Genomic DNA, 111,817 nt, shown 5'->3' with positions numbered 1-111,817 from the left:
CGCTGGCCGGCACCGGCGTCGACCCGCTGGACAACGGCGTCGGCACGAAGGTCGCCGACTTCCAGCCCCTGACCTCGACGGCCCTGACGGGGCCGGTCGCCCAGGCCCAGTCCCTGGGCAGCGTCCCGGTGCTGGGCCAGGCGACGGAGCTGCTGCGCTGACGCAGTCCGCCGCACGTCGGGCCGCGACCTCCGTGCAGGAGGTCGCGGCCCTTTGATGCCTCGACCCCGAGAAGCCGGCGGCGCTCAAGCCCGGAGAGGCGTGTGTGGGCGCCCGGTTGTCTTCCGCAGACCGGCCCGGCGGCCGTCTAATCTGTGGTGATCCACCTTTCGGGCAAGAGGTGCAAGGGGGCCGCGTGCACAACGACGACGGATTCAACAGGGCCGACGGCGGCACTGACGGGCAGCCCGAGGACCGACGGCCGGTCGACCAACCCGGGATGCCCGACTCGGGCGCGGCGCGGGAGCGGACGGAGACCCCCTCGCACGGTGCTCCTTCCGGCCCCCACACTGTGATCGAGGGCCGCTACGAGCTGCTGGAGCCCATCGGCAGTGGCGGGATGGGCGAGGTCTGGAAGGCCCACGACAGGCGGCTGCGCCGGTTCGTCGCCGTGAAGGGGCTCCTCGACCGCAGGGCCATGACCCCGGACACGCAGAAGGCGGCGATGCAGCGGGCCCGTCGGGAGGCGGAGGCCCTCGCCAAGATCGAGCACCAGAACGTGGTGACGGTCCACGACCAGATCGAGACCGCCGACCAGGTCTGGATCGTGATGAAGCTGCTGGAAGGGCGGTCGCTGGCCGACTTGTTGAGCCGCGACCGGGTCCTCGGCGTGCCCAGGGCCGCGGACACCGGTCTCCAGATGGCCCAGGGCCTGCGGGCGGTCCACGAGGCGTCGGTCCTGCACCGCGACGTCAAGCCGGGCAACGTACTGGTGCGGGACGGCGGCCAGGTGGTGCTGGTGGACTTCGGCATCGCCACCTTCGAGGGTGCGGACCGGGTCACCCGGCACGGCGGCATCATCGGCACACCCCCCTACCTGGCGCCCGAGCTCTTCGCCCCCGCCTCCCGCGGCCCCACGTCCGCCTCCGACCTGTGGGCGTTGGGAGTCACCCTGTACGAGATGGTCGAGGGACGCCTGCCCTTCGGCGGCAGCGAGGTCTGGGAGGTGCAGGCGAACATCCAGCAGTCGCCCGACCCCGTTCTCCGGTACGCCGGCCCCCTCGGCCCCGTCATCCAGGGGTTGCTGGTCACGGACCCGGACCGGCGCCTGGACGCGGCTTCGGCGGAGGAGATGCTCCGGGAAGTCCTCGCGGACCCGGGCACGCCGGCCCCCGCCCGCGTCGCGACACCCGCTCACCCGCCCACGGCCCGGCCCACGCCGCCCGCCTCACGACCGGCGCCGGCGGTGGCCGTATCGGCACCCGCCGCCTCCTCCGAAGCCGTTCCTTCCGAGTCGCCCCCTGCGGCGTCGCGCGCGGGCAGCGGCCGGTTCCGGGGCTGGAAGGTGGCGGCGGCCGCGGCGTGTGTCGCTCTGCTGGCCGGGGGAGGCTGGGTCATCTCGCAGGGCGGCTCCGGGGGCAGGCAGGACGACGCCTCCGGGGCACAGGGCGCGGGATCCGCCGGGAGTGACACGGAGAAGGCGTGGGAGCAGTGGAAGAACGCCAAGAAAAGGCTGACGATCGGTGCCAAGGAAGATCAGCCCGGTCTGAGCTTCTACAACAAGGACACCCGCGTGTGGAGCGGATTCGACGTCGACATCGCCTATGCCCTCGCCGATAAATTGGGTTACGGCAAGGAACAAGTCGACTTCTACGGGGTGACCACGGCCAACCGGGCGAGCAAGCTGAAGAACGGGGAAGTGGACCTGGTCATCGCCTCTTACAGCATGACACCCGCCCGCGAGAAGAAGGACGGCATCAATTTCGTCGGCCCCTACTACAAGGCGGGCAGCAGCCTCCTCGTACGCAAGAACTCCGCGAAATACGACCTCAACGAGGCCATCGACGTGAAGAGGAACCATGTCGAGGTGTGCACGGCGCGGGATTCCACGTACGCGGACAGGCTGAAGGAGGACGGCTACACCACGGGGAAGTGGCAGCCCGACACCTACAAGGAGTGCGTGGAAAGACTGCTGGACAAGCACTCGAGCGTGTACGCGGTCGCCTCGGACGACGTTCTTCTCGCCGGGTATGCCCAGAACGATCCGGCGCATTTGAAATTGCTGCCCAGCGGCGCGGGCACGGAACCCTACGGGGTGGCGATGCGGAAGGGCGACTCTCTCCTGAAGAGCAAGGTGTGCTCCGGACTCCAGGAGATCCTGGCCGGAAAAGAGTGGTCGGAAATGTACATGAAGGACCTGTCCCCGCTGACGGGACGGAAGACGGCGCCGAGCAAACCGGAGCTGATGCCGTGCTCGGGTGAGTGAGGTCTCTTCGGCAACGTGATGGTCGCGGGGGTGGGATGGAGAAGGCCGCGGCTCCTCCGGACGGAGAGGAGCCGCGGCCCGTCGGCGTCGGCGTCGGCGTCGGCGTCGAGTGACGGTGGAGTCGGTCAGTACGACGAGCCGGACGCGCCCAGCGCGCCCGTCGGGTGCCAGACCGTCTTCGTCTCCAGGAACGCCGTCATGCGCTCGGTGCCCGGCGTCGCCGACCAGTCGACGTCGTCCACAGGCTGTGGACGCAGGACGCGCTTCAGGTTGTCGGCCGCCGCGATCTCCAGCTCCTTGGCCAGCGTCTCGCCGGCGCCCGCGAGATCGATCGCGTTGACGTCCTGGTGGGCGGCGAGCGGGGCGGCGATCTCCGCCGTACGGCCGGAGAGGACGTTGACCACGCCGCCGGGGAGGTCGGAGGTGGCCAGGACCTCGCCCAGGGAGAGGGCGGGGAGGGGGGACTTCTCCGAGGCCACCACGACCGCCGTGTTGCCCGTCGCGATGACCGGGGCGACGACGGAGACCAGGCCCAGGAAGGACGACTCCTGCGGGGCCAGGACGGCGACGACGCCGGTCGGCTCCGGGGAGGAGAGGTTGAAGAAGGGGCCCGCCACCGGGTTGCCGCCGCCGACCACCTGGGCGATCTTGTCGGTCCAGCCCGCGTACCAGACCCAGCGGTCGATCGCGGCGTCGACCTGCGCCGCCGCCTTCGACTTCGACAGGCCCTCGGCGTCGGCGACCTCCGCGACGTACTGGTCGCGCCGGCCCTCCAGCATCTCGGCGATGCGGTAGAGGATCTGACCGCGGTTGTACGCCGTCGCGCCGGACCAGCCGCCGAACGCCTTGCGCGCGGCGACCACCGCGTCACGGGCGTCCTTGCGGGAGGAGAGGGGGGCGTTCGCCAGCCACCTGTTCTTCGAGTCGCTCACCTCGTACACCCGGCCGCTCTCGGAACGCGGGAACTTCCCGCCGACGTACAGCTTGTAGGTCTTCAGCACGCTGAGTCGCTCAGACATCGAGGTAAGCCTCCAGGCCGTGGCGGCCGCCCTCGCGGCCGAAGCCCGACTCCTTGTAGCCGCCGAACGGCGACGTCGGGTCGAACTTGTTGAACGTGTTGGACCAGATCACGCCCGCACGGAGCTTGTTCGCGACCGCCAGGATGCGCGAGCCCTTCTCCGTCCAGATGCCCGCCGACAGGCCGTACGGGGTGTTGTTGGCCTTGGCGACCGCCTCGTCCGGCGTGCGGAAGGTCAGCACGGACAGGACCGGGCCGAAGATCTCGTCGCGGGCGATGGTGTGCGCCTGGGTGACGTTCGTGAAGAGCGTCGGGGCGAACCAGTAGCCGGAGGAGGGGAGTTCGCAGGCCGGGGACCAGCGTTCGGCGCCCTCCGCCTCGCCCTGGTCCGCGAGGGCGGTGATACGGGCCAGCTGCTCGGCGGAGTTGATCGCGCCGATGTCGGTGTTCTTGTCCAGCGGGTCGCCCAGGCGGAGCGTGGACAGGCGGCGCTTGAGGGAGTCGAGCAGCTCGTCGTGGATCGACTCCTGGACCAGCAGGCGGGAGCCCGCGCAGCAGACCTGGCCCTGGTTGAAGAAGATGCCGTTGACGATGCCCTCGACGGCCTGGTCGATCGGGGCGTCGTCGAAGACGATGTTGGCGCCCTTGCCGCCCAGCTCGAGCGTGAGCTTCTTGCGGGTGCCCGCCACCGTGCGCGCGATCTGCTTGCCGACGGCCGTGGAGCCGGTGAAGGCGACCTTGTTCACGTCGGGGTGGGCGGTCAGCGCGGCGCCGGCGCGGCCGTCACCGGTGACGATGTTGACGACACCCTTGGGGAGCCCGGCCTGGCGGCAGATGTCCGCGAAGAACAGGGCGGAGAGCGGGGTCGTCTCGGCGGGCTTCAGGACCACCGTGTTGCCGGTGGCCAGCGCCGGGGCGATCTTCCACGCCAGCATCAGGAGCGGGAAGTTCCAGGGGATGACCTGGCCCGCCACGCCCAGCGGGCGCGGGTTCGCGCCGTAGCCGGCGTGGTCGAGCTTGTCGGCCCAGCCCGCGTAGTAGAAGAAGTGCGCCGCCACCAGGGGGAGGTCCGCGTCCCGGGTCTCCCGGATCGGCTTGCCGTTGTCCAGGGTCTCCAGGACGGCCAGCTCGCGGCTGCGTTCCTGGATGATGCGGGCGATGCGGAAGAGGTACTTCGCGCGCTCCGCGCCGGGCAGCGCCGACCACTTCTCGAAGGCCTTGCGGGCGGCCTTGACGGCACGGTCGACGTCCGCCTCGCCCGCTTCGGCGACCTCGGAGAGGACCTCCTCGGTGGCGGGAGAGACGGTCTTGAAGACCTTGCCGTCGGCCGCCTCCGTGAACTCGCCGTCGATGAACAGGCCGTACGACGGCGCGATGTCGACGACCGCGCGGGACTCGGGCGCCGGTGCGTACTCGAATGCGGATGCAGATGCAGATGCAGATGCCATGGTGATCAGTCCACCGTCACGTAGTCGGGGCCGGAGTAACGGCCGGTGGCCAGCTTCTGGCGCTGCATCAGCAGGTCGTTGAGCAGCGAGGAGGCGCCGAAGCGGAACCAGTGGTTGTCCAGCCAGTCCTCGCCCGCGGTCTCGTTGACCAGGACCAGGAACTTGATCGCGTCCTTCGCGGTGCGGATGCCGCCGGCCGGCTTCACGCCGACCTGGACGCCGGTCTGCGCGCGGAAGTCGCGGACCGCCTCCAGCATCAGGAGGGTGTTGGAGGGCGTGGCGTTGACCGCGACCTTGCCGGTCGAGGTCTTGATGAAGTCCGCCCCGGCCAGCATGCCGAGCCAGCTGGCGCGGCGGATGTTGTCGTACGTCGACAGCTCGCCGGTCTCGAAGATGACCTTGAGGCGGGCGGCCGTTCCGCAGGCCTCGCGTACGGCGATGATCTCGTCGTACACCTTCATGTAGTGCCCCGCGAGGAACGCGCCACGGTCGATGACCATGTCGACCTCGTCCGCGCCCGCCGTCACGGCCTCGCGCACGTCGGCCAGCTTGACGGCCAGCGAGGCGCGGCCGGCCGGGAAGGCCGTGGCCACGGAGGCGACCTTCACGCCGGAGCCGGCCACCGCCTCCTTCGCGGTGGGCACCATGTCGGGGTAGACGCAGACGGCCGCCGTCGCCGGGGCCGTGCGGTCGGTCGGGTCGGGGCGGACCGCCTTCGCGCCGAGCGCCCGGACCTTGCCGGGGGTGTCCGCGCCTTCCAGCGTCGTCAGGTCGACCATCGAGATGGCGAGGTCGAGGGCGTACGCCTTCGCGGTGGTCTTGATGGAACGGGTGCCGAGCGAGGCGGCGCGCGCCTCCAGGCCGACCGTGTCGACGCCGGGCAGCCCGTGGAGGAAGCGGCGCAGCGTGCTGTCGGACGCGGTGACGTCGGCGAGTCCGTGTGCGGGGCCGTTCGCGGGGCCCTGTGCGGCGGGTGCAGTGGTGGGCATGGTCACCAGGTGAGCATATCTACGCGCGTAGCGGTCTGTACAGTCCCGGGGGCTGGTTCGGTGGACCGGCACCGCCTGTGAGCGTCGGCCGGGCTGTCGGGCACAATCGGCTGCATGACGACGCCGGAGCCCCAGTCACCCTCGCCGCAGCCGTCGGCACCCGTGTCCAAGGACCGGATCTACCGCTCGCCCGCAGGCATGGCCGGGGGCGTGCTGGTGCTCGCCCTCGCGCTGTGGCTCGGCATCGACGCCCTGGTCGCGGGCGAGGGGAGCACCCGCTGGAAGGCGCTTGCCGCGCTGGTCTTCCTCGTGCCGCTCGTCGCCGCCTACACCGTGCGGCCCGCCGTCTTCGCGAACGACGACCGACTGCGGGTGCGCAATCCGTTCCGCGTGATCGTGCTCCCCTGGAGTCAGGTCGATTCGTTCCGGTCCGCCTACTCCAACGAGGTCTTCGCCGAGGGCGGCGCCAAGTACCAGCTGTGGTCCATTCCCGTGTCGCTGCGGGGGCGCAAGAAGGCCGCGCGGCAGGAGGACCGGCGGGCCGTCGGTGGTGCCGGTGGCGGCCGGAGGCGCGGTGGTGTGTTCGGCGGCATGGGCATGGGTGCGGGCATGGGCGCGGGCCAGGGCGGTTCGCGGACCCGCGGTGCCGGGGCCACTGCCGTGGGGACGGACGGGCCGGTGCGGGCCCAGGCCGACAGGATCATGGACGAGTTGCGTGAGCTGCGCGAGGCGCGGAAGGACGCCGCGACCTCCAAGGGCGAGGTGACGGTGCGGTGGGCGTACGAGATCGTCGTGCCGGTGGTGGCCGGGGCGGTGGCGCTGGCGGTGCTGCTCGGGGTCGGGTGAGTCGGCCCGTGGGGCGTTCGGCTGGGTGACCCGATCTGGTGGGTGGGCCGTCCCGGTGGGTGGCCTGTCTCGGTGGGTGGCCTGTCCGGTGGGTGGGCTGTCCCGGTGGGTGGCCCGTCTCGGTGGGTGGTGCCCTAGGGGGCCCTTGCGGGCCCCCTGGGGCGGTCAGATGCCGGCTGCCGTCGACAGGTCGCGCTTGAGTGACGTCAGCAGGTCCGTCGCCTTCGCCCGGGCCGCCGGGAGGCCGGCGTGCGCGGCGACCGGGACGACCACTTCCAGGTAGCACTTCAGCTTGGGCTCCGTGCCGCTCGGACGGACGATCACCCGGGCGCCGTCGAGCGTGTAGCGCAGGCCGTCCGTGGGCGGGAGCGTGTCCGTGCCCCGGGTGAGGTCCTCCGCCTTCGTGACGGGCAGGCCGGCGAGGCTCGTCGGGGGCTGCTCGCGCAGGCGGTGCATCGCGGCGGCGATGAGGGAGAGGTCCTCCACGCGGACCGAGAGCTGGTCGGTGGCGTGCAGGCCGTGCTCCACCGCGATGTCGTCGAGGAGGTCGAGGAGGGTGCGGCCGGCTTCCTTCAGGGCCGAGGCCAGTTCCGTGATCAGGAGGGCCGCGGTGATGCCGTCCTTGTCGCGGACGCCCTCCGGGTCGACGCAGTAGCCCAGGGCCTCCTCGTAGCCGTAGCGGATGTTCTCCACGCGGGCGATCCACTTGAAGCCGGTGAGGGTCTCGACGTGGGGGACGTTCGCCTTCGCGGCGATGCGGCCGAGGAGGGAGGACGACACGATCGACTCCGCGAACGTGCCGTGCGCTCCGCGGGTGACCAGGTGGGCGGCGAGGAGGGCGCCGACCTCGTCGCCCCGGAGCATGCGCCAGCCGGCGGCGTCCGCGGGGTCGGGTACGGCCACCGCCAGGCGGTCCGCGTCCGGGTCGTTGGCGATGACCAGGTCGGGGGCGGACTCGCGGGCCTTCGCGAAGGCGAGGTCCATCGCGCCGGGCTCTTCCGGGTTGGGGAAGGCGACGGTGGGGAAGTCCGGGTCGGGGTCGGCCTGCTCGGTGACGAGGATGGGCCGCGGGAAGTCGGCCCGGGCGAAGGCGGCGAGGAGGGTGTCCTTGCCGACGCCGTGCATCGCGGTGTAGACGGTGCGGGCGGTGCGGGGGGAGCCGGGGGCGAGGACGGCGTCCGTGCGGGTGAGGTAGGCGTCGAGGACGTCGTCACCGAGGGTCTGCCAGCCGGATTCGGGGCGGGGGACGTCGTGGAGGGAGCGTACGGCGTCGATCTCCGCGGCGATCTCGGCGTCGGCGGGGGGCACGATCTGGGAGCCGTCGCCGAGGTACACCTTGTAGCCGTTGTCGCGGGGCGGGTTGTGGCTGGCGGTGACCTCCACTCCGGCGACGGCGCCGAGGTGCCGGATCGCGAAGGCGAGGACGGGGGTGGGGAGAGGGCGGGGGAGTACGGCTGCCCTGAGGCCGGCGCCGGTCATGACGGCCGCGGTGTCGCGGGCGAAGTCCTCGGACTTGTGGCGGGCGTCGTAGCCGACGACGACCAGGCCGTCGGTGTGGCCCTGCTTCTTCAGGTACGCGGCGAGGCCGGCGGCGGCACGGATGACGACCGAGCGGTTCATGCGCATCGGGCCGGCGCCGAGTTCGCCGCGGAGGCCCGCGGTGCCGAACTGGAGGGTGCCGGAGAAGCGTGCGGTGAGCTCGGCGTGGTCCCCGGCGTCGATGAGGCGGGCGAGTTCCGCGCGGGTGTCCGCGTCGGGGTCCTCGGCCAGCCATGCCTTGGCTCGTGCGAGGAGGTCGTCGTCGTTCACGTCTTGCACGTCGGTCAGCCTCTCGGGTGTCGGTGGTGTGTGGTGCGGGGTGCCTGCGGCGCCTGGGCGGGTGCCTCTGCCGGTGGGGGCGGTGCGGTGCCTGCGGCGGCCTGTGCGGGTGCCTCCGGCGGTGGTGGGGGTGCGGGGTGCCTGCGGCGCCTGTGCGGGTTCGGTGGGGGTGCGCGTAGCGCGGTGCGTTGTCTGGGGGTCGGGGCCGCGCCGGGGGGTGTCCGTCCTCGGAACGGCGCGGAATCGGTCGGCCACAGAAGTGAACCGCGTTGACGCGCCAACCGCTGCGGGCGGACACCCCCCGACACGTCCCCTTCTCGCCGTACGCGGCTGCCGGCCGCCCACCGTCGCTGCCCCGTCCCGCCGTACGCGGCTCCCCGCCGTCGTCCCGTCGCTGCGGGCAGTCGCATGCCGCCCCAGCTGCGGGCAGTCGTGCCGCTGGGGCGATGGGGGTCCCCCCGCTCGAGCGAAGCCGAGAGTGGGGGAGGGTGGGCGCAGCGGCACCCCGTAGCGCCGGGCCGCGCGACCCACCCCGCGCCCACACCCACGCCGGGTGCCAAGAGAACGCCGGGTCACGCGGGCCACCCGCCGGGCACCGGGCAACGCCGGAGCACTGACCGCCTGCTACAGCCGGCCCAGCACCTGTGTCAGCAGGGTCCCCATCCGCGTGGCGGAGTCGCGGCCCGCCTGGAGGACCTCCTCGTGGTTGAGGGGCTCGCCCGTCATGCCCGCGGCGAGGTTGGTGACCAGGGAGATGCCCAGCACCTCCGCGCCGGCCTCGCGGGCCGCGATCGCCTCGAGGACCGTGGACATGCCCACCAGGTCCGCCCCGATGACGCGGGCCATGCGGATCTCGGCCGGGGTCTCGTAGTGCGGGCCGGGGAACTGGGCGTAGACGCCCTCCTCCAGCGTGGCGTCGACCTCCTTGCACAGCGCGCGCAGGCGGGGGGAGTAGAGGTCCGTGAGGTCGACGAAATTGGCGCCGACGATGGGGGAGGTGGCGGTGAGGTTGATGTGGTCGCTGATCAGGACGGGCTGGCCGGGGCGCATGCCCTCGCGCAGGCCGCCGCAGCCGTTGGTCAGGATGATCGTCTTGGCGCCGGCCGCCACGGCGGTGCGGACACCGTGGGAGACGGCGGCCACGCCGTGGCCCTCGTAGTAGTGGGTGCGGCCCAGGAAGACCAGCGCCCGCTTGTCGCCGATGGAGTACGAGCGGACCTTGCCGCCGTGCCCCTCCACTGCGGGCTTGGGGAAGCCCGGCAGGTCGGTGACCTGGAGATCGGCCTCGGGGGCGCCCAGTGCGTCCACGGCCGGTGCCCAGCCGGAGCCCATCACGAGGGCGACGTCGTGGGTCTCGGCGCCGGTGAGTTCGCGCAGGCGGGCCGCGGCGGCGTCGGCGGCAGCGTAGGGGTCGCCCTGGATGTCGTCCGGAAGAAGAGATGCGTTCACGCCGAAGAGGGTAGCCGGTTTGTGGCTACGCGCGTAGATGGCGGAGGTCACGGGATGGTGATTGTTGGGTTGGAGGTTTCGACAGGGGGGTGGTCAGCAAGGGCGCTTGCGCAGTTCCATCACGTAGTCGTGGGGGGCGCCGGCCGATTCGGCGGCGTCCGCGATCTCGCCCAGGTAGCGGGCGGAGGGCAGGCCGCCCTCGTAGGCGTTCAGGACGTAGGTCCAGGCCCCTTCCTCGCCCTCCAGGGTGTGGACGCGGACGCGGGTGCGGCGGTAGATGTCCATGCCCACGCCCTCCCAGCGGTCGAGGGAGTCCTCGTCCATGGGGGCGATGTCGTAGAGGGACACGAAGACCTGGGAGATCGGGTCCTCCACGAGGGTCGCGATCGCGCCCTCCCAGCCCATGTGCTCGCCCCCGAAGGTCAGCCGCCACCCGTTCAGCCAGCCGGTGGCGCGCAGCGGCGAGTGCGGGGCGCGGCGGGTCATCAGCCGCGCGTCGAGGTTGCCGGCGTAAGCGGCGTAGAGCGACATGAGGGGAAGGGTACGGCAGGGGTGCGGGGCATCGCTGTTGTAACGGTGGTGGCCCCGGGCGGCCACTCGTTGAAGGGTGCGGGACAATGGAGTACGTGACTCGGATCGTGATCATTGGCGGCGGACCCGGCGGATACGAAGCGGCGCTGGTGGCCGCTCAGCTCGGCGCGGAGGTGACCGTCGTGGACTGCGACGGTCTGGGCGGGGCGTCGGTGCTGACCGACTGCGTGCCGTCCAAGACCCTCATCGCGACGGCTGAGGTGATGACCACCTTCGATTCGTCCTACGAGGAGCTGGGGATCATCGTCGCCGATGACACCCCGCCCATGGAGCAGGCCGCCCGGGTGGTGGGGGTCGACCTGGGCAAGGTCAACCGCCGGGTGAAGCGGCTCGCGCTGGCGCAGTCGCACGACATCACCGCCTCCGTCACGCGCGCCGGCGCCCGGGTCATGCGCGGGCGCGGACGGCTGGAGGGCATGCAGGGACTCGACGGGTCCCGCAAGGTCGTGGTGCGGGCCGCCGACGGAAGTGAGGAGACGCTGACCGCTGACGCGGTGCTCATCGCCACTGGCGGGCATCCGCGGGAGCTGCCGGACGCTCGGCCCGACGGTGAGCGGATTCTGAACTGGACCCAGGTGTACGACCTCGATGAGCTGCCCGAGGAGCTCATCGTGGTGGGGTCGGGTGTCACCGGTGCCGAGTTCGCCGGTGCCTATCAGGCCCTGGGGTCGCGGGTCACGCTCGTGTCGTCGCGGGACCGGGTGCTGCCCGGTGAGGACCCGGACGCGGCGGCCGTGCTGGAGGACGTCTTCCGGCGGCGCGGGATGAACGTCATGTCGCGGTCCCGGGCCCAGTCCGCCAAGCGGGTGGGCGACCGGGTGGAAGTCACGCTGTCGGACGGACGGGTCATCACCGGGTCGCACTGTCTGATGGCCGTCGGTGCCATTCCCAACACCGAGGGCATGGGGCTGGAGGAGGCCGGGGTCCGGCTCAAGGACTCCGGACACATCAAGACCGACCGGGTCTCGCGGACCTCGGCTCCCGGCGTGTACGCCGCCGGTGACGTCACCGGTGTCTTCGCGCTCGCCTCGGTGGCGGCGATGCAGGGACGGATCGCCATGTACCACTTCCTGGGCGATGCCGTGACCCCGCTGAACCTCAAGACCGTGTCCGCCAACGTCTTCACCGACCCCGAGATCGCCACCGTCGGCTACTCGCAGGCCGACGTCGACGCCGGCAAGATCGACGCCCGGGTGGTGAAGCTGCCGCTGCTGCGCAACCCCCGCGCCAAGATGCAGGGCATCCGGGACGGCTTCGTCAAGATCTTCTGCCGGCCCGGTACCGAGATCGTGGTGGGCGGTGTCGTCGTGGCGCCGCGTGCTTCGGAGCTCATCCACCCCATCTCGATCGCCGTCGACAACAACCTGACGGTCGAGCAGATCGCCAACGCCTTCACCGTGTATCCCTCGCTTTCGGGGTCGATCGCGGAGGTGGCGCGGCAGTTGCACACCCGGAAGGCCGGCGGAGAGGGCTAGCCGCGGCTTGAAATGACTCCCCGCCGGTCACGGGGAGTCGCGGTGCTTGCGGGTGGCATAGGCGGGCGGGGTAGGCCCGTATACCACTTCCAGTGGTGGCATGCGAACAACTTCTGTTATTCGGCGCATACTGCTGAAAGCAGACGGTCGTTGGGGTTACTGTCAGTTTCGTGTTCGCTGCAGAACGTCGCCAATTGATCCTCGAAATGGTGCGAGCGAACGGGGCCGTGTCGCTCCGTGAGCTCGCCCGCGTCGTCCAGACCTCCGAAGTGACCGTACGGCGGGACGTGCGCGCACTGGAGGCAGAAGGACTCCTCGACCGCCGGCACGGCGGTGCGGTACTGCCGGGCGGGTTCACGCGAGAGTCCGGCTTTCCGCAGAAGTCCCATCTCGCGACCGCCGAGAAGACGGCCATCGCCGATCTCGCCGCGGGCCTCGTCGAAGAGGGCGAAGCCATCGTGGTGGGGGCGGGTACCACGACGCAGGAGCTGGCCCGCCGGCTCGCGCGGGTGCCCGGGCTGACCGTCGTCACCAACTCGCTGCTGGTGGCCCAGGCCCTCGCCCACGCCAACCGGGTCGAGGTCGTGATGACCGGTGGCACGCTCCGGGGGTCCAACTACGCCCTGGTGGGGTCCGGGGCCGAGCAGTCCCTGCAGGGGCTGCGGGTCTCCAAGGCCTTCCTGTCCGGGAGCGGGCTGACCGCCGAGCGGGGACTGTCCACGTCCAACATGCTGTCGGCGTCCGTCGACCGGGCGCTGGTCCAGGCCGCCGCCGAGGTCGTCGTCCTCGCCGACCACTCCAAGCTGGGTACGGACACCATGTTCCAGACCGTGCCCACCGATGTCATCACCCGTCTGGTCACCGACGAGTCGCCGGGCCACGACGATCGCGCCGCCACCGAGCTCCAGGCCCTGGCCGACCAGGGCGTGCAGATCACCGTGGCCGGGGCCTCGGGGGGTGGTGCGGCGAACGGCGGCGGGACACCGGGGGCCTCGGGGGGTGAATCCGTGGCGCGCCAGCAACGCCGGGACGTGCCGCTTCCGGGGCCGCGCCGACAGGTTCCGGGCGCGGCGGCGGGCCTTCGGTCGGCCACCGCCCTGAGTGAGCAGAACGGCGGGGCGGAACGGGCGCGCGTCGCCGACATGCGTCGCCGGTAGTCGTCCGGCGGTCCCCGTCCGTCGGGCAGTGAGAGGGGCGCCCGGCGGACCGTGGGATACGGTCCGCCGGGCGCCCCTGTCGTGTGGTGCGGGCGTCCTCAGTCCTTGATCTCGCAGATCGCGGCGCCGGACGTGACGGAGGCGCCGACCTCCGCGCCCAGGCCCTTGACGGTGCCGGACTTGTGGGCGTTGAGGGGCTGTTCCATCTTCATCGCTTCGAGTACGACGATCAGGTCGCCTTCCTGGACTTCCTGGCCCTCCTCGACGGCGATCTTGACGATGGTGCCCTGCATCGGGGAGGCGAGGGTGTCGCCGGAGGCGGCGGGGCCGGACTTCTTGGCCGCGCGGCGCTTGGGGCGGGCCCCGGCCGCCAGGCCGGTGCGGGCCAGCGACATGCCCAGGCTGGAGGGGAGGGAGACCTCCAGGCGCTTGCCGCCGACCTCGACGACGACCGTCTCGCGGCCGCTCTCCTCGTCCGCCTCGGTGTCGGCGGGCGCGGTGAAGGGCTTGATCTCGTTGACGAACTCCGTCTCGATCCACCGGGTGTGGACCGTGAAGGGGTCCGTGGAGCCGGTCAGTTCGGGCGCGAAGGCCGGGTCGCGGACGACGGTGCGGTGGAAGGGGATGGCGGTGGCCATGCCCTCGACCTGGAATTCGTCCAGGGCGCGGGCGGCGCGCTGGAGTGCCTCGGCGCGGGTGCGGCCAGCGGCGCGGACATGCAATGCGTCCCGGTCCGGGTCCGCGTAGACGGCCACGCTCGCGATCCCGGCGTCCCGGCAGGCCCGGGCCACGCGGACAGCGATTTCGCCACGATTGGCGATGAGCACCTTCGTCAGCATGCCGCCTCCTGGACGTCCGTCCGGCCGGCGCCGAGCGCGTCGACGGTCGCGACGATGCGGCGGATGTCCGCACCGGGGGTGAACACCGCGGCCACGCCCATCGCTTCGAGCGCTCGGACGTCCGCGTCCGGGATGATGCCGCCGACCAGGATGCGGACGTCGCTCGCGTCCTCCCGCGCCAGCAGTTCGAGCACGCGCTCCACGATGGTCAGATGGGCGCCCGAGAGGACCGAGAGGCCCAGCACGGGTGCGTCCTCGGCGATGACGGTGGCGACGATCTGCTCCGGTGTCTGGTGCAGGCCGGTGTAGATCACCTCGTGGCCGGCGTCGCGCAGCGCACGGGCGATCACCTTGGCGCCACGGTCGTGGCCGTCGAGTCCGGGCTTGGCGATCACCACGCGCAACCGGGGCGGCGCCGTGGCACCACCGAGGTCTGCGCGCTGTCGCAGGGTGTTCATGATCTCTCCGATCGCGGGTTCACTGGGGGAGGGCTGAGGCGAGCCAGCCGACGGGGCCGTAGCCCTGTGGCGTGCGCAGGAGGCGGCGGGTGGAGGCCCAGGCGGCACCCGTGCGCCGGGGCGCCGGGGCGGCGGGGGCCGCAGTGCCGACGGTGGTCAGCAAGGTGACCACGGCGGCGAGTTCTTCCGGGGTGGGGTTGCCCCGTACGACCTTGATGGTCACAGTGGCTCCTTCCGGAGGGTTCAGAGGGGGATGTTGCCGTGCTTCTTCGGGGGGAGGGATTCGCGCTTGGTGCGGAGCTGGCGCAGGCCGCGGACGATGTGGCGGCGGGTGTCGGAGGGCATGATCACGGCGTCGACGTAGCCGCGTTCGGCGGCGGTGTAGGGGTTGAGGAGGGCGTCCTCGTACTCCTGCATCAGCCGGGCGCGTGCCGCGTCGGGGTCGTCGGAGCCGGCGATGGTCCTGCGGTGCAGGATGTTGACGGCGCCCTGGGCGCCCATGACGGCGATCTGGGCGGTGGGCCAGGCCAGGTTGAGGTCGGCGCCGAGGTGTTTGGAGCCCATGACGTCGTAGGCGCCGCCGAAGGCCTTGCGGGTGATGACCGTGATGAGGGGGACGGTGGCCTCGGCGTAGGCGAAGATCAGCTTGGCGCCGCGGCGGATGATGCCGTCGTGTTCCTGGTCGACGCCGGGCAGGAAGCCGGGGACGTCGACGAAGGTGAGGACGGGGACGTTGAAGGCGTCGCAGGTGCGTACGAAGCGGGCGGCCTTCTCGGAGGCGGTGATGTCCAGGCAGCCGGCGAACTGCATCGGCTGGTTGGCGACGATGCCGACGGGGCGGCCCTCGACGCGGCCGAAGCCGGTGAGGATGTTCGGCGCGAACAGCGGCTGGGTCTCGAAGAACTCGGCGTCGTCCAGGACGTGCTCGATGACGGAGTGCATGTCGTAGGNCAGCGGCGCGGACATGCAATGCGTCCCGGTCCGGGTCCGCGTAGACGGCCACGCTCGCGATCCCGGCGTCCCGGCAGGCCCGGGCCACGCGGACAGCGATTTCGCCACGATTGGCGATGAGCACCTTGCGCACGATTGAGGCTCCCTCCTTGAAACAAGCCGAGTTTAGGGACTGCCGACACGGCACTTCGACCCGTCCCCAATGGTGAGCTTGCCCACACGGAGCGTGATTCGAGGCTCGCTCGACCCGCGAAAGCCCTTGTAGTACCGCGCTACGCAGGACTCCTGGGGGAAACCCTAGTCCCCCTGTGTGGTCAAGGTCTCTGTAAGGGCGTGCTGCGGGCCACTCGGTTTCTTTGTGGAGTCCCTACTAATGGCCCAATGATTCTTTGCTCGTGCCGGAACCCTTGTGGCGAGGTTTACCCGTTAGTAGCGTTCCCCGTGTCTCGAACGTACTTGGGGTAACAGCTGTCCTGTGCGGCAGCGGTCGAAAGTGGGTGGGGACCGGTGTCAGTGCGCAGGCCGGTGGCGTGGGTCGTGGCGGTCGTGCTCTTCGTGGAGGCGGTCGGCGTCGCGGCGCTGAACTGGTTCCTGGGGATCGTCGTCGACCGGCAGGACATGTCCCTGGCCGGGCTCGACCCGGACACGATGTCCGTCTCCTCGAAGATCGGCGGGGTCGTCTTCGGGCTGTACTTCGCGCTCTGCGCCCTGGTCGCCCTGCTCGTGGCGGTGCGGGACCGCGCGCCCGCGGGGCTCGGCCGGATCCTGCTGATCAGTGCCGCCGTGGTGCACGGGCTGCTCGGCGCCTTCACCTGGGGGCTGGTGGGACCCGGCGCCTTCATCTTCATGATCGCCGTACTGGGCCTCATCGTGCTGCTGCTGATGACGTACGACACCCGTGAGGAGCCTGCCGCCGGGCCGCGGCCCCAGGGCGGCAACGGCGGCAAGGGCGACGACGGCTCCCCGGTCAGCCCTCCTGCGGCGCCCACAACTCCGTGATGCCGGTCCCGAGCTCGGCGAGGAGGCGGCGCAGCAGGGGCAGGCTGAGGCCGATGACGTTCCCGTGGTCGCCGTCGATGCCGTCGATGAACGGCGCCGAGCGGCCGTCCAGGGTGAACGCGCCCGCGACGTACAGGGGCTCCCCGGAGGCCACGTAGGCGGCGATCTCGTCGTCGGTCGGCTCGCCGAAACGGACGACGGTGGACGCGGTCGCCGAGACGTGGCGGCCGGAGGCGGTGTCCCAGACGCAGTGGCCGGTCTGCAGCGTGCCCGCCCGGCCGCGCATCGCCTTCCAGCGGGCGGTGGCCTCCTCGGCGTCCGCCGGCTTGCCGAGCGCCTGGCCGTCCAGGTCGAGCACCGAGTCGCAGCCGATCACCAGGGCGCCGTGCACCTCGGGCTTGGCGGCCACCACGGACGCCTTGGCCTCGGCCAGGGCGAGGGCCAGGTCGGCGGGGGTGGAGGCGGTGACGGCTTCCTCGTCGACGCCGCTCACCAGCACCTCGGGGGCGAGCCCGGCCTGGCGCAGCAGGCCGAGCCGGGCCGGGGACTGGGAGGCGAGGACGAGTCGGCGGCGGGGCTGCTGCTGGTCGGTCATGGGATCAGGGTATCGGCGGTGCGCCCGCCGCCGGCGTCAGTGCAGACCGAGCACGATCATCGCCAGGACCATGGCCAGCGCCAGGAAGACGCTCAGCCGCCGCAGCATGTCCTGCATGTCGCGCAGTTCCTTGGGCGGCTCGTTCTCGGGGTCGGACCACAGCATGTCACTAGCGTGGGGCTTGGCCGGGGGGCGGGGCTTGAGTACGGGTACCTATATCGGGGCGCGGGGTTGCCGTTCTGTGCGCGGTTCCCCGCGCCCCTAGGGGGTTCGGCCCTAGCTTGGCCAGTACGTGCGGCCCCATGAGGCCGGGCCGGGGTGGGGCAGGCGGTGGGCTGCGATGCGGGACGGGTCGGACCAGGCGTCCCTGGGACCCGAGGCGCCGGACGGCTCCGTCTCGATTGCGGCGGCGCGGGCCCTGACCACCGTCAGGGCGGCGGCCAGTTCTTCGGGGGTGGGGTTGCCCCGTACGACCTTGATGGTCACAGCGGCTCCTTCCGGGGGGATCAGAGGGGGATGTTGCCGTGCTTCTTCGGGGGGAGGGATTCGCGCTTGGTGCGCAGCTGGCGCAGGCCGCGGACGATGTGGCGGCGGGTGTCGGAGGGCATGATCACGGCGTCGACGTAGCCGCGTTCGGCGGCGGTGTAGGGGTTGAGGAGGGCGTCCTCGTACTCCTGCATCAGCCGGGCGCGTGCCGCGTCGGGGTCGTCGGAGCCGGCGATGGTCCTGCGGTGCAGGATGTTGACGGCTCCCTGGGCGCCCATGACCGCGATCTGGGCGGTGGGCCAGGCCAGGTTGAGGTCGGCCCCCAGGTGCTTGGAGCCCATGACGTCGTAGGCGCCGCCGAAGGCCTTGCGGGTGATGACCGTGATGAGGGGGACGGTGGCCTCGGCGTAGGCGAAGATCAGCTTGGCGCCGCGGCGGATGATGCCGTCGTGCTCCTGGTCGACGCCGGGCAGGAAGCCGGGGACGTCGACGAAGGTGAGGACGGGGACGTTGAAGGCGTCGCAGGTGCGCACGAAGCGGGCCGCCTTCTCGGAGGCGGTGATGTCCAGGCAGCCGGCGAACTGCATCGGCTGGTTGGCCACGATGCCGACGGGGCGGCCCTCGACGCGGCCGAAGCCGGTGAGGATGTTCGGCGCGAACAGCGGCTGGGTCTCGAAGAACTCGGCGTCGTCCAGGACGTGCTCGATGACGGAGTGCATGTCGTAGGNACGATGCCGACGGGGCGGCCCTCGACGCGGCCGAAGCCGGTGAGGATGTTCGGCGCGAACAGCGGCTGGGTCTCGAAGAACTCGGCGTCGTCCAGGACGTGCTCGATGACGGAGTGCATGTCGTAGGGCTGGTTCGCCGAGTCGGGGACGATCGTGTCCAGTTCGGCGTCCTCGTCGGTGACCGTGAGGTCGGCCTCTTCGGGGAAGGCGGGGGGTTCGGAGAGGTTGTTGGACGGCAGGTAGGACAGGAGCTGCTTGACGTACTCGACGGCGTCCTTCTCGTCGCCGGCCATGTGGTGGGCCACGCCCGAGGTGGAGTTGTGGGTGCGGGCGCCGCCCAGTTCCTCGAAGCCGACGTCCTCGCCGGTGACGGTCTTGATGACGTCGGGGCCGGTGATGAACATGTGGCTGGTCTGGTCGACCATGACCGTGAAGTCGGTGATCGCGGGGGAGTAGACCGCGCCGCCCGCGCAGGGGCCGACGACCAGGCTGATCTGCGGGATCACGCCGGAGGCGTGGGTGTTGCGGCGGAAGATCTCGCCGTAGGCGCCCAGCGAGGCGACGCCTTCCTGGATGCGGGCGCCGCCGGAGTCGTTGATGCCGATGACGGGGCAGCCGGTCTTCAGGGCGAAGTCCATGACCTTGACGATCTTCTGGCCGTAGACCTCGCCGAGGGCGCCGCCGAAGACGGTGAAGTCCTGGGAGAAGACGGCGACGGGGCGGCCGTCGACGGTGCCGTAGCCGGTGACGACGCCGTCGCCGTAGGGGCGGTTGGCCTCCAGGCCGAAGTTGGTGGAGCGGTGCCGGGCGAACTCGTCCAGCTCGACGAAGGAGCTCTCGTCCAGGAGGAGGTCGATGCGTTCACGAGCCGTCAGCTTGCCCTTGGCGTGCTGCTTCTCGACGGCGCGTGCGGAACCGGCGTGCGTCGCTTCCTCGATACGGCGCCTGAGATCCGCGAGCTTGCCCGCGGTCGTGTGGATGTCGGCGTTCACGAGCCGTCAGCTTGCCCTTGGCGTGCTGCTTCTCGACGGCGCGTGCGGAACCGGCGTGCGTCGCTTCCTCGATACGGCGCCTGAGATCCGCGAGCTTGCCCGCGGTCGTGTGGATGTCGGGCTGCTGCTCTTCCGGCTCGGACATCGGGATGCGGCTCCCTGCCTGCTCAAAAGGGGGGACGGTTACTCGTTCGTAGAGTAGTAGGGGCCCTTCCCTTCGGCAGTGCGGTCTTTCCCACACCTAGGGTGGGTTGCATGACGCCCCGAGACTCCTCCGACTCCCCCGACTCCCCGAACAACAGGTGGTCCGACCTGGACCGGCCGCCCCTCAGCAGCACGGCCCTGCGCCGGGGCCTGGTACGGGAGGGAGGGCTGTGGCGGCAGGTGGACGTGGTGCAGCGCACCGGCTCCACCAACTCCGACCTCGTGGCCCGGGCCGCGCGGGGGGACCTGGCGGAGGGCGTCGTCCTCGTCGCCGAGGAGCAGAGCGCCGCGCGCGGGCGCCTGGACCGGCAGTGGACGGCGCCGGCGCGCTCCGGGCTCTTCTTCTCCGTACTGCTGCGGCCCGCCGAGATCCCCGTGACCCGCTGGGGATGGCTGCCGCTGCTCACCGGCGTCGCCGTGGCGACCGGGCTGTCCCGCGTCGCGGGCGTCGACACCGCCCTGAAGTGGCCCAACGACCTGCTGGTGACCGTCGGCGACGAGGAACGCAAGGCCGGCGGCATCCTGGCCGAGCGGGCCGGCGACGACGGCGTCGTCATCGGCGTCGGCATCAACGTCTCGCTCCGCGCCGAGGAGCTGCCGGTCGCACGGGCCGGGTCGCTGGCGCTGGCCGGGGCCGTGAACACCGACCGGGACCCGCTGCTGCGCGGGGTGCTGCGGTCGCTGGAGGACTGGTACGGGCGCTGGCGTGCGGCCGGCGGCGACCCTGCGGTCAGCGGGCTGCAGGAGACGTACGCGGCGGGCTGCGCGACGCTCGGGCGCATGGTGCGGGCGGAGCTTCCGGGGGACCGGTCGCTCGTGGGGGAGGCGGTGGCCGTGGACGGCGACGGGCGGCTGGTGCTGGCGACGGAGGCGGGGGTGCAGGAGCCGGTGGGGGCGGGCGACATCGTGCACTTGCGGTTGGCGTGAGCGCCGCCCCGGGGCACTCTCGGAGTGCGGGCCGCACGGGAGTGAGCTGGGGCACACCTGACGTAAAGTTGGGGCCGGTCGAACCTGACCGCGGCAGATCGGAAAGGCAACAGGCGTGACCGTCGACGACACCGGCTCCGGCGCGGACGGGGACGGCCGGGTGGACCCCGAGCCCGCCCCGGACTCCGCCGACCCCGGCGAGGACCCGCTCGCGCTGCGCCTCGAAGGGCTCATCCTGGGCGCCGAGCGCCGCTACACCCCCTTCCAGGCCGCCCGCAGCGCGGGCGTCTCCATGGAACTGGCCTCCCGTTTCTGGCGGGCCATGGGCTTCGCCGACATCGGCCAGGCCAAGGCGCTGACCGAGGCCGACGTCCTCGCCCTGCGGCGACTGGCCGGTCTGGTGGAGGCGGGGCTGCTCAGCGAGGCGATGGCCGTCCAGGTCGCCCGGTCCACGGGGCAGACCACCGCCCGGTTGGCCGAGTGGCAGATCGACTCCTTCCTGGAGGGCCTGACCGAGCCCCCCGAGCCCGGGATGACGCGCACCGAGGTGACGTATCCCATCGTCGAACTGCTCCTTCCCGAGCTGCAGGAGTTCCTCGTCTACGTCTGGCGGCGCCAGCTCGCCGCCTCGGCCGGCCGCGTCATCCAGGCCGGGGACGACGAGGAGATGGTGGACCGGCGGCTCGCGGTCGGCTTCGCGGACCTGGTCGGCTTCACGCGGCTGACCCGGCGGATGGAGGAGGAGGAACTCGGCGAACTGGTCGAGGCCTTCGAGACCACCTCCGCCGACCTGGTGGCCGCGCGCGGCGGACGGCTGGTCAAGACCCTCGGCGACGAGGTGCTCTACGCCGCCGACGACGCCGGTACGGCCGCCGAGATCGCCCTGCGGCTCATCGAGACGATGGCCAACGACGAGACCATGCCGGAGCTGCGCGTCGGCATCGCCTTCGGCACGGTCACCACCCGGATGGGCGATGTCTTCGGTACGACCGTCAACCTGGCCTCCCGGCTCACCTCGATAGCCCCGAAGGACGCCGTCCTCGTCGACTCCGCCTTCGCGGAGGAGCTGATCCGCACCGGGGACGCCCCCGCATCGGAGGCGGCGGCGGCCGAGGCGGCGGCCGCCGCGGAGAAGGAGGGCGAGGAGCCGCCGGTGTACCGCTTCGCGCTCCAGCCGATGTGGCAGCGTCCGGTACGCGGTCTCGGCGTGGTCGAGCCGTGGCTGCTCACGCGCCGGGGCGACGGCGGCGGGGAGCCGTAGGGCGCCCGCAGTCCGGTTGTTCAGCCGTCGAACAGGTCGACGCAGAGGCCTATGACGGGCACGCACAGGCCCGGATCGTCGGGTTCCGGCGCCGGATCGGACGTCGGTGGCGTGCTGCGGCCCGGTGGTGCCGGGGTGGGGTGAGGCCCGGGCCCGTCGGACCGCGACGGCTGCGCGGTGCCCGGGGCCGGGGTGCGAGCCCGGTCGCCGGCGTCACCCGCCCGTTCCCTTTCCTCCCCTTCTTCCTGTGCCCTTTCCCCCGGCCTGCGCCCGTCGGAGGCGTCCGGGGTGCCCGGCACGGTCGTGGTCGTGGGGAGCGGGACCGCTGGACCGCTCGCGGACGGGCCCGGTACGAGACCGGGTATGAGGCCCGGTTCGGGGGAGCCGCTCAGGCCGCCCATGGCGGATGTCGCCGAAGGGCTCGCCCCGGGCGGTCCGCCGTCGGTGGCCCCGGCGGCAGGCGCCGTCGCCCGGTCCGAGGCCGTGCCCCCGCCCTCCACGCGCGGCGCGGCCCCGGCGCCGAAGCCGCCGCTCGCGTCACCACCGGGCTCGGGCAGCAGGCGTACGAGGCTCAGAGCGCCAGCCGCCGCCAGGGCGAGGCCGCCGGTGACCAGCAGCACCTTGCGGGGGCGGGGCCTGCGGTGCCGGCCCCGGCGGCACCACGCGTACCGCGGCTCCGTCCGCACGTCAGTGGGCGTGCCGGCGGTCGGCCTGCCGGTCGTCGGTGTGCCGGTCGTCGTCATGGTCCCTCCCCGGTGCGCACGCGCCCCCGCTGCGCCGTGGCGGAGCGAGGCTACGGTCTGCCGTCGGCCGGAGTGGGGCGGTCGGCCGTATGTCACTCGAACGGGTGGGCGGGGCCGGTGCGGGGAGCGGGCGCGTCCGGTCTTCCCCCGCGCGGGCCCGCCTGCGATGATCGGGCGGTCGACTTGTTAACACGCGTTAACCGGAGGGTGTCATGAGCGAGGAGCGGTTCGGAGAGTTCGTCCTGGTGCGGCGGCACGGGGACGGGCATGTCGCGGAGCTCGCGCTCGACCGGCCGAAGGCCATGAACGCCGTCTCGACCGCGATGGCCCGGTCCGTGGGCGCGGCCTGCGCGGCGCTGGGCGAGGACCGGAGCGTACGGGTCGTGGTGCTGACCTCGACCCACGAGCGGGCGTTCTGCGTCGGGGCGGACCTGAAGGAGCGCAACTCCTTCTCCGACGCCGATCTGCTGCGCCAGCGGCCGGTGACACGGGGGGCGTACACCGCGGTGCTCGAGCTGCCGCAGCCGACGGTCGCGGCCGTGCACGGGTTCGCGCTGGGCGGCGGGTTCGAGCTGGCGCTGTCCTGCGACGTGATCGTGGCCGACCGTACGGCCGTGGTGGGGCTGCCGGAGGTGTCGGTGGGGGTGATCCCGGGCGGCGGCGGTACGCAGCTGCTGCCGCGCCGGGTGGGGGCGGCGCGAGCGGCCGAGCTGGTGTTCACGGCGCGGCGGGTGGCGGCCGAGGAGGCGCGCGGGATCGGGCTCGTGGACCAGCTGGTGGAGGAGGGGCGGGACCGGGAGGAGGCGCTGGAGCTGGCGTCCCGGATGGCCGCGAACTCGCCCGTGGGCCTGCGCGCGGCCAAGCGTGCGCTGCGCCTCGGGCACGGCCTCGACCTGCGGGCGGGCCTCGAGGTCGAGGACGCGGCGTGGCGGTCGGTGGCGTTCTCGGGGGACCGGGCGGAGGGCGTGGCGGCGTTCAACGAGAAGCGGGCGCCGAGGTGGCCGGGCGAGTGAGGGGGCGCGGCCGTCGCGGCGGACCGCCCTGACGACACTCGCCCGGTTCGCCCCGCTTGAGTAACGTTTCTTCGTGAATCTCCCTAGCCTGGAGTGATGGGTGACGACAGGCGGCTCGCGGCCGTGGTGGCGCTTGCGCAGGGGATGGCCGCCGCGCACAGCGCGCGTGAGGCGTGGCGGGCGGCGGCCGTCGGCGGGTGCCTGGCGCTGGGCGGCAGCTTCGCCGCGCTGTCGGTCTGGGAGCGCGAGCTGGGCCGGCTCCGGGTCCTCGTGAACGTCGGCCGGCGGGCCGAGGGCGAGGAGGAGTTCCCGGAGAACGAGTCCTACCCGGTGCACCAGTTCGCGGAGATCACCGAGTTCCTGCACGAGCGCTGGGCCGGCGGCGGTGAACCCGACGCCTGGGTCGAGACGGCCGAGGGACCCGCCGCCGGGCGCCCCGGATACGTCCATCAGCGCGTCGCCGCCCTGCGCCGCCGGGGCCGGGGCTGCTGCGTGGTCGCGCCGATCGTGCTGCACGGGCGGGCGTGGGGCGAGCTGTACGTGGCCCGCCCGGTGGGGGAGCGGGTCTTCGAGCGGGCCGACGCCGACTTCGCCACCGTACTGGCCTCCGTCGTCGCCGCCGGGATCGCGCAGACCGAGCGGCTGGAAGAGGTCCGGCGGCTCGCGTACACCGACGCGCTCACGGGCCTGGCCAACCGCCGCGCCGTCGACTCCGCGCTGGACGAGGCCGTCGAGCGGCACCGCGAGGAGGAGGTCGTCGTCAGCCTCGTCGTCTGCGATCTGAACGGCCTCAAGCAGGTGAACGACACGCACGGTCACGCCGTCGGGGACCGGCTCCTGGAGCGGTTCGGATCGGTGCTGTCGCTGTGCGGGGCGATGCTTCCGGGGGCGCTCGCGGCGCGGCTCGGCGGGGACGAGTTCTGTCTGCTCGCGGTCGGGCCGCCCGCCGACGCGGTGGTCAAGGCGGCCGAGGAGCTGTGCCGCCGGGCGGCCGAGCTGGAGCTGGGGGACGGCGTGGCCTGCGGGGTCGCGTCCACGGAGGACCCGGTCGGGCCGGTCCGCTCCGCCCGCCGGCTGTTCCGGCTGGCCGACGCCGCGCAGTACCGCGCCAAGGCGGAACGCGCGGCCGGGCCGGTGGTCGCCGGGCGCGAGGGACCCGACGACCCCGTCGTGCGGCTCGCGGACGAGCCCTCCCGGGAGGAGGACGGGGAGCGCAGGCGGTTCCGTGGGCGGCACTCGCCGTGACGCCGATCCGGTAAGGGGCGCTACGGGCACGCATCTGTGACGTACCCCCTCGTGACATCATCGAATTCACTGCGTACGCTCCTGAATATGGATATGCACACTGTGGTGGTGGGGACGACCGGGGTCACCGCGTCCGACGTCCTCGCCGTGGCACGCGGCGGCGCCCGGATCGAACTCTCCGACGACGCGGTCGCCGCCCTGGCCGCGGCCCGCGGCATCGTGGACGCGCTGGCCGCCAAGCCGGACCCCGTCTACGGCGTGAGCACCGGCTTCGGCGCCCTGGCGACCCGGCACATCAGTCCCGACCTGCGGGCCCAGCTGCAGCGCAACATCGTCCGCTCGCACGCCGCCGGGATGGGCCCCCGCGTCGAGCGCGAGGTGGTCCGCGCGCTGATGTTCCTGCGGCTGAAGACCGTCTGCTCCGGACACACCGGCGTCCGCCCCGAGGTCGCGCAGACCATGGCCGACGTGCTCAACGCCGGGATCACCCCGGTCGTGCACGAATACGGCTCCCTCGGCTGCTCCGGCGACCTCGCCCCGCTGTCGCACTGCGCGCTCACCCTCCTGGGCGAGGGCGACGCCGAGGGCCCCGACGGCACCGTGCGGCCGGCCGGTGAGCTGCTCGCCGCGCACGGGATCACCCCGGTCGAGCTGCGCGAGAAGGAGGGCCTCGCCCTCCTCAACGGCACCGACGGCATGCTCGGCATGCTGGTCATGGCCCTCGCCGACCTCGACACCCTCTACAAGTCCGCCGACATCACCGCCGCGCTGACCATGGAGGCCCTGCTCGGCACCGACAAGGTGCTCGCCCCCGAGCTGCACGCCATCCGTCCGCACCCCGGGCAGGCGGCCAGCGCCGCCAACATGGCCGCCGTGCTCAAGGGCTCGGGCCTGACCGGCCACCACCAGGACGACGCCCCCCGGGTCCAGGACGCCTACTCGGTGCGCTGCGCCCCGCAGGTCGCGGGCGCCGGACGCGACACCATGGCCCACGCCGGCCTGGTCGCCGAGCGCGAGCTGGCCGCGGCCGTCGACAACCCCGTCGTCCTGCCCGACGGCCGGGTGGAGTCCAACGGCAACTTCCACGGCGCCCCGGTCGCCTACGTCCTGGACTTCCTCGCCGTCGCCGTCGCCGACCTCGGCTCCATCGCCGAGCGCCGCACCGACCGGCTCCTCGACAAGAACCGCAGCCACGGTCTGCCGCCGTTCCTCGCCGACGACGCGGGCGTCGACTCCGGCCTGATGATCGCCCAGTACACGCAGGCCGCCCTGGTCGGCGAGCTGAAGCGGCTCGCCGTACCGGCCTCGGCGGATTCCATCCCGTCCTCCGCCATGCAGGAGGACCACGTGTCGATGGGCTGGTCGGCGGCGCGCAAGCTGCGCACGGCCGTCGACAACCTCGCGCGCGTGATCGCCGTCGAGCTGTACGCCGCCACGCGCGCGATCCAGCTCCGCGAGGGACTGACCCCGGCACCCGCGTCGCAGGCCGTCATCGACGCCGTACGGGCGGCCGGTGTCGAGGGTCCCGGTCCGGACCGGTACCTGGCGCCCGACCTCGCCGCGGCGGACGCGTTCGTGCGCGCCGGGCACCTGGTCGCGGCGGCGGAGACGGTCACGGGGCCGCTGCGCTAGCCAGCCGGTGGTGACGTGTGGAGGGGGCCCGGCGTGACGTCGGGCCCCCTCGCACGGTTTCCGGGCCCTCAGGCGCTCCCGGGTGTGCTCCGTGCCGGTCAGGGCGGTCAGGAAGATCTCCCGGCAGTCAAGAAAGCCAAAAGAACGTCAAGTTCTCTCAAAAGCCGAGGCGTTCCCGGCGTACCGAGTAGCCCACGAAGCCGGCGCCGAGACCGAGGCAGAGGGCGCCGCCGACGACGTACGGCGTGCTGTCGAAGCTGCCGGTGTCGGCCAGCCGGGTCGTGCCCTCGCCGGTCGCCGCCGTGTCCGTGGCGGTGTCCGCGGAGGCGGCTCTCGCCTGGGCCGTGACCTGCGGAGACGGCGTCGCGGCCGCGGACTCGAGCACCGGTGTCTCGGGTGTCGCGTTGGCCGACGGGACGAACCACAGGGCACACAGCAGGCCGCCCGCGGCGGTGGCGGTCAGCAAGGAACGGCGAGCGGATGACACGGAATATCGATCCCCTTGTGGCGCTGGCGAATTGGCCGTGTGGGCAGATGTTAGTGAAAGGCGCGGGTCACAGGAAAGTCACGGGAGGGGTCGGCCTTACGCTCCGGGCATGAGCACTCCAGAGACATCACGGTTTGTACGTATTCGCGTCGAGCTGGTTCTCGAGATCGACGACGAGGAGGCCGTCACCGGGGCCGCGCTGCAGGCCCTCGCCGAGGACGCCGAGCTGTCCGACGCCGAACGGGCCGACTCCGAGCGCGCTGTGACGGAGGACACCGCCGAGGCCCTGGCCCATCTGGTGGACCCGTTCGACCTGGTCGGCGCGGTGCCCGGGGTCGAGCTCCAGCAGGCCTCCTGGAGCAGTGAGCAGATCGACTACGACCCCGACTCGCCCGAGTGGGACCTCGACGAGGATGATGGCGACGAGAACGACCCGGAAGACGATGAAATGACGGTCGGCTGACGCGGTGTGGGGAAATTCCTGACCCCGGACGGCAACCGCCGTCCGGGGTTTCGTCGTCTCACGGTGCGCACTGACCGACACCTCCCCGCACCGCCTCCGCCCCCTGCGGCAAACGTGGTATGCCCCACACCCGTGAGCGATGTGGAACGGGACGAACCGGTCGTAGCGTTGAAAGTTATTGACGGGGTATCTCGGGGTTTCGGGAATCGGCAACGATGGAGAAGCGTGTGATGACGGACGGTAAGCGGCGCAAGGGCCTGGCGGCCGCGTCCGCACTGCTCGGCGGTGTGCTGGTGCTTTCGGCATGCTCCAGTAGCGACGCCGACACCTCCGGGGGTGGGGACGGCAAGACCTCGCAGGCCGAGGTCGACGAAGCGGCGGCCAAGAAGACGTCCGAGGCCCAGATCAAGATCACGCCCAAGGGCGGCTCGGACAACGCCTCCATCAACAACTCCGCCGGCGTCACCGTGAGCAAGGGCACGCTCACCGAGGTGAAGATGACCGCCTCGGACGGCACCGAGGTCAGCGGCGAGATATCCGCCGACAAGACGAGCTGGAAGCCCAGCGGCCAGCTGGAGCGCGCCACCAAGTACCAGATCACGGCGACCGCGCAGGACTCCGAGGGCCGTGCCGCCCACGAGAACGCGTCGTTCACCACGGTCTCCCCCCAGAACAGCTTCATCGGGACCTTCACCCCGGACGACGGCAAGACCGTCGGCGTCGGGATGCCCGTGTCGATCAACTTCGACAAGCAGATCACCGACAAGGCCGCCGTCCAGAAGGGCATCACGGTCAACAGCAGCAGCGGCCAGGAGGTCGCCTGCCACTGGTTCTCGACCCAGCGCATGGACTGCCGTCCCAAGGACTACTGGCAGGAGGGCTCGACCGTCACCCTCAAGCTGGAGCTCGACGGGGTCGAGGGCGCCGACGGCGTCTACGGCGTCCAGCAGAAGTCGGTCACCTTCAAGATCGGCCGCAACCAGGTCTCCTACGTCGACGCGAAGACCAAGCAGATGAAGGTCACGCAGGACGGCAAGACGATCAAGACCATCCCGATCTCCGCCGGCTCCCCCGACAACAAGACCTACGAAGGCCAGATGGTGATCTCCGAGAAGTACAAGGAGACCCGGATGGACGGCTCGACCGTCGGCTTCACCGACGACGACGGCAAGGGCGAGTACGACATCAAGGACGTGCCGCACGCCATGCGCCTGAGCACCTCCGGCACCTTCATCCACGGCAACTACTGGGGCAAGGGCATCTTCGGCAGCGTCAACACCAGCCACGGCTGCGTGGGCCTGGAGGACGCCAAGGGCGCGGGCGACCCGAACACGCCGGGTGCCTGGTTCTACAACAACTCGATCATCGGTGACGTGGTCGTCGTCCAGAACACCGGCGACAAGACCATCGCCCCGGACAACGGCCTCAACGGCTGGAACATGGACTGGGCCCAGTGGAAGGCGGGTTCGGCGGTCTGACGCCGAAGTCCCTCCGGGCCGACAGCACTTCGCGCGGGCGCCCGCCACTCCTGACTCGGGAGTGGCGGGCGCCCGCGCCTTTTCCGGCTTCTCATCCTTCTCTTACGCGGGGCTTATCCCTTCATCACGGGCCGTCCCTACTTTGCGGCCATGTTCTTCACCTATCTGAGGCGCGAGCTGCGCCGACGCAGAAAGGCGGCCCTCGTCGTCGCCTCCGGTCTGGCGCTGGGCATAGCGCTGGTCATCGTCGTCGACTCCGTCTCCTCCGGCATGGGCCGGGCCCAGGACAAGGTCCTGCAGTCCCTGTACGGGCTGGGCACGGACATGACGGTCACCAAGGCAGCCGAGGCCTCCTCCGGCAGCACCGCCGAACGGCCGCGCTTCCGCTTCGACGCGCAGGACGACGGATCCGAGGAGGAGCAGAGCACCGACCGCGTCATGGTGCAGGGCTTCCAGACGCTGGCGAGTTCCACCGTCGGAAAGGTCGCCGGCCAGAGCGGTGTCGCCGACGCGGTGGGCGGCCTGAGCCTTCAAGTCGTCAAGGTCAGCGGCGAGTTCTCCCGCGGTCAGTTCAAGCAGGACGCCTCCGGCGGCGGCACGGCACAGGGCCAGGGCCAGGGCGGCGGACCGGGGGGCGAGCAGTCCCCGCAGGGCCGTGTCCAGGGCGGCGGCGCCGACTTCGACGTCAACAGCTACTCCGTCTACGGCACCGACGTCACCGAGCCTGCCCTCGGCCCGCTCACCACGTCCACCATCACCAGCGGCCGCACCTTCAAGGAGTCGGAGACCGACGCCAAGGTCGCCGTCGCGGACTCGGCGTACGCCAAGGAGAAGAAGCTCAAGACCGGCAGCACCGTCACCGTCAAGGACACGAAGTTCGAGATCGTCGGCATCGCCACGGCCGACAGCGGCGACGCGGCGGCCAACCTCTACGTGCCGCTGAAGCAGGCCCAGACGCTGGGTGACGCGAAGGACAAGGTCACCACGATCTACGTCAAGGCGACCGACTCGCAGCGGATCGACGGCGTCAAGTCCGCGATCCAGAAGAACATCTCGGGTACGACGGTCACCACCTCCGCCGACCTCGCCGACACCGTCTCCGGCTCCCTGTCCACCGCCTCCTCGCTCGCCACCGGTGTCGGCAAGTGGCTGTCCATCGTCGTCCTGGCGGCGGCCTTCCTGGTCGCCGGCCTGCTCACCTCCTCCGCCGTCTCCCGCCGGGTGCGCGAGTTCGGCACGCTCAAGGCGCTCGGCTGGCGCTCGGGCCGGGTCACCCGGCAGGTGATCGGCGAGGCCGTCGTCAACGGCCTGGTCGGCGGCGCGCTCGGCATCGCCCTGGGGCTCGCGGGCGCGTACGCCGTCACCGCCGTCAGCCCGACGCTGCAGGCCCAACTGGGCAGCGGCACGGGCGGTGGCGGGGGCGCGGGCGGCCCCGGCGGTTTCGGCGGCGGCGGCACGGGCGGCCCCGGCAGACAGGCCGCAGCCAAGACCCTGGACATCGCGCTGACCGCACCCGTCAGCCTCACCACCATCGCCCTCGCGGTCGCCCTCGCCGTGGCCGGCGGGCTCGTCGCCGGCGGCTTCGGCGGCTGGCGCGCCTCGCGGCTGCGTCCGGCGGACGCCCTGCGCCGCGTCGAGTAACCGCCGCCCCGCTCCCTCACGTTCGTTTCCCCAGGAGTCGCACCATGTACGAACTCAGCGGCGTCACCAAGCGCTACACCCGTGGCAAGGCCACCGTGCACGCCCTCGACGGCGTCGACCTGACCATCGCCGACGGAGACCGCCTCGTCATCCAGGGCCCCACCGGCGGCGGCAAGTCCACCCTGCTCCAGATGCTGGGCGGCCTCGACCGGCCCAGCTCCGGCGAGGTCGTCCTCGACGGCACCGATCTCGCCAAGCTCCCCGAGGCCAGGCTGACCCGGGTGCGCAGCGAGAGCATCGGCTTCGTCTTCCAGTCCTTCAACCTGATCCCGACCCTGACCGCCCAGGAGAACGTCGAGACCGCCCTGGTCCCGCTCGGCGTCCGGGCGAAGGACCGGCGCGAGAAGGCCGCCGAGGCGCTCGCCTCCGTCGGCCTCGGCGAACGCCTCGGTCACCTCCCCGGCGAGATGTCCGGCGGCCAGCAGCAGCGCGTCGCCATCGCCCGCGCCCTGGTGAAGCAGCCGAAGGTGCTCCTCGCCGACGAACCCACCGGAAACCTCGACGAGTCGACCCGCGACGAGATCATGGACGTACTCGACCGCATGTGGAAGGAGCTGGGCCTCACCTTCGTCATGGTCACCCACGACTCGGCGATCGCGAAGAAGGCCCCCCGCGTGGCCACCATCCGCCAGGGCCGCATCACCGTGAAGGAGAACGCGTCGGCCTGACACCGCGCGTCCGGCGGGCCGCCCGTGCTCGGGGCGGGCGGCCTCCGGTCATGAGGCCAGGTCCAGCCATTCCCCGACGGCCAGGACGTGTGCGCGCCGCCCGGCGTGCGTGCGGAACTCGGCCGCCGGGTCGGAGACCTCGACGTAGCCCGCGATCTTGTCCGGCTGCTCCGGCTCGTAGTGGATCGGCACCGCGTACCGGGCGTCGAGGATCTCCGCGGCCGCGGCGGCCTGCCGCGGATCAAGCGCGGCGGGCAGCGGGCTCGGCGGCCGCAGGTGCGGTGCGTCGACCACCGCGCCGTTGGCGGGCAGGAAGACCGCGTCGAACGGGCTGAACCGGCGCGCGACGAGCCACCAGTAGCCGTGGAACATCGTGTCGCCGCCGTGGAAGATCCGCTGTCCGTCGGCCTGCACCACCCAGTTCACCTGCGGGTCGCCCAGCCCGTCGACGGCGGGGACCGCGGTGACGCGGAACGGCCCCACGTCGCGCGTGGACCAGACGTCCACGACCTCCACGGCCAGCCGGTGCCGGACCAGCTCCCGCTCGGCCGGCAGCGTCGTCACGTTGTCCACGTCGTCGCCGTGACCGGGCGCCGGTCGCAGCACCGGCGCTCCCGGCGTCAGCGCCTGTGCGAGCGCGGACGCGTCGGTGTGGTCCCGGTGCAGGTGGGTGACGAGTGCGGCGCAGGCCCTCCCGCTCGGCGTCGCCAGCCCCACGCCGGGCTTCCACCCCGTGAACAGCGGTGAGAGGTCCCGCACGTAGTCGATCACCATGCGCTCGCCGCCCGCCTCGACCTCGAGTCCGGCCCAGCCCAGTCGTCGTACCCGCATCTCGCACTCCTTCGTTCCGGATTCGTCCCGGTGGAGATCCGAACGTTAGCGTACGCGCGTTCGCTAAACCAATATCGAACGAGCGTACGCTATCCTTGGTCGCATGTCACCACGACGCTCAGCGGCCGAAGCGCAGGCCACCAGGGGCCGGATCCTCGGCCGTGCCGCCGAGATCGCCTCCGAGGAAGGGCTGGACGGCATCACCATCGGCCGGCTCGCCGAAGAGCTGGAGATGAGCAAGTCCGGGGTGCACAAGCACTTCGGCACCAAGGAGACGCTGCAGATCTCCACCCTGGACAAGGCGTTCGTGGACTTCTGGCACCGGGTGGTCGAGCCGGTCCTGGCCGAGCCGCCGGGTCTGCGGCGGCTGCGCGCGGTGTGCGCCAACTCCGTGGGCTACCTCGAAGAGCCACTGCTGCCCGGCGGCTGCCTGATGACCGCGGCCCTCTCCGAGTACGACGGCCGCCCCGGCCGGGTCCGCGACGCCGTGGCCGAGGTGTGGTCGCGCTGGCGGGAACAGCTCCGGGCGGACCTGACCGCGGCGGTGGACAACGGCGAGCTGCCCGCCGGGTTCGACGTCGACCAGGCGTTGTTCGAGATCGTCGCGGCCGGACTGGCGTTGAACGCGGCCATGCAGCTCCAGCACGACCGGACGGCCGCGGACCGGGCCCGCCGCGCGATCGAACGGGCCCTGGACCAGTCCTGACCCTCACCGACCGCTCCGGACCGCCGGGACGGCGGGTTCCCGAACGTCGCCGAGTGGCGGCTCTCCGGCGACTTCGCACCAGACCGTCTTGCGCTCCGCGCACTGCTCCACGCCCCACCGCAGCGCCGGCGCGTCGAGGAGGGCGAGGCCGCGCCCGCACTCGTCGGTGACGCGGGCAGGCCGGGCGAGGGGCAGGGCGCGTGGGTCGGGGCGGTGACCTCCACGCGGGTGTGGCCGGTGGGCAGTACGACGACGCGGACGGTCGCGGGGGTGCCTCGCCCAAGTGGTGGATGACGTTCGTCATGGCGCCGCCGTGCGCAGGACCGCGGTGAGCGCACGGGCGCTGGCGGCGTTGCGGTTCCCGAGCGAGACGAGGCCGGCGAGCGGGGGTACGTCCCGGCGAACGTCGGCAGGTCCAGGCCGAGGGAGGGGAGGGCGATGCCGTGCAGGGCGAGGGGGTTGCTTCAAACCCGCCTGGGCGCCCTTTGTCGCTGCGCTGGGTCGGGGCGCCTTCAGGGCATAGGTGCCGCCAAAAAGCGTGAACATCCCGGCGAATTTGTCCTCACACCGCTCATTCGAGCGTCCCGATGACACTTCCCCCCGCTTGTTCGCGCTTTTCCGGAAGGGCACCCACCCCCGACCGGCCTCACGACGGCAGTGAAGCCACCGCGTCCGTCCCCCAGCTGGCCAGGAGCCGCAGCGCCTCCGCCGACGGGGAGCCGGGCTCGGCGTGGTGCGTGATGAAGGCCTGCTCGTCGTCGTCGACCAGGCGGAACGTCTCGAAGGACAGGGTCAGGTCACCGACCAGCGGGTGCCGCATCCGCTTGACGCCGTAGCTCTTCTCCTTGACGTCGTGCGTGGCCCACAGGCGGCGGAACTCCTCGCTCTTCACCGACAGCTCGCCCACCAGCGCCGACAGACGCGGGTCGTCCGGATGCCGGCCCGCGTCCATGCGCAGGAAGCTGACCATGTCGTACGCCTTCTGGTCCCAGTCGACGAACAGCTCGCGGTAGTCCGGGTTGAGGAAGACCAGCCGCGCCCAGTTCCGCTCGGCGGCCGGCAGCTTGCCCCAGTCGCCGAAGAGGGCCGCGGCCATCCGGTTCCAGGCGAGGATCTCCGAGCGGCGGCCGGTCACGTACGCCGGCACCGTGTCGATCGACTCGAGGAGCTGCAGCAGCGCCACCCGCACCGGACGCTGCTGGGTCCGGCCCGCCGACGCCCGCCGGCGCTGCTGCTTCGGCTTCGCCAGGTGCGTCAGGTGGGCCTGCTCGGCGTCGGTCAGCCGCAGCGCCCGGGCGATCGCGTCCAGGACCTCCGCCGACACGTTCTGCCCGTTGCCCTGCTCGAGACGGGTGTAGTACGCCACCGACACCCCGGCCAGCTGCGCCAGCTCCTCGCGCCGCAGCCCCGGCACCCTGCGCTGCCGCCCGAACGACTCCAGCCCCACGTCCTCCGGCTTGAGCCGGGCCCGCCGGGTGCGCAGGAACTCGCTCAGTTCGGCCCGCCGGTCAAGCTGTCCATCCATGGTTCCAGTATCGCCGGACGTATTCCCGGTCGTACGCACAGGAGCCTGTCCCCGTCAGTGGTACGCACGCTGGACGTACGCAAAAGCGTGGTCTGGGTGGATCCCCAGGGCGCAGGCAGGGTGGAGGCATCACCCAGTCACGCCAAGAGAATCCCGGAGAACCCGGCATGACCACTGTCGCCGCGTACGCAGCACCCGCCGCCAAGGCGCCGCTGGAGCGCACCACCATCGAGCGGCGCGAGGTGCGGGAACACGACGTTCTGATCGACATCAAGTTCGCCGGCATCTGCCACTCCGACATCCACCAGGTCCAGGAGGGCTGGGGCGAGGCGATCTTCCCGATGGTCCCCGGCCACGAGATCGCGGGCATCGTTTCCGAGGTCGGCCCCGGCGTCACCAAGTTCGCCGTCGGCGACCGGGTGGGCGTCGGCTGCATGGTCGACTCCTGCCGCGAGTGCGAGAACTGCAAGGCCGGCCGGGAGCAGTACTGCACCAACGGCAACGTGATGACGTACAACGGCATCGGCAAGGACGGCGAGGTCACCTGCGGCGGCTACTCGCAGAAGGTCGTCGTCGACGAGAACTTCGTCCTCGGCATCCCCGAGGGCATCTCCCTGGACGAGGCCGCGCCCCTGCTGTGCGCCGGCATCACCACGTACTCCCCGCTCAGGCGCTGGAACGCGGGTCCCGGCAAGAAGGTCGCCGTCGTCGGCCTGGGCGGCCTCGGCCACATGGCCGTCAAGCTCGCGCACGCCCTGGGTGCCGAGGTGACCGTGCTGTCGCAGTCCCTGCGCAAGAAGGACGACGGTCTGAAGCTGGGCGCCGACCACTACTACGCCACCAGCGACCCGGCCACCTTCGAGGAGCTGGCCGGCAGCTTCGACCTGATCGTCTCCACGGTCTCGGCCCCGCTCGACCTCGGCGCCTACCTCGGGCTGCTGAAGACGGAAGGCACCCTGGCCAACGTCGGCGCCCCCGAGGAGCCGGTCTCCCTCAACCTGTTCGCGCTGCTCGGCGGCGGCAAGTCCCTCTCCGGGTCCATGATCGGCGGCATCGCCGAGACCCAGGAGATGCTGGACTTCTGCGCGGAGCACGGCATCGGTGCCGAGATCGAGCTGATCGCCGCGTCCGAGGTCAACGAGGCCTACGAGCGCGTCCTGGCCAGCGACGTGCGCTACCGCTTCGTGATCGACACCGCGACGATCTGACCCCCGGGGAAGCTTTTTTCGGATTCTTCCCTCCGCCCTGTCACACAGCCGCCCCGCCCCGGGTCATACCGCCACGACACACACGGCGGACGTCCGGGCGGGGCGGGCCCCTATCGGTTCCCACCCCGCTCCCCGGACGCCACAGACCCCGGGAGCAGCAGCCATGACGTACCCCTCGACCTCCACCACGCCCCTCCTGGTCACCGGCGGCACCGGCACCCTCGGCGGCCATGTCGTCCCGCTGCTGCAGGCGGCCGGCCACGAGGTCCGTGTCCTCACCCGGCAGACCCGCCCCGCCACCGCCGCCGGCATCGCGTACGTCACCGGCGACCTCCGCACCGGCGAGGGCGTCGAGGCCGCCGTCGACGGCGTGCACACCGTCCTGCACCTGGCGGGCGGCCCCAAGGGCGACGACGAGGCGACCCGCACCCTGGTGCGCGCCGCCGCCTGCGCGGACGTACGGCACCTCGCGTACATCTCGGTCGTGGGCGCCGACCGCGTCCCGCTGGCCTGGCTGCGCACCAAGCTGGAGTCGGAGCGGGCGATCGCCGACTCGGGCATCGGCTGGACGGTGCTGCGGGCGGCCCAGTTCCACGAGCTGACCCTGACGATGATCGAGAAGATGACCCGGCTGCCGGTCCTCCCGGTGCCGGGCGGGCTGCGTCTGCAACCGGTCGCCGCCCGCGAGGTCGCCGCACGCCTGGCCGAACTGACCCTCGCCGAGCCGTCCGGCCGGGTGCCCGACATGACCGGCCCCGAGGTCCTCGATCTGGCCACGCTGGCCCGTTCCTACCTCGACCTGCGCGGCGGGCACCGGCGCCCGAAGCTGCCGGTGCGCATTCCCGGGAAAGCGGGTCGCGCGTACCGTTGCGGCGAGAACCTCACCCTGGAAGACGCGCTGGTCGGCAAGGTGACGTGGGCCGAATTCCTGGCGGAGAGGGTGACCGCATGAGTTCTCCCGGCCTTTCTGGCCGAAAGCCTGCGCAGGTAAAGAGTATGCGCATGACAACTACGGCAAAGTGAAGGAAAACCTTGTCCCCCTCCTCCGTAAAGGTCGCAGAAGTACCGTTCCTGCGGCAGTGCCCGGCGAGATGCTGAACGCGGCACACGGCGTGCCCGCCGCATTCCGGCGGGTGCGCTGACCGCTCAGCGGACCGCCGGGCGGCGGCGTCGCAGCGACGGGTCGAGCAGCGCGGGTGTGGTGTCGAACTTCTCGTGCGCGGCCAGGTCCGTCCCGGGAGCGACGATGGCGTCGATGGCGTCGAGGACGTCGTCGGAGAGCACGGTGTCCGAGGCGGCGAGCTGGGAGTGCAGGTGGTCCAAGGTGCGGGGCCCGATGAGCGCGCCGGTCACGGCGGGGTGCGCGGTCACGAAGCCGAGCGCGAGCTGGATCAGGGTGAGCCCGGCCTCGTCGGCGACCGCGGCCAGCTTCTCGACGGCGTCGAGCCGGGCCAGGTTGGCGGGCAGCGCGGTGTCGAAGCGCTCGGGCAGGATCACGGACCGGTGCGTGGCGATCTCCTGCCCCGCGCGTACCGCGCCCGACAGCCATCCCGAGGCCAGCGGGCTCCACACCAGCACGCCGAGCCCGTACCGCTCGGTCACGGGCAGCACGTGGCTCTCGATCCCGCGCTGGAGGATGGAGTAGCTGGGCTGCTCGGTGACGTACCTGCTCAGCCGGTGCTCGCGGGCGGCCCACTGGGCCTCGACGATGCGGTGGGCGGGGAAGGTCGAGGAACCGAAGTACCGGATCTTCCCGGTGCGCTGCAGATCGGTCAGCGCGGACAGCGTCTCCTCGTCGCTCGTGTTCGGGTCCCACCGGTGGATCTGGTAGAGGTCGACGTGGTCGACCCCGAGGCGGCGCAGGCTGTTGTCCAGCTCGGTGACCAGCCAGCGGCGCGAGGAGCCCTGGTGGTTGGGCTCGTCGCTCATCGGCATGTTCGCCTTCGTGGCCAGCACGATGTCGTCGCGGCGTCCGGCGATCGCCTTGCCGACCATCTCCTCCGACTCGCCGCCGCTGTACCAGTCGGCGGTGTCGATGAGGTTGATCCCGGCCTCGAGGGCGGCGTCGACGATGGCGGTGGCATCGTCCTGGCTGGTGCGCCCGATGCTGCCGAAGTTCATGGCGCCGAGCGCGAGCGAGCTGACCTGCACACCGGTGCGGCCCAAGGTGCGGTACTGCATGACGTGTTCTCCACTGCTGCGTGTGGGTCGGGGCATGACTTGGTGACGGCTCGACGCTCTGGCATCATGGAAGGCCAAGCGGAACCATGTCCCGTTTACTTGCCCAACGATACGGAACAGTGTCCCGTTTATCAACCGCGCTCGGCGACGGCGAAAGGAACAGCACGGTGAAGGACGGCGAGGCTGCGACCGGGCAGGCGGTGACCCGCCCCAAACGCGCGGACGCCCGGCGCAACGAGAAGACCCTGCTCGACGCGGCCGCCGCGGTGTTCGTCAGGTCGGGCGTGGAGGCCCCCGTGCGCGACATCGCGGCCGAGGCCGGCGTCGGGACGGCCACGATCTACCGCCACTTCCCGACCCGGGCGGACCTCATCATCGGCGTCTACCGGCACCAGGTGGAGGCCTGCGCCGAGGCCGGCCCCGCCCTGCTGGCGAGCAGCCCCACCCCGTACGCCGCGCTCGCGACCTGGATCGACCGGTTCGTCGACTTCCTGGTCACCAAGCACGGCCTCGCCGCGGTCCTCCAGTCCGACAACGCCGGCTTCGAGACCCTCCACGCGTACTTCCTCGACCGCCTCGTCCCCGTCTGCACCGACCTCCTCGCCGCCGCGACCGCCTCCGGCGAAATCGACACGGACATCGAGGCCGTCGCCCTCATGCGCGGTGTCGGCAACCTCTGCATCGGCGCGGAAACCCCCGACCCGCGCTACGACGCGCGGCAGCTGGTGCGGATCCTGATCGCGGGGTTGCGTGGGGCGGGCTGATCCCACCTGTCCGCGAGAGGCGGCGAGTGGATGTGCGCGACGGCGATTGCTGGATAAAGTCGACCCGCTACAACTGGTTGTGGGGACAACCAGTGGCTGGGGGGAGGGCTGACAACCCATGAGTCGTCGCACCACGGGGGACGTCGGGGCCTGGGCCGAGATGCAGCGGCAGCGGCAGCGCCGGCTGGAAGCCGAGGCACGGCAGCGCGTACAGGAGGCCCGGCAGGCGCTGGCCTACGAGCGGCGAGCCGCCCAGAGCCTCCGCGAGTACAAGCAGGCGGAGGCGATCCGCCGCACGGAGGAACTGGACGCGCAGGTCGCGGCGCTCCAGGGGCTGCTGGCCTCCGGATGCCGGGCTCCGGCCTTCCGTCCCTCCACCCTCATGCGCGCCGAAGAGGTCCCGTCCTTGACCGCGGTGACCGAAGGCGTCGGGCGCCGGGAACCCGATGCCGTGGTCGAGTACTTCTCCGCGGCTCTCTACACCTCGACGGCATGGCCCGAGGGCTTCCCGCGCCAGGTCGCGATGGCCTACGACCCGGCAGCCCGCCAACTGGTGCTGGACTGGGAGCTGCCCGCACGCGACGTCGTCCCGCAGTCCAAGTACGTCCGGTACATGTACGCGGCCGACCAGTACAAGGAGACTCCCCGCCCGGTGGGACAGCGCAGGGCTCTCTACAAGGACGTCCTCGCGCAGTGCATGCTGCTCGCGCTGCACGAACTCTTCGCCGCCGACGAGTCCGGTGCGCTGGAGTCGGTGGCCCTGAACGGGTTCGTCGACGGACACGACCCCACGACGGGCCGGCCGGACCACATCTTCCTGGCCACTGTCATGGCCGAGCGCTCCTCGTTCCGCGAACTGCATCTGGCCCAGGTGGACGCGGAAAGCTGCCTGGCCGACGCGCTGCGCGGGCAGCTGTCGGCCCGCCCGGACCAACTCGTCGCGGTCAGGCCGGGTCGACGGCCCGAGGAGGTCGGCCATCGCGTCGCCACCCACGGCGGCGAGGAGGAACCCGATCTGTACGAGATGGACCCGATCGCCTTCGAGGGCCTCGTGGCCGAGCTGTTCGAGGCCATGGGGATGCGGGCGGTCACCACCCAGCGCTCCAACGACGGCGGTGTGGACGTCCACGCGCTGGACCCGACGCCGATCCGGGGCGGACAGATCGTCGTCCAGGTGAAGCGGTACCGCAACACGGTGCCCCCCACCGCCGTCCGCGACCTGTACGGGACCGTGCAGGACGCCGGGGCGAACAAGGGTGTCCTCGTCACCACGTCCGGGTTCGGACCCGGCTCCCACACCTTTGCCAACGGCAAGCCGCTGGAGCTGATCTCGGGAACCGAACTCGTCGACCTCCTGCGCCGCCACGGCCTGCGCGGCCGACTGGGCGACGGCGGCCGCCGGGACTCGACGCCGCCGCTCCCGCCCGCCCCGGAACCGTCGCTGCCCGACGAGTACAACATCCTCGGCATGTCCTGGACCGGAAGCGTCGCCCTGGACGTGTGCGCCCTGGTGTGCCGCGGCAACCGAATCCTGACCGACGACCACTTCGTCTTCTACAACAATCCGCAGACCCCGGACGGCTCCGTACGGACGCTGCCCGCCACCGCACCCGACAAGGCGGCGATCTGCGCCTCGTTCGACACCCTGCCGGACGACGCCGACCGTCTCGTGCTGGTGGCCGCCGTCGACCCGGAGGCCGACCCGGACGCGGATCTGTCCGGATTCACGGACGCGCGCATCCGCCTGCTCGACCCGGCCCTGACGGAACTGGGCCAACTCGAAGTCTCCGACGGCCGCCCGGACGAGACCGCCCTGGTCCTCGGCTCCTTCCGCCGCAGAGCCAACGGTGACTGGGACTTCGTCCTGGGCGGCAGGGGCTACGCGGGCGGCCTGGAGGAGCTGGTACGCGACTTCGGCATCGAGGTGGACTGACGGGTCCGCAACGACAGGTCGCCGCTCGCCGCCCCGGCCGGGAGCCCGGTCGACGGATCACTTCCTTTACGCCGACGCCGACGCCGACGCCGACGCCGACGCCGACGCCGACGCCGCACGCAGTTCGCACCACCGCTCACGGGCGCAGGTGCCTCAGCAGGTCTTCCGCCGCGGGGTACGGCTGCTCCCGGGGCAGCAGGCCCCGCGCCGAGTCGAGATCGCCGTCGCGTACGAGCGCGTGGATCTCATGGGCGAGTGGGGTCACGTCGAGGATGGACACCGTCCACTCGTCGGCGTACCGGCGTGCGGCCTCGCCGGAGAGGCCGAGTTGCAGGGAGCGGTACGGCAGGGGCTGGAGGCGCAGGTCGCGTTCGGGGTCCCATTGGACGCGGGTGGGCGAGCGCTTCAACTCGCGCTGCCAGGTCGCCCGGTCGGGGTGCACGCCGGGCTTGTAGCTCGACAGGCACGCGTCACGCAGGGCCCACTCGAAGCCCTCGCGGCTGATCTCCACGGCCAGGACGGTCTCCTGGTCGGCCTTGGTGGCCCATCCGCAGCGGTACATCATCCACAGGAACGACGGCTTGATCCACGTCATCCTGTCCCGCTTCCAGGCGGCGGGAAAACGTCCCTCGCGGACGGCGGGGAGGCCGATCTCCGGGGAGTACGCCTGGTAGACGGTGACCGTGGACGCCGTGTGGGCCGCCCGGACCTCGTGCTGGTGCTGCTGCATGGCGTCCAGCGTGGGGCCGGACGCCACGGTCCGGCCACCGGTTTTTGCCGGGGAACGCGGCAGGGCCCGTGCGGTGGCATGGAATCGTTGGGGGGTCCCGTGCGTTGCACGCAAGGTGGGCATGGAGGCCGGTGACGTGCGGGCCGAGTGGCCCAGAGGACCGAGCCGAGAGACTTTTGGAGGGCCGCGATGGCTGCGCAGACGCAGAGGGCCGTGCTGGCGGGCGGATGCTTCTGGGGGATGGAGGAGCTGATCCGTCGGCTCCCGGGCGTGACCGCGACCCGGGTCGGTTACACCGGGGGTGACGTGCCGAACGCGACGTACCGCAACCACGGCACACACGCGGAGGCCATCGAGATCCTCTTCGACCCCGAGGCGACCGACTACCGCGCGATCCTGGAGTTCTTCTTCCAGATCCACGACCCGAGCACCGAGAACCGCCAGGGCAACGACATCGGCCTCAGCTACCGCTCGGCGATCTACTACGTGGACGACGAGCAGAAGCGGATCGCCGAGGACACGATCGCCGACGTGGACGCCTCCGGACTGTGGCCCGGCAAGGTCGTCACCGAGGTGGAGCCGGTCGGCCCCTTCTGGGAGGCCGAGCCCGAGCACCAGGACTACCTGCAGCGATACCCGGACGGGTACACGTGCCACTTCCCGCGCCCGGGATGGCGGCTGCCCGCCCGTACCGAGGGCTGAGCACCGAGGGTTGAGCGACGGTCCGGCCGGATGACGGCCGGACCGTCCGCACGTGGGCGCTCAGTGCGGCAGCGTCGCCGGGCTCCCGCCGTTCGCCTCGTACCCCGCCACCGCGAGCGCGCGGTAGACCGCGAACTCCGCCGCAGGGTCGGTCGACAGGGTCCAGGGCAGCGCGCCGACGTGGCCGTCTATGACCATCAGCTGGTTCATGGCCTCGGCCCAGCGCTCGCCGCGGACCAGGAAGAAGACCAGAAGGTGCCGGACGTGCGCCTGCATCGGATCGTCCGGGCCGACCGAGTGGACCGCGTGCAGCGCGCCGTGGACGGCCTTGGTGACGACCTCGCTCCGGTAGAAGCCGCTGACCAGGTTGACCTCGGGCAGATGCTCGAAGACCGCGAAGAGCGGCATCGCGGGCAACAGGGAACCCCGCGGGGCGCGGGCGGCCGCCGCCTCGGCGAAGGAGTACGCCAGCTCGCGAGAGCCGTGCCACTTCTCGCACCAGTACTGCAGGGCGGCCAGGTGCGCGCCCATGTGGTGGGGCGCGCGGTCCAGGATCTTCAGCCAGAGCTGCTCGAACTCCTCGCGCGGGTAACCGAGGCCGCGGGCCACCGACAGCTCCACGATGTACGGGATCGGGTCCCCGGGCGCGAGAAGGGCCGCCTCGCCGCAGGCCGCCTTCGCCTCCTCCATGATGATCCGGAAGTCGTCCGAGCCCGGCGTCGACGTCCGCCACGCCTGCTGCACCAGGAACTCGGCGTGCACCGCCGCGCCGCCCGCGTCCTTGGGCGCCTCGGCCCGCCACACCCGCAGCCACTGCCCGCCCGGCGTCTCCCCGACGCCGCCGGGCCGCTGCCGCAGCTCCAGCGACGCGGCGCCCGCGAAGGCCTGGACGCGCTGCCAGCGCCGCTCGCCCTCCGCCTCCGTGCCGGCGAGGAGCTGCTGCGCCCCCCGGTAGTCCTGGGTGCGCTGCACCAGGTCCAGGACGTCCAGCAGGTCCTGGTCGGGGCCCGGCATGCGGATGTCCAGCTCCTCCTCACGGGCGAAGCCGTAGTTCGCGGGGTCGGCGGCGTCCGGGTGGCCGGGCTCGACCAGACCGACCGCACCGCGCCGGCGCCGCGAGATTTGGAGCAGCACGAAGCCGAGCATGACCAGTGCCATCAGGACCCAGAGAATCTCCATGTCTCAAGCGAACCAGACGCCGCCGACAATTGGCCAACCTGTCCCGCGCCCTGTGGAAAACGCGCGAGGCGTTCCGCACGGCTACCCTCGGTGCCCATGAGCGACAGGCACATCAGTCAGCACTTCGAGACGCTCGCGATTCACGCGGGCAACACCGCCGATCCCCTGACGGGCGCGGTCGTCCCGCCGATCTATCAGGTGTCGACCTACAAGCAGGACGGCGTCGGCGGGTTGCGCGGCGGCTACGAGTACAGCCGCAGCGCGAACCCGACCCGCACGGCCCTGGAGGAGAACCTCGCCGCCCTGGAGGGCGGCCGCCGCGGCCTCGCGTTCGCGTCCGGACTGGCGGCGGAGGACTGCCTGTTGCGTACGCTGCTGCGCCCCGGCGACCACGTGGTGATCCCGAACGACGCGTACGGCGGCACCTTCCGCCTCTTCGCCAAGGTCGCCACCCGGTGGGGCGTGGAGTGGTCGGTGGCCGACACGAGCGACGCCGCCGCCGTGCGGGCCGCCCTCACCCCGAAGACCAAGGCGGTGTGGGTGGAGACGCCCTCCAACCCGCTGCTCGGCATCACCGACATCGCCCAGGTGGCCCAGGTCGCCCGGGACGCCGGCGTCCGGCTCGTCGTCGACAACACCTTCGCCACTCCGTACCTCCAGCAGCCGCTGGCGCTCGGCGCCGATGTCGTCGTGCACTCGCTGACGAAGTACATGGGCGGGCACTCGGACGTCGTGGGCGGCGCGCTGATCGTCGACGACCAGGAGCTGGGCGAGGAGCTGGCGTTCCACCAGAACGCGATGGGCGCGGTCGCCGGGCCCTTCGACTCCTGGCTGGTACTGCGCGGCACGAAGACCCTCGCGGTGCGCATGGACCGGCACAGCGAGAACGCGACCAAGGTCGCCGAGATGCTCTCCCGGCACGCGCGCGTGACGAGCGTGCTGTACCCGGGGCTGCCCGAGCACCCGGGGCACGAGGTCGCCGCCAAGCAGATGAAGGCGTTCGGCGGCATGGTGTCCTTCCGCGTCGAGGGCGGCGAGCAGGCGGCCGTCGAGGCGTGCGACCGCGCGAAGGTCTTCACGCTCGGCGAGTCCCTGGGCGGCGTCGAGTCGCTGATCGAGCACCCGGGCCGGATGACGCACGCCTCAGCGGCGGGCTCGGCCCTGGAGGTGCCCGCCGACCTGGTGCGCCTCTCGGTCGGCATCGAGAACGCCGACGACCTGCTGGCCGACCTCCAGCAGGCGCTCGGCTAGAACTCAGGGCTCACCAGCCCTCCCAGCCGGTCACGGGTGGGGTCGTCTCCGAGGGCGGCTCCACCCACGGCTGTACCGTCAGCGCCCACACCGTGAACGCCACGGCCGTGGCCCCCAGGAGCAGCCACATCAGACGGCGGGCGGCCCTCCTGCGCCGCAGTATGCGCCCGCCCCGGCGGACGGCCTCCGCGTAGAGGTCGGGCGGCACCCGCGGCGGCGACTGCTCCATGATCCGCCGCGCGGCGGCCTCGCGCCCGGGGCGGTTCACCGGCACCTCCCGGCGCACCACGCGCGCGTGCCGGTCGGGGTGCCGGTCGCGGTCATGGTCGTGGCGCCGGTCGCGGTGATGGTCGTGGCGCCGGTCGCGGTCATGGTCGTGGCGCCGGTCGGGGCAGTGGTCGTAGCGCTGCTCGTCGCGCACTTCGGCGTGCGCGTACTACGGCCGGTCACCTTGCCCGTCATGGCGTCGCCGCCTTCGCCTTCGCCGCCACCGGCCGGGTCGGTGCGGGCGGCGGGTGCAGCAGGGTGGCCGTCGCCCGGTCGCAGATCGTCCGGATCCGGTCCACGGGCAGGCCCAGCAGCGCGGACGCCTGTTCCTCGGCGACGCCCTCGTACAGCCTGAGCACCAGGATCAGGCGTTCGTGCGGGGCGAGCACGCCCAAGGGGCCCGCGGGACGCCGGCGGGCCCGGTCGAGCACGCCGTACCGGTGCCAGATCTCGCGGGCGAAGCGGGTGGCCAGGTACTGGCGGGCGCGGTCGTAAGGGTCCTCCCCGTGCAGCCGGTCCCAGCACGCGTACGTGTGGGCCAGGCTCAGGGTCAGCAGGCGCCGCGCGCGCGGGTTGGCGTCGGGGTCCTCGGCGGTGAGCAGGGTGGCGGCATGCAGCAGCCGCCCTCCCGCGCCCGCGACGAACGCCTCGAACTCGCGGGCCCGGCGGGCAGTGTCGGACGCATGCTGTTCTCGCACCGCGCCTCCCGCCCAGACGGCGACGACCCCTGAGGTCTCATATCAGGCCAGGGGCGGCCCGCCGGTCAAGGGTTCGGCGCGAACCCCGCTCCGAAGCCTCCGAAGCCTCCGAAGCCTCCGAAGTCTCCGGAAAGCTCCGGAAGGCGCGTGAAGGGACGTTCAGGAGCCCGACGGCGCGTCCGTGGCCGCCGCGCCGGACGGGGCCATACGGGCGGACAGGGCGCCGTTGAAGCGTGCCAGGAGCGCGCAGAACGTCTCGCGCTCCTCCGGTGCCCAGTCGCGGGTCAGCTCGGCCATGAGCTGACGCCGGGAGGAGCGGACCTCCTCGAGCCGCGCCACGCCGCGCGGGGACAGCTGGAGGACCACCGCGCGTCCGTCCTCGGGGTGAGAGGTGCGCTTGACGAGTCCGGTGTCGACGAGCGGGGCCACCTGCCGGGTGACCGTCGAGGAGTCGATTCCCATGCTCGCGGCGAGCGCCTTCACACCCATCGGGCCCTCTGTGTCGAGGCGGTTGAGCAGCAGGTAGGCGGCGCGGTCCATGGAGTTGCGCACCTGCCCGACCCCGCCGAGCCGGGTCTGTTCGGCGCGGCGGGCGAAGAGCGCGACCTCGTGCTGGAGCGTCTCGAGAAGACCGGTGTCACCGGCGGTCGTCATGTCCATCGACATTTCAGGCGTTGTGGGCATGGCCGGGGGCTCACTTCGTGGAGGGCTGCTAATTGGGGGACAGGGTACGCGGCCGGACGGCAGGGCGTACCTGCGCCGGACAAAGCGGGTCTCGGAGGTTGGTCACAACGGCACGGGGCGTCCGGGAACTGCGATGCTGGAGAGTATGAGCTACAGCACAGCGGCCCTGGTCGGTCCCGTCACCCTCGACGACGTGCGTGGAGCCCAGAAGATGCTCTCGGGCGTGGCGCGGGTGACGGCGATGGAGGGCAGTCGGCATCTGTCGCAGCTGGTCGGCTCGCCGGTGCACTTCAAGTGCGAGAACCTCCAGCGGACCGGCTCCTTCAAGCTGCGCGGCGCCTACGTGCGGATCGCCGGGCTGCTGCCCGAGCAGCGGGCCGCGGGCGTGGTCGCGGCGAGCGCGGGCAACCACGCGCAGGGCGTGGCGCTGGCGTCGTCGCTGCTCGGAGTGCGGTCGACGGTGTTCATGCCGAAGGGGGCGCCGCTGCCGAAGATCAGCGCGACCCGGGAGTACGGCGCCGAGGTGCGGCTGCACGGCCAGGTGGTGGACGAGACGCTGGCCGCCGCGCAGGAGTACGCCGAGCGGACCGGCGCGGTGTTCATCCACCCCTTCGACCACCCCGACGTCATCGCGGGCCAGGGCACGGTCGGGCTGGAGATCCTGGAGCAGTGTCCCGAGGTGCGGACCGTCGTGGTCGGCATCGGCGGGGGCGGACTGGCGGCCGGTATCGCGGTCGCGGTGAAGGCGCTGCGGCCGGACGTGCGGATCGTGGGCGTGCAGGCGGAGGGCGCGGCGGCGTACCCGCCCTCGCTGGCCGCGGGACGCCCGGTGGCCGTCGAGAACCCGGCGACGATGGCCGACGGCATCAAGGTGGGGCGGCCCGGTGACGTGCCGTTCGGGATCGTCGGCGAGCTGGTGGACGAGGTCCGCACGGTCTCCGAGGACGAGTTGTCGACCGCTCTGCTGCTGTGCCTGGAGCGGGCCAAGCTGGTCGTGGAACCGGCCGGGGCGAGCCCGGTGGCGGCGCTGCTGAGCGCGCCGGACGCCTTCGCGGGGCCGGTGGTGGCGGTCCTGTCCGGCGGCAACGTGGACCCGGTGCTGATGCAGGGCGTGCTGCGGCACGGCATGGCCGCACAGGGCCGCTACCTGGCCGTCCGGCTGCGGCTGACGGACCGGCCCGGGGCCCTCGCCACGCTTCTGGGGGTGTTGTCAGTGGTCGACGCCAACGTCCTCGATGTGAGCCACGTCCGAACCCATCCGCGGCTCGGGCTCACGGAGGCGGAGGTCGAACTGCACCTGGAGACGAAGGGCCCGGAGCACTGCGCGGAGGTCGGCCGGGCGCTGCGGGAGGCGGGCTACACCGTCATCGCCTGAGCCTGAGCCTGAGCCCGAGCCCGAGCCGAGCCGCCCCGGACGGGCGGGGGCCCGAACAGGGGTCGGCAGCCGCTTCGTCACTCGCTTGTCACTCGTTCGGGCAACTGCATTGTGAGACGCGATACATCGCGTTATGGTGTGTCGTAAATCGCTCGCTGAGCGCGGCGAAACGTACAAACCTAGGCTTTCCGAAGAATCCCCGACGACGTGGAGACTCATATGCCAGGCGCCATCTATGCCGAAGGTCTGGTGAAGACCTTCGGTGACGTAAGGGCTCTGGACGGCGTCGATCTCGAGGTGCCCGAGGGCACCGTCCTCGGCCTGCTCGGGCCGAACGGCGCGGGCAAGACCACCGCCGTCCGTTGCCTCACGACCCTGCTGCGCCCCGACAGCGGCAAGGCGGTCGTCGCGGGCATCGACGTCCTCAGGCAGCCCAACGAGGTGCGGCGTTCCATTGGCCTCTCCGGTCAGTTCGCCGCGGTCGACGAATACCTGACCGGCCGGGAGAACCTGCAGATGGTCGGCCAGCTCTACCAGATGAAGGGCAAGGCCGCGAAGGCCCGGGCCGGCGAGCTGCTCGACCAGTTCCACCTCTCGGACGCCGCCGACCGCCCCACGAAGACCTACTCGGGAGGCATGCGCCGTCGGCTCGACCTGGCGGCCGCCCTGGTCGTCTCCCCGCCCGTCATGTTCATGGACGAACCCACGACCGGCCTCGACCCCCGCAACCGGCAGGAGCTGTGGGAGGTCATCAAGCAGCTGGTCGCCGGTGGTACGACCCTCCTGCTGACCACGCAGTATCTGGAGGAGGCCGACCACCTCGCGCACGACATCGCGGTCGTCGACCACGGCCGCGTCATCGCCCGCGGCACCTCCGACCAGCTCAAGGCCCGCACCGGGGGAGAGCGCGTCGAGGTCGTCGTCCACGAGCGCGGCCACATGGCGACGGCCTCCGAGGTGCTCGCCGGATTCGGCAAGGGCTCCACCACCGTCGAGGAGCACACCCGCAAGCTGACCGTCCCCGTCACCGGTGGCGCGAAGCTGCTCGCCGAAGTCATCCGCGAGCTCGACACCCGCGGCATCGAGATCGACGACATCGGTCTGCGCCGCCCCACCCTCGACGACGTCTTCATCTCCCTCACCGGTCACATGGCCGAGGTGGAGGACGAGGCGAACGGCTCGGCGGACGACGCCGGCCCCGAGCAGCAGAAGGAGGCCGCCAAGTGAGCGCCGCCACCGACTCGGCGCCGGTCGCGGCGCCCGGCAACCCCATCGGCCAGTCCCTGCGGGACTCGCTGGTCATCGCCCGCAGAAACCTGATCCGGATGACCAGGATTCCCGAGATGGTCCTTTTCGGGATCATTCAGCCGGTTATGTTCGTCATCCTGTTCACCTATGTCTTCGGCGGTTCCATCAAGGTCGGCAGCACCACCGACTCGGGCGTCTACAAGGACTTCCTGATGGCGGGCATCTTCGCGCAGACCGTCACCTTCGCCACTGCCGGATCAGCGGCCGGCATCGCCGACGACATGCAGAAGGGGCTCGTCGATCGTTTCCGGTCCCTCCCCATGGCGCGGGGTGCGGTACTGACCGGCCGGACGGTCGCGGACCTGGTGCAGACGTCGATCACCCTGCTTGTCCTGGCGATCGTCGCCCTGATCGTGGGCTGGCGTACGGGGTCGGCGGAGCCGACCAACATCGGGAGGGTGCTCGCGGGCTTCGGCCTGCTCCTGCTCCTGGGGTACGCGTTCACCTGGATCGGCGCCCTGATCGGCCTTTCCGTTCGGACGCCGGAGGCGGCGACCTCCGGAGGGATCATCTGGCTGTTCCCCGTCACCTTCGTGTCCAACGCCTTCGTCGACCCCACCCAGATGACGCCATGGCTCCGTCATGTCGCCGAGTGGAACCCATTCAGCGCGGTCGTCCAGGCGTGTCGCGAGCTGTTCGGGAATCCGGGCGTCGTGCAGTCGGACGCCTGGCCCATGCAGCACCCGGTCTGGGCGACGCTCACCTACTCGATCGTGATCGTCCTGATCTTCAGGACGCTGGCGGTGCGCAAGTACCGCAGGGCGGCCGGCTGAATCGCAAGCGAGTCGCACGGAGGCTCTCCAGGGCGTCGATCTCGCGACTGATCACCGGCCCCATCGCGGACTCCCCTTCCCGAGGTGGGGCCGGGCTTACAGCCCGAGTGGGACGACAGGACGGCGACGAGCCCCCGGCGTCACGGGGACACCGAGGGCTCGTCGACGGTGGTCGGCGCGTCAGCCGCTGTACGGCTCCGCCTTGAGGATCTTCACCGAGGCCGGCTTGCCGTTGGGCAGCTCGTACTGCGCGTCATCGCCGACCTTGTGGCCGATGACGCCCGAGCCCAGCGGGGACTGCGGAGAGTACGTCTCGATGTCCGAGCTCGCGTACTCGCGCGAGGCGAGCAGGAAGGTCAGCGTGTCGTCCTCGTCGCCGTCGAAGGCGATCGTGACGACCATGCCGGGCGCCACCTCGCCGCCGGCGGCCGGGGCCTCGCCCACCTTGGCGCTCTCGAGCAGCTGGGTCAGCTGGCGCACGCGGAGCTCCTGCTTGCCCTGCTCTTCCTTCGCCGCGTGGTACCCGCCGTTCTCGCGCAGGTCCCCCTCCTCGCGAGCCGCGGCGATCTTGGCAGAGATCTCGGTGCGCGCAGGACCAGTAAGGTATTCAAGCTCCTCCTTGAGCTTGTTGTACGCCTCCTGGGTCAGCCAGGTGACGTTCTCGCTGGTCTGGGTCACGGGTGCTCCTCGTTGGTACTGGGAATACAAATCAACGCCCTACCCAGAAGGATGTTCCTTCACGGAAGGGCGAAACCACGAGCCTAACAATTCAGTGGCCAAAGGGGGAGGACATAAGCCACCAGATTCATGTCACCGCAGGTCAGGTGACCTGTATTGGCGCCAGTGGGCCCCGCCGGATCACTCCGGATGGCAGCCGAGCAGCTCGGCCGTCGTCCCCGCGGCCTTGGTCCGGAGGGTGACGACCTTGTCGATGCGGGTGTCGTCCCCGTCGAAGCGGAAGTCGGCCCGGCCCACCTCGTCGCCGTCCTCGGCCTGGGAGCGCACCGTGCAGTAGCCGGTGACACCGGCGTCCTTGCGGACCTCCAGGTGCACCTGCACCGAGTCGTCGGCGAGTTCGAACCCGATCAGCTCACCGCTGATCTTGTTCTGGCCGACGTAGTGGTAGCCGAACCAGCCGATCAGCGCGAGCAGGAGCGCGCCGAGCACGGCACCGACGACCTTGAGCGTACGGTCGGCCCGCTCGTCCGAGGAGCGGCCGTACCGACCCTGAGGGGTCCGCGTGCTCGCCGTACTCATGATCGTCCTCTCCGCGTGAGCGGGTCCGGGTTCCCGGGCCCCGGAATTATTCCGCTCCCGATTCGGTCACTATAGAAGCCGCCGATTGCGCCGCTGCACGCCGGGGCGCCGACTGACCGAGGATTGAGTCTTGACTGACCAGCTGCGACTGATGGCCGTCCACGCCCACCCCGACGACGAGTCGAGCAAGGGCGCGGCCACCATGGCGAAGTACGTGTCCGAGGGGGTGGACGTGCTCGTGGTGACCTGCACGGGCGGGGAACGCGGCTCCATCCTCAACCCGAAGCTCCAGGGCGACGCGTACATCGAGGAGAACATCCACGAGGTGCGCAAGAAGGAGATGGACGAGGCCCGGGAGATCCTGGGCGTGGGGCAGGAGTGGCTCGGCTTCGTCGACTCCGGACTGCCCGAGGGCGACCCGCTGCCGCCGCTGCCGGAGGGCTGCTTCGCCCTGGAGGACGTCGACAAGGCGGCCGGTGAGCTGGTGCGGAAGATCCGCTCCTTCCGGCCCCAGGTGATCACCACCTACGACGAGAACGGCGGCTACCCGCACCCCGACCACATCATGACGCACAAGATCACGATGGTGGCGTTCGAGGGCGCGGCCGACACCGAGAAGTACCCGGAGGGCGAGTACGGACCGGCGTACCAGCCGCTGAAGGTCTACTACAACCAGGGCTTCAACCGTCCCCGCACCGAGGCTCTGCACAACGCGCTGCTGGAGCGCGGTCTGGAATCGCCCTACCACGACTGGCTCAAGCGCTGGGCGGAGTTCGAGCGCAAGGAGCGCACCCTCACCACGCACGTGCCCTGCGCGGACTTCTTCGAGACCCGCGACAAGGCGCTGATCGCGCACGCCACGCAGATCGACCCCGACGGGGGCTGGTTCCGGGTGCCGATGGAGATCCAGAAGGAGGTCTGGCCCACCGAGGAGTACGAGCTGGCCAAGTCCCTCGTGGAAACCTCCCTCCCCGAGGACGACCTCTTCGCGGGCATCCGGGACAATGCCTGACATGAGTGCAAGCGCAAGCCTGGCAATGACGCACCTCGTCACTCTCGCCGAGCTGGACGAGGACAAGGTCACCCCCGGCGTCCTCGGGTTCATCGTGTTCGCGGTGATGGCTCTGGCGGTGTGGGGACTGATGAAGTCCATGAACCGGCACATGGGCAAGGTGGACTTCAAGGAGTCGGCGGAGCAGGACGGCTCCGGCGGCCCCGAGGCGAAGCCCCAGCGGGGCTGACCCCGGGACCCCGGTGGCCACCTCAAGGGCGGGCGGGCCCGGTCTCAGGCCGTGACCGCCACGCCCATCACCTCCCTCGCCTGGCGGCCCGGGACCATGCCCAGGCGCCAGGCCTGCCAGCCTGCCTCGAGCTGCACGCCGCGCTCCAGGAGGAGCTGGTAGGCGTCCACGTAGTCGTCCAGCTTGGTGTCGCGGGCGGGGTGGCGGGCCCGGGACAGCTGGGCCAGCTCCTCCTGCGCCACCGCCGTACCGACCTCCACCCCGCCGGGGGCGGCGTACGGCAGCAGCGTGCAGCGCAGGAAGCGGGCCCAGTCCTCGCCTCGCCGGTCGCCGTACCCGGCGAAGAGCGCGGCGGCCTCGTCGCACAGGGCCAGCGCCTGCGGCGTACGGGCGTTGCCCGCGTCCACGACCGCCAGCTCCAGGCACGTCCACGCCTCGCCGTGCCCGACGCCGATGCGCTGGAAGTCGGCGCGCGCGTCGACCAGGAGCTGGCGGGCGAAGCCCGAGTTGCGCAGTGAACCGGTCTGGGCGGCCCGCTGGTCCCGGGTGACCCGCGCCGAGTGGTGCCGGGCGCAGGCCAGGCCGTACACGTCCCGCATCCGGGAGAACATCGTGCGGGAGCGTTCCAGCTCGCGCACGGACTGGTCCAGGTCGCCGGTCTCCTCCAGCGCCTGGCCCAGGTAGTAGACCGTCCAGGCCTCGCCGCGCGCGTCCTCGTTCTCGCGGTGCCGGGCCGCCGCCCGCCGCAGTTCCTCCACCGCCTGTGAGGAGTCGCCGTCCACCAGGCGGGCCCGCGCCAGCTGGGTCAGCGCCCAGGCCTCGCCGCGGGCGTCCTGGGTGCGCCCGTACAGGTCCAGGGCGGCCCGCAGGTCCGACTCCGCGCCCGGCACGTCACCCATGCGCAGGTGCAGCTGGCCGAACTGGAAGTGGGCCCACGCCTGGCCGTGCACCGACTCGCCCGCCCGGTGCAGCACCAGCGACTCGGTGAGCAGCTCCAGGGCCTCGGCCAGCCGGGCCCGGTCGCGCTGCACCGCCGCCAGCGCGTGCAGCGTCCACGCCCGGTCCGTGGCCAGCTCCGGCGCGGCCTGCAGGTCCAGTGCCTCCTGGAGCTTGGCCGCCGCGTCGGTCAGGTTGCCCTGGTGGTGCAGCGTGATCCCCAGCGAGCACAGGGCACGTGCCGCACCGGCGTCGTGGTGGGCGTCGCGGTACAGGTCGACCACGGAGGCCAGCGTCGTACGCGCCTTGTCCAGCTCCCCCAGCTGCCGGGCCGCGATACCGGTGCGCCACTGCACCGAGCGCACCAGCAGCCCCTGGTCCACGGACTGCGCCAGCTCGCTGATCTCACCCAGCCGGTACAGGTCGCCGCGCAGCAGGCAGTAGTCGCACAGCGCGCCCAGCAGGTTCAGCACCGCGCCCTGGTCGACGCCCTCCGCGTGCCGGAGCGCCGCCGTGATGAAGCTCGACTCGTCGTCCAGCCAGCGCAGCGCCTCGTCCAGGGACGTGAAGCCGTACTGCCCGAACTGGTTGGAGCGGGTCGACATGTTGCCGTCGACCAGGCGCAGCACGGAGTCTGCCAGCTCGGCGTAGTTCGCGATGAGCCGTTCCTGCGCGGCCGTCCGCTCGGCGGGCTCCTCCTCGTCGGCGAGCCGGGCGCGGGCGAAGGTGCGCACCACGTCGTGCAGGCGGTAGCGGCTGCCCCGGACGTGGTCGATCAGGCCCGCCCGCGACAGCGCCGCCAGCTGCCGGGTCGCCTCCGTCTCGTCCGTGGCCAGCAGCGCGGCGGCGGCCGCGGCGCCCAGCGAGGTGCGCCCCGCCAGCGCCAGCCGGCGCAGCAGCCGCCGGGCCGGCTCCGACTGGTCGGTGTAGCGCAGCCACAGCGCCCGCTCGACCGGCTCCACGGGCCCGTAGGCGCCCAGGTCGGTCGCCAGCGCGCGCGGCGAGCGCGGGCCCAGCGCCGACCCGGCGATCCGCAGCGCCAGCGGGAGCCCGCCGCACAGCTGCCGGATCAGCTCGCTCGACTCGGCGTCGTACGGTCCCGACGCGTCCTCGGCGGCGGCGCCCAGCAGCTCCTCCGCGCCCGCCGCGTCCAGCGCCTCGACGGGCAGGTCGTACACCCGCGCCGGCAGGTCGGACGGCAGCCGGAGCGCCTGACGCGCGGTGACCAGCACCAGGCTGTCCGACCGCTCCGGCACCAGCGCCCGCACCTGCTCGGGGTCCGAGGCGTCGTCGAGGACGACGGTGACCGGGACGCCCGTCAGATGCTGGTGGTACAGCTCGCTGAGCCGCTTGACCTGCTGGTCCGCGGAGGAGCGCTCCCGGAACAGCAGCTGCTCGCGCGGCGCCCCGAGCCGGTTCAGCAGGTGCAGCAAGGCGTCCCGGGTGCTCAGCGGCGAGTCACCGCCCGTCCCCGAGCCGCCTGTCCCCGATCTGCCTGTCCCCGGTCCGCTTGTCCCCGGTCCGCCTGTCCCCGATCTGCCTGTCCCCGGTCCGCCTGACCCCGATCCGCCTGACCCTGAGACACCCGTCCCCGATCCGTCCGCCGCGGGGCCGTCGGCTGCGGATCCGTCGCCGCGCAGGTCGACCAGGCAGGCCCCGCGGAAGTAGTCCCGCAGCTCGTGGACGGCCCGCACCGCCAGCGTCGTACGGCCGCTGCCCGGCGGCCCGTGCAGCACCACCACCGTCGGCTTCGTCTCCGTGCTCGCGCGGGCCGCCTGCACCCACTGCCGCAGCCGTGCCATCTCCTGCCGCCGGCCCGCGAACGGCCCGTCCGCCACGGGCAGTTGCCCGAACGACTGCTCCAGCGCGCTGCGCCCCCGCGCGGCCGCGCTCTTGTCGGCGCCCCGCAGCTTCGGCCCGGTCTTGGCGGGCCCGGTGGACGCGGCGAGCATCCGCTGCTGGTCGAGGAACGGCCGGATGCCGCGCACCTCCAGCGCGGTGAGCCACTGCAGCCGCAGCTGTTCGGGGCCGCCGGGCTGGCTGACCGCCCCGGCGCGGTGATGGGCGGCCGGTACATGGGCCCCGGCCACCTTCAGCACGGTCGCCGCCGCGCCGACGACCCCGACCGTCACCCCCGCGCCCACCGCGGTGCCGGTGCCCGTGCCGAGCGCCACGTCGGCCACCACCGCGGCGACCGCGGCCACGGCGGCCACCAGCAGGGGCGTGCCGGCGCCCTCACGGGCGTATCGCTCGCGGAAGGTGAGCTGCCCGGCCCCGGCCTCGTCGAGCGCGTGGGTGTAGGCCGCGTACTCCTCGCCGGCCGCCCCCGCCATCGCGTCCAGCGCCGCGCGGGCCCGGGAGAGCAGTACGTTCCCGTCCGTGCGTCCGCCCGAGCGCCGTACCTCCTCCTCCACGGCCCGCCTGAGCAGCCCTTCGGCCTCCGCCCGATGACTGTCCCGCATGTCGCGCCCCCTCCGGCGGCATCGGTGTCCTGCCGGGTCGCCCGGGGCGCCCCGGTGGCCCCGGGCGTCTCAGGGCCCTCCCGGCCCGTCCCCGGGTCCTTCCCCGGTTGTGCGTGGGTCAAGTGTCCTGCGACGAGGAGACCCTGGGGAGGGGTGGCCGTCACCGGATTCGCGTCTGCGCCTCTCCGGCCGGGGAAATTCGACGAATTCCTCTCTTGACCCCGGTGACCGCAGCCACTAATTTGCCAGGGAAGCAGACCCATGACTACCGACAGGAGGCGACCGGCGGATGTACACCAACTCCGATCTGAGTCGCCTCGCCCGCCGCACCGTGTGGGTTTCGGGCCGGGTCGCGCACGGCTGCTGACACGCCGTTCCACCGTGCCCGCACGCGGCACGTCCACTGTGCCCGCACGCGGCACACCTCGGGTTTCTCCCCTTCACCACTTCACGGCATGCCGTTGTCGCGTGCCGATGTGCGCTCGCTTTTCTTACGCGGCGCGTCCGAACATAGAAAGCTGCCTGAAATTGGCGAACATGATGAATCGACGTGTCCCGAGTCGAAATGAAGGTCGGTCATGGTAGCGGCACGCATCACCGTCAACGGAAAAGAAGCACCGATCGCACCGGCCGCGCCCCACACCACGGTCCTCGACTTCCTGCGCGAGCGTGGCCTGACGGGCACCAAGGAGGGGTGCGCCGAGGGTGAGTGCGGCGCCTGCTCGGTCCTGGTGGCCCGCCCCGGGGTGAACAAGCCCACCGACTGGGTGCCGGTCAACGCCTGTCTGGTGCCCGTCGCGGCGCTCGACGGCCAGGAGGTCGTCACCTCCGAGGGCCTCGCCACCGTCGAAGCAGCGGGCACTGCGCCCGTCCTGCACCCGGTGCAGGAGGAGATGGCGGTCCGCGGCGGCTCCCAGTGCGGCTACTGCACGCCGGGATTCATCTGCAGCATGGCGGGCGAGTACTACCGGCCCGACCGCTGCGCGCACGCGGACCCGGCCCCGGGTGCGGCCGCCGGTGCCGACGGCGGTGACGGTGCCGACGCCGAGCACGGTCCGAACGGCTTCGACCTGCACGCGCTCAGCGGCAACCTGTGCCGCTGCACCGGCTACCGGCCGATCCGCGACGCGGCCTTCGCCGTCGGCGCGCCCACCGACGAGGACCCGCTGGCCCGACGCCGCGAGCAGGACCCGCCCGCACCGGTCGCCACCGAGTACCGCCGGGACGACAGCGCCTTCGTACGCAGGAGCACCCTGGCCGAGACGCTGCGGTTGCTGCGCGAGCGGCCCGACGCCGTGGTGGTCGCCGGAAGCACCGACTGGGGCGTCGAGGTCAACATCCGCTCCCGCCGGGCGGACTGCGTGGTCGCCGTCGACCGGCTGCCCGAACTGCGGGAACTGCGCGTCGAGTCCGACCACCTCGAGATCGGGGCGGCGCTGACGCTCACCGAGATCGAACGCCGCCTCGACGGCACCGTTCCGCTGCTGGCGCAGCTGTTCCCGCAGTTCGCGTCCCGGCTCATCCGCAACGGCGCGACCCTGGGCGGCAACCTGGGCACCGGCTCGCCCATCGGCGACAGCCCGCCGGTGCTGCTCGCGCTGGAGGCCTCGCTGGTGCTCGCCGACGCCGAGGGGGAGCGCGAGGTCCCGCTGGCCGACTACTTCACCGGCTACCGGCAGAGCGTGCGCCGTCCCGGTGAGCTGATCCGCGCGGTCCGCGTTCCGCTGCCGCTGTCGCCGGTCGCGGCCTTCCACAAGATCGCCAAGCGGCGCTTCGACGACATCTCCAGCGTGGCGGTCGCCTTCGCGCTCGACGTCGAGGGCGGGACCGTCCGCAAGGCGCGCATCGGCCTGGGCGGCGTGGCCGCCACCCCGGTCCGCGCCCTGGCCACCGAGGCCGCCCTGGAGGGCAGGCCCTGGACCGCCGAGACCGCCGAGGCCGCGGCCGAGGTGCTGCGGGGCGAGGGCACGCCGATGAGCGACCACCGCGCCAGCGCCGGCTACCGCGCCGCGATGCTCGGCCAGAGCCTGCTGAAGCTGTACGCACAGACCACCGAGGCGGTGCCGTCATGAGCCACCTGTCCGAGCGTCCCGAGAAGCCCGTCGTCGGCGTCTCGATGCCGCACGAGAGTGCCGTCCAGCACGTCACCGGCACCGCGCTGTACACCGACGACCTGGTCCAGCGCACCAAGGACGTACTGCACGCCTACCCGGTCCAGGTCATGAAGGCCCGCGGCAGGGTCACGGCGGTGCGCACCGAGGCCGCCCTCGCGGTGCCGGGCGTCGTCCGGGTGCTGACCGGCGCCGACGTGCCCGGCGTCAACGACGCCGGCATGAAGCACGACGAGCCGCTCTTCCCCGACGAGGTCATGTTCCACGGCCACGCGGTCGCCTGGGTGCTCGGCGAGACGCTGGAGGCGGCCCGGCTCGGCGCGGCGGCCGTGGAGGTGGACCTCGACGAACTGCCCTCCGTGATCACGCTCCAGGACGCCATCGCGGCGGACAGTTACCACGGCGCCCGGCCCGTCATGACGCACGGCGACGTCGACGCGGGCTTCGCCGACTCCGCGCACGTGTTCACCGGCGAGTTCCAGTTCTCCGGGCAGGAGCACTTCTACCTGGAGACGCACGCGGCGCTGGCCCAGGTCGACGAGAACGGCCAGGTGTTCATCCAGAGCAGCACCCAGCACCCCTCGGAGACCCAGGAGATCGTCTCGCACGTGCTCGGGGTGCCCGCCCACGAGGTGACCGTGCAGTGCCTGCGGATGGGCGGCGGCTTCGGCGGCAAGGAGATGCAGCCGCACGGGTTCGCGGCCGTCGCCGCGCTCGGCGCCAAGCTGACCGGCAGGCCCGTCCGGTTCCGGCTCAACCGGACCCAGGACCTGACCATGTCCGGCAAACGGCACGGGTTCCACGCCACCTGGAGGATCGGCTTCGACGCCGAGGGACGCATCCAGGCCCTGGACGCCACGCTGACCGCGGACGGCGGCTGGAGCCTGGACCTGTCCGAGCCGGTGCTGGCCCGGGCGCTGTGCCACATCGACAACACCTACTGGATCCCCAACGCGCGCGTCGCCGGCCGCATCGCCAAGACCAACACGGTCTCCAACACCGCCTTCCGCGGCTTCGGCGGACCGCAGGGCATGCTGGTGATCGAGGACATCCTGGGCCGCTGCGCGCCGCAACTCGGCCTCGACCCACGGGAGCTGCGGGAACGCAACTTCTACCGGCCGGGCCAGGGCCAGACCACGCCGTACGGGCAGCCGGTCACGCAGCCCGAGCGGATCTCCGCCGCCTGGCAGCAGGTCCTGGACAAGGCGGGCTTCGCCGACCGCGAGCGCGAGATCGCCGCCTTCAACGCCGCGCACCCGCACACCAAGCGGGCCCTCGCGATCACCGGCGTGAAGTTCGGCATCTCGTTCAACCTCACCGCCTTCAACCAGGGCGGCGCGCTGGTGCTGATCTACAAGGACGGCTCCGTCCTGATCAACCACGGCGGCACCGAGATGGGCCAGGGCCTGCACACCAAGATGCTGCAGGTGGCCGCGACCACGCTGGGTATCCCGCTGCACAAGGTGCGTCTCGCCCCGACGCGGACCGACAAGGTGCCCAACACCTCCGCCACCGCGGCCAGTTCCGGAGCCGACCTCAACGGCGGGGCGGTGAAGAACGCCTGCGAGCAGCTGCGCGAACGGCTCCTGCGGGTGGCCGCGAGCCAGTTGGGGTCCAACGCCTCGGACGTGCGCATCGTCGAGGGCGTCGCGCGCGCCCTGGGCAGCGACAAGGAGCTGGCCTGGGACGACCTCGTGCACACCGCGTACTTCCAGCGGGTCCAGTTGTCCGCGGCCGGCTACTACCGGACCGAGGGGCTGCACTGGGACGCGAAGACGTTCCGGGGGTCGCCGTTCAAGTACTTCGCCATCGGCGCGGCCGCGACCGAGGTGGAGGTGGACGGCTTCACCGGCGCCTACCGCATCCGGCGGGTGGACATCGTGCACGACGTCGGCGACAGCCTGTCCCCGATGATCGACATCGGGCAGATCGAGGGCGGCTTCGTCCAGGGTGCGGGCTGGCTGACGCTGGAGGACCTGCGCTGGGACACGGGCGACGGCCCGAACCGCGGCCGGCTGCTGACCCAGGCCGCCAGCACCTACAAGCTGCCGAGCTTCTCGGAGATGCCCGAGGAGTTCAACGTCATCCTGCTGGAGAACGCCACCGAAGAGGGCGCCGTGTTCGGGTCCAAGGCGGTGGGCGAGCCCCCGCTGATGCTCGCGTTCTCGGTGCGCGAGGCGCTGCGGCAGGCGGCCGCCGCGTTCGGGCCGAAGGGAACCGGCGTCGAGCTGGCCTCGCCCGCGACGCCGGAGGCGGTGTACTGGGCGATCGAGGCGGCCCGGCAGAGCGCCACCGCCGGGAACGGCCGGGCCCGTGACGAAGCGGCCTCCGACGGCCGCGGGGTCAGCACCGGTGCGAAAGCGCTGAGCGGTGCCTGACATGACGTGGATCGCCGCGGTCGCGCGGTTGCGGGCACGCCGGGAGTCCGGCGTGCTGGTGACCGTCGCGACCGTGCGCGGTCACGCCCCGCGCGACGCCGGTGCCAAGCTCGTGGTGGGGCACACCGAGACGTGGGGCTCGATCGGCGGCGGCAACGTCGAGGCCGTGGCGATCGACCGGGCCCGGGAGATGATCACCGCGTCCGAGGCGGAACCGGAGCTGCTCGACTTCGCCCTGAACGACAAGGTGACCAACCAGCACGGCGTGCAGTGCTGCGGTGGCACCGTCTCGGTGCTGCTCGAACCACTGCCGGTGGTCCGGGCCGTGGCGATCTTCGGTGTCGGCCACGTCGGACTGGAACTGGCGCGCATCCTGGCCCGCCAGGACCTCGACCTCCACCTGGTCGACAACCGCTCCGACATGCTCAACGAGGAGCGCCTCGGCGTGCTGGCGGACGCGGTGGCGCAGGTGCACACGCATCACACGCCCCTGCTGCCCGAGGAAGTGCTGGCGCGGTTGCCGCGGGGCACGCACGTCCTGATCATGACCCATGACCACGCCGAGGACGCCGCCCTGTGCGACGCGGCCCTGCGCACGGACCATCTCGGATCCATCGGACTGATCGGATCGGCGGCCAAGTGGGCGCGGTTCCGCAAACGTCTCGCCACCGAGGGCGGCCACGACGACACTGTCATCGACCGGATCAAGACCCCGATCGGACTGGCCGACATCACCGGCAAGGAGCCCGCGACCATAGCCGTCAGCGTCGCGGCCGACCTGCTGCGCACCTTCGAGGCCGAGGGGGCCGACCCCTCGGGGGGCGCCCGTCCGCCCTTGTAGGAATCTACGAAGCGTCGGTCCCGGCGGGTCCGTGGTTCATGTTTTCGGCCCCTGGCCGGGTGCGGTGGGCGAGCTGTGTACTGCTCCTACGAATCCTCCTCCTTCGTGAACCCCGTGACCCCGTGAACCCCGTGGGCCCGCACGCCCGTACTCCCGCACGCCGCATGCCCAAGAAGGAGCACGCATGACGACCGACACCCTCGAGACCGGCATCCGCGAGTTCGAGCGCGCCTGGATGGACAAGGCCATCGAGCTGGCCACCACCAGCGTCCACAACGGCGGCGGCCCCTTCGGTGCCCTCATCGCCAAGGGCGGCGACATCGTCGCCCTCGGCAACAACCAGGTCACCTCCAGCCTCGACCCCACCGCACACGCCGAGGTCAGCGCCATCCGCGCCGCCTGCAAGACGCTCGACACGTTCAGTCTGGAGGGCTGCACCCTCGTCACGTCCTGCGAGCCCTGCCCGATGTGCCTGTCCTCGGCCCTGTGGGCACGTGTCGACCGCCTCGTCTTCTGCGCCGACCGCCACGACGCCGCCGTGGCCGGCTTCGACGACCGCAAGTTCTACGACCTGTTCGAGAAGCGGCCCCAGGAGCTGTGGCCCATGACCGTGGAACACCTCGACCTGCCCCACCGCACCCAGCCGTTCGACGCCTGGATCGCCAAGAGCGACCGCGTCGACTACTGAGAAGAAGCCGCTTCGCGGTACCGGCTGCCCCGTCCGTGCGCCCCTCCCACCGTGGCGTATGGGCGGGGCGGCGGCACGTGCGCAAGGATGGAGGCATGCCCAACCGACTTGCGCAGGCGACGTCCCCCTACCTCCTCCAGCACGCGGAGAACCCGGTCGACTGGTGGCCGTGGGAGGCCGACGCGTTCGAAGAAGCCCGGCGGCGCGACGTCCCCGTCCTGCTGAGCGTCGGCTACAGCGCGTGCCACTGGTGCCACGTCATGGCGCACGAGTCGTTCGAGGACGGGCCCACCGCCGAGTACCTCAACTCGCACTTCGTGAGCGTCAAGGTCGACCGCGAGGAGCGCCCCGACGTCGACGCCGTCTACATGGAGGCCGTGCAGGCGGCCACAGGGCAGGGCGGCTGGCCCATGACCGTGTTCCTCACGCCGGACGCGGAGCCCTTCTACTTCGGCACCTACTTCCCGCCCGAGCCCCGCCACGGCATGCCCTCCTTCCGCCAGGTGCTCCAGGGCGTCCAGCAGGCCTGGGCGGAACGGCGCGACGAGGTGAGCGAGGTCGCCGGGAAGATCGTGCGGGACCTCGCCGGGCGGGAGATCTCCTACGGTGACGCCGAGGCCCCCGGCGAGGAGCAGCTCGGGCAGGCGCTGCTCGGACTCACCCGGGAGTACGACGCCGAGCGCGGCGGGTTCGGCGGGGCGCCGAAGTTCCCGCCGTCCATGGCGATCGAGTTCCTCCTGCGCCACCACGCCCGCACCGGCGCCGAGGGCGCCCTCCAGATGGCCGCCGACACCTGCGAGCGGATGGCCCGCGGCGGCATCTACGACCAGCTGGGCGGCGGCTTCGCCCGCTACTCCGTGGACCGCGAGTGGGTCGTGCCGCACTTCGAGAAGATGCTCTACGACAACGCCCTGCTGTGCCGGGTCTACGCCCACCTCTGGCGGGTCACCGGCTCGGACCTCGCCCGCCGGGTCGCCCTGGAGACCGCTGACTTCATGGTGCGGGAACTGCGCACCGCCGAGGGCGGTTTCGCCTCCGCGCTGGACGCCGACAGCGACGACGGCACGGGCCGGCACGTCGAGGGCGCCTACTACGTGTGGACGCCCGCCCAGCTCACCGAGATCCTCGGCGCCGAGGACGCCGAACTGGCCGCGCAGCACTTCGGCGTGACCCGGGAGGGCACCTTCGAGCACGGCGCCTCCGTGCTGCAACTGCCGCAGCAGGAGGGCGTCTTCGACGCCGCGCGCATCGCGTCGATCCGGGAGCGGCTGCTGGCTGCGCGGGGCGGTCGTCCCGCCCCGGGCCGGGACGACAAGGTGGTCGCCGCCTGGAACGGTCTGGCGATCGCCGCGCTCGCCGAGACCGGCGCCTACTTCGAGCGTGACGACCTGGTCGAGGCCGCCGTCGCCGCCGCCGACCTGCTGGTGCGGCTGCACCTCGACGAGCAGGTCCGGCTCACCCGCACCAGCAAGGGCGGCAGGCCCGGTGCCAACGCCGGGGTGCTGGAGGACTACGCCGACGTGGCCGAGGGCTTCCTCGCGCTGGCGTCGGTCACCGGGGAGGGCGTCTGGCTGGACTTCGCAGGCTTCCTGCTGGACCACGTCCTCACCCGCTTCACGGACGAGTCCGGCTCGCTCTACGACACCGCCGCCGACGCCGAGCAGCTGATCCGCCGCCCGCAGGACCCCACCGACAACGCCACCCCGTCCGGCTGGAGCGCCGCAGCCGGAGCGCTGCTGACGTACGCCGCGCACACCGGCTCCGAGCCCCACCGCACCGCCGCCGAGCATGCCCTCGGCGTGGTGAAGGCGCTCGGCCCGCGCGTCCCGCGCTTCATCGGCTGGGGCCTTGCGGCCGCCGAGGCGCTGCTCGACGGCCCCCGGGAAGTCGCCGTCGTCGCGGCGGACCCGGCCGACGCCGCCGCACGCGGGCTGCACCGTACGGCCCTGCTGGGGACGGCACCCGGGGCGGTGGTGGCCTTCGGCACCGCGGGGAGCGACGAGTTCCCGCTGCTCGCCGACCGGCCCCTGGTGGGCGGGGAACCGGCCGCGTACGTCTGCCGGAACTTCACCTGTGACGCGCCGACCACCGACCCGGAGCGGCTGCGTGCCGCGCTGGGCGCCGCCCCGAGCAGCTGAGACGGGTCGCGCGCCCGCCCGGACCGCGAGGGACGTCAGGCACCGGCGAGGATCAGCGCGCCCAGCGTGAGCTGCGCGCCCCACTGCAGGACGACGGCCGCGCACCTGGCGGGCGCCCACCGGGTGCGGGGCCAGGCCAGGGCCAGGACGCCCAGGGCGGCCGAGGCCCAGAAGCAGGCCCACAGGGCGTCGCCGGGAACGCGCGAGCACTGCTCGCCGTACGTCAGGCAGCGGCTGCCGCGCTCGGAGGCGAGCACGACGACCCACGCGAGGACGACGGTCGGCAGCAGCAGGACGAGTCCGGCCACGGAGCCCGTGGTCAGGGCACGGGCGGAGAGCCGCGCGGGGGAGGGCTGGTCGGCCGGGAGGCGGGACGAGGCGGTCATGCCGCCCATCACACCGTGCCGCCCGGCCTTCGGTGATCGGCCGAACTGCTCAACCGCCCTGAGTACTCCTGCTCACGGCACGCTCCACGATCGCCTCCAACTGCTCGTGGTGCGCGCCCCTCCAGTAGGCGCGTCCGCACGCGGTGCACTGGGCGAAGACGTCGTACGACCGCTGGGTCCCGCCCTTGAGCTGCTCCGCCACCTCTTCCTTGGTGGCCGCCCGGAGCAGTCCGTTGCACGCGGTGCACCGCGTCCACGGGCGCAGCTGCGGCCGGAACCGGTCCAGGACCTCCTGGAGCTGTTCGTCGGGGCGGGTGCTGTAGACGTAGGCGCCGGCCCACAGCTCACGGCGGCGCAGCAGGCCGCGGTCGCGGCTGAGCATGACCCTCTTCTCGGCCGCCGACAGCGCGGCGAGCGCCGGGTCGCCGGGGTCCGTCGACTCGTACGCCGTGTCCACGCCGAGCAGCCGCAGCCGGCGGGCCAGGGTGCCGAGGTGCACGTCGAGCAGGAACCGCAGGGGAGCGCCGGGGACGCGCTGGGGGTGCCGGACTGGCCGTACGCGCACCGACTCGCCGCCCGCCGGGATGTGTCCGGGCGGGACCTCGCGGCCGTCGACGAGCAGGGTGCCGACCTCGGTGAGCGGGACGCCGAGGGACTCGACGAGGTGGCCGAGGGTGGAGACGCCGTCGGTGGCCGCGCGGGCGGCGCCGGTGGGGCGGGCGCGCGGGACGAACAGGTGCAGTTCGGGGGCGAACTCGACGTGGATCTCGGGACCGTTCACCCGGCCAGGATGCCACGGGGGGCCGGGCACGGGCCCCGGCCTTTTCGGAGCCCTTCCCTGGACGGTGCGCGACTAGTACGCGACCAGCGAGATCCCCACGTAGTGCGCGATGAAGGCGGCCAGCGTGAAGGAGTGGAAGACCTCGTGGAAGCCGAACCAGCGCGGTGAGGGGTTGGGGCGCTTGAGGCCGTAGATCACCCCGCCCGCGCTGTAGAGCACGCCGCCCACGATCACCAGGACCAGGACGGCGATGCCGCCGGCCCGCATGAACTCGGGCAGGTAGAAGACGGCCGCCCAGCCCATGGCGAGGTAGCAGGGGGTGTAGAGCCAGCGTGGGGCGCCGACCCAGAAGACACGGAAGACGATGCCGGCCGCGGCGGCCGCCCAGATGCCCCACAGCAGCCACTCGCCCTCGGCGCCGGGCAGCAGCAGCATCGTGAGCGGGGTGTAGGTGCCCGCGATGATCAGGAAGATGTTGGCGTGGTCGAGACGGCGCAGCACGCCGTCCATGCGCGGGCTCCAGTCGCCACGGTGGTAGAGCGCGCTGACGCCGAACAGCAGACAGGCCGTCAGGACGTAGATCCCGCAGGCTATGCGGGCCTGGGACGATTCGGCGAGGGCGGTGAGCACCAGACCGGCGACCAGGACGGCCGGGAACATGCCGAGGTGCAGCCAGCCGCGCAGCTTCGGCTTGACGGGATGCGGGAGGGAGAGCGCTACAGGCCCGCGGCCGCCGGCCGGCGAGTCCTTGGGCGCGTCGGGGACGGACGCAGTCATGGGCGCATCGTACCTACGGCTCCGTAAGTTACGTATCAGTACGGGAGTCTGTCGTACGGCGAGTGGTCATCGTCTCACGGGGAACCCGGCGGCGCGCTCCCGGTTCGGGCACGTGGCGATCCTCACGCCGCTCAGGTGTGACGCCCTCTGGACAGATGGGCGCTCGCGTCGGATGATCAAATGAGTGCGGTCGACACCGGATGAGCGCCCACGAGGCAAACGTCACGCATCCGGGTCGCAGCCCCCACGGGGCCTCCCAACAAAAAACCCCTCACTTAGGAGCAATCGTGGCGCGCGACATCGCGGCTCCCCCCGTCCCCACCAACCACCAGGAACTGATCTCGTGGGTGAACGAGATCGCCGAACTGACCCAGCCGGACGCAGTGGTCTGGTGTGACGGATCCGAGGCCGAGTACGAGCGACTGTGCGGGGAGCTCGTCGAGAAGGGCACCTTCCGCAAACTCGACCCGATCAAGCGCCCCAACTCCTACTACGCGGCCTCCGACCCCTCCGACGTCGCCCGCGTCGAGGACCGGACCTTCATCTGCTCCGCCAAGGAGGAGGACGCCGGTCCGACCAACCACTGGAAGGACCCCGCCGAGATGCGGGAGATCTTCACCGGCGACAAGGGCGAGGGCGGCCTGTTCCGCGGCTCCATGCGCGGCCGCACCATGTACGTGGTGCCCTTCTGCATGGGCCCCCTCGGCTCCCCGCTCTCCGCGCTCGGCGTCGAGATCACCGACTCCGCGTACGTCGCCGTCTCCATGCGCACCATGACCCGCATGGGACAGCCGGTCCTGGACGAGCTGGGCGACGACGGCTTCTTCGTCAAGGCCGTGCACACCCTCGGCGCCCCGCTGGAGGCGGGCCAGGAAGACGTTCCGTGGCCCTGCAACAGCACCAAGTACATCTCGCACTTCCCCGAGGACCGCGAGATCTGGTCCTACGGCTCCGGCTACGGCGGCAACGCCCTGCTCGGCAAGAAGTGCTACGCCCTGCGCATCGCCTCCGTCATGGCCCGCGACGAGGGCTGGCTCGCCGAGCACATGCTGGTGCTGAAGCTGACCCCGCCCACCGGTGAGCCCAAGTACGTCGCCGCCGCCTTCCCGTCGGCCTGCGGCAAGACCAACCTCGCCATGCTGGAGCCCACGATCTCCGGCTGGACCGTGGAGACCATCGGCGACGACATCGCCTGGATGCGCTTCGGCGAGGACGGCCGCCTGTACGCCATCAACCCCGAGGCCGGCTTCTTCGGCGTCGCGCCCGGCACCGGTGAGCACACCAACGCCAACGCGATGAAGACCCTGTGGGGCAACTCGGTCTTCACCAACGTCGCCCTCACCGACGACGGCGACGTGTGGTGGGAGGGCATGACCGAGGAGACCCCGGCCCACCTGACGGACTGGAAGGGCAACGACTGGACGCCCGAGTCCGGTACGCCCGCCGCGCACCCCAACGCCCGCTTCACCACCCCCGCCGCGCAGTGCCCGATCATCGCGCCGGAGTGGGAGGACCCCAAGGGCGTGCCGATCTCGGCGATCCTCTTCGGCGGGCGCCGCGCCACCGCCGTACCGCTGGTCACCGAGTCCTTCGACTGGAACCACGGCGTCTTCCTCGGCGCCAACGTGGCCTCCGAGAAGACCGCCGCCGCCGAGGGCAAGGTCGGCGAGCTGCGCCGCGACCCCTTCGCCATGCTGCCGTTCTGCGGCTACAACATGGGCGACTACATGGGGCACTGGATCGACGTGGCCAAGGACAAGGACCAGTCCAAGCTGCCGAAGATCTACTACGTCAACTGGTTCCGCAAGGACGACGACGGCCGGTTCGTCTGGCCCGGCTTCGGTGAGAACGGCCGCGTCCTGAAGTGGATCGTGGAGCGTCTGGAGGGCAAGGCGGACGGCGTGCAGACCCCGATCGGCGTGCTGCCGACCAGGGAGTCCCTCGACACCGACGGCCTCGACCTGCCCGACGCCGACCTGGAGTTCCTGCTCAGCGTCGACAAGGAGGTGTGGCGCGAGGAGGCGGCGCTCGTCCCCGAGCACCTGAACACCTTCGGCGACCACACGCCCACCGAGCTGTGGGACCAGTACCGGGCCCTGGTGCAGCGCCTGGGCTGAGCACCGAGACCACGCACCATCCGTCTCGCCCCTCATCTCCGCGGCCGGTCCGGCTAGCCCTGACCCGCGAAGTCGTCACGAAGGCCGGCCGCGAGGGGGCCTTCCCGCGCTCCAGTAGCTCAGCAGTACCCGGGGCGCGGGGAGGCCCCGCTCGGGCCGGGTCACCGCACAACGGCGTGCGGAGGACCCGGCCCTTCGGCGTTCCCGGTCAGGCGGCTTCGCTCACCGCGCGTCCCCGGCCGTCGGGTCGGTGCCGAGCCGGCCTTCGAGGACGGTCCGGCTGATCAGGGGGCGGTCGTGAGAGGAGCGATCCGCCACGACAGGCGGTGGGGGTGAGGTGTGTGGCGCCCGGTCCGCGCGTCGCTGCGGGTGCGCGCGGACCGGGGCCGTACGGGGGCCGGGCCCGGGAGGGGGGCTCAGCGGGACGCGAGTTCGCGCGGCTCCAGGGCCGCGGAGTGCGCGTCCATGCGCTCGGCGGTCAGGATGGCGGCCGCCGTGTCGGCGCGGGAGGCCGCGACCACCAGGGCGCGGGCCGCCAGGGTGTGCGCCCGCCGGTGCAGGGCCGCCGGACGCGGCTCCGGGCGGGCGGCGGCCACCTGCAGCCGGACCGGCGCCTGGCCTCCCCGCAGCCGGGTCACCTGCTCGGCGAGCCGGTCGGCGGCGGTGTCCAGGCCGGTGTCGGGCGCCAGTGCGCGCAGCTCGTCCGTGACGGCGAGCAGCGCCGCGAGATGGCCCGCGAGCTGGATGTCCAGCTCTTCGCCCCGGGACCGGTGGGGGAAGTCCGTGGTGCTGCCGGCCATCGTGCTGTGGACCGACTTGCTGCGGATCGGCTCGTACATGGGATGGCCTCCTGAGCGCTTCAGGAAACCATCCTACATTAGATCCGATCTAAAGTTGACGCCGTTCGGGATGCACCCGGGAGTCCCGGAGTCCCGGAGTCCCCGCCTACGAGGCTCCCCGACTCCCGGAGCCTCGTAGGCGGCCACGGTTCAGGGCTGGCCGTACCCGTCCAGGAAGTTCCCGATCCGGTCCACCGCCTCGCGCAGATCCGCGGCCGTCGGCAGGGTCACCACCCGGAAGTGGTCGGGCTCGGGCCAGTTGAAGCCGGTGCCCTGGACGACCATGATCTTCTCCTGGCGCAGCAGGTCCAGGACCATCCGCCGGTCGTCCTTGATCTTGAAGACCTTGGGGTCGAGCCGCGGGAAGAGATACAGCGCGCCCTTCGGCTTCACGCAGGTCACGCCCGGAATGCTGGTCAGCGCCTCGTGGGCGGCGTCCCGCTGCTCGCGCAGCCGCCCGCCGGGCAGCACCAGCTCGTTGATGGTCTGCCGCCCGCTGAGCGCCGCGACCACGCCGTGCTGGCCCGGCATGTTGGCGCACAGCCGCATGTTCGCCAGGATCGTCAGGCCCTCGATGTAGGACTCGGCGTGCGCGCGCGGCCCGGAGATCGACATCCAGCCGACCCGGTAGCCGGCCACCCGGTACGCCTTCGACATGCCGTTGAAGGTGAGGGTGAGCAGGTCGGGGGCGATCGCGGCGGTCGGGGTGTGCGTGGCGTCGTCGTAGAGGATCTTGTCGTAGATCTCGTCGGAGCAGACCAGCAGGTTGTGCCGGCGCGCGATGTCCGTCAGCCCGCGCAGCATCGCGTCGTCGTAGACCGCGCCCGTCGGGTTGTTCGGGTTGATGATGACGAGCGCCTTGGTGCGGTCGGTGATCTTCCGTTCCACGTCCGCGAGGTCCGGCATCCAGTCGGACTGCTCGTCGCAGCGGTAGTGCACCGCCGTGCCGCCGGAGAGCGAGACGGCGGCCGTCCACAGGGGGTAGTCCGGGGCCGGGACGAGGACCTCGTCGCCGTCGTCCAGCAGGCCCTGCATCGCCATCACGATCAGCTCGGAGACGCCGTTGCCGATGAAGACGTGCTCGACGTCCGTCTCGATGCCGAGGGTCTGGTTGTGCATGACGACCGCCCGGCGCGCCGCCAGCAGGCCCTTCGCGTCGCCGTAGCCGTGCGCCGTGGAGACGTTGCGGAGGATGTCCTCCAGGATCTCCGGCGGACACTCGAAGCCGAAGGCGGCCGGGTTGCCGGTGTTCAGCTTCAGGATGCGGTGCCCGGCCGCCTCCAGCCGCATCGCCTCCTCGAGCACCGGGCCCCGGATCTCGTAACAGACGTTGGCGAGCTTGGTCGACTGGATCACCTGCATGTCCGCGAGCTTACGACCCGGTTACGACCCGAGGGCCGTGTTTTCCACCACGTGAGACGCGTGCGTCCGGGTGGTCGCCGCTTCTTCCGCCCGTGCCCGGTGGGTCGGATCACGCCAACTGGCGGCCGGATACCGTCCCTTGTCCGCACCCCTCTCCGTCATGAAAATGCTCATGACAATACGGTGCCGTCCGGAAGACCTCCGGCCGGTGCCCTCCATAGAGGGGACCCCCACATGAACAAGCCTCTCCTTGCCGCGCTCGCCACCCTGGCCATCACCGGGGTCGGCGTGGCACCGGCGGCCGCGTCACCCGCGGCTCCCGCGTCACCCGCGGCTCCCGCGTCACCCGCGGCTCCCGCCGTCCGTGCCGTGACCTTCGCCGGCACCGTCGCGCTCAGCAACTGCTCCGGCTCGGTCGTCCGCCTGCCCGCCTCCGAGGACGACGACCCGGCGCTGGTCATGTCCAACGGCCACTGCCTGGAGACCGGCTTCCCGGCGGCCGGCGAGGTCGTCGTGGACCAGCCCTCCAGCCGCACCTTCGGGCTGCTCAACGCCTCCGGCACCCGCGTCGGCACCCTGCGGGCCGGCAAGATCGCCTACGCGACGATGACCGACACGGACGTCTCGCTCTACCAGCTCACCAGCACGTACGCCCAGATCCGCAGCTCCTACGGGATCAGCCCGCTCACCCTGAACGACACGCGCCCCGCGGCCGGCACCGCGATCACCGTCGTCTCCGGCTACTGGAAGCGCACCTACGCCTGCGCCATCGACGGGTTCGCCTACCGCCTGAAGGAGGGGGAGTGGACCTGGAAGGACTCGGTCCGCTACACCTCCGCCTGCCAGACCATCGGCGGCACCTCCGGGTCGCCCGTCGTCGACAACGCCACCGGCAACGTCGTCGCCGTCAACAACACGGGCAACGAGGACGGTGGACGCTGCACCGACAACAACCCCTGCGAGGTCGCCGAGAACGGCACGGTCACGGTCCGCGAGGGCATCAACTACGCCCAGCAGACCTACCAGATCCCCGCCTGCTTCGGCCTCGACAACAAGCTCGACCTCTCGCGCAGCGGCTGCGTCCTGCCCAAGCCGTAGTCCGAAGCCGTGGCTCAGCGCGGGCTCCGGCGGACCGACCGCCCGGCCAGCACGTCGGTGCGCCGCCCGTCCTCCATCACGAACCGCCCGTCGACCAGGACGTACGGGATGCCCGTCGGCAGCACCCGCGGGTCCTCGAAGGTGCTGCCCGCCGCGACCGTCGCCGGGTCGAAGAGCACCAGGTCGGCCCGGTACCCCTCGCGCACCAGCCCCCGGTCCGGCAGCCGCAGCCGGGCCGCCGGGCGCGAGGTGAGGTGGGCGACGCACTCCTCCAGCGGGAGCACGCCCAGCTCGCGCACGTAGTGACCGAGGTAGTGCGGGAAGGTGCCGTAGGCGCGCGGGTGCGGCTTGGCGCCCTGGAGGATGCCGTCCGAGCCGCCGGTGTGGACGCGGTGCCGCATGATCGCGCGCACGTTCTCCTCGTGGCCGACGTGCTGGAGGATCGTCGGCGCCAGCCGGTCGGCCAGCAGGAGGCGGCGGGCGGTCGTCCACGGGCTCTCGCCGTGCAGCCGCGCCGACTCCAGGACCGTACGGCCGACGTACTCGGCGAGCGCCGGGTCGCCGGTGCCGGAGATCTCGATCGTGTCCCACTCCATGGGCACGCCGTGGCAGCCGTCGGAGCCGATCTCCTCGACGTGGTGGCGGATGCGTTCGGCGGTGTCGTCGTCCGCCAGCCGCTTCATGATCTGCTCCGGGCCGCCCTCGCTCGCCCAGCTCGGCAGCATCGCCACGAGGGTGGTGCAGCCGGGGGTGTACGGGTAGGTGTCGAGCGTGATGTCGGCGCCGCCGGCCAGCGCCTCGTCGAGCAGCGTCAGCAGCTCGGGCGCCTTGCCCTTGTTCACGCCGAAGTTCATGGTGGCGTGGGCCAGGTGCAGCGGGCAGGTTGCCTCCCGGGTCAGCTCGACCATCTCCTCGTACGCCTTCAGGGCCCCGGCGCCGTACGAGCGGTGGTGCGGGCAGTAGTAGCCGCCGTACTCGGCGACCACCCGGCACAGCTCGGTCAGCTCGGCGTCCTTGGCGTACATGCCGGGCGTGTACGTCAGCCCGGACGACATGCCGACCGCGCCCTGCTCCAGACCCTCGGCGACCAGGCGCCGCATGTGCTCCAGCTCCGCCTCGGTCGCCTCCCGGTCGTCCCAGCCGACGGCGAGGGCGCGCACCGTGCCCTGCGGGATCAGGTACGCGGCGTTCACGGCGATGCCGCGGTCGAGCCGGTCCAGGTACTCGCCGACCGACCGCCAGTCGAAGTCGACGTCGTCCCCGGGGCCGTTCCACCCGGCGATCGCGCGGCGCACCTCGCCGAGGGTGCGGTCGTCGACCGGCGCGTACGACAGCCCGTCCTGGCCGATGACCTCCAGGGTGACGCCCTGGGCGGCCTTGGCGCTGTGGTCGGGGTCCCGCAGCAGCGCCAGGTCGCTGTGGGCGTGCATGTCGATGAAGCCGGGGGAGAGGACCAGGCCCTCGGCGTCCAGCTCGCGACGCGCCTTCGGGCGCTGGCAGCCGGCGGCGGCCGCCTCCTTGACGATCGAGACGATCCGGCCGCCGTCGACCACCACGTCGGCGCGGTAGGAGTCGGCGCCGGAACCGTCCACGACGTCGGCGTCCCGGATGACCAGCTCTTCCATGTCCCGCTCCCTTTTCTCGGCTGTCTCAGAAGAACGTGCGGATGTAGTCGACGACCGTCCCGTCCGCCTCCGCGACCGGGATGAGCTGCCACTTGTCGAAGGACGTGCACGGGTGGGACAGCCCCAGGCCCACCAGGTCCCCGACCTCCAGTTCCGCCTCCGGGGCGGTGCGCAGCCAGGCGTGCTGGTCGGACAGGCCGCTCACGGTGATGCCGGTCGCCGGGCGCTCGGGGCCGCCGCCCGCCGGGCGGACCGCCTGGGCGAAGGGCAGGTCGAGGTCGTACGCCGCGTCGCGCTTGCCCGCGTTGGCGAAGGCCTGCTCGGGGGAGGGGCGGGAGACCACCTGCGTCCACAGCCGGAACGCGGGCTCCAGGGCGCCCTCGGCGGGGACGCGGTTGAAGGGGGTCACCTCCCGGTAGTGCCCGTCGTCGTGGGAGACGTAGGCACCGGAGCGCAGCAGCTTCAGCACCGGCAGGGACAGCTCCGGCACCTCGGCGAACACGTCGGCCACCGCGTCGAACCAGGCGCTGCCGCCCGCGCTCAGCACGATCTCCTCAAGGCCCTCGAACCGCCCGGCCTTGTCGAAGTCGGCCGCCAGCGCGACCAGTCGCCGCAGCCAGGCGCGGACGCGCTCCGGGTCGGCGTCCGGCACCTCGCCCTCGTACCCGGCGACACCCGCCAGCCGCAGCGTCCGTGTGCCGGCCACCGCGTCGGCGACCGCGGCGCACTCGGCCTCCGTGCGCGCCCCGGTCCTGGCGCCCTCACCGGCGCCCAGCTCGACCACGACGTCCACCGGACGGGCGGCCCCCGCCCCCGTCAGGGCCGCGTCCATCAGCTCGACGCCGCGCACGGAGTCGACGTAGCAGACGAAGCGGAACTCCGGGTCGGCGTCCAGCTCGGCCGCGAGCCGGCGCAGGGCGGCGGCGTCGACCAGCTCGTTGGCGAGGAAGATCCGCCGGATGCCGAAGGCCCGCGCCACCCACACCTGGTGCGGCACGGCGAGGGTGATGCCCCAGGCGCCGTGCTCGATCTGACGGTGGAAGAGCTGCGGGGCCATGGAGGTCTTGCCGTGCGGCGCGAAGGCGAGGCCGTGCCGGGCGGAGTACGTCTCCATGAGCTTCAGGTTGTGCTCCAGGCGCTCGGCGGACAGCGCGAGGACGGGGGTGGCGAAGCCGCCGGTGAAGAGGTTGCGGCGCTGTCCGGCCAGCTCGGCGAGGGTCAGGCCGTACGCGTCCGGCGGGAGGCCCTTGAAGCGGTGGTCGACGCGCTCCTCGGCCAGCTCGGCGAGGGCTTCGGTGCCGGATTCGAGGGCCATGGAGCCTCCCTGATCTGATCCGTTGCAAATAATGCAACGATCGTTGCGTATATCGCTTACTGCTGTCTAACATCTCGGCGAACGCGGGGTCAACGGAGCCGCCGCCCGCGGGACGCCAGAACGAGACGCCGAACGAGACGTCAGGACGAGACGTCAGGACGAGACGTCAGGACGAGACGTCACGACGAGACGTCAGGACGAGACGCAGACGAGGAGCCCTCACCATCGTGACCGCCACCGGACGAACCAGCACCGCCCCCGACGTCGCGGACGTCGTCGCGCTCGGCGAGTCCATGGTCACCTTCCTGCCCTCCCGGCCCGGACGCCTCGCCGACGTCCCCTCCTTCGACCGGACCATCGGCGGCGCCGAGTCCAACGTGGCCTGCGTGCTCGCCGCCGCCGGACACTCCGTGCGCTGGGTCGGCCGGGTCGGCGCCGACGGCTTCGGCGACCACCTCGTCGAGGCGATCGGCGCCTACGGCGTCGACGTCTGTGCCGTGCGCCGCGACCCCGCCCGCCCGACCGGCATCTACTTCCGCACCGCCGGTGACCGCGCCACCGACGCCCACGAGGTGGCGTACTACCGGGCGGGCTCGGCCGCCTCCGCGATGTCCGTGGACACCATGGACCTCGACGCGATCCGCTCCGGCCGCGTCCTGCACCTGTCCGGCATCACGCCCGCGCTCTCCGCCGACTGCCTCGGCCTGATGCGCGAGCTGACCGCCCGCCGCCCCGGCCGCCCCCTCGTCTCCTTCGACGTCAACCACCGCCCCGGACTGTGGCGCGACGCCGGGCACGGTCACGGCCCCGAGGTGCTCCTCGAACTGGCCCGCGGCGCCGACATCGTCTTCGTCGGCGAGGACGAGGCCTGGGGTCTCGGCGGACCCGAGGCCGTGCGCGCCGCGCTGCCCGAGCCGGAGCTGCTCGTCGTCAAACAGGGCGCGACCGGCGCCACCGCCTTCCACGGCACCGCCGGCACCGGCGCCGACGAGGTCACCTCCGTCCCCGCCCTCAGCGTCGACGTCGTCGCCGCCGTCGGCGCGGGCGACGCCTTCGCCGCCGGGTTCCTCTCCGCCACCCTGCGCGACCTGCCCGTACGCGAGCGCCTGCGCCACGGCCACCTCATGGCCGCCGCCGCCCTCACCGTCCCCGGCGACCTCGCCGCACCCCCCGCCCGCGACCACGCCGACCGCCTCGCCGCCCTCGACGACACCGCGTGGGGGAGACTGCGACTCGGCCCCGGCTGGACACGGGTCGGCGAAGAGGCCGGCGCGACGGCAGGCGACAGGGCCGACGAGGAGGTACGTACGTCATGAGTCAGACCGTCGACCGCGCGCTCAGCATCCTGCCGCTGCTCGCCGAGGGCCCCGCCGACCTGGGCCGGGTCGCCGACCGCCTGGGCGTGCACAAGTCCACGGCCCTGCGCCTGCTGCGCACCCTCCACGAGCACGGCTTCGTCTACCGCCAGGCCGACCAGCGCTACCGCCTCGGCGCCCGGCTCATCTCCCTCGCCCAGGAGGCGATGGAGAACCTCGACGTCCGCGAGATCGCCCACCCCCACCTCGTACGCCTCAACGAGCAGGTCGGACACACCGTCCACCTCGCCGTCCACGAGGAGGACGAGGTCCTCTACATCGACAAGGTCGAGAGCCGCTACCCGGTCCGCATGTACTCCCGGATCGGCAAGCCCGTCGCCATCACCGTCGCGGCCGTGGCCAAGCTGCTCCTCGCCGATCTCCCCGACAACGAACGCCGCGCCGTGGTCGAGAAGCTCGACTACCCCATGTACACGCCCCGTTCGACACCGAACGCCGACGGGTTCCTCAAGGAACTGGCCAAGGTGCGCGAACAGGGCTGGGCCACCGACCTCGGTGGCCACGAGGAGTCCATCAACTGCGTCGCCGCGCCCATCCGGGGCGCCGACGGCCGGGTGGTCGCCGCCATGTCGGTCTCCGCACCGAACGTCGTCGTCACCGCCGACGAACTCCTCACCCTGCTCCCGCTGGTGCGCCGTACGGCGGACGCCATCAGCGGCGAGTACTCCGGCAGGACCCCAGTCAAGGAAGTCACCGCATGACCGACAAGATCGCTCTCGTCCCCGCGACCCACACCGTCCCCCCGGCGAAGTTCAGCCACGGCGTGAAGAAGGGCAACATCCTCCAGGTCGCCGGCCAGGTCGGCTTCCTCCCCCACGAGGAGGGCAAGGCCCCCACCCCGGCCGGCCCGACCCTGCGCGAGCAGACCCTCCAGACCCTCGCCAACGTCAAGGCGATCCTGGAGGAGGGCGGCGCCTCCTGGGACGACGTGATGATGCTCCGCGTCTACCTCACGGACGTCGACCACTTCGCCGAGATGAACGAGATCTACAACGCCTACTTCGAGGAGCAGGGCCTCACCCAGCCGCCCGCCGCGCGCACGACCGTCTACGTCGGTCTGCCCGCCGGCCTCCTCATCGAGATCGACGCGCTCGCCGTCCTCGGCTGACCGTCCCTCTCCCCGCCTGTCTGAACTGTCTGTGAACGGCACGGCGCCCCCACCCCCCGGGGCGCCGTGCCGCGCTCCTCCCTGCCCGAAAGCCCCATGTGTTTAGCCAGAGGACCCCCGAATGTCCTACGCGTCCCTCCAGCTCGCCGCCGCCTCCGAGACCCCACCGCACACCGGCGGTCTGCTCACCCTGATCGACGGCACGGCCGGCCTCCTGACCGTCGCCGCCATCGGCATCGCGCTCCTGCTCTTCCTCATCATCAAGGTGCGGCTGCAGCCCTTCGTCGCGCTGCTCGCCGTCTCCATAGCCGTCGGCCTGCTCGCCGGCCTGTCGGTCACCGAACTCTTCGGCACCGTCCAGAAGTCGGACGCCGTCTCGACCATCGAGTCCGGCATGGGCGGCATCCTCGGCCACGTCGCCGTCATCATCGGCCTGGGCACCATGCTCGGCGCGATCCTCGAAGTCAGCGGCGGCGCACAGGTACTCGCCTCACGCCTCCTCGGCCTCTTCGGGGAGAAGCGCGCCCCGCTCGCCATGGGCCTCACGGGCCTGATCTTCGGCATCCCGGTCTTCTTCGACGTGGGCATCTTCGTCCTCGCTCCCATCGTCTACGCCGCCGCCAAGCGCTCCGGCAAGTCGATCCTGCTCTACTGCCTGCCGCTGCTGGCCGGCCTGTCCATGACCCACGCCTTCCTGCCGCCGCACCCCGGCCCGGTGGCCGCCGCCGGACTGCTGCACGTCAAGCTCGGCTGGATCATCCTCATGGGCATCGTCTGCGGCATCCCCGCCGTCCTCGCCGCCTGGGTGTTCTCCGCCTGGATCGGCCGCCGCATCTTCGTGCCCGTGCCGCAGGACATGGTCGAGGCGGCCGAGGAGGCCAAACAGGCCGTCGTCGAGGAGCAGCGCAAGGCGGGCGTCGCGCCGACCGAGACCCCGGTCGCGCTCGGCACGGTCCTCGGCATCATCGGCACCCCGCTGGTCCTGATCCTCGCCGCGACCTTCTCCTCCATCGCCCTGGACCCGTCCACTCTCCGCTCGGTGATCGAGTTCTTCGGCAACCCGTTCGTCGCCCTGACCATCGCCCTCCTCCTCGCCTACTACCTGCTCGGCATCCGGCGCGGCTGGTCCCGCAAGTCCCTGGAGACCGTCTCGACGGCCTCGCTCAAGCCGGTCGGCAACATCCTGCTGGTGGTCGGCGCCGGCGGTGTCTTCGGCGCCGTCCTCAAGGCCAGCGGCGTCGCCCAGGCCCTCTCCGACACCTTCAACGACGTCGGCCTGCCGGTGATCGTCCTCGCCTACCTGATCTCCCTGGTGCTGCGGGTCGCCCAGGGCTCGGCGACGGTGGCCATCGTGACGACGGCGGGCATCGTGGCGCCGCTGCTCGCCGAGGGAGACCACTCGCAGGCGTTCGTCGCCCTGGTCATCATGGCGATCTCGGCCGGTTCCATCTTCGCCTCGCACGTCAACGACGGCGGCTTCTGGATGGTCGCCAAGTACTTCGGCATCAGCGAGCGGGACACGCTCAAGACGTGGACCGTGCTGGAGAGCGTGCTGTCGGTCGCCGGGTTCGTGGTGGCGGCGGTGGTGAGCCTGTTCGTATAGGCGGGCGGCTCGTGTTGGCGTCTGATAACGAAGTTGGGGCTGGCTGTGTCCGGCACAGGATCGTCGACCATACTGCCCGCGTGGAGCAGCGCAGAGGATCGACGAGCCAGCCCCTGGAAGGCGCCGGATTCGACCCGGCATTCATCCCCGGGCTCACCGCACCCGTGTCCGGTGAGCCGGAGGACGTGAGACGCGACGGGCCGGACGAGAACGCCGACGCGGAGACCGAGGAGCCCTCGGATGCCCCGGCCGTCGGCGAACCGCCCGCCGCCGAGGACGCCGCGGAACCGGACGACGAGGCCCCCGTGGACGGCCCTGTCTTCGAGGCCTCCGACCGCCGCGCCAAGATCGTCGCCGACCACAGGGGCGTACGCCTCTCCCTCGACGACCAGAGCTGCGAGTTCCGCTGGGACGAGGTCGGGGCCGTCGAGACGGAGACGGGACGCTTCGGCAAGCGGTTCACGGTGACGGTGCACACGCCGGACCGCCGCTGGTACCCGATCGAGATCGAGGCCACGTCCCGAAGCCGTTTCGCGGAGTGGGAGTCGGCTCTGGACGAGGTCCTCGACGCGTACTTCGAGGACGGCGAGTCGGAGACCGAGGCCGAGCCCGAGACCGAAGCGGACGGGGACGCGGAAGCCGCGACGAAGGAAGAGAAGGACGCCGAGGAGGCCGCGGCCCGCGCCGAGTAAGCGCATCGGGTGAAGATCCGTGCACGCCCTCTTGTCGCACCGGCGGCCATGGGCTTTCTTGACCACCATGGCGGACACCACGGGCAACACCTCAGACGCGGGCGTATCGGGTGGGGCGGACTCGGCTCCCCGTAAGTCCAGTTGGCGCTACATCGGCCCGGGCATCGTCGTCGCGGCGACCGGCGTGGGCGCCGGCGACCTCGTGGCCACCCTCATCGCGGGCAGCAACTTCGGCTACACCCTGCTGTGGGCGGCGGTCATCGGCTGCCTTGTGAAGATCTCCCTCGCCGAGGCGTGCGGCCGCTGGCACCTGGCCACCGGCCGCACGCTCTTCGACGGCTGGGCGAGCATCGGCCCCTGGACCACGTGGTTCTTCGCGGTCTACGCCGTGATCTGGGGCTTCGTCTACGGCGCCGCGGCGATGTCGTCCAGCGCCCTGCCGCTGCAGGCCCTCTTCCCGGACGTGATGGGCCTCGAATGGTGGGGCATCGCCTGCGGCCTGGTGGGCCTCGTCTTCGTCTGGTTCAACAAGTACAACGTCTTCGAGAAGGTCATGACGGTCCTGGTGGGCGTCATGTTCGTCGTGACCGTCTACCTGGCGATCCGCGTCACCCCCAACCTGGGCGACGCCTTCGCGGGTCTCCTCCCGGTCCTCCCGGACGAGAAGGACTCGGTACTCAACACGCTGGGTCTGATCGGCGGCGTGGGCGGCACCATCACGCTGGCCGCGTACGGCTACTGGGTCAACGCCAAGGGCTGGACCAGCACGGGGTGGATGAAGGTCATGCGCCTGGACAACCGGGTCGCCTACGCCACGACCGGCATCTTCGTCGTCGCGATGCTCTTCGTCGGCGCCGAGCTGCTCCACTCGGCGAACATCGCCATCGCGAGCGGCGACAAGGGCCTGATCCAGCTCGGCGACATCCTGGAGCAGGAGTACGGCACCGCGACCGGCAAGCTCTTCCTGATCGGCTTCTTCGCCACCAGCTTCACCTCGCTGATCGGCGTCTGGCACGGCGTGAGCCTGATGTTCGCCGACTTCCTGGCCCGCCGGCGCGGCGAACGGGAGGCAAGGGGCGACGAGTTGGCCTCGGGCCGCCGCGAACGCTCCTGGGCCTTCCGCGCCTACCTGCTCTGGCTCACCTTCCCGCCCATCATCCTGCTCTTCCAGGACGAGCCCTTCCGCCTGATCATCATCTACGGCGTCCTGGGCGCCGCCTTCATGCCCTTCCTCGCCCTCACCCTGATGTGGCTCCTCAATTCCTCCCGCACCCCGCGCGAGTGGCGCAACGGCAGCCTCAGCAACGGCATGCTGGCCGTCGCCGGCCTGCTGTTCCTGGTCCTGTGCGTCAAGCAGATCTGGGACCAGCCGTGGTCGGAGTTCTTCTAGCGGAACCGGTTACCGCAGCTCGTCCCATTCCTCACTGAGCGCGATCTCCCGCATCTGGTCCATGGTCAGCGCGGGAGTGTCGCGCGTGGGCTCGCCGTGGGAGGAGCCGTTGTTGAACTCGCTGATCACCACGCGGAAGCCGTCGTCACCGGGTCGCATGGTGTCGACCGTCCACATCACGACCCCCGGGACCCGGTCGTCGCCGACCCCTTGGTGCGTGGCGATGCGGGTGCCGTCGGGAAGGGTCTCACCGGAGGCGTAGAGCTGGCCCGCGACATCGTCCATGCCGTGCTGCACATTGACCTGGACGAGACTCGCGCCGCGCCCGTCGTCGACGACGACGTAGGAGTACTCGGTGTCCTGACCCCCCTTCTTGACCACGTCCAGCTCCTTGGGGAGCAGCCCGACGAGCGTCTCGGTGATGTCCTTGCCCGACGCGGCGGGCGGCCGCTCCTCGTCGGAGGCACCGGTGGAAACCGAGGGCTTCGACGCGACCGGAGTGGCCGCCACCACGTCGCGCCACACATCGGCCGTGACGAGCTTCTTCAACGCCTCCGTCGACAAAGGCGGGTCCTCCCGCGTGATGGGCGCCCCCTTCTCGGCGGAGGAGTTCCACTCGCTCACGCTGACGTGCTGCCCGTCGGCCGTGACGAGGTCGGCGGACCAGAGCTTGGTGTCCACCCGCCGGTCGGGATACTCGTAGCCCTGCAGCAGCCTGAGCGTCGAGCCGTCGTCCAGCCGGCTGGAGTGGCAGTCGTCGTACGGGGTGAAGGTCTCGTCCGGGCACTGGGTCAGCTGCCCGACCTGCGGACTCCCGGGCTCCACCCGACCGAAGCCCAGGCTGATCGCGGCCGCGCCCTGGCCGTCGTCGAACACGACCTGTGCGTACGGCCCCGGCTTCTCACCGGACCCCCGGACGTCCACCTCGCTGAACTCGCCCTCCGGAAGCAACTCCTTCAGCGACTTGAGGATCGCGTCGCCGGAGACCGGCTCCGGAGCGGCCGAGGCGGACGCGCCGGCGGTGGCTCGGGAGGCCGCGGAGGACTGCTCGGCGTCGGCGGAGTCCCCCGACGGCAGCAGCATCGCCCCGCCCACCCCGATCAGGGCGACCCCGGCCACCCCGCCGAGCACGCCGGTACGGCGCCGCGTCAGCGTCCGGCGCCCGCGGTTGCGCCCCGCGTCGATCAGGGCCGTACGGTCGGCGGCCCGGAACGCACCACCGGTGTCGCGCAACGCGGCGGCGAGCCGCTCCTCGAAGGGATCCTGGTGCTGCTTTTCGGGCATGGCGAACCACCCTTTCCGCGTGGGTGAAGGAGACGAGAGAGAACGACGAGAAGGGGACGGCGAGAAGGGGACGGAGAGAAGGGGACGGAGAGAGGGGGACGGCGAGAAGGAAGGACGGACGTCAGGGTCTGGCGTATTCGGCGAGATCCTCACCCAGCAGTGCCCGCAGCCGGCCGAGCGCCCGCGAGCACCGCGTCCGCACCGCCGCCGAACTGACACCGAGCACGTCGGCGGTCTGCTCGACCGAGCGGTCGTCCCAGTACCGCAGGACGACGACGGCCCGGTCCATGGCGGGCAGCCGCGCGAGCGCGTCCAGCAGCGTCAGCCGCAGGGACGCGTCCCCGTCACCGACGTCGGCCAGCTCCGGGAACACGTCGGTCGCCCGCTCCCCGCTGCTGCGCCGCCGCTGATGGGCGAGGAAGGCGCGGGTGAGCACGGTCTGCGCGTAGGCGGCCGGGTTCTCCACCCGCGACACCCGCCCCCACCGCACGTACAGCCGCCCGAAGGTCTCCTGCACGAGATCCTCGGCCAGATGCGTGTCCCCGGCGGTGAGCAGACAGGCGGACCGGTACAGATGCCCGGCCCGCGCCGCCGCGAACTCGGCGTACTCGTCCGCCCGTCTCTGCCGTCCCATACCCCGCGCTCCCGATGATCGCCGTCTTCACCTCATCAATGCGGTGGACCCCGGGAAATGTTTCATACGGACTTCAGAGCAGATGGTCGGCCTTCCCCGCCTTGATGTCGAGGATCATGCGCCGCAGGGCCTCCCGGCTGTCGGTGAGGGGGGCGTCCTCCTCGCCGGCTATGGCGATGTAGGCGTTGCCGGTGGTGTCGGTACCGAGGCGGAAGCACGAGTTTCCCTCGCCGCAGAAGGGCTCTTCCCAGGTGATGTCGCTCATCGGGCTCTCCTCATAGGTCGTTGGCGATCTCGCGGATGAAGTCGCGTGACTCCGCCGACGACAGGGCGATGCGCTCCATCCAGTCCAAGTGGGCACGGTACTTCGCCAACTGCGCCTCGGCGTGCAGGAAGTCCGGCCCGTGCGAGCTGTCGACCTGCACCGTGTCCAGCTGGGCCACCGGTCCTTCCGCGTACAGCACGGTCTGTCCCGCACCTGGGAAGGCTCCAGCAGCGAAGGGGATGACCAGAACCGTCACGTTGTCCTTCGCCGACTTCTCCAGTACGTGCTCCAGCTGGGCCTTGGCCACCTCGCGCCCACCGAACTGCATGCGGAGCGCCGCCTCGTGGACAATGGCGACGAATGGTGCCGCGTCGGCCCCGTCCAACACGTTCTGGCGCTCCACGCGATGGGCCAGGCGCGCCTACGTCTCCTCGATCCCGAGATTCCGGATGGCCCGGGCGCCACCCTTCTCACATTCGGCTACGACGGAGCGGGCCGCTTGACCGAGGAGACCAACTCCTCAGGGCTGGCGATGCGCTACACGTACGACACCGAGGGCCGTGTCACCTCATGGACCGATCGCAACGCCACCTCGTACCAGTACACGTACGACGAACGCGGTCGTGTGGTGGCAACCGGTGGTACCGGAGACTTCCTCGCTTCAGTCCTCGCCTACGACAGCGGCACACGCACCACCCGAGTGACCGACTCCCTCGGTCACATGCGGATCTATGAGCACAACGAGGCTCTGCGCCTGATCCGCGAGACGGACCCCCTGGACAACGTCACGACTCAGGAGTGGGACGAAGACTTGCGACTACCGCCGTCACGGATCCCCTGGGAGCCGAGAGACGGTACGTGTACGACGAGCGAGGCAACGTCACGCGCGTGATACGTCCGGACGGAGGGGAGCTGTGCTCCGAGTACGACGCCCATGGCCTGCCCACGGTCATCACGGGACCTGACGGGGCCGCCTGGCATCAGGAGTACAACGAACGTGGTGACCGCGTCTCTGTGACAGACCCGGCGGGAGCCACCACCCGTTTCACCTACAACTTCTCAGGCCACCTGACTTCCGTCACCGATGCCCTGGGGCACTGCACCCACGTACGGTGCAACGGCGCCGGGCTGCCCGTCGAGATCATTGATCCTCTCGGTGGAAGCCACCACTACACCCGGGACATGTTCGGTCGCCTGAGCGCACTCACCGACCCCGTCGGCAACGTGACTCGGCAGGAGTGGACTTCGCAGGACAAGATCAGTCGACGTGTGCTGGCCGACGGATCCGACGAATGGTGGGAGTACGACGCCGAAGGCAACTGCAGCAGCCACAGGAGCGCCACCGGAGCACTCACCCGGTTCGAGTACGGGCCATTCGATCTGATGACCGCCCGCACAGGGCCAGACGGTGCGCGTCACGTTTTCGGATACGACACCGAGTTGCGCCTCATAGAGGTCGCCAATCCCCAGGGACAGCGCTGGAACTACGTCCACGACGCGGCCGGTCGACTCGTGAGCGAATCCGACTTCGACGGGCGCGTCGTCTCCTATACGTACGAAAGTTGCGGCCGGCTCACCGGCACTACCAACGCCCTTGGGCAGACGACTCGATTCGAGCGCAACAATATCGGCCTTGTCACCGGGAAAGCAGCCCCCGACCGGAGCACCGACTACACCTATACACGGGCAGGACGCATCGCCACCGCGGTAACGGCGGACTCAACACTTGTCCTTTCCTACGACCTCGCGGGGCACTTGCTGTCCGAAAAAGTCGATGGCCGAACCACTGACTATGAATATGACCCGTTGGGTCGCCGCACGAAGCGTGTCACTCCGACGGGAGCCGTCAGCAACTGGAGCTACGACCCGGCAGGGCGGCGTACCGAGCTGATCACCGGTGGCGGGCACACGATCACATTCGCCTACGACGCGGCGGGCCGTGAGCTGAGCCGCCTCATCGGCGACCACGCCGTGGCTCACTCGTTCGACAAGTTGGGGCGCCGCACGAGTCAGTCCGTGTTGGACGCGACGGGCGAAACCGTGCAGAGCAGGGAGTACACCTACCGAGCGGACGGATACCTGACGCGCGTCGACGATCGGCTGACCGGTGTACGTGACTTCGCCCTCGACGTGGTCGGCCGCGTCACAGGCGTACGAGCCGAGGACTGGTCCGAGCGTTACACGTACGACGAGGCCGGTAACCAGACCGATGCCTCGTGGCCTCCCGTACACCCCGGTCACGAGGCCACCGGCTCCCGCAGCTACGTCGGCACACGGATCACCCGTGCCGGGAACATCCGATACGAGCACGACGGCGCCGGCCGCATCACGCTACGCCAGAAGATCCGACTCTCCCGCAAACCGGATACCTGGCGCTACGAGTGGGACACCGAGGACCGCCTCGTCTCGGTGACCACACCGGACGGCACCAAGTGGCGTTATCTCTATGACGCGCTCGGGCGCCGTGCGGCCAAGCTGCGGCTGGACGCGGACGGGGTCAGTGTCGCCGAGCGGACGCAGTTCACCTGGGACGGAGCCGTCCTCTGTGAAGAGACCACCGTGACGACGTCGCTGCCCCAACCGGTCACCCTCACTTGGAATCACCAGGGACTGCACCCGATCGCTCAGACCGAGCGACTGGGTGTCGACGGGGTCTCCCAGGAAGAGATTGACTCCCGTTTCTTCGCCATAGTCACGGACCTTGTCGGTACGCCGACCGAGCTCCTGGACGCCTCGGGGGGCATTTCCTGGCGCACGCGCACCACGGTGTGGGGCAAAACGGCTTGGACTGCTGACAGCGCGTCCTACACGCCGCTTCGGTTTCCGGGCCAGTACTTCGATCCGGAGACGGGTCTTCACCATAATTACCACCGGATGTACGACCCGGAAACCGGGCGCTACCTCACTCCGGACCCGCTCGGCCTGGCACCGGCTCCCAACTCGTCCACTTACGTCCATAATCCGCACTCGGGGGCCGACCCGCTCGGCCTGGCACCGCAGTGCGACGACGCGATCCCGGGGTTCCGCAAGCAGACCGACCATCCACTGAGTAAACGGATACACGTCGGTGAAGACGGCAAGGTCACCATCACCGGTAAGGGCGCACTCTACGTCAATCTGAGTGGAGATATAGGCCATACTGTCCGCTTCCGTGGAGAAGGGGGGCAGATCGTCGAGTTCCAGATATCGGCCGAGTTCCGCGAAAAGATCAGACGAACCGCTGTCCCTCAGGAGGAGCCTGGTCTTGGATTCAGCAAGGGCGAGTGGAAGCAGATGAAGAGGATCTGCCCGGAGATCTCGGACCCCACCATGGGGGACGACTTGTACGGCATTCCCAGCGGGATGCTGAATGAGTTCAGGGAAGAAGTGGCAAAGTACCCGGGCAGGGTTGTTCAGGAAGGTTAGGAAGCGTCTCGCATGATGCACGAGATCGAGGACATCGAGCAGGAGCGGCTCCGATTGTCGCAGAGGCCTTCGGCGCAGGAGGTGCCCCCCGTTGTCGGCGTGTTCGACGTACGGACCATCTGTCCGGTCGCGGAGTTCGGCGACAGGGTACGGTCCGTGCTCGATCCCGCGCTTCGACTGGCCGTCTCACAACGTTTCGAAGGCGAAGACCTCCCGGTCGACGCGATCCCCGGATGGTTCGCCGCCGTCGCCCGGGAAAGCGTCCAACCGGCCCCTGACTTCGCGGTCCAAGGCGCTGAACGCTACGCGGCGGCGATCGGACGAGGGGCCTGGGACCTTCAGGAGTGGCTGTACCAGTTCGATCCCGAATCCGAGTTTCGCGGCTGGGCGTGGTGGGACCTGACGCAGTCGGGCGAACGCGAAGCGCGTGTGTGGGTGGATACGTGGGGTGAGTCCTTCTTCGCCTGCGACGAGCTCCGGTGGCTCGCGCACGTGTCTGGCGCCGTAGAGGTCAACGGACCGACTCTGGAAAGGTCAGAAGCCTGGATTGCCGCAGCGCAGCCCTGAAGCGCGGCGGCGTCACGGGGCGCACAACATGAAGAACGGTGACCTGCTTCGAGCAGCCCTGACCCCTGCTGGGGGCTTCCGGGTGGCTGGGCGGCTGCCACGGAGTGAAGAGTGCCGGACGTGCGGCACCTGGCTTTCTCCCGCAGAGCAAGACATCGAGGCGAGCCGGAGACATCCCGGACGAGAGTCACACCGGCAGACGCCTCAGGCACAGAGGCCCCCGCCCGCGTGTCAGCGGGCGGGGGCCTGAACCGGATCGGCCGGGTGGTGGGCGGGATCAGCCGAACCTACGGCAGCGCGTGCACATGCGCCCCCACCGCGCTCGACCACCCGTTGCCCGCCGTCGCGTCCCAGTTGGTGGACCAGGTCATCGCGCCCCGCAGGTCGGGGTAGGTCTTCGACGGCTTGAAGGAGCCGCAGTTGGTCGCCTTGGTGAGGCAGTCCAGGGCGGCGTTGACCACCGACGGGGAGACGTAGCCGCCGCCCGCCGCGCGGGTGGAGGCCGGCAGGCCCAGGCCGACCTGGGACGGGGCGAGGCCGCCCTCGAGCTGGATGCAGGCCAGAGCGGTGAGGAAGTCGACCGTGCCCTGGGCGTACACCTTGCCGTCGCAGCCCAGCATCGTGCCGCTGTTGTAGTACTGCATGTTGACGACCGTGAGGATGTCCTTCACGTTCAGCGCCGTCTGGAAGTAGCCGCCCTGCGTCGACTGCATGTCGATCGTCTGCGGGGCCATCGTGAGGATCATGTCCGGGCCGGCCTTCGCCGACAGGGCGCGCAGGGCCTGGGTCATGTAGGTCGGGTTGAGACCGTTCTCCAGGTCGATGTCGACGCCGTCGAAGCCGTACTCCTGCATGACCGAGTAGACGGAGTTCGCGAAGTTCGTCGCGGAGGCGGAGCTGTTCACCGAGACGGTGCCCTTCTCGCCGCCCACCGAGACGATGACCTTCTTGCCCGCGGCCTGCTTGGCCCGCACGTCCGCCTTGAACTGGTCGACCGTGTAGCCGCCGAGCCCGGCCGAGTCGAGGTTGAAGGTGACGGCCCCCGGCGTCGTGGTCGCGTCGGCGAAGGCCACCGCGATGATGTCGTACGCGGACGGCACGTCGGAGATCTTCTGGACCGTCGCCCCGTTGTTGAAGTTCTGCCAGTAGCCGGTCACCGCGTGCTTGGGCAGGTCGCCGCCGTTCCCGCCGCCGTCGTCCGGCGCCGTGGTGCGGGCCGTGACCGCCGCCGACTTCGCCGACTCACCGGCCGCGTTCGTCGCCGTGACCTGGAAGGAGTACGAGGTCGAGGCCGCCAGGCCGGTCACCGTCGCCGACGTGCCGGTCACCGCGGTCACCTTCGTGCCGTCGCGGTAGACGTTGTAGCCGGTGGCGCCCGACACCGTGTTCCAGGCGAGCGAGGCGGAGTTCGGCGTCGTACCGGAGACGCTCAGGCCGGCCGGGGCGGACGGCACCGTGGGGTCGGGGTTCCCGTCGTCGCCGCCTCCGCCGTCCGGGCCGAAGACGGACAGGTCGTCGACGTAGTACGCCGACTGCCCGTACCAGCCGTGCGTGTAGACCGTCACGGAGGTCGTCGAGGAGCCGGTGCTGAAGGTCGTCTTGAGCTGCTGCCAGGAGGCCGCGTCCGGAGTCCAGGTCGACACGTCCGTCGTTCCCGTGCCCGTCACGCCCAGGTAGGAGTACCCGCCCTGCACCCACGCGCTCAGCGTGTACGTCGAGTTGGGCTGCACCGCGACGCTCTGCGAACAGCGCGCGTTGTCCTGCCCCGCCGGGGTGGCCTTCAGTGCGGCGGAGCCCGCGTGTGCCGGGGAGGCGACGGTGGTGCCGCTGTTCGCCGAGCAGGTCCAGTTGCTCAGCCCGGACTCGAAACCGGCGTTCTTGGCGTTGTTGACGTCGGCGGCCGATGCCGGGCCGACGGCCGTGAACGCGAGAGCCAGGGCGGCGGTGACGGCGCCCGTCAAGGAGCCGAGACGTCTTCCGCGCCGTCTGCGTACGGGGTCCACTGCTGCCTCCGGGGGTGGAGTGGGGCGGGATGGGGGACGGTGGCCACCGCTGAAGTACAAGGTGGTCCAGACCAATTGAAGGTGTCAAGAGGTAGGTACGGACCAAGTTCGCGGTCGGGGCGCGGCGGCCGGCTCGTCCTCGAAAATGCTCAACCTGCCCCGTTTTGGAGCAACTTGTGCAACACAAGTTGTTCCACAGCTACAGAAACGCTGTTCTCCGGTCACAGACGCGTGGATACAGTGCTCACGTAGTCACGCAGTGAAGTCATCCGGGTGTGCCGGAGTAACACCGGCGGACCGACGGGCATGGGAGACGGGGAGCCGCGCGTGCCAACTGCCATTGCCGTGACCAGTGTCGACATGGCACTGCCGCCGCAGGACGAACGGACGCTGCCCGCGGCCGTGCTCCAGGACGTCGACCGGCGTCCCCTGGAGCAGATCCTGGCCGAGCTGCAGACGCTGGTCGACCAGCACGGGCACGTGATCGTGGTGTGCTCCCAGGCCGTCCCGGCGAGCGTGGAACGGCGCCTGCACACCGTCCGCGCCCTCCTGGAGACCGACCGCATCGCCCTGTTCCGACCGCCCCTCCCGCCGCTCGGAATCGCCGTACTGGCCCGCCAGTTGCGCCAACTGGCCTCCTGCGACCTCAGCCCCGGCGTGCTCGCCTCCGCCGGCCGCCTGCTCACCCACTACATCCACGCCGGCGCCCTGCTCGGCTCCGTCGCCCGGCTCGACCACGTTCCGGTGGACCTGAAGGCGCACGCCAGATCCTGGGTGCCCGGCAGCCAGTTCGGCGTCGTGGCCCACCCCGAGCCGCAACTGGTGAGGGTCGGCCCCGAAGCCGCCCTGTCCGGACCGGAGTTCGGCACCTGGCTGCTGGTCGCCAAGGGGCAGCTTCCGTCCGACTGGGTCACCGGCACCCTCGCCCCGTCCTGGCGCGTGCAGGGGCTGCGCGAGACGGCGCTTCCCGCGGAGTCCGCGGGGTGGTGGGGGACGGGGCGGCTGACCGAGTTCTGCGCGTACCTCCCCGACCTCTCGGTCCTCTACCAACTGGTCACGTCCGTGCGGCAGAGCGCCTGCCACTGGTGCGGCATCGACGTCATCGGCGACCGCTGCGTGTTCTGCTCCGCGACACCACCGGTGTACGACACCGACGGCCGAAGCGGGGGCGGGGGCGGCCGGGACCGAGCGCTCGGCCACCGCCGCGATCCCGCCCTCGGCCGCCGCCGTGAGAGACGAGCCCTGACTGGGTAGGCCCGTAGCGCCCCGCCCGCCCGCCCCAGTCCGTCCGTCCGCCCGGACATCCGAGCCCCCAATGAGGTTGCACGGCCCATGAACTCCCGTCAGCGCCGCGGCATCATCCTGCTGATCCTGTCGGTCCTCTGCGCCCTCGGCGCGTTCGCCGGCGTGCTGTCCGTCATCAACGACGTGAAGTCCAAGGTCGGCCCCGAGGTGACCGCGTACCGGCTGAAGTCCGACATCGAGCCCTACACGGAGCTCGGCGCGGCGCAGTTCGAGAAGATCGAGATGCCCGAGCGCTGGCTGTCCGAGAACGCCGTCACCGACCTGTCCCAGGTCCGCGGGAAGACAGCCGTGATCAAGCTGAAGGCGGGCTCGCTGCTCCAGACCGACATGATCGTCGACACGCCCGCCCTGCGGCCCGGGCAGCAGGAGGTCGCCATCATGATCGACGCGGCGACCGGCGTCGCCGGGAAGATCACCCCGGGCTCCTCCGTCAACGTGTACGCCACCTTCGAGGGCCCGCGCGAGGGCGACCCCGACCAGTCCAAGATCATCGTGACCAACGCCAAGGTCATCGACGTCGGCGAACTCACCTCGCTGGAGCCTGACGAGGAGAGCCGCGACCGGGAACCCACCGACGCCGTCCCCATCACCTTCGCCCTGTCCACCATCGACGCCCAGCGCATCACCTACGCCGAGTCGTTCGCGCGGCGCGTCCGGCTCGCACTGGTGGCTCCCGGCGGCGACACCACGGTCCCCGACAAGGACCGGACGTACGAACTCGCGAAGGACAAGTGAGAGCCGTATGGCCACGAGGATCCTCCCGGCAGTCGGCGACCCGGACGCCGTACGGTCCCTCACGTCGCTGCTCAGTCAGCTCCCGGACGCCGAACCGGTCGCTCCGGTCGCCGACTCCACCCAGCTCGTCGACACCCTCGCCCGCCTCGCCGCCGAGTCGGTCGACGAACTGCCCGAGGTCGTGATCGTCCACGAGCGCATCGGCCCGGTCCCGGCCCTGGAGCTGATCCGCGAGGTCGCCCTCCGCTTCCCGGCCGTCGGCGTCATCCTCGTCACCTCCGATCCCGGTCCCGGTCTCTTCCAGGCCGCCATGGACTACGGCGCCCGCGGCCTGGTCGGCCTCCCGCTCGGCTACGAGGAACTCGCCAGCCGAGTCCAGGCGGTGGCCCAGTGGTCGGTGGGCGTACGCCGGCACCTCGGCAGCGCCGTCGACGTGTTCACCGGGACCGGCGGCACCGTCGTCACCGTCAGCGGCGCCAAGGGCGGGGTGGGTGCCACGCTCACCGCCGTCCAACTGGCCCTGGCGGCCCAGGCTTCCGGCCGCTCCACCGCCCTGCTGGATCTGGACCTGCAGACCGGCGACGTCGCCTCCTACCTGGACGTCCAGTTCCGCCGCTCCGTGGCCGACCTGGCCGCCATCACCGACCTCTCCCCGCGCGTCCTGGCCGACGCCGTCTTCCGCCACGACAGCGGCCTCGCCCTGCTGCTCGCCCCCGGCGAGGGCGAACGCGGCGAGGAGGTCACCGACCGCGCCGCCCGCCAGATCGTCGGTGCCCTGCGCTCCCGGTACGAGGTCGTCGTCATCGACTGCGGTGCCCAGCTCGGCGGGGCCGGTGCGGCCGCCGTGGAGACGGCCGACACGGCGCTGCTGGTCACCACCCCGGACGTGGTCGCCGTACGGGGGGCCAAGCGGGCGGTGCGGATGTGGGACCGGCTGCAGATCCGCAAGGCGGAGGAGACGACCGTGGTCGTCAACCGGCACACGCGGGGTACGGAGATCCAGCCCCCGCTGATCCAGAAGATCACCGGCACGGCGATCGCCACCACCACGGTCCCCGCCAACTTCAAGGAACTCCAGGGCGCCGTGGACGCCGGCCGCGTCCACGAACTGGACGGCAAGAGCACTGTGAAGCAGGCCCTGTGGACCCTCGCGGGAGAGCTGGGCCTGGCCGGCGTGCCCGAGGGGGGCCGGAAGGGCCACGGGCGCCTGCGGTCAGACCGGGGCGCGACCGGCTTCCGGCGTCGGAAGGAGGGCGCGGGGTGAGCGCATCACGCGGCCGGGAACCGACCCGGGACGGGGAAAGCGGCCAGGTCACCATCGAGTTCCTCGGCATGACCCCGGTGATCGTCGCGACGCTGGTGGTGCTGTGGCAGCTCGTGCTCGTGGGATACACGTACACGCTCGCGGGGAATGCTGCGGACGAGGCGGTACGGGCGGCGACGGCGGCCGAGCGCGGGGCGCGGAACGGTGCGTGCCGGGAGGCGGGCCTGGACAAGCTGCCGGGCTCCTGGGAGGGAGGCGCCGAGGTGAACTGCGGCACCGCGGGCGGATACGTCACCGCCGACGTGCGCATCAAGGTCCCCATCCTCTTCCCGGGCACCGTCAGCGTCCCGTTCACCGTGCACGGACACGCGGGGGCCGTGGAAGAGGAGGACGACTGAGATGCCGTACTCCCGCACGGGACGCGCCAGGGACCGGGGCCAGGTGGCCATCGAGTACCTCGGCTTCCTCCCGATCCTGGTCCTGGTCGGCATGGCCGTCGTACAGCTCGGCCTGATCGCGTACACCGCCCAGCAGGCCGGTACGGCGGCCCGGGCGGGGGCGCGCAGTGCCTCGCTGAGGGAGAGCGCGGACGCGGCGTGCGCGGCGGCCGTCAGCAGCTGGCTGGCGGACCGTACCGACTGCCCGTCGGCGGGCGGCGGGGACGAGGTGACGGTCACCGCCACCGTCCACATCCCCTCGATCGTCCCCGGTTGGGACTTCGGGGACGCCACCCGGACCGCCACCATGCCGCTGGACCACTGACCGAGGAGCCGAGGACGCATGAGCCTGCGCGCACGCATCCACTCCCCCGAGGAGCACGGCAGCCGGGGCGAGGACGGACACCTGGTCGCCTCCTACCGGGCCAAACTGCTGGAGGAGATCGACCTCGCCGAGATGAGCTCGCTGGCGATGGCCGAGCGCCGCGCCCGTCTGGAGCGGGTCCTCGGACACATCATCAGCCGCGAGGGCCCGGTCCTGTCGACGGTCGAACGCTCCCAGCTGATCCGCCGGGTCGTCGACGAGGCCCTCGGCCTGGGCATCCTGGAACCGCTCCTCGAGGACGCGTCGATCACGGAGATCATGGTCAACGGCCCCGACGCGATCTTCGTGGAGCGCGCCGGCCGCGTAGAGCAGCTCCCCCTCCGCTTCGCCTCCCACGACCAGCTGATGCAGACCATCGAGCGCATCGTCTCGACGGTCAACCGCCGCGTGGACGAGTCGAACCCGATGGTCGACGCCCGCCTCCCCTCCGGCGAGCGCGTGAACGTCATCATCCCCCCGCTCTCCCTCACCGGCGCCACCCTCACCATCCGCCGCTTCCCGCGCTCCTTCACCCTCCAGGAGTTGATCGGCCTCGGCTCGCTCGACGAGAACATGCTCTATCTGCTCGCCGGACTTGTGCAGGCCCGCTTCAACATCATCGTCTCGGGCGCGACCGGCACCGGGAAGACCACCCTCCTCAACGCCCTCTCCGGCCTGATCCCCGAGTCCGACCGGATCATCACCATCGAGGACTCGGCCGAACTCCAGCTCCAGCAGGCGCACGTCATCCGCCTGGAGTCCCGTCCGCCGAACGTCGAGGGCCAGGGCCGGGTCACGATCCGCGACCTGGTCCGCAACTCACTGCGCATGCGCCCCGACCGCATCGTCGTCGGCGAGGTGCGCGGCGGCGAGTCCCTGGACATGCTCCAGGCCATGTCCACGGGCCACGACGGCTCGCTGGCCACCGTCCACGCCAACAGCGCTGAGGACGCCCTCATGCGCCTGCAGACCCTGGCCTCGATGTCGGACGTGGAAATTCCCTTCGTCGCCCTGCACGACCAGATCAACAGCTCCGTCGACGTCCTGATCCAGCTCACCCGCTTCGCCGACGGCGCCCGCCGCATCACCGAGATCGCCCTGCTGGCCAGCCACGGCGGAGAGCCGTACCGCCTGGCCACGGTCGCCCGCTTCAACGCCCGCCCGATGACCGCCGACGGCCGCGTCCATGGCACCTACGAGTACCACCCCCTCCCGCACCGCACCGCCGAGCGCCTCTACATGGCGGGCCAGCCCATCCCGCAGGCCTTCGGCGTGGCCCACACCCCGGACCAGCTCACCACCCGAGAAGCCAGGTAGGACCGCCCGATGGAACTGGATTCGCTCGTCACGCTCACCACCGGCATCACGCTGCTGACCTGCGTCCTGGCGGTCATGGGTCTGCACTCCTACGCCGCGGGCAAGGCCCAGCGCGCGGCCCTGGTCGACCGCCTCACCGCTGTCGGCCAGACACCGGTGGCCGGACGCCGACGCCGCTTCCCGGGGCTGGACCGCCGCCTGCGCCGCACCAAGCTCGGCCGGAACCTGGAACGGCGCCTGTCGGCGACCGGCCTGGACGTGACCCCCGGCGAGTTCTTCGCGTACATGCTGGCGACGGTCGCCGGCCTGTGGCTGATCGGCCAGGCGGCCCTGGCCCCCTTCTTCGGCCCGCCGGCAGGCCTGCTCGGCATCGGTATGGCGATCCAGTTCCTCAACTGGCAACGCCAGAAACGCATCGAGAAGTTCATCAACCAGCTCCCCGAACTCGCCCGCATCCTCGCCAACGCCACCCAGGCCGGCCTCGCCCTGCGCACCGCCATCGGCATGGCGGCGGAGGAACTGGAGGCCCCGGCCGGCGAGGAACTCGGCAAGGTGGCCGACCAACTGGCCATCGGCGCGTCCATGGACGACGCCCTCGGCGAACTCGCCGGACGCCTCCCCTCCCGCGAGCTGGTGGTCCTGGTCACCACCCTCGTCCTGTCCAACCGGGCGGGGGGCCAGGTCGTCAGCGCGCTGCGCAACCTGACGGAGACCCTGGAGGAACGCAAGGAGACCCGGCGGGAGGTCCGCACCCAGCTCTCCCAGGTCACGATGACGTCGTACGCCGTCCCCGTCCTGGGCATCGGCTCGTTGCTGCTGATGAACGGGGTGAAGGACGGCGCCCTGGAACGCATGACGGGCTCCCCGGCCGGCCAGGCCGCGGTCATCACCGCCTTCGCGCTGTACGCCGTCGGCTTCGTCCTCATCCGCCGCCTGTCCCGCATCGACGTCTGAGAGGAGGGAGACACGGACATGGGCCTCGCACTCCCCGGAATACTCCTGGCCCTCCTCATGGCCCTGGCCGTCTGGGGCATCTTCGCCGGCATCCGCATGTACCGGGCGGACGCCAAACTCCCCGACGACCTCGCCCTCGCCCTGGAGGTCGGCGCCACCCGCACCGGCGCGGCGCACTCCCTCATCGACCGCATGGGCATGCGCTACGCCCCCGCCGTACTGCGCCTGATGGGCCCGGCCCTGGTCGCCAGGTACCGCCGCAGGATCGACCTGGCCGGCAACCCCGGCGGCCTCACCATCGACCGCTACGCCGCCCGCCGCGCGGTCTACGGCTTCCTGGGCGCGCTGGGCTTCCTGGTCTTCCTCCTCCGGGGCCAGTACCTGGTGGCCCTCCTCCTGCTGGCCTTCGGCGCGTTCTGGACGGAGGTGGGCATCTGGTCGGCGATCCGCATCCGCAGGGACGTCATCGAGCGCACGCTCCCCGACTTCCTGGACGTCCTGGCGGTGGTGGTCAGCGCGGGCCTGGGCTTCCGCCAGGCCCTGGACCGGGTGTCGACGCGCTACGAGGGCCCCTGGGCCGACGAACTGCGCATCACGCTCCGCCAGATGGACCTGGGCATGAGCCGCCGGGAGGCCTTCACGGAACTGCGCCGGCGCAACGACTCGGAACAGGTGGCGATGTTCGTGACCGCACTCCAGCAGGGCGAGGAACTGGGCGCCCCCATCGTCGAGACCCTCGTCTCCCTGGCCAAGGACATGCGCCGCACCGACGCCCAGAACGCCCGCCGCAAGGCCGCCCGCGCGGTCCCCAAGGCCACGCTGATGATCACGACCTTCATGGTCCCGGCCACGATGATCCTCCTCGGCGCGGGTCTGATCCTGGGCTCGGGGACGGACTTCGGCACGATCACGGGCGAGTAGGGGAGGAGGGGCGGCGACATGCCGGTCACGCACCCGGGAGGGGAGGAGCACGTAAACAATCAAAGTGCGACTGCACACGCATCACCGACGTCAACAACCTACGAGCCGACGCCCAGTAGGGCTACTTCCGCACAACGCCTTTCGCACTTGCAATCAACTATGGGACAGTCGTTGCCTGGTACTCCCGACAGGTCGAGGTCCCAACCGAGCGCAAGGGGGGTGGAGATCGTGGACGCCGCGACGTCCGGCACGACCAGCCAGCAGATCCCCGCCGCCCACCCGTACGTTCCGCACGAGGAACGCGGCTTCGCCCACCCTGGAGGGGAACACCATGACCAACTGGCTTCACACCGCCGCCGCATACCTGCACACCCACACCGCCGACCGCCGCAAGGACACGGGGCAGACGGCGGTGGAGTACCTGGGGATCATCGCGGTGGTGGTGGCGATCGTGCTGGCTATCACGGGGACGGATATCGGCGAGACGATCTACAACGCGATCACGGACAAGATCGACGAGTTGATCGGCTGACACGGCACTTCAGCCGAGGGGATGCAGGGCAGGCCTTCCCCATCTACATCACAGTGGTGGCAGGTCTGCTCTTTCTCGCGCTCGCATATCTCGCGGTCGGTCAAGCTGCTACGAACCGTAGCGGGGCCCAGACGGCAGCCGATGCGGCAGCGCTCGCTGCGGCGCAGGAGGCCCGCGATCAGCTCGCTGGGGAATGGGTGGACAACATAGGGGATCCGGCCTCTTGGGAGCGCATTTTCAACGGGCTCGGTGTGGGGCTCGACGACACGTGTTGGCGTGCTGCTCAACTTGCTTCGCAGAACGACGCCCATGTCGATGCTTGTGCACCAGACGGTCCACTCGGATACAGGGTGGAGGTCACGGCAGACGATCCGGTCGGGAAGTCGATCGTCCCAGGTACAGAGAACAAGCGCGCGCACGCCTCTGCTCTTGCTGTGATCGAACCCATTTGTGAGATCGAGCCTCCCGACGGGGACGGGAAGGACGACGTTCCTCCCAGGCTTACCTGCGAGGATCAGGAATGGGAATTGGATCCGGAGGACAGCCCAGAGTTGCCGAAGCCCCAGGATTTGTTTGACGTACATCTGGCCGACAGCTAGTCGGGACGAAGAGCGACAAAGGGAGCGGAGTGATGAGCATTTGGTGGGCCGGGAGGGTCCGCAGAGAAGTGACCGCGTTGACTATTGCGGTCGGGCTGGCCCTCGGTGTGAGCGGCTGCAGTGGTGGGGGCAGCGACGACAAGAAGCCTGAGGCATCAGCGTCCGCCACGGCAGAGAGTCAGTCGGACCCCACTGCTCAAGAGGGGATCGATTCGTCGCTGGCTGAACTGAAAGGTGAGAACGGACTACTGCTCACCATCGACTCCGCCCAACGTGACGCGGGGGGATTCGTGACGGTGAGTGGCGAGATCAAGAACGACGGCGCTGAGGCGGCGCGTGTCCCGATCCAAACGAGGGGCGACGAAACAGAGATCATGCGCCACGGTGGATCACTTGGCGGCGCCACGCTCGTGGACGCCGCCAAGAAGAAGCGCTATTACGTGCTGCGTGACACCGATGGCCGCCCTTTGACGACTACAGACATGCCGCGGATCAAGCCGGGAGCATCAGTCCCTGTCTTCATGCAGTTCCCGGCACCTCCTACAGGTACGGTCGAGGTCACGTTTCAACTGCCAACGTTCGCTTCTGCGCCCATTGAGATCTCCGGATGAGGCGAACAATGACGTATAGCCGCGTCATGGCGCTTCTCACCACGTCCGTCCTGACGGCCGCAAGCGTAGGCACGATCCAGTCCTACGCAGCTGACGACCCCCCGGGCACGGAACCCTCCGCCTCCGCCCCCGTGGAGGTCGACCCCAACGACCCCGACCTGAAGCTCCCGGACGGCGCCACGCTCGCGCAGGCGAAGGTCCTGGACATCAAGTCGGTGGTCGAAGAGCAGAGCGGCGACGAACGCCGCGAGGACACCAACACGAGCGTGACGCTCGCGCTCCAGGCCGAGGTGCTGTTCGGCAAGGACAGCTCGAAGCTCGGCGCCGAGGCGAAGTCCCGCATCAGGGGCATCGCCGAAGAGATCAGGACCCAGAACGCCACACGGGTCCGCGTCTTCGGCTTCACCGACAACCTCGGCTCCTCCGCCCACGGCGACGTGCTCTCCAAGCGGCGCGCCAACGCCGTACACGACATCCTGTCCCAGTCCCTCAACGACGCCGGCATCACCTACGAGGTCCGCGGCTACGGCGAGCAGTACCCGATCGCCGACAACGCGACGGAGGCCGGCCGCAAGAAGAACCGCAGGGTAGAGGTCTCCTTCCCGCGCTCGGAGCCCTGACGCCCCGTGAACAAGCGAGCGCGCTCCCGCACCGGCCTGACGACCCTCGCGGCGCTGACGGCACTCACAACGGCCGCGTGCAGCAACACACAGGCATCGGACGACGCACCCCCCACGCCCTCCCCGTCCGCAGCGAACGGCACCGACGTCAGTGCCTGCACCGACGGCGAGTGCGAGATCACGGTGGCCAAGCCCGTGACCCTCCACTTCCCGGGACCGGGCGGCAGCGGCCGGGCAACGTTGTCGGTGACCGAGGTCGGCCCGAACAAGATCGAGTACGAGGTGAAGTCGGGCAGCAACAGCTCCAAGGGCGCCGCGCACGGCCCGGACCAGGGCTGCCTCACGTACCTCCGCGAACACGGCAGCGGCAACTCCTGCGGCAGCCTCGCCGGCACCCGCCCGAGCCCGCAGCCTGACACCGTGGTGATCCAGGCGACGACGGACACGGACGGCACGGCACTCCTCCACATCGTCTCGCCCTGACGGCCGACGCCGGGACGCGCTGCCGGGTGGGGCGCGGGTGGCTCGGAAGGGCCGTCGGCTGACTGAAGAGCCCCAGTCGGACTGGCGTTCCCAAGTTGCTTCTGGATAGCTTTGCTGTGCTTGAGGAGGCGCGTTGCCGCTGCTGACTTGCCTCGCTGCTCAGGTGAAGCAACGAGTCGGCCCTCGAGCTTCAGTCGGCCGTACAGCGTGGCACGGGAATGGGGGAACTGTGAGCGATCTGACCGCTGACTACGAGGTACTGAACCGGGTGAGACACAACCTCGATCACATAGCTGAACTGATGAAGAAGCCGGGGCGTGAGATGGAGAAGGTCACCGGCAGTTCCATGGGGGTGCCCGAGCTCGCCCGCCGCATGGACGACTTCGGCGACGAGTGGTCGTATGGGATCAAACAACTCACGAAATTCTCTGAAAAGGCTTCCAAGGCGCTGATTACGGTCAAAGAGGCCTTCGAGAAGCTCGATGACGAACTCGCCGAAGCGAACAAGAAGCAGGGCAAGGGGAACGGTAAGTAGCCGTGAGTGCGACGAAACTGGAAAACTTCCCTGCCCTGGGGTTCGTGCCGTGCCCGGGTGACCAAACGATGGCCGACGACGTGGCCAAGACAGTCCGCAGGACGGCGAAGGCCCTCGCCGAGATATCCGAGGTCCTGCACGGAACTGGTGTCGGGGACTGGGAGGGGAAGGCGGCAGAGGTCTTCCGCGAGAAGTTCGACGACGATTTCCGTCCTCGGATGGATGACGCACGTGACTCGTTCTCCGACGCTGCCACCGTCCTGGAGGACTGGGCAGCGTACATGGAAGTGAAGCAGGCGGCAGCCGTACGGCTGGAGTCGCAGGCAGCCGAAGCCCAGGAGCAGCTGGGCAAGGCGAACTCGAAGGCCGACAAGCTCAAGGACGCGGACGACGAGAAGAAGGACACCCAGGACCACAAGGACAGGGTCCAGGACGCCGACCACGCCGTGAACGCAAAGGAGCTTGAGCTTGAGGAGCTCCGCCGCCGCGGCCGACGCATGGCCGGCAACTACCAGGAGTACGGCAAGGAGATAGCCGACCGCCTGAAGAGCGCCATGAACATCGCTCCGAACGAACCCGGCATGTGGGACAAGCTCGGTGACGCCATCGCGGATCTCGGCGAGGCGATAGCCGACCTCCCCGGTCAGGTGGGCGAACTCCTTTCCGACATCGGCGACTGGATCAAGAGCCACGCGGACTGGATCACCGTCGCGGCCTCGGTCATCGGCGTCGTGGCCATCTTCTGCCCGGTGCTCGCTCCGTTGGCCATCGGTTTGAGCGCGGTGGCGTTCGCGGCTCACGCCTCGGCATACGGCTGGAGCGGGCTTTGGCCGCCTACTGGTGAGCGAATCGGTAACTGGCTCACGCTGGGCGGCGACGCGCTTGGCATGGTGCCTGGTGTCGGAGCGGCGTTCCGCGGCATCAAAGCGGGCGTCAAGGCCGGACGGGCAGCCGGAGGTGTCGTCTCCGGCACCAAGGTAGGCATCAAAACGGCGGGTGCCACAGCCAAGAACCTCATGAAGGCCGCAGACCCCGTCGCGAAGGTGATTGACAAGCCTGTGATGGCAGCTGCCAGTAAATTGGGCGTCTCGCGTGGTGCCGCCCTGACAGCCACTGAAGGCATCCAGGCTGCGACCCAACTCGCGTGGACAGCCCCGACCGCGGTCAACGCGTACGAGACGAGTGCCGGCCGGTACGACGTTGCTACATGGGGCACCGGGGTGGCCAACGTAGCAACGGGCGCTGGCGGTGGAAAATTCGGCGGACTGGTCGCAGTGGGCAGCGCTGTCGGACTCGGCGCCTGGGAGCTGACGGACTGATGACGCCCACCGACTCCCTGAACGCGAGTGTGCCCCACGCGAACACTGTTTCACCCGTGGACGCAGCCGACTTCTGGTTCGAGTTGCCGCCTGGTTTCACGGAGATCGACCTAGAGGAGGATGCGGAGTCACGCCTGCTCCGGATGGCGGACGTCGCCGAGAAACTCTTTGTCGAAGCCACACCGCAACAGCAGTTCAATCTTGTGGTGTCGAGCGAGTACTTCCTTCAGACCATGATCGCGGGCGGAGCCGAGTACGTATCGAGCTGCCTACTGCGCATGCACGGGGACAAGCTGTCTCAGGGGACGCTGTGTGTGCTTGTCGAGCGACCGGATTCGGGTCCGCAGAGCCAGGACAGACAGGGATCGGCGAAGCGCACGGCGGCTCAGTGGCGCCGCCTGTACCAGGATGCCGAGGTCGGGCTCGTCATGCTGCCGTACGGCATCTCGGCCCTCTGTATTCGTGACCAAGACCTCGAGATTCCCGGTGTCCTCTTCGGTCTCGACGAGCCCGTACCGGCAACAGTCCGGGAAGTGCAGTTCAATGTGCCACTGAAACATGGCCCCGGTTCGGTTCTTTTTGTCTTCATGACCCAGGACATCGAACACTGGGCTGAGTACCTTGATGTGCTCGGCGGCATCATGAAGTCCATCTCGTCGGACGAACCCCATGGGGATAATTCTTCGGACGTTAGCGGGCAGGGTGCCGGAGGATCGGAGCGACAAGTATGAGCGGGGCAGCACAGGTACAAGGCGAAGTCGGTGAGGGGCGCGCGCGGCATCCCCTCCTGGTGGCGGTCGCCATCGGCTGCTATGTGCTCGCCGTCATTGCAGGAATGTTCTTTCTGGTGGACGGCGTGGGGACTGTTGTTCAGATCCTCCTGTGGATCGTGCACGGGATGCTTCTCGTCGCGCTGATTCGGAAACTGGGAGCCAGGGAGTCGAGTGCCGGCGCGGCCCTGTTCATCGTGCTTACCTCTGCGATGGGTGTGTATGTCGCCTCTGTGGCCCGCGACGACCTCACGCTGCAGCAGCGTGGTGATCAGGTCACCGCGACGGTCGTGAAGGAGTGGCGTGATCCCGCGCAAGGGCGCAAGGCGCGTGACTACAACTACGAGTTGCAGCATCAGGACGGTACGAGGGTTCCTGGCCGCGCTCTGAAGTCCCCGTCGGACTCCTTCGATGTCGGGCAGGCCATCACCGTGATCGAGGATCCCGAGGGCGAACTGCGCCCCCAGACTCCGGGGCAGGCGGACGCGACCGGCGACGCGCTCGGCGCGGGGGCGCTTGCCCTGGCCGCGCTCAGTGCTGTCGGCTGGATGACATGGCGAGGATCGGACGCCGCGAAACGTCGAGACGACGGCAAACCGTCAACCACTGTGCGCAAGGTGTACAAGACCGTCACCCGTAACCACACCACGCTCCTGGAGCAAGAGGAAGAGCTTCGTGAGGCACTGCGTACGTATCCCGCCGACAGGCGCGGCTACATCAAGGTTCCTCCGGAGCGCTATCCGGACATATCGCAACAGCGTGCTGCTCGGATTGCCTGGGAGATGGGTCTGCGGGCGGAGGCGGTCGGCAACCGCGGGTCGTGGCGCTTCGGCGAGACCGTGGTCGAGGAAGTCCCGCACGAGTAGGAGTGTGTCGCCCGGACATGGACAGCTGGACAGGACAGGACCCGCGTCGGCAGCAGCCTGACGAAAGTACGGGTTGCGCCCCGATGGACGGTGCCCCGATCCCTATTCATCCTCGACCGTGACCTGCGCTCCCACCTGTACTCCCCACCCGACCATGGCACCCGCCTGCGCCTCCAGTACGTGCCGCGCACGCATCCGGGGCAAACCCAATCTGCCCGGCCGCATGGTGCGCACGGCGATGACGGTGAGCCGCCGGTCGAGGTAGGCGACGTCGATGGCCATCCTCATCCGGAACGTGTGCACGCTGTTGGCGGGGGTCAGGAGCATCGCCCCCTCGACGGAGGAACGCCCTAATAACCCTTTGGTGCGGGCGCGATAGGAGCCCGCGATTTCCAACGGAACGCGGACGCTTCTGCTGCCGGTTTGCCCCTCCACGACCAGCGTGCCCGCTCCGTCCAGCCAGCGCCGGCGTCCCATACCAGCCCCCTTGTCCTGGTCACCGGTCCCACCTTCCTGCCGAACGTATCCCGCCCCGGAGCGGAATCGACAGGGTTCTGAGAACCCTTGTGGCGGCCCGGCTTGTTTGCTGCTTCCGGCGTGTTACGCAACCGTTACGGCCCAAGAAGCCACACGTACAGCTCCTTTGGACTCATGGGGCACCGGAGAGAGACGGGTGTCACCCTGGTGCCGCTCGACCCCGGTGGATAGCGTTGCTTCGCTCGAGAGAAGCCTCGTCCGACCCAGGAGCTGACCGTGAATCGCCGCCGCCCCACCCTGCTCGCAGCGCTCACGCTGACCGCCGCTGCGGCCCTGACGCTGTCCGCGTGCGGCAGCGACGACGACGGCGCCGCAAAGGACAGCGACAAGATCGCAGGTGCCGACACGGGCAATGAGACGTCAGCCGCCCCGAGTCCGAGCCCGAGCCCGACGGGCGCCGAAGACCGACCGAAGATCACGTTCCCTTCCGACGCCAAGAACGTCTTCGAGTACGAGAAGACGGGAAACACGGCGAAGGACGCAGCCCTTGCGGACAGTACGCTGAGTGTCAACTCTGTTGACGAGGCCATTTTCGAGGGGAACACCGACACCAAGGCCCTCGGCTACTACAACGCCGAATCCGCGCTGAGCGACTCGATCACGTATGCGTTGGGCTACATCAACAAGAAGCACACGTGGGTGGGCGAGACTCGGTACTTCGACTACAAGGTCAGCCTTTCCGGAGATCACGAGGCATACGTCACTTACTGCTCGGACGAGAGCAAGTCGTTCATCAAGGACAAGAAGACGGGGAAGGTCGAGGACACGCCGACAACGGCGGACAGCTACGTCCTTTACAACGCAAAGCTTGCGAAGAACGCCGAAGGCGTTTGGCAGACGACCGACATCGCGTCAAACCGGGGGAGTAAAGAATGCCAGCCGTGAGTAAGAGTTTGAGGTGTGCGACCGTTGTCGCGATAGTTCTCTTCTCGGTGGTGTCGGCCCCGGCGGCTTTCGCGGGCGGGCGTGGTGAGGGCGGAAACCGCGGTTCCACGGACCAGCAGGCCAACACCGACGGCAACGGCACCGTTTCGGTGTCCGTGGGTGGCGTGGTGTTCGACCGTTCGAAGAACGGGAGTGGTGATTCCGTAGGTGCGGTGACGTCGTCCACGTCGTGGTCCCCGCCGGCGTGTTGGTATGCCCCGAAGTTCACGCCTCAGGAGCTGCAGGACTACCTGGAGCCGATCTGGGAGGCCGAGTCCACGGGTTACCAGTGGGATGCCGAGCAGCGGGAGAAGTACAACGCGAAGGACGAGAAGAAGGGCTTCAACAAGGACAAGACGGGCAAGGGCTTCTGGTGGGGCTCGTATGTGAATGAGAGCTTCCCGCCGGGCTGGGACAAGTGCGACACGGACTACTTCTGGGTGGACAAGGGCGGCCCTCCGCCCGCGGACAAGGAGAACGCCGTCACGCCGGAAGTCCTCGCCGAGCTCGCCTACGCGGAGATCCGCGTCCCCGGCACGGAAGTGACGCTGGCGCCCGCGGGGGCGACCAAGGTGAACCTTCCGACGTGGGCGTGGCTGGACGGTGCCGAGTTCAAGCCGGTGTCGGTCACTGCCTCCGTGGAGGAGATCGGCATCAGTGCGACGGCCACGGCGGAGCCGGTCTCGCTGCGGATCAAGGCGGGCACCCCGGACGCCGAGACCTACCCGGCATCGGGGGTCTGCGAGATCAAGGACGGCCGCATCGGTGCGCCGTACGAGAAGGGCAAGGCGGACGAGACACCGCCGTGCGGGGTGAAGTACCTGCGGTCCTCGGGCGACGGGACGTTCCCGCTCCAGGCGACGGTCACCTGGAAGATCCACTGGACGGGCACCGGCGGTGCGGGCGGCAACCTGCCTGACGGTACGTTCGGCGCCACCCAGAACGTCGTCGTCCAGGAAATCCAGGCCGTCAACCGCTGAGCGGTCTCGCCAGTCCTCAGGGCGGTGGCGGTCGCGTGGGCGTCACGAAAACCGGACGTCGTCGTTCCTCTCATCGGTGCAGTGGACCGGTGAGAGGGGACGGGACGTGGCGGAGCGGCTCGCCGTTGACGGCGACGAACTCGGGCGGTTCATGAAGTCGCTGAAAGAGTCGTCGACTTCGCTCAAGGGTGTCCGGAAGGCGTTGTCGGACGCGACGATCGTCGGGCTGGGCACGGACGAGCTCGACTCGGCGTGCGAGGCGTTCCAGGACGACTGGAAGTACGGCTCCGAGGAGATCGGCAAGCAGACGGAGGACCTTGCCGACATCATCGGCAAGAGCAAGGACAGTTACCTCGAGGTCGACAAGGCGCTCGAGGCGGCGGTGCGGAAGTCGCGCGAGGCCAAGGGCGGCGGCGAGAAGTGACCGTCACGGCCGGCGAGGACCAGTACGGTGCGGCGCTCGACCCGCAGTCGCGGGCGGACCTGGGCAAGCCACAGGGGCTCAAGTCCGCGCCGCCCGTTCCGAACCCGGAGTATCCGCACCTCGGCTTCAATCCGGTGCCGGGGGACACGGAGACCGTGCGCGGGCTGGAGAAGAAGCTCAGCGGATGCGCGAAGGTGCTGCAGGAGGCGTACGACCTCGTCACCAAGCTTCTCGACGGCAGTTACTGGAAGGGCGACGCCGCAGTCGCGTTTCGGGAGCAACTGGACGGCGGGCCGTTGCCGCTGAACCTCAAGAACGCGGCGCACTCGGTCCGCAAGGCGGCCAGGCAGTTGGACCGCTGGGAGGGCGAACTCGACGACTTCCAGCGGCGGGCCAGGAAGCTGGAGGGCGACGCGAAGGACGCCCAGGCCGTGGTCGATCGCGCGCAGGGGCGTGCGGAGCGAGCGGGCGCCGACCCGGACGTGAAGAAGGACGGGGCCGATGGTGACGCCGCGCAGAAGGCCCTGACGCGCGCGAACGGTGACCTCGACGACGCCCAGGCCGAGCTGAAGAGGATCATCGGCAAGGCGAAGCGGCTGGCCGAGGAGCATGAGGAGAAGGCCGGGTACCGGGCGCGGAAGATCCGCGACGCCACGAAGAAGCTGGTGCCGCATGAGCCGGGTTGGTTCGACGAGGTACTCGACTGGCTGGGCGACAACCTGCCGGACATCCTCAGTTTTGTGGCGGGGTTGATCGGGGTTGTGGCGCTTCTCTTCGCCGGGCCTCTGGGGCTGGCGACGGTGGCGGCATTGATGCTGACGGCTTCTGGGCTGAGTGCTACGGCTCTTGGTCTGCGGCTCAGCGACCCAGAGGTGCGAGCGTCTTTGATGGACGGCATCACCCAGGGCGAGCTTGACGCAGATTTCTGGAGCAATTTCGTCTCAGTAGGCGCCGATTTCATGGGGGTGCTGCCTGGGCTGGGTGCTGTAGCAAAGGGAGGTATCGAAGCGGCAGATGTCATTCAAACGGGCACTAGATCGCTGGATGTCTGGCAGAAGCTTGCCACTTATGGCTCGAAGTCTCTCGATGAAGCTGGGCAAATCGCTGGACTGGAGAACCATCTGATTGCGCGTGCTGTGCGCGGGTTCAACAATCCGGAGAAGGCCGCGCAGGCCGTGTCTGCGGCATCAGGCCTCACAGGGGTCGCCACCGGCGGGTACGGCCTCTATAACAAGGCTGTGGATGCAGACGATGACGGCATCAAAGATGGTGCCGTAGCCGGGATCGACGGATCTCGTCTCCTCCTTGACAATGGCGGACTCATTGGTCTGGTTCGTCATGTATTCTGATGACACCCGGAAAGAGCATGGAGTTGGATTCCTCCGGTAACTTGACAGCTTGGGGTCATCGTTCAACGCGATGGGCCTGGGCAGTGCATATGGCCATGAACGTGATCGGTCTGATTGGATGGATTGCGGGCTGGATCGTGTTGTTGCAGGTGTCGCTCTGGGTGCCTAACTGGGTCGTATGGGTGTTCATGCCGTACTTCATTTATGGCCCGTACCGAGCGCTGATCCAGCTCAAGCATTTTCCGACAGCATTCTTGATGCTGCGGATTCTGCGTGCATACCCATGGCAAATCGTGCGAGATGCTCCGAGAGGGTTGACAAGGCGCCCGGAAGTGGTGAGTAAGCAATATGGGTGGTTTGAGTTCCTCAACCCGGCTCGCTCTGAACAATTGCTTCCACTTGTATTCCCTAATCACCTAAGAAGGCGGTGGTGGTCCCGTCGAATGGCTCCTCGCGCCAAAAGGCGCCTGAAGACGGAGATCGAAACCATCTGGTTTGCGGGTGACCCTCGGTTCATCGGAATCGTTGCCGCGCCGCCTCGCTGGGGAGGAGCCCCCCGTCGATTGCATGTCGTCGAGCAGCGTACCGACGCGCAGAGTGGGTGGCGTTTTTCCGACTGGGGTGCTACACCCGCTGACATTGAGCGTGGACGACGTGCCGGCGTTTACCCCGTTAATCCGTGAGCCCTGAGACGAGGTGTGCCGTGAGTTTTACTGGGATCACCGCGCATGAGTCTCTCCTGGATCCCCATGCAGAACTGTGGTTCGTTGAGCCCTCAGGTTTTACGGCGTTGTCCCTGGCCAGTCTCCTCGCGGAGCCAGGAACTCCTGAGGCCCATCGGCTGCGCGTAGCTGCCGCGCCGCTACTCACAGCGGCTCCGAGTGAAATGGTTCGGCAGGAGTACATTGCGCTCCTCGCCTCCGGGCAGCGGATGTTGGGAGCGTTGCGCGAGTTCGGGACGGTCCACTGCTCGGTGGGTGTGCACCGTGACGACGTCGGTGGCAGCGCACAGCCGCTGCTTTCCCTGTTCACCATCACCTGGCGAGACACCGCAACGGCTCCGCGTGCGGCGACCGCGGCCCGTGCTGTTACTGCTTCGGCCGGTCACCGGCACGTCGAGTATCTCGAAATGCCTTGCGGCCCTCTAACCATCAGTGAGGCCGTACGCCGTCCGGCGACAGACAGCCCTCTTCCTCAAGTCCCCCTCCTACAGATCCACGCCCACCTCCCCCACCCCGACTGCCGGAGGCTGGCCGTGTTGACGGTCAGTACGGTCGCGGTCGCGCGTCGGGAGGAGTACCGGGCGTTGTTGCGGCGGATCGTCGAGACCGTTCGTTTCGAGGACCCGCTGGGGGCCGCGTCCTAATGGTGTTGTCCGGGGGTCGGCGGCGAGGGTAGGAAGGGCTCATGACTGGACTCGGTGCCGTACTCCGTCCTCAGCTCGCCCCCGAGCGGCTGCGTGCCGTGGCGCGTGTTGCCGACGAGGTGGGGCTCGAGGAGCTGTGGCTGTGGGAGGACTGTTTCCGCGAAGGTGGGATCTCCACGGCCGCCGCTGCCCTCGCGTGGACCGAGCGGGTGCGGGTCGGGGTCGGGCTGTTGCCCGTGCCGTTGCGGAACGTGGCCATCACCGCGATGGAGGCCGCCACGCTGCACCGGATGTTCCCCGGCCGTGCCGTCCTCGGCGTGGGGCACGGGGTGCAGGACTGGATGGGGCAGGTCGGGGCGCGGGCCGAGTCGCCCGTCACGTTGCTGCGGGAGCATCTCCTCGCGCTGCGGGCGTTGTTGGCGGGACAGCGGGTCACGGTCGAGGGACGCTACGTCCGGCTTGGCGACGTCGCGCTCGACTGGCCGCCGGAGCAGGCCGTCGAGGTGTTCGCCGGCGCCACCGGGCCCCGTTCGCTGCGGCTGACCGGTGAGGCCGCCGACGGGACCGTGCTCACCGCGAACACCCCGCCCGACGGGGTGCGCCGCGCCAGGCGGCTCATCGACGAAGGGCGGGCCGCGGCTGGGCGGACGGAGGGCGCGCACAAGGTCGTCGTGTATCTGCTCGCCGCCACGGGGGCCGACGCCCGGGAACGGCTCCGGGCCGAACTGGTCGCCGAAGGCGTCGGGGACGTGCCGGATCTCGGGGGCGCCGGGGACGCGGAGGCCGTTGCCGACGCCGTGCGGCGGTTGGCCGAGGCCGGGGCCGACACCGTGATCCTCCAGCCGACCGGCGACGAGCCCGACCCGGAGGGGTTTGTGCGGTTCGCCGCCGAGCGGGTCCGGCCCTTGGTGGCGGCCTAGCCATGCCGCACATGCGTTCCTTCGACGACCTCGTGGCCGAAGCCGCGTCCGTTCCCACCGAAGGGTGGGACTTCTCCTGGTTCGAGGGGCGGGCCACCGAGGCGCGGCCGTCCTGGGGATACGCGCGGTCCATGGCGAGGCGGCTGGCCGGGGCCACCGCCGTACTGGACGTGCAGACGGGGGGAGGGGAGGTGCTGGACTTCGCCCTCGAGGCCGCCGGCCACGACCGGGCCCCGCTCGTCGTCGCCACCGAGGGCTGGGGGCCCAACGTCGCCAAGGCAACCCGGCTGCTGCGCCCGCGCGGCGCTGCGGTGGTCGCCTCGGCCGACGACGCGCCTCTTCCCTTCGCGGACGGCGCCTTCGACCTGGTCGTGAGCCGGCATCCCGTCGAGCCGCACTGGGACGAGGTCGCCCGCGTGCTCGCGCCCGGCGGTACCTACTTCGCCCAGCACGTCGGGCCTGCCAGCGTCTTCGAGCTCATCGAGTACTTCCTCGGGCCGTTGCCGGAAGCCGGCCGCCGGCACCGTCATCCCGAGCGTGAGCGTGCCGACGCCGAGGCGGCCGGGCTGGAGGTCGTGGAGCTGCGGGCTGAGCGGCTGCGGATGGAGTTCCTCGACGTCGGTGCCGTGGTCCACTTTCTGCGCAAGGTCGTGTGGATGGTTCCGGGGTTCACCGTCGAGGGGTACCGCGACCGGCTGCGCGACCTGCACGAGCGCATCGAGGCCGACGGGCCCTTCGTCGCCCACAGCTCCCGTCATCTCTTCGACGTGCGCAAGCCGGAGCGGCCCGGACTGGAGCGGCCCGGACTGGAGCTGCCCGGGCCGGAGTAGCCCCGGCCGACGCCCGCGCCCTGGCGTCCCCGCCTCCAGTCCCCGCGCCCTGCGACCGTGTCCTCACGCGTGCGCCCCCGCTGTCACCTCGCCGATCACCAGCTCCGCCTCCGCCTGCAGTACGGCGGGCGGTGCCCCGGCCGGCGACACGGTCGGCGGCCACAGGGCGCTCCGTACGTCCGCGCGGGTCACGCCGTCGGTCCGCAGGCCTACCGACAGCTCGGCCGCCGACAGTACCCGGGCGTGGACGCCGAGCATCGCGGCGGCCACGTCGGCGACGGGCGTGCCCGTTCGGGCGGACATGGCCAGGAACTGTCGTTCGAAGCGCCGAGCGCTCGCCGCGGCCCAAGTGATCCCCGTCGTCTTCGTCATGAGCCGACGTTAGGGGGGAGCTAGGACGGAGCTCGTCCTACATCGGGATCGGCCCTCCGCGTGGTGGACCTTTCGGGCGTAAGTGTCGCACCTTCGCAAATATCCGCGTGCCCGGAGGCAGGGTGCGAAATCAGCCGCCGATCCTCACAGGGTTTCCACATCGTTATTCACCGTTGTCCTCCTTGGGTCGAATCCGAGTCGTCCGGTCACGTAAGTTCGGACCCAGGTAATTCGCGTGAGCAAAGCTGCGCGCGTGGCACCGCGCAGTGGAGGGGGCTGCGCGGTGCCGGGTCAAGTCGGCGTAGGGCGACGGTGTCACCCGGACGGGGGAGTGGGCTACCGCTTCGCCGTGCCCGGCCGCCGACCGGGCCGGGGGTCCTGGCTCGCACCTTCCGTCACTCCGCTCACCCGCGAATCGGCTGCTCGCCCTGCAGTTCGGCGGGTTCACTGTGATTTGGCCATGATTCGGGGCGGAACAAGGGCTTCCGCGGCCATCCGGGCGTCGCCGGGTGACTTCGGAGAGTAGTTGTGGCACGCCGATGCACGCAGCATCACTTACGAAGGGTTATGGTGGAAACCCCCCCTCGGGCCGGTCCGTCTCCCCCCCCACGGACCGGCCCGTTTTTTCATGCCCTCTCGGGCCCCCTTCATCTCGGGCCCCTTCCCTTCGGGCCCCCTCGGGCTCTCCCGGGCCCGTCGTGCCCGCTCGCGCACCGCCCCCTCCCGGCGGCGCGCCCGGGCGGTCCGGTCCGAGCGGTACGCCCGTAACGAGGAGTTCACCGGTGCGCCGTCCTGTGTCTTGGCATGGCGGCGCTTGTTCGAGGGCATAACCCAAGCAGGTCGACGCCCGAACCACGGGTGTCGGATCTCAGCGGACGGCACGGAGCCGTCCGCCCGGGAGGCCCTTTGCACCAGCCCCACCGTGCGGTCACGGCACGGAAGACGCGGCGGAGGGTCGGTCCACGGCCCGCGCCAGTGCAGGGCGGCCCCGAGGACCTGCCTGACGGTTCCCGTCAGACGGGCCCTGGACCGGTCGGCTCGTTCCCGCCCTCCTGGCCCAGCGTCCACTCCGTCGCTCCCCGACCTCTTCCGAGGGGGTACGTCCTTCCGTGGTGACCAGCACAAAGCGCCACAAGCCCGACAGGCGCACCTACGTTCTCGACACCAGCGTCCTGCTGGCCGACCCGAACGCCCTGAACCGCTTCGACGAGCACGAGGTCGTGCTCCCCATCGTCGTGGTGACGGAGTTGGAGGCCAAACGGCACCATCCCGAACTCGGCTACTTCGCCCGGCAGGCCCTGCGCCTGCTCGACGAGTTCCGGGTACGGCACGGTCGCCTCGACGCCCCCATCCCGATCGGGGACCTCGGCGGCACCGTCCGTGTCGAGCTCAACCACTCGGACCCCAGCGTGCTGCCCACCGGCTACCGCCTGGGGGACAACGACTCCCGCATCCTCGCGGTCGCCCGCAATCTGCAGGCGGAGGGATTCGACGTCACCGTCGTATCGAAGGACCTCCCGCTCAGGATCAAGGCGTCCTCCGTCGGCCTCCTCGCCGAGGAGTACCGCGCCGAGCTGGCCATCACGGACGCCTCCGGCTGGACCGGAATGTCCGAACTCACCCTGCCGGGTGAGCAGGTGGACGTGCTCTTCGAGGAGGGCCGGGTCTACGTCCCCGAGGCCGCCGAGCTGCCCGTGCACACCGGGCTGACCATCCAGTCCGAGCGCGGCAATGCACTCGGCCGGGTCACGCCCGACGGCAACGTCCGGCTGGTGCGCGGCGACCGGGAGGCGTTCGGCATCAAGGGCCGCAGCGCCGAGCAGCGGATCGCGCTCGACCTGCTCCTCGACCCGGACGTCGGGATCGTGTCGATGGGCGGCCGGGCCGGCACCGGCAAGTCGGCGCTCGCGCTGTGCGCCGGTCTGGAGGCGGTCCTGGAGCGCCGGCAGCACCAGAAGGTGATGGTCTTCCGTCCCCTGTACGCGGTGGGCGGGCAGGAGCTCGGCTATCTGCCCGGCTCCGAGGCCGAGAAGATGAGCCCCTGGGCCCAGGCGGTCTTCGACACGCTGTCGGCCGTCACCAGCCGGGAGGTCATCGAGGAGGTGACCGCGCGCGGGATGCTGGAGGTGCTGCCGCTCACCCACATCCGGGGGCGCTCGCTGCACGACGCGTTCGTGATCGTCGACGAGGCGCAGTCGCTCGAGCGCAACGTCCTGCTGACCGTGCTGTCCCGGATCGGGGCCAACTCGCGGGTCGTACTCACCCATGACGTGGCGCAACGGGACAATCTGCGGGTGGGCCGGTACGACGGGGTGGTCGCCGTCGTCGAGAAGCTGAAGGGGCATCCGCTCTTCGCGCACGTCACGCTGACGCGCTCCGAGAGGTCCCAGATCGCGGCGCTCGTGACCGAAATGCTGGAGGACGGACACATCTGACCCGGGTGGGCCGTCTGACCCGTCTGTGACGTCTTGGTGTGTCTCAGGCGTCTCTGACGCACCTGACCCGTCCGAGAACTCCGTCCCGACAAGGGTCGGTTACCCGCCAGTCGGCGCCGTCCGGAAAAGGCCGAGAGCCTAGCCGGGCGGCGCCTCGGCGTGTGTGGA

105 protein-coding genes and 7 pseudogenes (1 of these 112 cut by a window edge) are annotated in these 111,817 nt (G+C 70.7%); 69 read left to right on the top strand and 43 right to left on the bottom strand.

Annotated features, from left to right (window positions below; translation table 11 throughout):
• Together ABS735_RS32120 and ABS735_RS32115 are read left to right on the top strand one after the other, a co-directional pair.
• Window positions 1–161, top strand: the final stretch of a protein-coding gene (locus tag ABS735_RS32120; protein ID WP_373901617.1) for a hypothetical protein. Its footprint begins 244 nt before the window's first position; the window shows 161 of its 405 coding nt (coding positions 245–405); its start codon lies off the left edge, out of view; the stop codon is at window positions 159–161.
• A 194-nt stretch (window positions 162–355) separates the two neighbouring features.
• Complete coding sequence (locus ABS735_RS32115) at window positions 356–2,425, top strand: bifunctional serine/threonine-protein kinase/glutamate ABC transporter substrate-binding protein (RefSeq protein WP_373901618.1); 2,070 nt, start codon at window positions 356–358, stop codon at window positions 2,423–2,425.
• 125 nt (window positions 2,426–2,550) lie between these two features.
• Here the strand turns inward: ABS735_RS32115 and ABS735_RS32110 are convergent, their stop codons facing one another.
• The 3 genes from ABS735_RS32110 to deoC are packed head-to-tail and all read right to left on the bottom strand — an operon-like array spanning window position 2,551 to window position 5,880.
• Window positions 2,551–3,444: an aldehyde dehydrogenase family protein gene (locus ABS735_RS32110; RefSeq protein WP_373901619.1), complete on the bottom strand. Its 894-nt coding sequence runs from the start codon at window positions 3,442–3,444 to the stop codon at window positions 2,551–2,553.
• Window positions 3,437–4,891, bottom strand: coding sequence for an aldehyde dehydrogenase family protein (locus ABS735_RS32105; RefSeq protein ID WP_373901620.1), 1,455 nt, complete (start codon window positions 4,889–4,891; stop codon window positions 3,437–3,439). Before ABS735_RS32105 ends, ABS735_RS32110 begins: the two co-directional genes overlap by 8 nt.
• A 5-nt stretch (window positions 4,892–4,896) precedes the next feature.
• Window positions 4,897–5,880 (bottom strand): deoxyribose-phosphate aldolase, encoded by a 984-nt coding sequence (deoC, locus tag ABS735_RS32100; protein ID WP_373901621.1) that lies wholly within the window; start codon window positions 5,878–5,880, stop codon window positions 4,897–4,899.
• A 114-nt stretch (window positions 5,881–5,994) separates the two neighbouring features.
• Between deoC and ABS735_RS32095 the strand changes: the two genes are divergently transcribed.
• Window positions 5,995–6,726, top strand: a complete 732-nt coding sequence (locus tag ABS735_RS32095; RefSeq protein WP_373901622.1) for a PH domain-containing protein — start codon at window positions 5,995–5,997, stop codon at window positions 6,724–6,726.
• 165 nt (window positions 6,727–6,891) lie between these two features.
• Here ABS735_RS32095 and ABS735_RS32090 read toward each other — a convergent pair whose 3' ends face one another.
• The 3 genes from ABS735_RS32090 to ABS735_RS32080 all read right to left on the bottom strand — a co-directional run bounded on the left by ABS735_RS32090 (window position 6,892) and on the right by ABS735_RS32080 (window position 10,524).
• A complete protein-coding gene (locus ABS735_RS32090; RefSeq protein WP_373901623.1) occupies window positions 6,892–8,544 on the bottom strand; it encodes a phospho-sugar mutase in 1,653 nt (550 codons plus the stop codon).
• Window positions 8,545–9,168: 624 nt separating this feature from the next.
• A complete protein-coding gene (locus ABS735_RS32085) occupies window positions 9,169–9,993 on the bottom strand; it encodes a purine-nucleoside phosphorylase (RefSeq protein WP_373901624.1) in 825 nt (274 codons plus the stop codon).
• Between the two features lie 93 nt (window positions 9,994–10,086).
• Entirely contained in the window at window positions 10,087–10,524 is a 438-nt protein-coding gene (locus ABS735_RS32080; RefSeq protein ID WP_373901625.1) for a gamma-glutamylcyclotransferase family protein, read from the bottom strand.
• Window positions 10,525–10,610: 86 nt separating this feature from the next.
• On the opposite strand from ABS735_RS32080, the gene ABS735_RS32075 reads away from it, so the two are divergent.
• Window positions 10,611–12,059, top strand: coding sequence for an NAD(P)H-quinone dehydrogenase (locus tag ABS735_RS32075; RefSeq protein WP_362108072.1), 1,449 nt, complete (start codon window positions 10,611–10,613; stop codon window positions 12,057–12,059).
• 170 nt (window positions 12,060–12,229) lie between these two features.
• Window positions 12,230–13,216, top strand: coding sequence for a DeoR/GlpR family DNA-binding transcription regulator (locus ABS735_RS32070; protein ID WP_373901626.1), 987 nt, complete (start codon window positions 12,230–12,232; stop codon window positions 13,214–13,216).
• Window positions 13,217–13,314: 98 nt separating this feature from the next.
• On the opposite strand, the gene ABS735_RS32065 is transcribed toward ABS735_RS32070, so the two are convergent.
• From ABS735_RS32065 to ABS735_RS32045, 5 genes and pseudogenes are all read right to left on the bottom strand, one after another.
• Entirely contained in the window at window positions 13,315–14,055 is a 741-nt protein-coding gene (locus tag ABS735_RS32065) for a biotin/lipoyl-containing protein (RefSeq protein WP_476755860.1), read from the bottom strand.
• The gene (locus ABS735_RS32060) at window positions 14,049–14,513 is read right to left on the bottom strand and encodes a cobalamin B12-binding domain-containing protein (RefSeq protein WP_373906640.1); all 465 of its coding nucleotides are present in this window, start codon (window positions 14,511–14,513) and stop codon (window positions 14,049–14,051) included. The genes ABS735_RS32065 and ABS735_RS32060 overlap by 7 nt, the downstream gene beginning before the upstream one ends.
• A gap of 19 nt (window positions 14,514–14,532) precedes the next feature.
• Window positions 14,533–14,736: an acyl-CoA carboxylase subunit epsilon gene (locus ABS735_RS32055; protein WP_373906639.1), complete on the bottom strand. Its 204-nt coding sequence runs from the start codon at window positions 14,734–14,736 to the stop codon at window positions 14,533–14,535.
• Between the two features lie 20 nt (window positions 14,737–14,756).
• Window positions 14,757–15,476: pseudogene (locus ABS735_RS32050) on the bottom strand (acyl-CoA carboxylase subunit beta); the annotation flags it as partial.
• Window positions 15,448–15,597 (bottom strand): annotated as a pseudogene (locus tag ABS735_RS32045) (biotin carboxylase N-terminal domain-containing protein); the annotation flags it as partial. The pseudogenes ABS735_RS32045 and ABS735_RS32050, both read right to left, overlap by 29 nt.
• Window positions 15,598–15,971: 374 nt before the next feature.
• Between ABS735_RS32045 and ABS735_RS32040 the strand changes: the two are divergent.
• A complete protein-coding gene (locus tag ABS735_RS32040; protein WP_373902761.1) occupies window positions 15,972–16,463 on the top strand; it encodes a hypothetical protein in 492 nt (163 codons plus the stop codon).
• Here the strand turns inward: ABS735_RS32040 and ABS735_RS32035 are convergent.
• The 5 genes and pseudogenes from ABS735_RS32035 to ABS735_RS32015 all read right to left on the bottom strand — a co-directional run.
• Window positions 16,432–17,058, bottom strand: a complete 627-nt coding sequence (locus ABS735_RS32035; protein ID WP_373902760.1) for a nucleoside triphosphate pyrophosphatase — start codon at window positions 17,056–17,058, stop codon at window positions 16,432–16,434. The two genes, ABS735_RS32040 and ABS735_RS32035, sit on opposite strands and share 32 nt — an antisense overlap.
• A gap of 36 nt (window positions 17,059–17,094) precedes the next feature.
• Entirely contained in the window at window positions 17,095–17,223 is a 129-nt protein-coding gene (mmpB, locus tag ABS735_RS32030; protein ID WP_373902759.1) for a morphogenic membrane protein MmpB, read from the bottom strand.
• Between the two features lie 111 nt (window positions 17,224–17,334).
• A complete protein-coding gene (locus ABS735_RS32025) occupies window positions 17,335–17,544 on the bottom strand; it encodes an acyl-CoA carboxylase subunit epsilon (protein ID WP_373902758.1) in 210 nt (69 codons plus the stop codon).
• A gap of 20 nt (window positions 17,545–17,564) precedes the next feature.
• Window positions 17,565–18,263: an acyl-CoA carboxylase subunit beta gene (locus tag ABS735_RS32020; RefSeq protein WP_476755859.1), complete on the bottom strand. Its 699-nt coding sequence runs from the start codon at window positions 18,261–18,263 to the stop codon at window positions 17,565–17,567.
• Window positions 18,264–18,274: 11 nt separating this feature from the next.
• Window positions 18,275–19,264 (bottom strand): annotated as a pseudogene (locus tag ABS735_RS32015) (acyl-CoA carboxylase subunit beta); the annotation flags it as partial.
• Window positions 19,265–19,519: 255 nt separating this feature from the next.
• On the opposite strand from ABS735_RS32015, the gene ABS735_RS32010 reads away from it, so the two are divergent.
• Both ABS735_RS32010 and ABS735_RS32005 read left to right on the top strand, forming a co-directional pair.
• On the top strand, window positions 19,520–20,395 hold the full coding sequence (locus tag ABS735_RS32010) for a biotin--[acetyl-CoA-carboxylase] ligase (RefSeq protein ID WP_373902755.1): 876 nt from the start codon (window positions 19,520–19,522) through the stop codon (window positions 20,393–20,395).
• A 115-nt stretch (window positions 20,396–20,510) separates the two neighbouring features.
• Window positions 20,511–21,656 (top strand): adenylate/guanylate cyclase domain-containing protein, encoded by a 1,146-nt coding sequence (locus ABS735_RS32005; RefSeq protein ID WP_373902754.1) that lies wholly within the window; start codon window positions 20,511–20,513, stop codon window positions 21,654–21,656.
• Window positions 21,657–21,676: 20 nt separating this feature from the next.
• On the opposite strand, the gene ABS735_RS32000 is transcribed toward ABS735_RS32005, so the two are convergent.
• Window positions 21,677–22,399 (bottom strand): hypothetical protein, encoded by a 723-nt coding sequence (locus tag ABS735_RS32000; protein WP_373902753.1) that lies wholly within the window; start codon window positions 22,397–22,399, stop codon window positions 21,677–21,679.
• A 212-nt stretch (window positions 22,400–22,611) separates the two neighbouring features.
• Between ABS735_RS32000 and ABS735_RS31995 the strand changes: the two genes are divergently transcribed.
• The 3 genes from ABS735_RS31995 (at window position 22,612) to hutH (ending at window position 26,289) form a co-directional block, all read left to right on the top strand.
• Window positions 22,612–23,412, top strand: coding sequence for an enoyl-CoA hydratase/isomerase family protein (locus ABS735_RS31995; protein ID WP_373902752.1), 801 nt, complete (start codon window positions 22,612–22,614; stop codon window positions 23,410–23,412).
• A 96-nt stretch (window positions 23,413–23,508) separates the two neighbouring features.
• Complete coding sequence (locus ABS735_RS31990) at window positions 23,509–24,657, top strand: GGDEF domain-containing protein (protein ID WP_373902751.1); 1,149 nt, start codon at window positions 23,509–23,511, stop codon at window positions 24,655–24,657.
• A 93-nt stretch (window positions 24,658–24,750) separates the two neighbouring features.
• The gene (gene hutH, locus ABS735_RS31985) at window positions 24,751–26,289 is read left to right on the top strand and encodes a histidine ammonia-lyase (protein WP_373902782.1); all 1,539 of its coding nucleotides are present in this window, start codon (window positions 24,751–24,753) and stop codon (window positions 26,287–26,289) included.
• Between the two features lie 157 nt (window positions 26,290–26,446).
• Here the strand turns inward: hutH and ABS735_RS31980 are convergent, their stop codons facing one another.
• Window positions 26,447–26,776, bottom strand: coding sequence for a hypothetical protein (locus ABS735_RS31980; RefSeq protein ID WP_373902750.1), 330 nt, complete (start codon window positions 26,774–26,776; stop codon window positions 26,447–26,449).
• 109 nt (window positions 26,777–26,885) lie between these two features.
• Here ABS735_RS31980 and ABS735_RS31975 point away from each other — a divergent pair, with 109 nt between their 5' ends.
• From ABS735_RS31975 to ABS735_RS31960, 4 genes are all read left to right on the top strand, one after another.
• Window positions 26,886–27,239: a hypothetical protein gene (locus ABS735_RS31975; protein WP_373902749.1), complete on the top strand. Its 354-nt coding sequence runs from the start codon at window positions 26,886–26,888 to the stop codon at window positions 27,237–27,239.
• A 230-nt stretch (window positions 27,240–27,469) separates the two neighbouring features.
• On the top strand, window positions 27,470–28,717 hold the full coding sequence (locus tag ABS735_RS31970) for a L,D-transpeptidase (protein ID WP_373902748.1): 1,248 nt from the start codon (window positions 27,470–27,472) through the stop codon (window positions 28,715–28,717).
• A 150-nt stretch (window positions 28,718–28,867) separates the two neighbouring features.
• Window positions 28,868–30,358, top strand: a complete 1,491-nt coding sequence (locus ABS735_RS31965; RefSeq protein WP_373902747.1) for an ABC transporter permease — start codon at window positions 28,868–28,870, stop codon at window positions 30,356–30,358.
• Between the two features lie 44 nt (window positions 30,359–30,402).
• Window positions 30,403–31,086, top strand: coding sequence for an ABC transporter ATP-binding protein (locus ABS735_RS31960; protein WP_373902746.1), 684 nt, complete (start codon window positions 30,403–30,405; stop codon window positions 31,084–31,086).
• 48 nt (window positions 31,087–31,134) lie between these two features.
• Here ABS735_RS31960 and ABS735_RS31955 read toward each other — a convergent pair whose 3' ends face one another.
• Window positions 31,135–31,917, bottom strand: a complete 783-nt coding sequence (locus ABS735_RS31955; RefSeq protein ID WP_373902745.1) for an MBL fold metallo-hydrolase — start codon at window positions 31,915–31,917, stop codon at window positions 31,135–31,137.
• A gap of 103 nt (window positions 31,918–32,020) precedes the next feature.
• On the opposite strand from ABS735_RS31955, the gene ABS735_RS31950 reads away from it, so the two are divergent.
• A complete protein-coding gene (locus ABS735_RS31950) occupies window positions 32,021–32,623 on the top strand; it encodes a TetR family transcriptional regulator C-terminal domain-containing protein (protein WP_373902744.1) in 603 nt (200 codons plus the stop codon).
• A 646-nt stretch (window positions 32,624–33,269) separates the two neighbouring features.
• On the opposite strand, the gene ABS735_RS31945 is transcribed toward ABS735_RS31950, so the two are convergent.
• On the bottom strand, window positions 33,270–34,148 hold the full coding sequence (locus ABS735_RS31945) for a helix-turn-helix domain-containing protein (protein WP_373902743.1): 879 nt from the start codon (window positions 34,146–34,148) through the stop codon (window positions 33,270–33,272).
• Between the two features lie 167 nt (window positions 34,149–34,315).
• Here ABS735_RS31945 and ABS735_RS31940 point away from each other — a divergent pair, with 167 nt between their 5' ends.
• Window positions 34,316–35,356, top strand: a complete 1,041-nt coding sequence (locus ABS735_RS31940) for an NAD(P)-dependent alcohol dehydrogenase (protein ID WP_373902742.1) — start codon at window positions 34,316–34,318, stop codon at window positions 35,354–35,356.
• Between the two features lie 163 nt (window positions 35,357–35,519).
• The gene (locus tag ABS735_RS31935) at window positions 35,520–36,308 is read left to right on the top strand and encodes an SDR family oxidoreductase (protein ID WP_373902741.1); all 789 of its coding nucleotides are present in this window, start codon (window positions 35,520–35,522) and stop codon (window positions 36,306–36,308) included.
• A gap of 194 nt (window positions 36,309–36,502) precedes the next feature.
• Here the strand turns inward: ABS735_RS31935 and ABS735_RS31930 are convergent, their stop codons facing one another.
• Window positions 36,503–37,537, bottom strand: coding sequence for an aldo/keto reductase (locus ABS735_RS31930; protein WP_373902740.1), 1,035 nt, complete (start codon window positions 37,535–37,537; stop codon window positions 36,503–36,505).
• A 167-nt stretch (window positions 37,538–37,704) separates the two neighbouring features.
• Here ABS735_RS31930 and ABS735_RS31925 point away from each other — a divergent pair, with 167 nt between their 5' ends.
• Both ABS735_RS31925 and ABS735_RS31920 read left to right on the top strand, forming a co-directional pair.
• Window positions 37,705–38,301 (top strand): TetR/AcrR family transcriptional regulator, encoded by a 597-nt coding sequence (locus tag ABS735_RS31925; RefSeq protein WP_373902739.1) that lies wholly within the window; start codon window positions 37,705–37,707, stop codon window positions 38,299–38,301.
• 118 nt (window positions 38,302–38,419) lie between these two features.
• Window positions 38,420–40,234 carry a restriction endonuclease gene (locus ABS735_RS31920; protein WP_373902738.1) on the top strand — a complete coding sequence of 605 codons (1,815 nt, stop codon included), beginning with the start codon at window positions 38,420–38,422 and terminating at the stop codon, window positions 40,232–40,234.
• Window positions 40,235–40,370: 136 nt separating this feature from the next.
• On the opposite strand, the gene ABS735_RS31915 is transcribed toward ABS735_RS31920, so the two are convergent.
• A complete protein-coding gene (locus ABS735_RS31915) occupies window positions 40,371–40,964 on the bottom strand; it encodes a DUF4291 domain-containing protein (protein WP_373902737.1) in 594 nt (197 codons plus the stop codon).
• Between the two features lie 189 nt (window positions 40,965–41,153).
• Between ABS735_RS31915 and msrA the strand changes: the two genes are divergently transcribed.
• Entirely contained in the window at window positions 41,154–41,666 is a 513-nt protein-coding gene (gene msrA / locus ABS735_RS31910; protein WP_373902736.1) for a peptide-methionine (S)-S-oxide reductase MsrA, read from the top strand.
• Between the two features lie 60 nt (window positions 41,667–41,726).
• Here the strand turns inward: msrA and ABS735_RS31905 are convergent, their stop codons facing one another.
• The gene (locus tag ABS735_RS31905; RefSeq protein ID WP_373902735.1) at window positions 41,727–42,845 is read right to left on the bottom strand and encodes a hypothetical protein; all 1,119 of its coding nucleotides are present in this window, start codon (window positions 42,843–42,845) and stop codon (window positions 41,727–41,729) included.
• Window positions 42,846–42,941: 96 nt separating this feature from the next.
• On the opposite strand from ABS735_RS31905, the gene ABS735_RS31900 reads away from it, so the two are divergent.
• On the top strand, window positions 42,942–44,096 hold the full coding sequence (locus ABS735_RS31900) for a cystathionine gamma-synthase (protein WP_373902734.1): 1,155 nt from the start codon (window positions 42,942–42,944) through the stop codon (window positions 44,094–44,096).
• A 10-nt stretch (window positions 44,097–44,106) separates the two neighbouring features.
• Here the strand turns inward: ABS735_RS31900 and ABS735_RS31895 are convergent, their stop codons facing one another.
• The 3 genes from ABS735_RS31895 to ABS735_RS31885 all read right to left on the bottom strand — a co-directional run bounded on the left by ABS735_RS31895 (window position 44,107) and on the right by ABS735_RS31885 (window position 45,721).
• Window positions 44,107–44,364 (bottom strand): hypothetical protein, encoded by a 258-nt coding sequence (locus tag ABS735_RS31895; RefSeq protein ID WP_373902781.1) that lies wholly within the window; start codon window positions 44,362–44,364, stop codon window positions 44,107–44,109.
• Window positions 44,365–44,554: 190 nt separating this feature from the next.
• On the bottom strand, window positions 44,555–45,061 hold the full coding sequence (locus ABS735_RS31890; RefSeq protein WP_373902733.1) for an RNA polymerase sigma factor sigma-70 region 4 domain-containing protein: 507 nt from the start codon (window positions 45,059–45,061) through the stop codon (window positions 44,555–44,557).
• 159 nt (window positions 45,062–45,220) lie between these two features.
• Window positions 45,221–45,721 carry a MarR family winged helix-turn-helix transcriptional regulator gene (locus ABS735_RS31885; protein WP_476755891.1) on the bottom strand — a complete coding sequence of 167 codons (501 nt, stop codon included), beginning with the start codon at window positions 45,719–45,721 and terminating at the stop codon, window positions 45,221–45,223.
• A 169-nt stretch (window positions 45,722–45,890) separates the two neighbouring features.
• Between ABS735_RS31885 and ilvA the strand changes: the two genes are divergently transcribed.
• The 3 genes from ilvA (at window position 45,891) to ABS735_RS31870 (ending at window position 49,201) form a co-directional block, all read left to right on the top strand.
• The gene (ilvA, locus tag ABS735_RS31880) at window positions 45,891–47,120 is read left to right on the top strand and encodes a threonine ammonia-lyase (RefSeq protein ID WP_373902731.1); all 1,230 of its coding nucleotides are present in this window, start codon (window positions 45,891–45,893) and stop codon (window positions 47,118–47,120) included.
• A 219-nt stretch (window positions 47,121–47,339) separates the two neighbouring features.
• On the top strand, window positions 47,340–48,347 hold the full coding sequence (locus ABS735_RS31875; protein WP_373902730.1) for an ATP-binding cassette domain-containing protein: 1,008 nt from the start codon (window positions 47,340–47,342) through the stop codon (window positions 48,345–48,347).
• A complete protein-coding gene (locus ABS735_RS31870; RefSeq protein ID WP_373902729.1) occupies window positions 48,344–49,201 on the top strand; it encodes an ABC transporter permease in 858 nt (285 codons plus the stop codon). The genes ABS735_RS31875 and ABS735_RS31870 overlap by 4 nt, the downstream gene beginning before the upstream one ends.
• A gap of 180 nt (window positions 49,202–49,381) precedes the next feature.
• On the opposite strand, the gene greA is transcribed toward ABS735_RS31870, so the two are convergent.
• Both greA and ABS735_RS31860 read right to left on the bottom strand, forming a co-directional pair.
• Window positions 49,382–49,879, bottom strand: a complete 498-nt coding sequence (greA, locus tag ABS735_RS31865; RefSeq protein WP_373902728.1) for a transcription elongation factor GreA — start codon at window positions 49,877–49,879, stop codon at window positions 49,382–49,384.
• Between the two features lie 180 nt (window positions 49,880–50,059).
• Window positions 50,060–50,458, bottom strand: coding sequence for a DUF4307 domain-containing protein (locus tag ABS735_RS31860; protein WP_328562404.1), 399 nt, complete (start codon window positions 50,456–50,458; stop codon window positions 50,060–50,062).
• 130 nt (window positions 50,459–50,588) lie between these two features.
• Between ABS735_RS31860 and mca the strand changes: the two genes are divergently transcribed.
• Window positions 50,589–51,470, top strand: coding sequence for a mycothiol conjugate amidase Mca (mca, locus tag ABS735_RS31855; RefSeq protein WP_373902727.1), 882 nt, complete (start codon window positions 50,589–50,591; stop codon window positions 51,468–51,470).
• The gene (locus ABS735_RS31850) at window positions 51,463–51,699 is read left to right on the top strand and encodes a hypothetical protein (RefSeq protein ID WP_373902726.1); all 237 of its coding nucleotides are present in this window, start codon (window positions 51,463–51,465) and stop codon (window positions 51,697–51,699) included. Before mca ends, ABS735_RS31850 begins: the two co-directional genes overlap by 8 nt.
• A 44-nt stretch (window positions 51,700–51,743) precedes the next feature.
• On the opposite strand, the gene ABS735_RS31845 is transcribed toward ABS735_RS31850, so the two are convergent.
• On the bottom strand, window positions 51,744–55,097 hold the full coding sequence (locus tag ABS735_RS31845; protein WP_373902725.1) for a tetratricopeptide repeat protein: 3,354 nt from the start codon (window positions 55,095–55,097) through the stop codon (window positions 51,744–51,746).
• A 578-nt stretch (window positions 55,098–55,675) separates the two neighbouring features.
• On the opposite strand from ABS735_RS31845, the gene ABS735_RS31840 reads away from it, so the two are divergent.
• The 5 genes from ABS735_RS31840 to ABS735_RS31820 all read left to right on the top strand — a co-directional run bounded on the left by ABS735_RS31840 (window position 55,676) and on the right by ABS735_RS31820 (window position 63,253).
• The gene (locus ABS735_RS31840) at window positions 55,676–57,169 is read left to right on the top strand and encodes a xanthine dehydrogenase small subunit (protein ID WP_373902724.1); all 1,494 of its coding nucleotides are present in this window, start codon (window positions 55,676–55,678) and stop codon (window positions 57,167–57,169) included.
• The gene (gene xdhB / locus ABS735_RS31835; protein WP_373902723.1) at window positions 57,166–59,586 is read left to right on the top strand and encodes a xanthine dehydrogenase molybdopterin binding subunit; all 2,421 of its coding nucleotides are present in this window, start codon (window positions 57,166–57,168) and stop codon (window positions 59,584–59,586) included. The genes ABS735_RS31840 and xdhB overlap by 4 nt, the downstream gene beginning before the upstream one ends.
• A gap of 1 nt (window position 59,587) precedes the next feature.
• Window positions 59,588–60,427, top strand: a complete 840-nt coding sequence (gene xdhC / locus ABS735_RS31830) for a xanthine dehydrogenase accessory protein XdhC (protein WP_373902722.1) — start codon at window positions 59,588–59,590, stop codon at window positions 60,425–60,427.
• A gap of 184 nt (window positions 60,428–60,611) precedes the next feature.
• A complete protein-coding gene (locus tag ABS735_RS31825) occupies window positions 60,612–61,115 on the top strand; it encodes a nucleoside deaminase (RefSeq protein ID WP_373902720.1) in 504 nt (167 codons plus the stop codon).
• A gap of 95 nt (window positions 61,116–61,210) precedes the next feature.
• On the top strand, window positions 61,211–63,253 hold the full coding sequence (locus ABS735_RS31820) for a thioredoxin domain-containing protein (protein WP_373902718.1): 2,043 nt from the start codon (window positions 61,211–61,213) through the stop codon (window positions 63,251–63,253).
• Window positions 63,254–63,288: 35 nt separating this feature from the next.
• Here ABS735_RS31820 and ABS735_RS31815 read toward each other — a convergent pair whose 3' ends face one another.
• From ABS735_RS31815 to trhA, 3 genes are all read right to left on the bottom strand, one after another.
• Window positions 63,289–63,639 carry a hypothetical protein gene (locus ABS735_RS31815; protein ID WP_373902717.1) on the bottom strand — a complete coding sequence of 117 codons (351 nt, stop codon included), beginning with the start codon at window positions 63,637–63,639 and terminating at the stop codon, window positions 63,289–63,291.
• 49 nt (window positions 63,640–63,688) lie between these two features.
• On the bottom strand, window positions 63,689–64,420 hold the full coding sequence (locus ABS735_RS31810) for a Mut7-C RNAse domain-containing protein (RefSeq protein WP_373902716.1): 732 nt from the start codon (window positions 64,418–64,420) through the stop codon (window positions 63,689–63,691).
• A gap of 72 nt (window positions 64,421–64,492) precedes the next feature.
• A complete protein-coding gene (gene trhA / locus ABS735_RS31805; RefSeq protein WP_373902715.1) occupies window positions 64,493–65,197 on the bottom strand; it encodes a PAQR family membrane homeostasis protein TrhA in 705 nt (234 codons plus the stop codon).
• A 287-nt stretch (window positions 65,198–65,484) separates the two neighbouring features.
• On the opposite strand from trhA, the gene ABS735_RS31800 reads away from it, so the two are divergent.
• Window positions 65,485–67,314: a phosphoenolpyruvate carboxykinase (GTP) gene (locus ABS735_RS31800; protein ID WP_373902713.1), complete on the top strand. Its 1,830-nt coding sequence runs from the start codon at window positions 65,485–65,487 to the stop codon at window positions 67,312–67,314.
• Between the two features lie 416 nt (window positions 67,315–67,730).
• Here the strand turns inward: ABS735_RS31800 and ABS735_RS31795 are convergent, their stop codons facing one another.
• Both ABS735_RS31795 and ABS735_RS31790 read right to left on the bottom strand, forming a co-directional pair.
• Entirely contained in the window at window positions 67,731–68,153 is a 423-nt protein-coding gene (locus tag ABS735_RS31795; protein ID WP_373902712.1) for an SCO4983 family protein, read from the bottom strand.
• 150 nt (window positions 68,154–68,303) lie between these two features.
• Entirely contained in the window at window positions 68,304–69,515 is a 1,212-nt protein-coding gene (locus ABS735_RS31790) for a pyridoxal phosphate-dependent aminotransferase (RefSeq protein ID WP_282084620.1), read from the bottom strand.
• Between the two features lie 234 nt (window positions 69,516–69,749).
• On the opposite strand from ABS735_RS31790, the gene ABS735_RS31785 reads away from it, so the two are divergent.
• On the top strand, window positions 69,750–70,613 hold the full coding sequence (locus ABS735_RS31785) for a S1 family peptidase (RefSeq protein WP_373902711.1): 864 nt from the start codon (window positions 69,750–69,752) through the stop codon (window positions 70,611–70,613).
• 14 nt (window positions 70,614–70,627) lie between these two features.
• Here the strand turns inward: ABS735_RS31785 and ABS735_RS31780 are convergent, their stop codons facing one another.
• Together ABS735_RS31780 and ABS735_RS31775 are read right to left on the bottom strand one after the other, a co-directional pair.
• Window positions 70,628–72,238 (bottom strand): N-acyl-D-amino-acid deacylase family protein, encoded by a 1,611-nt coding sequence (locus ABS735_RS31780; RefSeq protein ID WP_373902710.1) that lies wholly within the window; start codon window positions 72,236–72,238, stop codon window positions 70,628–70,630.
• 25 nt (window positions 72,239–72,263) lie between these two features.
• Entirely contained in the window at window positions 72,264–73,553 is a 1,290-nt protein-coding gene (locus tag ABS735_RS31775; RefSeq protein ID WP_373902709.1) for an amino acid deaminase, read from the bottom strand.
• Between the two features lie 227 nt (window positions 73,554–73,780).
• Between ABS735_RS31775 and ABS735_RS31770 the strand changes: the two genes are divergently transcribed.
• From ABS735_RS31770 to ABS735_RS31745, 6 genes are all read left to right on the top strand, one after another.
• The gene (locus tag ABS735_RS31770) at window positions 73,781–74,869 is read left to right on the top strand and encodes a sugar kinase (protein WP_373902708.1); all 1,089 of its coding nucleotides are present in this window, start codon (window positions 73,781–73,783) and stop codon (window positions 74,867–74,869) included.
• On the top strand, window positions 74,866–75,630 hold the full coding sequence (locus ABS735_RS31765) for an IclR family transcriptional regulator (protein WP_373902707.1): 765 nt from the start codon (window positions 74,866–74,868) through the stop codon (window positions 75,628–75,630). Before ABS735_RS31770 ends, ABS735_RS31765 begins: the two co-directional genes overlap by 4 nt.
• Window positions 75,627–76,037 (top strand): RidA family protein, encoded by a 411-nt coding sequence (locus ABS735_RS31760; RefSeq protein ID WP_087807520.1) that lies wholly within the window; start codon window positions 75,627–75,629, stop codon window positions 76,035–76,037. Before ABS735_RS31765 ends, ABS735_RS31760 begins: the two co-directional genes overlap by 4 nt.
• A gap of 121 nt (window positions 76,038–76,158) precedes the next feature.
• Window positions 76,159–77,640: a GntP family permease gene (locus ABS735_RS31755; protein ID WP_373902706.1), complete on the top strand. Its 1,482-nt coding sequence runs from the start codon at window positions 76,159–76,161 to the stop codon at window positions 77,638–77,640.
• 80 nt (window positions 77,641–77,720) lie between these two features.
• Entirely contained in the window at window positions 77,721–78,332 is a 612-nt protein-coding gene (locus ABS735_RS31750) for a hypothetical protein (RefSeq protein WP_373902705.1), read from the top strand.
• A gap of 67 nt (window positions 78,333–78,399) precedes the next feature.
• Window positions 78,400–79,722 (top strand): Nramp family divalent metal transporter, encoded by a 1,323-nt coding sequence (locus ABS735_RS31745; RefSeq protein ID WP_373902704.1) that lies wholly within the window; start codon window positions 78,400–78,402, stop codon window positions 79,720–79,722.
• 9 nt (window positions 79,723–79,731) lie between these two features.
• Here the strand turns inward: ABS735_RS31745 and ABS735_RS31740 are convergent, their stop codons facing one another.
• The 4 genes and pseudogenes from ABS735_RS31740 to ABS735_RS31725 form a co-directional block, all read right to left on the bottom strand.
• A complete protein-coding gene (locus tag ABS735_RS31740) occupies window positions 79,732–81,006 on the bottom strand; it encodes a hypothetical protein (RefSeq protein ID WP_373902703.1) in 1,275 nt (424 codons plus the stop codon).
• A 121-nt stretch (window positions 81,007–81,127) separates the two neighbouring features.
• Window positions 81,128–81,640, bottom strand: a complete 513-nt coding sequence (locus ABS735_RS31735; RefSeq protein ID WP_373902702.1) for a SigE family RNA polymerase sigma factor — start codon at window positions 81,638–81,640, stop codon at window positions 81,128–81,130.
• A 73-nt stretch (window positions 81,641–81,713) separates the two neighbouring features.
• Entirely contained in the window at window positions 81,714–81,905 is a 192-nt protein-coding gene (locus ABS735_RS31730) for a hypothetical protein (RefSeq protein WP_373902701.1), read from the bottom strand.
• A 10-nt stretch (window positions 81,906–81,915) separates the two neighbouring features.
• Window positions 81,916–82,323, bottom strand: a pseudogene (locus tag ABS735_RS31725) (DUF5753 domain-containing protein); the annotation flags it as partial.
• Between ABS735_RS31725 and ABS735_RS31720 the strand changes: the two are divergent.
• From ABS735_RS31720 to ABS735_RS31710, 3 genes are read left to right on the top strand one after another with little or no spacing between them, the layout of a single operon-like run.
• Window positions 82,312–82,797 (top strand): hypothetical protein, encoded by a 486-nt coding sequence (locus tag ABS735_RS31720; protein WP_373902780.1) that lies wholly within the window; start codon window positions 82,312–82,314, stop codon window positions 82,795–82,797. The pseudogene ABS735_RS31725 and the gene ABS735_RS31720 overlap by 12 nt on opposite strands.
• Window positions 82,764–85,310 (top strand): RHS repeat-associated core domain-containing protein, encoded by a 2,547-nt coding sequence (locus ABS735_RS31715; RefSeq protein WP_476755858.1) that lies wholly within the window; start codon window positions 82,764–82,766, stop codon window positions 85,308–85,310. Before ABS735_RS31720 ends, ABS735_RS31715 begins: the two co-directional genes overlap by 34 nt.
• Before the next feature lie 12 nt (window positions 85,311–85,322).
• Complete coding sequence (locus tag ABS735_RS31710; RefSeq protein ID WP_373902700.1) at window positions 85,323–85,877, top strand: hypothetical protein; 555 nt, start codon at window positions 85,323–85,325, stop codon at window positions 85,875–85,877.
• A gap of 287 nt (window positions 85,878–86,164) precedes the next feature.
• Here ABS735_RS31710 and ABS735_RS31705 read toward each other — a convergent pair whose 3' ends face one another.
• The gene (locus tag ABS735_RS31705; protein ID WP_373902699.1) at window positions 86,165–87,880 is read right to left on the bottom strand and encodes a chitinase; all 1,716 of its coding nucleotides are present in this window, start codon (window positions 87,878–87,880) and stop codon (window positions 86,165–86,167) included.
• A gap of 306 nt (window positions 87,881–88,186) precedes the next feature.
• Between ABS735_RS31705 and ABS735_RS31700 the strand changes: the two genes are divergently transcribed.
• From ABS735_RS31700 to ABS735_RS31620, 17 genes are all read left to right on the top strand, one after another.
• Window positions 88,187–89,134, top strand: coding sequence for a hypothetical protein (locus ABS735_RS31700; protein ID WP_373902698.1), 948 nt, complete (start codon window positions 88,187–88,189; stop codon window positions 89,132–89,134).
• A 78-nt stretch (window positions 89,135–89,212) separates the two neighbouring features.
• Entirely contained in the window at window positions 89,213–89,920 is a 708-nt protein-coding gene (gene cpaB / locus ABS735_RS31695) for a Flp pilus assembly protein CpaB (RefSeq protein WP_373902697.1), read from the top strand.
• Between the two features lie 7 nt (window positions 89,921–89,927).
• Window positions 89,928–91,184: a CpaE/TadZ family protein gene (locus ABS735_RS31690; protein ID WP_373902696.1), complete on the top strand. Its 1,257-nt coding sequence runs from the start codon at window positions 89,928–89,930 to the stop codon at window positions 91,182–91,184.
• Window positions 91,181–91,582 carry a TadE/TadG family type IV pilus assembly protein gene (locus tag ABS735_RS31685; protein ID WP_373902695.1) on the top strand — a complete coding sequence of 134 codons (402 nt, stop codon included), beginning with the start codon at window positions 91,181–91,183 and terminating at the stop codon, window positions 91,580–91,582. Before ABS735_RS31690 ends, ABS735_RS31685 begins: the two co-directional genes overlap by 4 nt.
• Window position 91,583: 1 nt before the next feature.
• Window positions 91,584–91,946 (top strand): TadE/TadG family type IV pilus assembly protein, encoded by a 363-nt coding sequence (locus ABS735_RS31680; protein WP_373902694.1) that lies wholly within the window; start codon window positions 91,584–91,586, stop codon window positions 91,944–91,946.
• A gap of 18 nt (window positions 91,947–91,964) precedes the next feature.
• A complete protein-coding gene (locus ABS735_RS31675) occupies window positions 91,965–93,302 on the top strand; it encodes a TadA family conjugal transfer-associated ATPase (RefSeq protein ID WP_373902692.1) in 1,338 nt (445 codons plus the stop codon).
• A 9-nt stretch (window positions 93,303–93,311) separates the two neighbouring features.
• Window positions 93,312–94,256 carry a type II secretion system F family protein gene (locus ABS735_RS31670; RefSeq protein ID WP_373902691.1) on the top strand — a complete coding sequence of 315 codons (945 nt, stop codon included), beginning with the start codon at window positions 93,312–93,314 and terminating at the stop codon, window positions 94,254–94,256.
• A gap of 18 nt (window positions 94,257–94,274) precedes the next feature.
• Window positions 94,275–95,177, top strand: coding sequence for a DUF5936 domain-containing protein (locus tag ABS735_RS31665; protein WP_373902690.1), 903 nt, complete (start codon window positions 94,275–94,277; stop codon window positions 95,175–95,177).
• A gap of 331 nt (window positions 95,178–95,508) precedes the next feature.
• Window positions 95,509–95,709, top strand: coding sequence for a hypothetical protein (locus ABS735_RS31660; RefSeq protein WP_373902779.1), 201 nt, complete (start codon window positions 95,509–95,511; stop codon window positions 95,707–95,709).
• On the top strand, window positions 95,706–96,308 hold the full coding sequence (locus ABS735_RS31655; protein WP_373902778.1) for a pilus assembly protein TadG-related protein: 603 nt from the start codon (window positions 95,706–95,708) through the stop codon (window positions 96,306–96,308). The genes ABS735_RS31660 and ABS735_RS31655 overlap by 4 nt, the downstream gene beginning before the upstream one ends.
• A 32-nt stretch (window positions 96,309–96,340) precedes the next feature.
• Window positions 96,341–96,919 carry a hypothetical protein gene (locus ABS735_RS31650; RefSeq protein WP_373902689.1) on the top strand — a complete coding sequence of 193 codons (579 nt, stop codon included), beginning with the start codon at window positions 96,341–96,343 and terminating at the stop codon, window positions 96,917–96,919.
• A 26-nt stretch (window positions 96,920–96,945) separates the two neighbouring features.
• Window positions 96,946–97,539 (top strand): OmpA family protein, encoded by a 594-nt coding sequence (locus ABS735_RS31645; RefSeq protein WP_373902688.1) that lies wholly within the window; start codon window positions 96,946–96,948, stop codon window positions 97,537–97,539.
• Window positions 97,540–97,545: 6 nt separating this feature from the next.
• Complete coding sequence (locus tag ABS735_RS31640) at window positions 97,546–98,022, top strand: hypothetical protein (protein ID WP_373902687.1); 477 nt, start codon at window positions 97,546–97,548, stop codon at window positions 98,020–98,022.
• 229 nt (window positions 98,023–98,251) lie between these two features.
• The gene (locus tag ABS735_RS31635) at window positions 98,252–98,557 is read left to right on the top strand and encodes a hypothetical protein (RefSeq protein WP_373902686.1); all 306 of its coding nucleotides are present in this window, start codon (window positions 98,252–98,254) and stop codon (window positions 98,555–98,557) included.
• A gap of 68 nt (window positions 98,558–98,625) precedes the next feature.
• Window positions 98,626–99,876 (top strand): putative T7SS-secreted protein, encoded by a 1,251-nt coding sequence (locus ABS735_RS31630; RefSeq protein ID WP_373902685.1) that lies wholly within the window; start codon window positions 98,626–98,628, stop codon window positions 99,874–99,876.
• A gap of 56 nt (window positions 99,877–99,932) precedes the next feature.
• Window positions 99,933–100,607, top strand: coding sequence for a hypothetical protein (locus ABS735_RS31625; protein ID WP_373902684.1), 675 nt, complete (start codon window positions 99,933–99,935; stop codon window positions 100,605–100,607).
• Window positions 100,608–100,666: 59 nt separating this feature from the next.
• A complete protein-coding gene (locus ABS735_RS31620; RefSeq protein ID WP_373902683.1) occupies window positions 100,667–101,512 on the top strand; it encodes a hypothetical protein in 846 nt (281 codons plus the stop codon).
• Between the two features lie 102 nt (window positions 101,513–101,614).
• Here the strand turns inward: ABS735_RS31620 and ABS735_RS31615 are convergent, their stop codons facing one another.
• Complete coding sequence (locus tag ABS735_RS31615) at window positions 101,615–101,989, bottom strand: DUF192 domain-containing protein (protein WP_373902682.1); 375 nt, start codon at window positions 101,987–101,989, stop codon at window positions 101,615–101,617.
• Window positions 101,990–102,265: 276 nt separating this feature from the next.
• Here ABS735_RS31615 and ABS735_RS31610 point away from each other — a divergent pair, with 276 nt between their 5' ends.
• The 8 genes and pseudogenes from ABS735_RS31610 to ABS735_RS31575 all read left to right on the top strand — a co-directional run bounded on the left by ABS735_RS31610 (window position 102,266) and on the right by ABS735_RS31575 (window position 108,842).
• Window positions 102,266–102,934, top strand: coding sequence for a hypothetical protein (locus ABS735_RS31610; protein WP_373902681.1), 669 nt, complete (start codon window positions 102,266–102,268; stop codon window positions 102,932–102,934).
• Window positions 102,922–103,953 (top strand): hypothetical protein, encoded by a 1,032-nt coding sequence (locus ABS735_RS31605; protein ID WP_373902680.1) that lies wholly within the window; start codon window positions 102,922–102,924, stop codon window positions 103,951–103,953. The genes ABS735_RS31610 and ABS735_RS31605 overlap by 13 nt, the downstream gene beginning before the upstream one ends.
• Window positions 103,954–104,059: 106 nt before the next feature.
• Complete coding sequence (locus ABS735_RS31600; RefSeq protein ID WP_373902679.1) at window positions 104,060–104,377, top strand: hypothetical protein; 318 nt, start codon at window positions 104,060–104,062, stop codon at window positions 104,375–104,377.
• On the top strand, window positions 104,374–105,726 hold the full coding sequence (locus ABS735_RS31595; RefSeq protein ID WP_373902678.1) for a hypothetical protein: 1,353 nt from the start codon (window positions 104,374–104,376) through the stop codon (window positions 105,724–105,726). Before ABS735_RS31600 ends, ABS735_RS31595 begins: the two co-directional genes overlap by 4 nt.
• 95 nt (window positions 105,727–105,821) lie before the next feature.
• Window positions 105,822–106,409: a hypothetical protein gene (locus ABS735_RS31590; RefSeq protein ID WP_373902677.1), complete on the top strand. Its 588-nt coding sequence runs from the start codon at window positions 105,822–105,824 to the stop codon at window positions 106,407–106,409.
• A gap of 724 nt (window positions 106,410–107,133) precedes the next feature.
• Window positions 107,134–107,796, top strand: a pseudogene (locus ABS735_RS31585) (LLM class flavin-dependent oxidoreductase); the annotation flags it as partial.
• Window positions 107,797–107,817: 21 nt separating this feature from the next.
• A pseudogene (locus ABS735_RS31580) lies at window positions 107,818–107,907 on the top strand (LLM class flavin-dependent oxidoreductase); the annotation flags it as partial.
• Between the two features lie 107 nt (window positions 107,908–108,014).
• Window positions 108,015–108,842, top strand: coding sequence for a class I SAM-dependent methyltransferase (locus ABS735_RS31575; RefSeq protein ID WP_373902676.1), 828 nt, complete (start codon window positions 108,015–108,017; stop codon window positions 108,840–108,842).
• Between the two features lie 159 nt (window positions 108,843–109,001).
• On the opposite strand, the pseudogene ABS735_RS31570 reads toward ABS735_RS31575, so the two are convergent.
• Window positions 109,002–109,214, bottom strand: a pseudogene (locus ABS735_RS31570) (winged helix DNA-binding domain-containing protein); the annotation flags it as partial.
• Between the two features lie 1,109 nt (window positions 109,215–110,323).
• Between ABS735_RS31570 and ABS735_RS31565 the strand changes: the two are divergent.
• Window positions 110,324–111,649: a PhoH family protein gene (locus tag ABS735_RS31565; protein WP_373902675.1), complete on the top strand. Its 1,326-nt coding sequence runs from the start codon at window positions 110,324–110,326 to the stop codon at window positions 111,647–111,649.
• The last annotated feature ends 168 nt before the right edge of the window (window positions 111,650–111,817 follow it).

This window comes from Streptomyces sp. MMCC 100, from assembly GCF_041538145.2.
Classification (GTDB): Bacteria; Actinomycetota; Actinomycetes; order Streptomycetales; family Streptomycetaceae; genus Streptomyces.
Note: the sequence above shows the minus strand (reverse complement) of the source record. Positions and strands in the feature narration are given on the sequence as shown.

What these genes read in the sequence shown, in the direction of transcription:
- ABS735_RS32110 (WP_373901619.1), bottom strand. Translation starts at nt 3,444, where the DNA reads ATGTCTGAGCGACTCAGCGTGCTGAAGACCTACAAGCTGTACGTCGGC.
- ABS735_RS32105 (WP_373901620.1), bottom strand. Translation starts at nt 4,891, where the DNA reads ATGGCATCTGCATCTGCATCTGCATCCGCATTCGAGTACGCACCGGCG.
- deoC (WP_373901621.1), bottom strand. Translation starts at nt 5,880, where the DNA reads ATGCCCACCACTGCACCCGCCGCACAGGGCCCCGCGAACGGCCCCGCA.
- ABS735_RS32095 (WP_373901622.1), top strand. Translation starts at nt 5,995, where the DNA reads ATGACGACGCCGGAGCCCCAGTCACCCTCGCCGCAGCCGTCGGCACCC.
- ABS735_RS32080 (WP_373901625.1), bottom strand. Translation starts at nt 10,524, where the DNA reads ATGTCGCTCTACGCCGCTTACGCCGGCAACCTCGACGCGCGGCTGATG.
- ABS735_RS32075 (WP_362108072.1), top strand. Translation starts at nt 10,611, where the DNA reads ATGGAGTACGTGACTCGGATCGTGATCATTGGCGGCGGACCCGGCGGA.
- ABS735_RS32065 (WP_476755860.1), bottom strand. Translation starts at nt 14,055, where the DNA reads ATGCTGACGAAGGTGCTCATCGCCAATCGTGGCGAAATCGCTGTCCGC.
- ABS735_RS32060 (WP_373906640.1), bottom strand. Translation starts at nt 14,513, where the DNA reads ATGAACACCCTGCGACAGCGCGCAGACCTCGGTGGTGCCACGGCGCCG.
- ABS735_RS32035 (WP_373902760.1), bottom strand. Translation starts at nt 17,058, where the DNA reads ATGACCGACCAGCAGCAGCCCCGCCGCCGACTCGTCCTCGCCTCCCAG.
- mmpB (WP_373902759.1), bottom strand. Translation starts at nt 17,223, where the DNA reads ATGCTGTGGTCCGACCCCGAGAACGAGCCGCCCAAGGAACTGCGCGAC.
- ABS735_RS32020 (WP_476755859.1), bottom strand. Translation starts at nt 18,263, where the DNA reads ATGCACTCCGTCATCGAGCACGTCCTGGACGACGCCGAGTTCTTCGAG.
- ABS735_RS32010 (WP_373902755.1), top strand. Translation starts at nt 19,520, where the DNA reads ATGACGCCCCGAGACTCCTCCGACTCCCCCGACTCCCCGAACAACAGG.
- ABS735_RS32000 (WP_373902753.1), bottom strand. Translation starts at nt 22,399, where the DNA reads ATGACGACGACCGGCACACCGACGACCGGCAGGCCGACCGCCGGCACG.
- ABS735_RS31995 (WP_373902752.1), top strand. Translation starts at nt 22,612, where the DNA reads ATGAGCGAGGAGCGGTTCGGAGAGTTCGTCCTGGTGCGGCGGCACGGG.
- ABS735_RS31990 (WP_373902751.1), top strand. Translation starts at nt 23,509, where the DNA reads ATGGGTGACGACAGGCGGCTCGCGGCCGTGGTGGCGCTTGCGCAGGGG.
- hutH (WP_373902782.1), top strand. Translation starts at nt 24,751, where the DNA reads ATGCACACTGTGGTGGTGGGGACGACCGGGGTCACCGCGTCCGACGTC.
- ABS735_RS31975 (WP_373902749.1), top strand. Translation starts at nt 26,886, where the DNA reads ATGAGCACTCCAGAGACATCACGGTTTGTACGTATTCGCGTCGAGCTG.
- ABS735_RS31970 (WP_373902748.1), top strand. Translation starts at nt 27,470, where the DNA reads ATGACGGACGGTAAGCGGCGCAAGGGCCTGGCGGCCGCGTCCGCACTG.
- ABS735_RS31965 (WP_373902747.1), top strand. Translation starts at nt 28,868, where the DNA reads ATGTTCTTCACCTATCTGAGGCGCGAGCTGCGCCGACGCAGAAAGGCG.
- ABS735_RS31960 (WP_373902746.1), top strand. Translation starts at nt 30,403, where the DNA reads ATGTACGAACTCAGCGGCGTCACCAAGCGCTACACCCGTGGCAAGGCC.
- ABS735_RS31955 (WP_373902745.1), bottom strand. Translation starts at nt 31,917, where the DNA reads ATGCGGGTACGACGACTGGGCTGGGCCGGACTCGAGGTCGAGGCGGGC.
- ABS735_RS31950 (WP_373902744.1), top strand. Translation starts at nt 32,021, where the DNA reads ATGTCACCACGACGCTCAGCGGCCGAAGCGCAGGCCACCAGGGGCCGG.
- ABS735_RS31945 (WP_373902743.1), bottom strand. Translation starts at nt 34,148, where the DNA reads ATGGATGGACAGCTTGACCGGCGGGCCGAACTGAGCGAGTTCCTGCGC.
- ABS735_RS31940 (WP_373902742.1), top strand. Translation starts at nt 34,316, where the DNA reads ATGACCACTGTCGCCGCGTACGCAGCACCCGCCGCCAAGGCGCCGCTG.
- ABS735_RS31935 (WP_373902741.1), top strand. Translation starts at nt 35,520, where the DNA reads ATGACGTACCCCTCGACCTCCACCACGCCCCTCCTGGTCACCGGCGGC.
- ABS735_RS31930 (WP_373902740.1), bottom strand. Translation starts at nt 37,537, where the DNA reads ATGCAGTACCGCACCTTGGGCCGCACCGGTGTGCAGGTCAGCTCGCTC.
- ABS735_RS31920 (WP_373902738.1), top strand. Translation starts at nt 38,420, where the DNA reads ATGAGTCGTCGCACCACGGGGGACGTCGGGGCCTGGGCCGAGATGCAG.
- ABS735_RS31915 (WP_373902737.1), bottom strand. Translation starts at nt 40,964, where the DNA reads ATGCAGCAGCACCAGCACGAGGTCCGGGCGGCCCACACGGCGTCCACG.
- msrA (WP_373902736.1), top strand. Translation starts at nt 41,154, where the DNA reads ATGGCTGCGCAGACGCAGAGGGCCGTGCTGGCGGGCGGATGCTTCTGG.
- ABS735_RS31905 (WP_373902735.1), bottom strand. Translation starts at nt 42,845, where the DNA reads ATGGAGATTCTCTGGGTCCTGATGGCACTGGTCATGCTCGGCTTCGTG.
- ABS735_RS31900 (WP_373902734.1), top strand. Translation starts at nt 42,942, where the DNA reads ATGAGCGACAGGCACATCAGTCAGCACTTCGAGACGCTCGCGATTCAC.
- ABS735_RS31885 (WP_476755891.1), bottom strand. Translation starts at nt 45,721, where the DNA reads ATGGACATGACGACCGCCGGTGACACCGGTCTTCTCGAGACGCTCCAG.
- ilvA (WP_373902731.1), top strand. Translation starts at nt 45,891, where the DNA reads ATGAGCTACAGCACAGCGGCCCTGGTCGGTCCCGTCACCCTCGACGAC.
- ABS735_RS31875 (WP_373902730.1), top strand. Translation starts at nt 47,340, where the DNA reads ATGCCAGGCGCCATCTATGCCGAAGGTCTGGTGAAGACCTTCGGTGAC.
- ABS735_RS31860 (WP_328562404.1), bottom strand. Translation starts at nt 50,458, where the DNA reads ATGAGTACGGCGAGCACGCGGACCCCTCAGGGTCGGTACGGCCGCTCC.
- ABS735_RS31850 (WP_373902726.1), top strand. Translation starts at nt 51,463, where the DNA reads ATGCCTGACATGAGTGCAAGCGCAAGCCTGGCAATGACGCACCTCGTC.
- ABS735_RS31845 (WP_373902725.1), bottom strand. Translation starts at nt 55,097, where the DNA reads ATGCGGGACAGTCATCGGGCGGAGGCCGAAGGGCTGCTCAGGCGGGCC.
- ABS735_RS31840 (WP_373902724.1), top strand. Translation starts at nt 55,676, where the DNA reads ATGGTAGCGGCACGCATCACCGTCAACGGAAAAGAAGCACCGATCGCA.
- xdhB (WP_373902723.1), top strand. Translation starts at nt 57,166, where the DNA reads ATGAGCCACCTGTCCGAGCGTCCCGAGAAGCCCGTCGTCGGCGTCTCG.
- xdhC (WP_373902722.1), top strand. Translation starts at nt 59,588, where the DNA reads ATGACGTGGATCGCCGCGGTCGCGCGGTTGCGGGCACGCCGGGAGTCC.
- ABS735_RS31825 (WP_373902720.1), top strand. Translation starts at nt 60,612, where the DNA reads ATGACGACCGACACCCTCGAGACCGGCATCCGCGAGTTCGAGCGCGCC.
- ABS735_RS31820 (WP_373902718.1), top strand. Translation starts at nt 61,211, where the DNA reads ATGCCCAACCGACTTGCGCAGGCGACGTCCCCCTACCTCCTCCAGCAC.
- ABS735_RS31815 (WP_373902717.1), bottom strand. Translation starts at nt 63,639, where the DNA reads ATGACCGCCTCGTCCCGCCTCCCGGCCGACCAGCCCTCCCCCGCGCGG.
- trhA (WP_373902715.1), bottom strand. Translation starts at nt 65,197, where the DNA reads ATGACTGCGTCCGTCCCCGACGCGCCCAAGGACTCGCCGGCCGGCGGC.
- ABS735_RS31795 (WP_373902712.1), bottom strand. Translation starts at nt 68,153, where the DNA reads ATGTACGAGCCGATCCGCAGCAAGTCGGTCCACAGCACGATGGCCGGC.
- ABS735_RS31790 (WP_282084620.1), bottom strand. Translation starts at nt 69,515, where the DNA reads ATGCAGGTGATCCAGTCGACCAAGCTCGCCAACGTCTGTTACGAGATC.
- ABS735_RS31785 (WP_373902711.1), top strand. Translation starts at nt 69,750, where the DNA reads ATGAACAAGCCTCTCCTTGCCGCGCTCGCCACCCTGGCCATCACCGGG.
- ABS735_RS31780 (WP_373902710.1), bottom strand. Translation starts at nt 72,238, where the DNA reads ATGGAAGAGCTGGTCATCCGGGACGCCGACGTCGTGGACGGTTCCGGC.
- ABS735_RS31775 (WP_373902709.1), bottom strand. Translation starts at nt 73,553, where the DNA reads ATGGCCCTCGAATCCGGCACCGAAGCCCTCGCCGAGCTGGCCGAGGAG.
- ABS735_RS31765 (WP_373902707.1), top strand. Translation starts at nt 74,866, where the DNA reads ATGAGTCAGACCGTCGACCGCGCGCTCAGCATCCTGCCGCTGCTCGCC.
- ABS735_RS31760 (WP_087807520.1), top strand. Translation starts at nt 75,627, where the DNA reads ATGACCGACAAGATCGCTCTCGTCCCCGCGACCCACACCGTCCCCCCG.
- ABS735_RS31755 (WP_373902706.1), top strand. Translation starts at nt 76,159, where the DNA reads ATGTCCTACGCGTCCCTCCAGCTCGCCGCCGCCTCCGAGACCCCACCG.
- ABS735_RS31745 (WP_373902704.1), top strand. Translation starts at nt 78,400, where the DNA reads ATGGCGGACACCACGGGCAACACCTCAGACGCGGGCGTATCGGGTGGG.
- ABS735_RS31740 (WP_373902703.1), bottom strand. Translation starts at nt 81,006, where the DNA reads ATGCCCGAAAAGCAGCACCAGGATCCCTTCGAGGAGCGGCTCGCCGCC.
- ABS735_RS31735 (WP_373902702.1), bottom strand. Translation starts at nt 81,640, where the DNA reads ATGGGACGGCAGAGACGGGCGGACGAGTACGCCGAGTTCGCGGCGGCG.
- ABS735_RS31730 (WP_373902701.1), bottom strand. Translation starts at nt 81,905, where the DNA reads ATGAGCGACATCACCTGGGAAGAGCCCTTCTGCGGCGAGGGAAACTCG.
- ABS735_RS31720 (WP_373902780.1), top strand. Translation starts at nt 82,312, where the DNA reads ATGGGCCAGGCGCGCCTACGTCTCCTCGATCCCGAGATTCCGGATGGC.
- ABS735_RS31710 (WP_373902700.1), top strand. Translation starts at nt 85,323, where the DNA reads ATGATGCACGAGATCGAGGACATCGAGCAGGAGCGGCTCCGATTGTCG.
- ABS735_RS31700 (WP_373902698.1), top strand. Translation starts at nt 88,187, where the DNA reads ATGGGAGACGGGGAGCCGCGCGTGCCAACTGCCATTGCCGTGACCAGT.
- cpaB (WP_373902697.1), top strand. Translation starts at nt 89,213, where the DNA reads ATGAACTCCCGTCAGCGCCGCGGCATCATCCTGCTGATCCTGTCGGTC.
- ABS735_RS31690 (WP_373902696.1), top strand. Translation starts at nt 89,928, where the DNA reads ATGGCCACGAGGATCCTCCCGGCAGTCGGCGACCCGGACGCCGTACGG.
- ABS735_RS31680 (WP_373902694.1), top strand. Translation starts at nt 91,584, where the DNA reads ATGCCGTACTCCCGCACGGGACGCGCCAGGGACCGGGGCCAGGTGGCC.
- ABS735_RS31675 (WP_373902692.1), top strand. Translation starts at nt 91,965, where the DNA reads ATGAGCCTGCGCGCACGCATCCACTCCCCCGAGGAGCACGGCAGCCGG.
- ABS735_RS31670 (WP_373902691.1), top strand. Translation starts at nt 93,312, where the DNA reads ATGGAACTGGATTCGCTCGTCACGCTCACCACCGGCATCACGCTGCTG.
- ABS735_RS31665 (WP_373902690.1), top strand. Translation starts at nt 94,275, where the DNA reads ATGGGCCTCGCACTCCCCGGAATACTCCTGGCCCTCCTCATGGCCCTG.
- ABS735_RS31660 (WP_373902779.1), top strand. Translation starts at nt 95,509, where the DNA reads ATGACCAACTGGCTTCACACCGCCGCCGCATACCTGCACACCCACACC.
- ABS735_RS31650 (WP_373902689.1), top strand. Translation starts at nt 96,341, where the DNA reads ATGAGCATTTGGTGGGCCGGGAGGGTCCGCAGAGAAGTGACCGCGTTG.
- ABS735_RS31645 (WP_373902688.1), top strand. Translation starts at nt 96,946, where the DNA reads ATGGCGCTTCTCACCACGTCCGTCCTGACGGCCGCAAGCGTAGGCACG.
- ABS735_RS31630 (WP_373902685.1), top strand. Translation starts at nt 98,626, where the DNA reads ATGGCCGACGACGTGGCCAAGACAGTCCGCAGGACGGCGAAGGCCCTC.
- ABS735_RS31615 (WP_373902682.1), bottom strand. Translation starts at nt 101,989, where the DNA reads ATGGGACGCCGGCGCTGGCTGGACGGAGCGGGCACGCTGGTCGTGGAG.
- ABS735_RS31605 (WP_373902680.1), top strand. Translation starts at nt 102,922, where the DNA reads ATGCCAGCCGTGAGTAAGAGTTTGAGGTGTGCGACCGTTGTCGCGATA.
- ABS735_RS31590 (WP_373902677.1), top strand. Translation starts at nt 105,822, where the DNA reads ATGAACGTGATCGGTCTGATTGGATGGATTGCGGGCTGGATCGTGTTG.
- ABS735_RS31575 (WP_373902676.1), top strand. Translation starts at nt 108,015, where the DNA reads ATGCCGCACATGCGTTCCTTCGACGACCTCGTGGCCGAAGCCGCGTCC.